Source organism: Flavobacterium sp. UW10123 (assembly GCF_040538975.1).
In the GTDB taxonomy this organism is placed as follows: domain Bacteria; phylum Bacteroidota; class Bacteroidia; order Flavobacteriales; family Flavobacteriaceae; genus Flavobacterium.
In genome coordinates this window covers 1-114,734 of the sequence record NZ_JBEWQE010000013.1, presented here as the reverse complement: position 1 = coordinate 114,734, position 114,734 = coordinate 1, and the positions used below count along the sequence as shown (strand labels likewise).

General features: G+C 31.6%; 125 protein-coding genes and 1 tRNA gene (1 of these 126 running past the window's edge). 110 read left to right on the top strand and 16 right to left on the bottom strand.

All coding sequences use genetic code 11. The annotated features are described in order from the left end of the window. The 35 genes from fusA to ctlX all read left to right on the top strand — a co-directional run. Positions 1-880, top strand: partial view of an elongation factor G gene (fusA, locus tag ABXT06_RS16290; RefSeq protein ID WP_354591679.1) — the end only. It extends 1,277 nt beyond the left edge of the window; only the last 880 of its 2,157 coding nucleotides appear in the window; the start codon falls outside the window, past its left edge; its stop codon occupies positions 878-880. Positions 881-890: 10 nt separating this feature from the next. Beyond that, a complete protein-coding gene (gene rpsJ / locus ABXT06_RS16285; RefSeq protein ID WP_007803605.1) occupies positions 891-1,196 on the top strand; it encodes a 30S ribosomal protein S10 in 306 nt (101 codons plus the stop codon). A gap of 396 nt (positions 1,197-1,592) precedes the next feature. Next, positions 1,593-2,210: a 50S ribosomal protein L3 gene (gene rplC / locus ABXT06_RS16280; protein ID WP_144217592.1), complete on the top strand. Its 618-nt coding sequence runs from the start codon at positions 1,593-1,595 to the stop codon at positions 2,208-2,210. Then, entirely contained in the window at positions 2,210-2,839 is a 630-nt protein-coding gene (gene rplD / locus ABXT06_RS16275; RefSeq protein WP_163401238.1) for a 50S ribosomal protein L4, read from the top strand. The genes rplC and rplD overlap by 1 nt, the downstream gene beginning before the upstream one ends. Positions 2,840-2,846: 7 nt before the next feature. Next, on the top strand, positions 2,847-3,137 hold the full coding sequence (gene rplW / locus ABXT06_RS16270) for a 50S ribosomal protein L23 (protein ID WP_008464286.1): 291 nt from the start codon (positions 2,847-2,849) through the stop codon (positions 3,135-3,137). A 9-nt stretch (positions 3,138-3,146) separates the two neighbouring features. Then, positions 3,147-3,971 carry a 50S ribosomal protein L2 gene (gene rplB, locus ABXT06_RS16265; RefSeq protein WP_008464287.1) on the top strand — a complete coding sequence of 275 codons (825 nt, stop codon included), beginning with the start codon at positions 3,147-3,149 and terminating at the stop codon, positions 3,969-3,971. Between the two features lie 6 nt (positions 3,972-3,977). Further along, entirely contained in the window at positions 3,978-4,256 is a 279-nt protein-coding gene (rpsS, locus tag ABXT06_RS16260; RefSeq protein ID WP_008464288.1) for a 30S ribosomal protein S19, read from the top strand. Positions 4,257-4,264: 8 nt separating this feature from the next. Then, a complete protein-coding gene (gene rplV, locus ABXT06_RS16255) occupies positions 4,265-4,678 on the top strand; it encodes a 50S ribosomal protein L22 (RefSeq protein ID WP_007803631.1) in 414 nt (137 codons plus the stop codon). A gap of 5 nt (positions 4,679-4,683) precedes the next feature. After that, a complete protein-coding gene (gene rpsC / locus ABXT06_RS16250) occupies positions 4,684-5,442 on the top strand; it encodes a 30S ribosomal protein S3 (RefSeq protein WP_008464292.1) in 759 nt (252 codons plus the stop codon). A 19-nt stretch (positions 5,443-5,461) separates the two neighbouring features. Then, complete coding sequence (gene rplP / locus ABXT06_RS16245) at positions 5,462-5,887, top strand: 50S ribosomal protein L16 (protein WP_008464295.1); 426 nt, start codon at positions 5,462-5,464, stop codon at positions 5,885-5,887. 12 nt (positions 5,888-5,899) lie between these two features. After that, positions 5,900-6,091, top strand: coding sequence for a 50S ribosomal protein L29 (gene rpmC / locus ABXT06_RS16240; protein WP_354591678.1), 192 nt, complete (start codon positions 5,900-5,902; stop codon positions 6,089-6,091). A gap of 17 nt (positions 6,092-6,108) precedes the next feature. Then, on the top strand, positions 6,109-6,369 hold the full coding sequence (rpsQ, locus tag ABXT06_RS16235) for a 30S ribosomal protein S17 (protein ID WP_012022485.1): 261 nt from the start codon (positions 6,109-6,111) through the stop codon (positions 6,367-6,369). A gap of 2 nt (positions 6,370-6,371) precedes the next feature. Further along, entirely contained in the window at positions 6,372-6,740 is a 369-nt protein-coding gene (rplN, locus tag ABXT06_RS16230) for a 50S ribosomal protein L14 (RefSeq protein WP_007803649.1), read from the top strand. A gap of 12 nt (positions 6,741-6,752) precedes the next feature. Next, positions 6,753-7,067 carry a 50S ribosomal protein L24 gene (gene rplX / locus ABXT06_RS16225; RefSeq protein ID WP_007803650.1) on the top strand — a complete coding sequence of 105 codons (315 nt, stop codon included), beginning with the start codon at positions 6,753-6,755 and terminating at the stop codon, positions 7,065-7,067. Positions 7,068-7,069: 2 nt separating this feature from the next. Beyond that, entirely contained in the window at positions 7,070-7,621 is a 552-nt protein-coding gene (gene rplE, locus ABXT06_RS16220) for a 50S ribosomal protein L5 (protein WP_012022484.1), read from the top strand. 3 nt (positions 7,622-7,624) lie between these two features. Then, positions 7,625-7,894, top strand: a complete 270-nt coding sequence (gene rpsN / locus ABXT06_RS16215) for a 30S ribosomal protein S14 (RefSeq protein ID WP_008464305.1) — start codon at positions 7,625-7,627, stop codon at positions 7,892-7,894. Positions 7,895-7,998: 104 nt separating this feature from the next. Beyond that, positions 7,999-8,397, top strand: coding sequence for a 30S ribosomal protein S8 (gene rpsH, locus ABXT06_RS16210; protein ID WP_008464306.1), 399 nt, complete (start codon positions 7,999-8,001; stop codon positions 8,395-8,397). A gap of 18 nt (positions 8,398-8,415) precedes the next feature. Then, positions 8,416-8,958, top strand: coding sequence for a 50S ribosomal protein L6 (gene rplF / locus ABXT06_RS16205; protein ID WP_354591677.1), 543 nt, complete (start codon positions 8,416-8,418; stop codon positions 8,956-8,958). A gap of 11 nt (positions 8,959-8,969) precedes the next feature. Beyond that, positions 8,970-9,320 (top strand): 50S ribosomal protein L18, encoded by a 351-nt coding sequence (gene rplR / locus ABXT06_RS16200; RefSeq protein ID WP_354591676.1) that lies wholly within the window; start codon positions 8,970-8,972, stop codon positions 9,318-9,320. Between the two features lie 3 nt (positions 9,321-9,323). After that, positions 9,324-9,848: a 30S ribosomal protein S5 gene (gene rpsE, locus ABXT06_RS16195; RefSeq protein ID WP_085949269.1), complete on the top strand. Its 525-nt coding sequence runs from the start codon at positions 9,324-9,326 to the stop codon at positions 9,846-9,848. 10 nt (positions 9,849-9,858) lie between these two features. Beyond that, positions 9,859-10,041: a 50S ribosomal protein L30 gene (rpmD, locus tag ABXT06_RS16190; RefSeq protein WP_008464315.1), complete on the top strand. Its 183-nt coding sequence runs from the start codon at positions 9,859-9,861 to the stop codon at positions 10,039-10,041. An 11-nt stretch (positions 10,042-10,052) separates the two neighbouring features. Continuing rightward, positions 10,053-10,505: a 50S ribosomal protein L15 gene (gene rplO / locus ABXT06_RS16185; RefSeq protein ID WP_109190654.1), complete on the top strand. Its 453-nt coding sequence runs from the start codon at positions 10,053-10,055 to the stop codon at positions 10,503-10,505. A gap of 13 nt (positions 10,506-10,518) precedes the next feature. Next, positions 10,519-11,865, top strand: a complete 1,347-nt coding sequence (gene secY, locus ABXT06_RS16180) for a preprotein translocase subunit SecY (RefSeq protein ID WP_007803669.1) — start codon at positions 10,519-10,521, stop codon at positions 11,863-11,865. A gap of 7 nt (positions 11,866-11,872) precedes the next feature. Further along, positions 11,873-12,088 (top strand): translation initiation factor IF-1, encoded by a 216-nt coding sequence (infA, locus tag ABXT06_RS16175; protein WP_007136545.1) that lies wholly within the window; start codon positions 11,873-11,875, stop codon positions 12,086-12,088. 12 nt (positions 12,089-12,100) lie between these two features. Beyond that, complete coding sequence (gene ykgO, locus ABXT06_RS16170; RefSeq protein ID WP_002987490.1) at positions 12,101-12,217, top strand: type B 50S ribosomal protein L36; 117 nt, start codon at positions 12,101-12,103, stop codon at positions 12,215-12,217. A 2-nt stretch (positions 12,218-12,219) separates the two neighbouring features. Continuing rightward, positions 12,220-12,594 (top strand): 30S ribosomal protein S13, encoded by a 375-nt coding sequence (gene rpsM, locus ABXT06_RS16165; protein ID WP_008464322.1) that lies wholly within the window; start codon positions 12,220-12,222, stop codon positions 12,592-12,594. Positions 12,595-12,602: 8 nt separating this feature from the next. Continuing rightward, complete coding sequence (rpsK, locus tag ABXT06_RS16160; protein ID WP_026727866.1) at positions 12,603-12,986, top strand: 30S ribosomal protein S11; 384 nt, start codon at positions 12,603-12,605, stop codon at positions 12,984-12,986. 92 nt (positions 12,987-13,078) lie between these two features. Then, the gene (gene rpsD / locus ABXT06_RS16155) at positions 13,079-13,684 is read left to right on the top strand and encodes a 30S ribosomal protein S4 (RefSeq protein WP_008464326.1); all 606 of its coding nucleotides are present in this window, start codon (positions 13,079-13,081) and stop codon (positions 13,682-13,684) included. 21 nt (positions 13,685-13,705) lie between these two features. Beyond that, positions 13,706-14,698, top strand: a complete 993-nt coding sequence (locus ABXT06_RS16150) for a DNA-directed RNA polymerase subunit alpha (protein ID WP_008464329.1) — start codon at positions 13,706-13,708, stop codon at positions 14,696-14,698. Between the two features lie 62 nt (positions 14,699-14,760). Continuing rightward, entirely contained in the window at positions 14,761-15,252 is a 492-nt protein-coding gene (gene rplQ, locus ABXT06_RS16145; protein ID WP_008464331.1) for a 50S ribosomal protein L17, read from the top strand. Positions 15,253-15,496: 244 nt separating this feature from the next. Continuing rightward, on the top strand, positions 15,497-16,606 hold the full coding sequence (gene carA / locus ABXT06_RS16140; RefSeq protein WP_354591675.1) for a glutamine-hydrolyzing carbamoyl-phosphate synthase small subunit: 1,110 nt from the start codon (positions 15,497-15,499) through the stop codon (positions 16,604-16,606). A 111-nt stretch (positions 16,607-16,717) separates the two neighbouring features. Further along, positions 16,718-18,010 (top strand): phosphopyruvate hydratase, encoded by a 1,293-nt coding sequence (eno, locus tag ABXT06_RS16135; RefSeq protein ID WP_354591674.1) that lies wholly within the window; start codon positions 16,718-16,720, stop codon positions 18,008-18,010. 153 nt (positions 18,011-18,163) lie between these two features. After that, entirely contained in the window at positions 18,164-19,441 is a 1,278-nt protein-coding gene (locus ABXT06_RS16130; RefSeq protein WP_354591673.1) for a citrate synthase, read from the top strand. 62 nt (positions 19,442-19,503) lie between these two features. Continuing rightward, positions 19,504-20,418 (top strand): dimethylarginine dimethylaminohydrolase family protein, encoded by a 915-nt coding sequence (locus tag ABXT06_RS16125; protein WP_354591672.1) that lies wholly within the window; start codon positions 19,504-19,506, stop codon positions 20,416-20,418. Positions 20,419-20,456: 38 nt separating this feature from the next. Beyond that, positions 20,457-21,392, top strand: coding sequence for a citrulline utilization hydrolase CtlX (ctlX, locus tag ABXT06_RS16120; protein ID WP_354591671.1), 936 nt, complete (start codon positions 20,457-20,459; stop codon positions 21,390-21,392). Positions 21,393-21,473: 81 nt separating this feature from the next. Here the strand turns inward: ctlX and ABXT06_RS16115 are convergent, their stop codons facing one another. Next, positions 21,474-22,100: a MarC family NAAT transporter gene (locus tag ABXT06_RS16115; RefSeq protein WP_095931487.1), complete on the bottom strand. Its 627-nt coding sequence runs from the start codon at positions 22,098-22,100 to the stop codon at positions 21,474-21,476. 152 nt (positions 22,101-22,252) lie between these two features. Between ABXT06_RS16115 and ABXT06_RS16110 the strand changes: the two genes are divergently transcribed. The 62 genes from ABXT06_RS16110 to ABXT06_RS15805 all read left to right on the top strand — a co-directional run bounded on the left by ABXT06_RS16110 (position 22,253) and on the right by ABXT06_RS15805 (position 90,501). After that, a complete protein-coding gene (locus tag ABXT06_RS16110) occupies positions 22,253-22,618 on the top strand; it encodes a CoA-binding protein (protein WP_354591670.1) in 366 nt (121 codons plus the stop codon). A gap of 95 nt (positions 22,619-22,713) precedes the next feature. After that, the gene (gene recR, locus ABXT06_RS16105) at positions 22,714-23,334 is read left to right on the top strand and encodes a recombination mediator RecR (protein WP_354591669.1); all 621 of its coding nucleotides are present in this window, start codon (positions 22,714-22,716) and stop codon (positions 23,332-23,334) included. Positions 23,335-23,403: 69 nt separating this feature from the next. Continuing rightward, entirely contained in the window at positions 23,404-24,195 is a 792-nt protein-coding gene (locus tag ABXT06_RS16100) for a polysaccharide biosynthesis/export family protein (protein WP_354591668.1), read from the top strand. A gap of 15 nt (positions 24,196-24,210) precedes the next feature. Then, complete coding sequence (locus ABXT06_RS16095) at positions 24,211-26,658, top strand: polysaccharide biosynthesis tyrosine autokinase (RefSeq protein ID WP_354591667.1); 2,448 nt, start codon at positions 24,211-24,213, stop codon at positions 26,656-26,658. A gap of 10 nt (positions 26,659-26,668) precedes the next feature. Continuing rightward, positions 26,669-27,652: an SDR family oxidoreductase gene (locus tag ABXT06_RS16090; RefSeq protein WP_354591666.1), complete on the top strand. Its 984-nt coding sequence runs from the start codon at positions 26,669-26,671 to the stop codon at positions 27,650-27,652. A 24-nt stretch (positions 27,653-27,676) separates the two neighbouring features. Continuing rightward, a complete protein-coding gene (locus ABXT06_RS16085) occupies positions 27,677-29,068 on the top strand; it encodes a UDP-glucose 6-dehydrogenase (RefSeq protein ID WP_354591665.1) in 1,392 nt (463 codons plus the stop codon). 65 nt (positions 29,069-29,133) lie between these two features. Then, the gene (locus tag ABXT06_RS16080; protein WP_354591664.1) at positions 29,134-29,598 is read left to right on the top strand and encodes a UpxY family transcription antiterminator; all 465 of its coding nucleotides are present in this window, start codon (positions 29,134-29,136) and stop codon (positions 29,596-29,598) included. A 282-nt stretch (positions 29,599-29,880) separates the two neighbouring features. Further along, the gene (locus tag ABXT06_RS16075; protein ID WP_354591663.1) at positions 29,881-31,170 is read left to right on the top strand and encodes a nucleotide sugar dehydrogenase; all 1,290 of its coding nucleotides are present in this window, start codon (positions 29,881-29,883) and stop codon (positions 31,168-31,170) included. Between the two features lie 31 nt (positions 31,171-31,201). Then, the gene (locus ABXT06_RS16070; RefSeq protein ID WP_354591662.1) at positions 31,202-32,209 is read left to right on the top strand and encodes a mannose-1-phosphate guanylyltransferase; all 1,008 of its coding nucleotides are present in this window, start codon (positions 31,202-31,204) and stop codon (positions 32,207-32,209) included. Between the two features lie 18 nt (positions 32,210-32,227). Then, positions 32,228-33,274, top strand: a complete 1,047-nt coding sequence (rfbB, locus tag ABXT06_RS16065; RefSeq protein ID WP_354591661.1) for a dTDP-glucose 4,6-dehydratase — start codon at positions 32,228-32,230, stop codon at positions 33,272-33,274. A gap of 47 nt (positions 33,275-33,321) precedes the next feature. Beyond that, positions 33,322-35,745 (top strand): SLBB domain-containing protein, encoded by a 2,424-nt coding sequence (locus ABXT06_RS16060; protein ID WP_354591660.1) that lies wholly within the window; start codon positions 33,322-33,324, stop codon positions 35,743-35,745. 8 nt (positions 35,746-35,753) lie between these two features. Further along, the gene (locus ABXT06_RS16055) at positions 35,754-36,806 is read left to right on the top strand and encodes a Wzz/FepE/Etk N-terminal domain-containing protein (RefSeq protein WP_354591659.1); all 1,053 of its coding nucleotides are present in this window, start codon (positions 35,754-35,756) and stop codon (positions 36,804-36,806) included. Then, on the top strand, positions 36,806-37,771 hold the full coding sequence (locus ABXT06_RS16050) for an SDR family oxidoreductase (RefSeq protein WP_354591658.1): 966 nt from the start codon (positions 36,806-36,808) through the stop codon (positions 37,769-37,771). The genes ABXT06_RS16055 and ABXT06_RS16050 overlap by 1 nt, the downstream gene beginning before the upstream one ends. A 43-nt stretch (positions 37,772-37,814) precedes the next feature. Further along, positions 37,815-39,089 (top strand): nucleotide sugar dehydrogenase, encoded by a 1,275-nt coding sequence (locus tag ABXT06_RS16045; protein WP_354591657.1) that lies wholly within the window; start codon positions 37,815-37,817, stop codon positions 39,087-39,089. 19 nt (positions 39,090-39,108) lie between these two features. Continuing rightward, positions 39,109-39,510: a sugar 3,4-ketoisomerase gene (locus ABXT06_RS16040; protein WP_354591656.1), complete on the top strand. Its 402-nt coding sequence runs from the start codon at positions 39,109-39,111 to the stop codon at positions 39,508-39,510. Further along, positions 39,503-39,925, top strand: coding sequence for a sugar 3,4-ketoisomerase (locus tag ABXT06_RS16035; protein ID WP_354591655.1), 423 nt, complete (start codon positions 39,503-39,505; stop codon positions 39,923-39,925). The genes ABXT06_RS16040 and ABXT06_RS16035 overlap by 8 nt, the downstream gene beginning before the upstream one ends. Next, a complete protein-coding gene (locus tag ABXT06_RS16030) occupies positions 39,906-40,448 on the top strand; it encodes an acyltransferase (protein ID WP_354591654.1) in 543 nt (180 codons plus the stop codon). The genes ABXT06_RS16035 and ABXT06_RS16030 overlap by 20 nt, the downstream gene beginning before the upstream one ends. Then, positions 40,448-41,548 (top strand): DegT/DnrJ/EryC1/StrS family aminotransferase, encoded by a 1,101-nt coding sequence (locus ABXT06_RS16025; protein ID WP_354591653.1) that lies wholly within the window; start codon positions 40,448-40,450, stop codon positions 41,546-41,548. Before ABXT06_RS16030 ends, ABXT06_RS16025 begins: the two co-directional genes overlap by 1 nt. Continuing rightward, complete coding sequence (locus tag ABXT06_RS16020; RefSeq protein ID WP_354591652.1) at positions 41,548-42,261, top strand: acyltransferase; 714 nt, start codon at positions 41,548-41,550, stop codon at positions 42,259-42,261. The genes ABXT06_RS16025 and ABXT06_RS16020 overlap by 1 nt, the downstream gene beginning before the upstream one ends. A gap of 39 nt (positions 42,262-42,300) precedes the next feature. Continuing rightward, positions 42,301-43,566: an O-antigen translocase gene (locus ABXT06_RS16015; RefSeq protein WP_354591651.1), complete on the top strand. Its 1,266-nt coding sequence runs from the start codon at positions 42,301-42,303 to the stop codon at positions 43,564-43,566. A 28-nt stretch (positions 43,567-43,594) separates the two neighbouring features. Continuing rightward, positions 43,595-44,830: a glycosyltransferase family 4 protein gene (locus ABXT06_RS16010; protein ID WP_354591650.1), complete on the top strand. Its 1,236-nt coding sequence runs from the start codon at positions 43,595-43,597 to the stop codon at positions 44,828-44,830. A gap of 75 nt (positions 44,831-44,905) precedes the next feature. Next, positions 44,906-46,027: a non-hydrolyzing UDP-N-acetylglucosamine 2-epimerase gene (gene wecB / locus ABXT06_RS16005; protein WP_354591649.1), complete on the top strand. Its 1,122-nt coding sequence runs from the start codon at positions 44,906-44,908 to the stop codon at positions 46,025-46,027. Beyond that, the gene (locus tag ABXT06_RS16000) at positions 46,028-47,149 is read left to right on the top strand and encodes a glycosyltransferase family protein (RefSeq protein ID WP_354591648.1); all 1,122 of its coding nucleotides are present in this window, start codon (positions 46,028-46,030) and stop codon (positions 47,147-47,149) included. Positions 47,150-47,159: 10 nt separating this feature from the next. Then, complete coding sequence (locus ABXT06_RS15995) at positions 47,160-48,290, top strand: EpsG family protein (RefSeq protein WP_354591647.1); 1,131 nt, start codon at positions 47,160-47,162, stop codon at positions 48,288-48,290. A gap of 29 nt (positions 48,291-48,319) precedes the next feature. Further along, on the top strand, positions 48,320-49,396 hold the full coding sequence (locus ABXT06_RS15990; RefSeq protein ID WP_354591646.1) for a glycosyltransferase: 1,077 nt from the start codon (positions 48,320-48,322) through the stop codon (positions 49,394-49,396). Further along, positions 49,393-50,511, top strand: a complete 1,119-nt coding sequence (locus tag ABXT06_RS15985; RefSeq protein ID WP_354591645.1) for a right-handed parallel beta-helix repeat-containing protein — start codon at positions 49,393-49,395, stop codon at positions 50,509-50,511. Before ABXT06_RS15990 ends, ABXT06_RS15985 begins: the two co-directional genes overlap by 4 nt. A 29-nt stretch (positions 50,512-50,540) precedes the next feature. After that, entirely contained in the window at positions 50,541-51,722 is a 1,182-nt protein-coding gene (locus ABXT06_RS15980) for a glycosyltransferase family 4 protein (RefSeq protein WP_354591644.1), read from the top strand. After that, positions 51,715-52,320, top strand: coding sequence for a sugar transferase (locus ABXT06_RS15975; protein ID WP_354591643.1), 606 nt, complete (start codon positions 51,715-51,717; stop codon positions 52,318-52,320). Before ABXT06_RS15980 ends, ABXT06_RS15975 begins: the two co-directional genes overlap by 8 nt. Further along, a complete protein-coding gene (locus tag ABXT06_RS15970) occupies positions 52,307-52,924 on the top strand; it encodes an acetyltransferase (RefSeq protein WP_354591642.1) in 618 nt (205 codons plus the stop codon). The genes ABXT06_RS15975 and ABXT06_RS15970 overlap by 14 nt, the downstream gene beginning before the upstream one ends. Next, positions 52,921-54,060: a DegT/DnrJ/EryC1/StrS family aminotransferase gene (locus ABXT06_RS15965; protein ID WP_354591641.1), complete on the top strand. Its 1,140-nt coding sequence runs from the start codon at positions 52,921-52,923 to the stop codon at positions 54,058-54,060. Before ABXT06_RS15970 ends, ABXT06_RS15965 begins: the two co-directional genes overlap by 4 nt. A 44-nt stretch (positions 54,061-54,104) precedes the next feature. Then, positions 54,105-54,653: a dTDP-4-dehydrorhamnose 3,5-epimerase gene (rfbC, locus tag ABXT06_RS15960; protein WP_354591640.1), complete on the top strand. Its 549-nt coding sequence runs from the start codon at positions 54,105-54,107 to the stop codon at positions 54,651-54,653. Then, complete coding sequence (gene rfbD / locus ABXT06_RS15955) at positions 54,653-55,498, top strand: dTDP-4-dehydrorhamnose reductase (RefSeq protein WP_354591639.1); 846 nt, start codon at positions 54,653-54,655, stop codon at positions 55,496-55,498. The genes rfbC and rfbD overlap by 1 nt, the downstream gene beginning before the upstream one ends. Before the next feature lie 62 nt (positions 55,499-55,560). Next, positions 55,561-56,445 carry a glucose-1-phosphate thymidylyltransferase RfbA gene (rfbA, locus tag ABXT06_RS15950; protein WP_354591638.1) on the top strand — a complete coding sequence of 295 codons (885 nt, stop codon included), beginning with the start codon at positions 55,561-55,563 and terminating at the stop codon, positions 56,443-56,445. Positions 56,446-56,529: 84 nt separating this feature from the next. After that, positions 56,530-58,497 carry a polysaccharide biosynthesis protein gene (locus tag ABXT06_RS15945; protein ID WP_354591637.1) on the top strand — a complete coding sequence of 656 codons (1,968 nt, stop codon included), beginning with the start codon at positions 56,530-56,532 and terminating at the stop codon, positions 58,495-58,497. A 131-nt stretch (positions 58,498-58,628) separates the two neighbouring features. Continuing rightward, on the top strand, positions 58,629-59,492 hold the full coding sequence (locus ABXT06_RS15940) for an ABC transporter permease (RefSeq protein WP_354591636.1): 864 nt from the start codon (positions 58,629-58,631) through the stop codon (positions 59,490-59,492). Further along, positions 59,493-60,791, top strand: a complete 1,299-nt coding sequence (locus ABXT06_RS15935) for an ABC transporter ATP-binding protein (protein WP_354591635.1) — start codon at positions 59,493-59,495, stop codon at positions 60,789-60,791. Beyond that, positions 60,778-62,049 (top strand): glycosyltransferase, encoded by a 1,272-nt coding sequence (locus tag ABXT06_RS15930; protein WP_354591634.1) that lies wholly within the window; start codon positions 60,778-60,780, stop codon positions 62,047-62,049. Before ABXT06_RS15935 ends, ABXT06_RS15930 begins: the two co-directional genes overlap by 14 nt. After that, positions 62,012-63,016: a glycosyltransferase family 2 protein gene (locus tag ABXT06_RS15925; protein ID WP_354591633.1), complete on the top strand. Its 1,005-nt coding sequence runs from the start codon at positions 62,012-62,014 to the stop codon at positions 63,014-63,016. Before ABXT06_RS15930 ends, ABXT06_RS15925 begins: the two co-directional genes overlap by 38 nt. Before the next feature lie 11 nt (positions 63,017-63,027). After that, the gene (locus ABXT06_RS15920; protein ID WP_354591632.1) at positions 63,028-63,867 is read left to right on the top strand and encodes a glycosyltransferase family 2 protein; all 840 of its coding nucleotides are present in this window, start codon (positions 63,028-63,030) and stop codon (positions 63,865-63,867) included. 10 nt (positions 63,868-63,877) lie between these two features. Continuing rightward, complete coding sequence (locus ABXT06_RS15915; protein WP_354591631.1) at positions 63,878-64,678, top strand: hypothetical protein; 801 nt, start codon at positions 63,878-63,880, stop codon at positions 64,676-64,678. Next, the gene (locus ABXT06_RS15910) at positions 64,675-65,553 is read left to right on the top strand and encodes a hypothetical protein (RefSeq protein WP_354591630.1); all 879 of its coding nucleotides are present in this window, start codon (positions 64,675-64,677) and stop codon (positions 65,551-65,553) included. Before ABXT06_RS15915 ends, ABXT06_RS15910 begins: the two co-directional genes overlap by 4 nt. A gap of 32 nt (positions 65,554-65,585) precedes the next feature. Continuing rightward, entirely contained in the window at positions 65,586-66,431 is an 846-nt protein-coding gene (locus tag ABXT06_RS15905) for a glycosyltransferase family 2 protein (RefSeq protein WP_354591629.1), read from the top strand. A gap of 193 nt (positions 66,432-66,624) precedes the next feature. Further along, positions 66,625-67,788, top strand: a complete 1,164-nt coding sequence (locus ABXT06_RS15900) for a glycosyltransferase family 4 protein (protein ID WP_354591628.1) — start codon at positions 66,625-66,627, stop codon at positions 67,786-67,788. Positions 67,789-67,851: 63 nt separating this feature from the next. Then, a complete protein-coding gene (locus ABXT06_RS15895) occupies positions 67,852-68,988 on the top strand; it encodes a glycosyltransferase (RefSeq protein ID WP_354591627.1) in 1,137 nt (378 codons plus the stop codon). Then, positions 68,985-70,007 carry a glycosyltransferase family protein gene (locus ABXT06_RS15890; protein WP_354591626.1) on the top strand — a complete coding sequence of 341 codons (1,023 nt, stop codon included), beginning with the start codon at positions 68,985-68,987 and terminating at the stop codon, positions 70,005-70,007. Before ABXT06_RS15895 ends, ABXT06_RS15890 begins: the two co-directional genes overlap by 4 nt. Before the next feature lie 281 nt (positions 70,008-70,288). After that, complete coding sequence (locus ABXT06_RS15885; RefSeq protein ID WP_354591625.1) at positions 70,289-71,365, top strand: glycosyltransferase family 2 protein; 1,077 nt, start codon at positions 70,289-70,291, stop codon at positions 71,363-71,365. 38 nt (positions 71,366-71,403) lie between these two features. Beyond that, positions 71,404-72,498: a glycosyltransferase family 4 protein gene (locus ABXT06_RS15880; protein ID WP_354591624.1), complete on the top strand. Its 1,095-nt coding sequence runs from the start codon at positions 71,404-71,406 to the stop codon at positions 72,496-72,498. 4 nt (positions 72,499-72,502) lie between these two features. Further along, positions 72,503-73,546, top strand: a complete 1,044-nt coding sequence (locus ABXT06_RS15875) for an N-acetylneuraminate synthase family protein (protein ID WP_354591623.1) — start codon at positions 72,503-72,505, stop codon at positions 73,544-73,546. Positions 73,547-73,622: 76 nt separating this feature from the next. After that, entirely contained in the window at positions 73,623-74,780 is a 1,158-nt protein-coding gene (gene neuC / locus ABXT06_RS15870) for a UDP-N-acetylglucosamine 2-epimerase (RefSeq protein ID WP_354591622.1), read from the top strand. A 1-nt stretch (position 74,781) separates the two neighbouring features. Then, on the top strand, positions 74,782-75,480 hold the full coding sequence (locus ABXT06_RS15865) for an acylneuraminate cytidylyltransferase family protein (RefSeq protein WP_354591621.1): 699 nt from the start codon (positions 74,782-74,784) through the stop codon (positions 75,478-75,480). Further along, positions 75,446-76,408: an NAD(P)-dependent oxidoreductase gene (locus ABXT06_RS15860; protein WP_354591620.1), complete on the top strand. Its 963-nt coding sequence runs from the start codon at positions 75,446-75,448 to the stop codon at positions 76,406-76,408. The genes ABXT06_RS15865 and ABXT06_RS15860 overlap by 35 nt, the downstream gene beginning before the upstream one ends. Positions 76,409-76,591: 183 nt before the next feature. Continuing rightward, a complete protein-coding gene (locus ABXT06_RS15855) occupies positions 76,592-77,989 on the top strand; it encodes a UDP-glycosyltransferase (protein WP_354591619.1) in 1,398 nt (465 codons plus the stop codon). Between the two features lie 27 nt (positions 77,990-78,016). After that, a complete protein-coding gene (locus tag ABXT06_RS15850) occupies positions 78,017-79,450 on the top strand; it encodes an MBOAT family O-acyltransferase (protein ID WP_354591618.1) in 1,434 nt (477 codons plus the stop codon). Continuing rightward, positions 79,450-80,334 carry a hypothetical protein gene (locus tag ABXT06_RS15845; protein ID WP_354591617.1) on the top strand — a complete coding sequence of 295 codons (885 nt, stop codon included), beginning with the start codon at positions 79,450-79,452 and terminating at the stop codon, positions 80,332-80,334. The genes ABXT06_RS15850 and ABXT06_RS15845 overlap by 1 nt, the downstream gene beginning before the upstream one ends. Next, positions 80,276-81,673, top strand: a complete 1,398-nt coding sequence (locus ABXT06_RS15840; protein ID WP_354591616.1) for an alpha-1,2-fucosyltransferase — start codon at positions 80,276-80,278, stop codon at positions 81,671-81,673. The genes ABXT06_RS15845 and ABXT06_RS15840 overlap by 59 nt, the downstream gene beginning before the upstream one ends. After that, complete coding sequence (locus ABXT06_RS15835; RefSeq protein ID WP_354591615.1) at positions 81,670-82,839, top strand: glycosyltransferase family 4 protein; 1,170 nt, start codon at positions 81,670-81,672, stop codon at positions 82,837-82,839. Before ABXT06_RS15840 ends, ABXT06_RS15835 begins: the two co-directional genes overlap by 4 nt. Beyond that, positions 82,839-84,374 carry a glycosyltransferase family 2 protein gene (locus ABXT06_RS15830; protein ID WP_354591614.1) on the top strand — a complete coding sequence of 512 codons (1,536 nt, stop codon included), beginning with the start codon at positions 82,839-82,841 and terminating at the stop codon, positions 84,372-84,374. Before ABXT06_RS15835 ends, ABXT06_RS15830 begins: the two co-directional genes overlap by 1 nt. Positions 84,375-84,426: 52 nt before the next feature. Then, complete coding sequence (locus ABXT06_RS15825; protein ID WP_354591613.1) at positions 84,427-85,437, top strand: glycosyltransferase family 2 protein; 1,011 nt, start codon at positions 84,427-84,429, stop codon at positions 85,435-85,437. Between the two features lie 38 nt (positions 85,438-85,475). Next, the gene (locus ABXT06_RS15820; protein WP_354591612.1) at positions 85,476-86,603 is read left to right on the top strand and encodes a glycosyltransferase; all 1,128 of its coding nucleotides are present in this window, start codon (positions 85,476-85,478) and stop codon (positions 86,601-86,603) included. Continuing rightward, positions 86,600-87,688 carry a glycosyltransferase gene (locus tag ABXT06_RS15815; protein ID WP_354591611.1) on the top strand — a complete coding sequence of 363 codons (1,089 nt, stop codon included), beginning with the start codon at positions 86,600-86,602 and terminating at the stop codon, positions 87,686-87,688. Before ABXT06_RS15820 ends, ABXT06_RS15815 begins: the two co-directional genes overlap by 4 nt. A 10-nt stretch (positions 87,689-87,698) precedes the next feature. Then, positions 87,699-89,039: an O-antigen ligase family protein gene (locus ABXT06_RS15810; protein WP_354591610.1), complete on the top strand. Its 1,341-nt coding sequence runs from the start codon at positions 87,699-87,701 to the stop codon at positions 89,037-89,039. 67 nt (positions 89,040-89,106) lie between these two features. Beyond that, positions 89,107-90,501, top strand: a complete 1,395-nt coding sequence (locus ABXT06_RS15805) for a sugar transferase (RefSeq protein WP_354591609.1) — start codon at positions 89,107-89,109, stop codon at positions 90,499-90,501. An 8-nt stretch (positions 90,502-90,509) separates the two neighbouring features. Here ABXT06_RS15805 and ABXT06_RS15800 read toward each other — a convergent pair whose 3' ends face one another. Both ABXT06_RS15800 and ABXT06_RS15795 read right to left on the bottom strand, forming a co-directional pair. After that, positions 90,510-91,646, bottom strand: a complete 1,137-nt coding sequence (locus ABXT06_RS15800; RefSeq protein ID WP_354591608.1) for a lipoprotein N-acyltransferase Lnb domain-containing protein — start codon at positions 91,644-91,646, stop codon at positions 90,510-90,512. Between the two features lie 33 nt (positions 91,647-91,679). Continuing rightward, complete coding sequence (locus tag ABXT06_RS15795) at positions 91,680-92,747, bottom strand: putative type IX sorting system protein PorV2 (RefSeq protein ID WP_502909051.1); 1,068 nt, start codon at positions 92,745-92,747, stop codon at positions 91,680-91,682. Positions 92,748-92,939: 192 nt separating this feature from the next. Between ABXT06_RS15795 and ABXT06_RS15790 the strand changes: the two genes are divergently transcribed. Continuing rightward, positions 92,940-93,650: a CDP-alcohol phosphatidyltransferase family protein gene (locus tag ABXT06_RS15790; RefSeq protein WP_354591607.1), complete on the top strand. Its 711-nt coding sequence runs from the start codon at positions 92,940-92,942 to the stop codon at positions 93,648-93,650. A 9-nt stretch (positions 93,651-93,659) separates the two neighbouring features. Continuing rightward, the gene (locus ABXT06_RS15785; protein ID WP_354591606.1) at positions 93,660-94,514 is read left to right on the top strand and encodes a glycoside hydrolase family 25 protein; all 855 of its coding nucleotides are present in this window, start codon (positions 93,660-93,662) and stop codon (positions 94,512-94,514) included. Positions 94,515-94,533: 19 nt separating this feature from the next. Here ABXT06_RS15785 and ABXT06_RS15780 read toward each other — a convergent pair whose 3' ends face one another. From ABXT06_RS15780 to ABXT06_RS15760, 5 genes are all read right to left on the bottom strand, one after another. Beyond that, positions 94,534-94,755 carry a DUF5808 domain-containing protein gene (locus tag ABXT06_RS15780; protein WP_260671372.1) on the bottom strand — a complete coding sequence of 74 codons (222 nt, stop codon included), beginning with the start codon at positions 94,753-94,755 and terminating at the stop codon, positions 94,534-94,536. 82 nt (positions 94,756-94,837) lie between these two features. After that, positions 94,838-95,578: an LPS export ABC transporter ATP-binding protein gene (lptB, locus tag ABXT06_RS15775; protein ID WP_008464443.1), complete on the bottom strand. Its 741-nt coding sequence runs from the start codon at positions 95,576-95,578 to the stop codon at positions 94,838-94,840. Between the two features lie 232 nt (positions 95,579-95,810). Further along, positions 95,811-96,161: a carboxymuconolactone decarboxylase family protein gene (locus ABXT06_RS15770; RefSeq protein WP_354591605.1), complete on the bottom strand. Its 351-nt coding sequence runs from the start codon at positions 96,159-96,161 to the stop codon at positions 95,811-95,813. Continuing rightward, positions 96,154-96,969 (bottom strand): twin-arginine translocase subunit TatC, encoded by an 816-nt coding sequence (tatC, locus tag ABXT06_RS15765; RefSeq protein ID WP_111379892.1) that lies wholly within the window; start codon positions 96,967-96,969, stop codon positions 96,154-96,156. The genes ABXT06_RS15770 and tatC overlap by 8 nt, the downstream gene beginning before the upstream one ends. Beyond that, entirely contained in the window at positions 96,969-97,934 is a 966-nt protein-coding gene (locus ABXT06_RS15760) for a KpsF/GutQ family sugar-phosphate isomerase (protein ID WP_162614784.1), read from the bottom strand. The genes tatC and ABXT06_RS15760 overlap by 1 nt, the downstream gene beginning before the upstream one ends. 86 nt (positions 97,935-98,020) lie before the next feature. Here ABXT06_RS15760 and recQ point away from each other — a divergent pair, with 86 nt between their 5' ends. Next, complete coding sequence (recQ, locus tag ABXT06_RS15755; protein WP_354591604.1) at positions 98,021-100,216, top strand: DNA helicase RecQ; 2,196 nt, start codon at positions 98,021-98,023, stop codon at positions 100,214-100,216. Positions 100,217-100,287: 71 nt separating this feature from the next. Here the strand turns inward: recQ and ABXT06_RS15750 are convergent, their stop codons facing one another. Continuing rightward, positions 100,288-100,527 (bottom strand): hypothetical protein, encoded by a 240-nt coding sequence (locus ABXT06_RS15750; RefSeq protein ID WP_354591603.1) that lies wholly within the window; start codon positions 100,525-100,527, stop codon positions 100,288-100,290. Positions 100,528-100,800: 273 nt separating this feature from the next. Between ABXT06_RS15750 and ABXT06_RS15745 the strand changes: the two genes are divergently transcribed. From ABXT06_RS15745 to ABXT06_RS15735, 3 genes are all read left to right on the top strand, one after another. Then, positions 100,801-102,360, top strand: a complete 1,560-nt coding sequence (locus tag ABXT06_RS15745) for an NAD(P)/FAD-dependent oxidoreductase (protein ID WP_354591602.1) — start codon at positions 100,801-100,803, stop codon at positions 102,358-102,360. A gap of 75 nt (positions 102,361-102,435) precedes the next feature. Further along, positions 102,436-103,137: an SMI1/KNR4 family protein gene (locus ABXT06_RS15740; RefSeq protein WP_354591601.1), complete on the top strand. Its 702-nt coding sequence runs from the start codon at positions 102,436-102,438 to the stop codon at positions 103,135-103,137. Between the two features lie 23 nt (positions 103,138-103,160). Continuing rightward, on the top strand, positions 103,161-104,246 hold the full coding sequence (locus ABXT06_RS15735) for a DUF6630 family protein (RefSeq protein ID WP_354591600.1): 1,086 nt from the start codon (positions 103,161-103,163) through the stop codon (positions 104,244-104,246). Between the two features lie 85 nt (positions 104,247-104,331). Here ABXT06_RS15735 and ABXT06_RS15730 read toward each other — a convergent pair whose 3' ends face one another. Then, the gene (locus ABXT06_RS15730) at positions 104,332-105,291 is read right to left on the bottom strand and encodes a quinone oxidoreductase family protein (RefSeq protein WP_354591599.1); all 960 of its coding nucleotides are present in this window, start codon (positions 105,289-105,291) and stop codon (positions 104,332-104,334) included. Between the two features lie 127 nt (positions 105,292-105,418). Beyond that, positions 105,419-106,831, bottom strand: a complete 1,413-nt coding sequence (locus ABXT06_RS15725; RefSeq protein WP_354591598.1) for an aminopeptidase P N-terminal domain-containing protein — start codon at positions 106,829-106,831, stop codon at positions 105,419-105,421. Positions 106,832-107,089: 258 nt separating this feature from the next. Between ABXT06_RS15725 and ABXT06_RS15720 the strand changes: the two genes are divergently transcribed. Continuing rightward, complete coding sequence (locus ABXT06_RS15720) at positions 107,090-107,527, top strand: META domain-containing protein (RefSeq protein ID WP_354591597.1); 438 nt, start codon at positions 107,090-107,092, stop codon at positions 107,525-107,527. 68 nt (positions 107,528-107,595) lie between these two features. Here the strand turns inward: ABXT06_RS15720 and ABXT06_RS15715 are convergent, their stop codons facing one another. The 5 genes from ABXT06_RS15715 to msrB form a co-directional block, all read right to left on the bottom strand. Next, positions 107,596-108,840, bottom strand: coding sequence for an RNA polymerase sigma factor (locus ABXT06_RS15715; RefSeq protein ID WP_354591596.1), 1,245 nt, complete (start codon positions 108,838-108,840; stop codon positions 107,596-107,598). 58 nt (positions 108,841-108,898) lie between these two features. Then, entirely contained in the window at positions 108,899-109,234 is a 336-nt protein-coding gene (locus tag ABXT06_RS15710; protein WP_111364290.1) for a YciI family protein, read from the bottom strand. Positions 109,235-109,316: 82 nt separating this feature from the next. After that, complete coding sequence (locus tag ABXT06_RS15705; protein WP_354591595.1) at positions 109,317-109,769, bottom strand: carboxymuconolactone decarboxylase family protein; 453 nt, start codon at positions 109,767-109,769, stop codon at positions 109,317-109,319. A 378-nt stretch (positions 109,770-110,147) separates the two neighbouring features. Then, complete coding sequence (gene msrA / locus ABXT06_RS15700) at positions 110,148-110,753, bottom strand: peptide-methionine (S)-S-oxide reductase MsrA (RefSeq protein ID WP_354591594.1); 606 nt, start codon at positions 110,751-110,753, stop codon at positions 110,148-110,150. Between the two features lie 7 nt (positions 110,754-110,760). Beyond that, on the bottom strand, positions 110,761-111,315 hold the full coding sequence (gene msrB / locus ABXT06_RS15695; RefSeq protein WP_354591593.1) for a peptide-methionine (R)-S-oxide reductase MsrB: 555 nt from the start codon (positions 111,313-111,315) through the stop codon (positions 110,761-110,763). Between the two features lie 295 nt (positions 111,316-111,610). Between msrB and idi the strand changes: the two genes are divergently transcribed. From idi to ABXT06_RS15665, 6 genes are all read left to right on the top strand, one after another. Further along, a complete protein-coding gene (gene idi, locus ABXT06_RS15690) occupies positions 111,611-112,138 on the top strand; it encodes an isopentenyl-diphosphate Delta-isomerase (protein ID WP_129749010.1) in 528 nt (175 codons plus the stop codon). A gap of 22 nt (positions 112,139-112,160) precedes the next feature. Then, on the top strand, positions 112,161-112,571 hold the full coding sequence (locus ABXT06_RS15685) for a 6-carboxytetrahydropterin synthase (RefSeq protein WP_066033610.1): 411 nt from the start codon (positions 112,161-112,163) through the stop codon (positions 112,569-112,571). Between the two features lie 3 nt (positions 112,572-112,574). After that, a complete protein-coding gene (locus ABXT06_RS15680) occupies positions 112,575-113,033 on the top strand; it encodes a peroxiredoxin (RefSeq protein ID WP_354591592.1) in 459 nt (152 codons plus the stop codon). 57 nt (positions 113,034-113,090) lie between these two features. Continuing rightward, positions 113,091-114,059, top strand: a complete 969-nt coding sequence (locus ABXT06_RS15675; RefSeq protein WP_354591591.1) for a type I phosphomannose isomerase catalytic subunit — start codon at positions 113,091-113,093, stop codon at positions 114,057-114,059. A 56-nt stretch (positions 114,060-114,115) separates the two neighbouring features. Continuing rightward, positions 114,116-114,382 carry a hypothetical protein gene (locus tag ABXT06_RS15670; protein ID WP_111364281.1) on the top strand — a complete coding sequence of 89 codons (267 nt, stop codon included), beginning with the start codon at positions 114,116-114,118 and terminating at the stop codon, positions 114,380-114,382. Between the two features lie 76 nt (positions 114,383-114,458). Beyond that, a tRNA-Thr gene (locus tag ABXT06_RS15665) sits at positions 114,459-114,532 on the top strand. Positions 114,533-114,734: the final 202 nt, after the last annotated feature.

The following is a 114,734-nucleotide window of genomic DNA, read 5'->3' as shown; positions in this document are numbered from 1 at the left end:
AATTGGTATTGCTATTGAGCCTAAAACTAAAGCTGACGTTGATAAAATGGGTATGGCTTTAGCTAAATTAGCTGAAGAGGATCCAACATTTACTGTAAGAACTGATGAGGCTTCAGGTCAAACTATTATTTCTGGTATGGGTGAGCTTCACTTAGATATCTTAGTTGATCGTATGAAACGTGAGTTTAAGGTAGAGGTTAACCAAGGTGAGCCACAAGTAGAGTACAAAGAGGCGTTTACTAAATCTGCTCAACATAGAGAAACTTACAAAAAACAATCTGGAGGTCGTGGTAAATTCGGTGATATCGTATTTAGAATCGAGCCTGCTGATGAAGTTGATGGTAAAGTTCCTGTAGGATTACAGTTCGTAAATGAGGTAAAAGGTGGTAACGTTCCTAAAGAATATATCCCTGCTGTTGAAAAAGGTTTCCGTGAGGCTATGAAAACAGGTCCATTAGCTGGATATGCTGTTGATAGTTTGAAAGTAACTTTATTAGACGGATCTTTCCACCCTGTGGATTCTGATGCTCTTTCATTTGAATTAGCTGCTAGAATGGGTTATAAAGAATCAGGACGTGCTGCTGGAGCTGTTATTCTTGAGCCAATCATGAAAATCGAAGTTATTACTCCTGAAGAAAACATGGGTGATATCGTAGGTGACTTGAACCGTCGTAGAGGTCAAGTTAATGACATGGGTGATAGAAATGGTGCTAAAACTATTAAAGCTGATGTGCCTTTATCAGAAATGTTTGGTTATGTAACTACATTAAGAACATTATCTTCTGGTAGAGCAACTTCGACAATGGAGTTTTCTCACTATGCAGAAACACCTTCTAATATTTCAGAAGAGGTAATCAAAAAAGCAAAAGGTAACGCTTAATTTTAAGAAAATGAGTCAAAAAATCAGAATAAAACTAAAATCTTACGATCACATGTTGGTAGATAAATCTGCTGAAAAGATCGTAAAAACAGTAAAAACTACTGGAGCAGTTGTAACAGGTCCAATTCCGTTGCCAACTCACAAAAAACTTTTCACTGTATTACGTTCTCCGCACGTTAACAAAAAAGCGAGAGAGCAATTTGAGGTAATGTCATACAAGAGATTGATTGATATTTATTCATCTTCATCTAAAACAATTGATGCTTTAATGAAACTTGAATTGCCAAGTGGTGTTGAAGTAGAGATAAAAGTATAATTTTTTATATTTTTTTTATATAAAAAGCGAGACAGGAATGTCTCGCTTTTTTTTTGTTGTTAAATAGTTGTTTTTGGTGAAATATTTTTGCAGTTGTAAAATTTGGTAAAAGATGTAAAAGTCTTTGTTTTAAGGATGTGCGGCGGTTTTATGTTGTGAATTTTTTAAATAATTGTTAAGTGTGATATTGGTTTTGGCGGAAAAGTTTGATTTGTCTTTTTGGGTAAAAGAAGCTTGTTTTGGTGTTGTTTTGATGCTTGGATTTTGATAATGAGCGATTTAATTTTTGTAACCGTTTGGTTTATTCAATTTTAATATCTACTTTTGCACTCCCTGTTTGGAAATTTCTGTTATTTTCAAATTGAAGGGAATTTTAGTAATTAATAATTAATATTTATGTCTGGGTTAATTGGTAAGAAAATCGGCATGACTAGTATTTTCGACGAAAACGGGAAAAACATTCCTTGTACAGTAATCGAAGCTGGACCATGCGTTGTTACCCAAGTCAGAACCAACGAGGTTGACGGGTATGAAGCGTTGCAACTTGGTTTCGATGACAAAAACGAGAAACATTCTACTAAAGCGGCTTTAGGTCACTTTAAAAAAGCTGGAACTGTTGCTAAGAAAAAAGTCGTTGAATTCCAAGATTTTGCAACTGAACAAAAATTAGGAGATCTTATTGATGTTACTATTTTTGAAGAAGGAGAATTTGTAGATGTACAAGGTGTGTCTAAAGGTAAAGGTTTCCAAGGTGTTGTTAAACGTCACGGTTTTGGTGGGGTTGGACAAGCTACTCATGGTCAGCACAACCGTTTAAGAGCGCCAGGTTCTGTAGGAGCTTCTTCTTATCCATCTAGAGTATTCAAAGGAATGCGTATGGCTGGAAGAATGGGAGGAGAAAATGTAAAAGTTCAAAACCTTAGAGTTTTAAAAGTAGTTGCTGAAAAGAATCTACTTGTTGTTAAAGGATGTATTCCTGGTCACAAAAACTCTTATGTAATCATTCAGAAGTAATGGAAGTAAAAGTATTAGATTTCAACGGAAAAGATACTGGAAGAAAAGTTCAACTTTCTGATTCAGTATTCGCAATTGAACCAAACAATCACGCTGTATATCTTGATGTTAAGCAATATCTTGCTAATCAAAGACAAGGTACTCACAAAGCTAAAGAAAGAGCTGAAGTAACTGGAAGTACACGTAAGATTAAAAAACAAAAAGGAACTGGTACTGCTCGTGCAGGAAGTGTTAAGAATCCTTTGTTTAAAGGTGGGGGAACAGTTTTCGGTCCAAGACCAAGAAGTTATTCATTTAAATTGAATAAAGGTTTAAAAAGATTGGCTAGAAAATCTGCTTTCTCAATCAAAGCAAAAGAGTCAAATATCGTAGTTGTAGAAGACTTTAATTTTGAAGCACCAAACACTAAAAATTTCATTAACGTTTTGAAAGCTTTAGGGTTAGAAAATAAAAAATCTTTATTTGTATTGGGCGAGTCAAATAAAAACGTATATTTGTCGTCACGTAATTTAAAGGCTTCAAGTGTCGTAACTAGCTCAGAATTAAGCACTTACGCAATATTAAACGCTAATAATTTAGTGCTTTTAGAGGGTTCTTTAGAGTTAATTGAAGAAAATTTAAGTAAATAATAGGAATATGAGCATCATTATTAGACCTATAGTAACGGAAAAAGTAACCAAAGAAAGTGAAGTTCTAAATCGCTTCGGATTCGTTGTTAACAAAAAAGCAAACAAAGTTGAGATTAAGAAAGCTGTTGAGGCTGCTTATGGAGTAACTATCGTTTCTGTTAACACAATGAATGTGAGACCAGATAGATCTACTAAATACACTAAAAGTGGTTTAATCAGTGGAAAGACAAATGCATACAAAAAAGCAATTGTTCAAGTACAAGAAGGAGAAACAATTGATTTTTACAACAATATCTAAGATAGAAAAATGTCAGTAAGAAAATTAAAACCTATTACCCCGGGTCAGCGATTTAGAGTTGTGAATGGTTATGACGCTATTACAACTGATAAGCCGGAACGCTCTTTGATAGCGCCGATAAAAAACTCAGGAGGTAGAAATAGTCAAGGAAAGATGACCATGCGTTATACGGGTGGTGGTCACAAGCAGAGATATCGTATTATCGATTTCAAAAGAACTAAAGATGGAATTCCAGCTACAGTGAAATCAATCGAATACGATCCAAATCGTACTGCATTTATTGCTTTATTAGCTTATGCTGATGGAGAGAAAACTTATATTATCGCACAAAACGGATTGAAAGTTGGTCAGAAATTAGTTTCTGGACCAGAGTCTCAACCTGAAATCGGTAATACTTTACCTTTAAGCAGAATTCCTCTTGGAACTGTTATATCTTGTATTGAGTTACGTCCAGGACAAGGAGCTGTTATTGCTCGTTCAGCTGGAACTTTTGCTCAGTTAATGGCAAGAGACGGGAAATACGCAACAATTAAAATGCCATCAGGTGAAACAAGATTAATCTTATTAACTTGTTCGGCTACAATTGGAGCTGTTTCTAATTCTGACCACCAATTAGTTGTATCTGGAAAAGCAGGTAGAACAAGATGGTTAGGAAGAAGACCTAGAACTAGACCAGTAGCGATGAACCCAGTTGATCACCCTATGGGAGGTGGTGAAGGACGTTCTTCTGGAGGGCACCCACGTTCAAGAAACGGATTGCCAGCTAAAGGTTACAGAACTCGTTCTAAGAAAAACCCGAGTAACAAGTATATCGTAGAACGTAGAAAGAAATAATAAGATATGGCACGTTCATTAAAAAAAGGACCTTTCGTTCATTATAAATTAGACAAGAAAGTTCAAGAAAACGTAGAAAGTGGTAAAAATGCAGTTGTTAAGACTTGGTCTAGAGCTTCAATGATTACACCAGATTTCGTTGGACAAACTATCGCAGTTCATAACGGTCGTCAATTTGTACCAGTTTACGTAACAGAAAACATGGTAGGTCACAAATTAGGAGAGTTTTCACCAACTAGATCTTTTAGAGGTCATGCTGGAGCAAAAAATAAAGGTAAAAAATAAAAGAAGCAATGGGAGTTCGTAAAAGAGAAACAGCAGATGCGAGAAAAGAGGCTAATAAGTCTATCGCTTTCGCAAAATTGAATAACTGCCCTACTTCACCTAGAAAAATGCGCTTAGTAGCGGACTTGGTAAGAGGTCAGAAGGTAGAAAGAGCACTTAACATTTTAAGATTCAGTTCTAAAGAAGCTTCAAGAAAATTAGAAAAACTATTATTATCTGCAATCAACAACTGGGAGCAAAAAAATAGTGAAGGTAATTTAGAAGAGGCTGGATTATTTGTTAAAGAGATCAGAGTAGATGGTGGAATGATGTTGAAAAGACTTCGTCCAGCTCCTCAAGGTCGTGCACACAGAATAAGAAAACGTTCTAATCACGTAACAATCGTGCTTGGAGCTATCAATAACACACAAAGCAATTCTTAAGCAGCATGGGACAAAAGACAAATCCAATTGGAAATAGACTTGGTATCATCAGAGGATGGGACTCAAACTGGTATGGTGGAAATGATTACGGCGATAAATTAGCTGAAGATCACAAAATCAGAAAGTATATCCACGCTCGTTTATCAAAAGCTAGTGTATCTAAAGTAATCATCGAGAGAACTTTGAAACTTGTAACCGTTACTATCACTACTGCTAGACCTGGTATCATTATCGGAAAAGGTGGGCAAGAGGTAGACAAGTTAAAAGAAGAACTTAAGAAAGTTACTGACAAAGAGGTTCAAATCAACATCTTTGAAATTAAAAGACCTGAGTTAGATGCTTATCTTGTGGCGACAAGCATCGCTCGTCAAATCGAAAGCCGTATTTCTTACAGACGTGCAATCAAAATGGCTATTGCTGCTTCTATGCGTATGAATGCTGAAGGTATCAAAGTTTTGATTTCTGGTCGTTTGAATGGTGCTGAGATGGCGCGTTCGGAAGGTTTCAAAGAAGGTAGAATTCCTCTATCAACTTTCAGAGCTGACATTGATTATGCTCTTGCTGAAGCTCATACTACTTACGGTAGAATGGGGATTAAAGTATGGATCATGAAAGGTGAAGTTTACGGTAAGAGAGAACTTTCTCCACTTGCTGGAATGGACAAAAAACAATCTGGTACAGGTGGTGGAAAAGGTGGAGATGCTCCTAGAGGCAAATCTAACTTTAACAAAGGTGGAAAACCAGACGCTCGTAAAAGAAAGTAAATTTTTAAACTAAAGAAAAATGTTACAGCCTAAAAGAACAAAATACCGTAAGGTACAAAAAGGTAGAATGAAAGGTAACTCTCAAAGAGGGCACGAACTTTCAAATGGAATGTTTGGAATTAAATCTGTACATGAAGATGGAATGTTCTTAACATCTCGTCAAATCGAAGCTGCACGTATTGCTGCAACTCGTTACATGAAGAGAGAAGGACAATTATGGATTAAAATTTTCCCAGACAAACCTATCACTAAGAAACCTCTTGAAGTACGTATGGGTAAAGGTAAAGGAGCAGTTGAGTATTGGGCTGCTGTTGTTAAACCAGGAAGAATTATGTTTGAAGTTGGAGGAGTTCCATTGTCAGTTGCAAAAGAGGCTTTACGTCTTGCAGCTCAAAAACTTCCAGTAAAAACTAAGTTCGTCGTTGCTAGAGATTTCGAAGCATAATTTATATTTATTATGAAACAATCAGAAATAAAAGATCTTTCTGCAGCGGAGTTGCAAGAAAAGCTTAGTCAAACTAAGAAAGTATATGCTGACCTAAAAAAGGCTCATGCTATCTCTCCAATTGCTAACCCACTTCAAATTAGAAGCGTTAGAAGAACAGTTGCAAGATTAGCTACAGAGTTAACTAAAAGAGAGTTACAATAATTGTATTCTGCTGAAAGATGGAAGAAAAAAGAAATTTAAGAAAAGAAAGAATAGGTGTTGTTACTTCAAATAAGATGGATAAATCTATCGTTATTTCTGAGGTAAGAAAAGTAAAACACCCATTATACGGTAAGTTCGTGTTGAAAACTAAGAAATATGTTGCACACGACGAAACAAACGACTGTAACATTGGAGATACTGTAAGAATTAGCGAAACGCGTCCTTTAAGTAAAACAAAATGTTGGAGATTAGTTGAAATCTTAGAAAGAGCTAAATAATTATGGTACAACAAGAATCAAGACTAAAAGTAGCAGATAACACGGGAGCTAAAGAAGTTTTAACTATTCGTGTTTTAGGAGGTACTAAAAGAAGATATGCCTCTGTTGGTGACAAAATTGTAGTTTCTATCAAAGATGCAACTCCAAACGGAAACGTGAAAAAAGGAGCTGTTTCAACTGCAGTTGTTGTGCGTACTAAAAAAGAAGTGAGAAGAGCTGATGGTTCTTATATCCGTTTCGATGACAATGCATGTGTTCTTTTGAATGCTGCAGGAGAAATGAGAGGAACTCGTGTTTTTGGTCCGGTAGCAAGAGAACTTCGTGAAAAACAATTCATGAAAATTGTATCATTAGCACCAGAAGTGCTTTAATTCGTTTTTAAGATGATAAAGCTAAAAATAAAATCAGGAGATATCGTAAGAGTTATTGCTGGAGACCATAAAGGTGCTGAAGGTAAAGTTTTACGTGTTTACCGTGAGAAAAATAAAGCGATAGTTGAAGGTGTAAACATGGTTTCAAAACATACAAAACCAAGTGCTAAAAACCCTCAAGGTGGTATCGTTAAGAAAGAGGCTTCTATTCAAATTTCTAACATTTCTCTAATTGATCCTAAAACTAAGGAAACAACTAGAGTAGGTATTAGAGTAGAAGGAGATAAGAAAGTAAGATTTTCAAAAAAATCTAATCAAGTACTATAGTAATGGCATATACACCTAGACTAAAAGAAGAATATAAGAGTAGAGTAATCTCTGCTCTTAAAGAAGAGTTCGGATATACAAACGTAATGCAAGTTCCTAAACTTGAAAAAATCGTTTTGAGCCGTGGAGTTGGTGCAGCTGTATCTGATAAAAAACTTATTGACTATGCAGTTGATGAGTTGACAAAGATCACTGGACAAAAAGCAGTTTCTACAATCTCTAAGAAAGACGTTGCGTCTTTCAAATTGAGAAAAGGAATGCCTATTGGAGCAAAAGTTACTTTACGTGGAGAAAGAATGTATGAGTTTTTAGATAGACTTATCACTTCTGCTTTACCACGTGTTAGAGATTTTGGTGGTATTAAAGCTACTGGATTCGACGGAAGAGGTAACTATAATCTTGGAGTTTTAGAGCAAATCATTTTCCCAGAAATTGATATTGACAAAGTAAACAAAATTTCAGGAATGGATATTACTTTTGTTACTACTGCAAAAACAGACAAGGAAGCAAAGTCATTATTGGCTGAATTAGGATTACCTTTTAAAAAGAATTAAGACATGGCTAAAGAATCAATGAAAGCCCGCGAGGTTAAAAGAGAGAAAACGGTAGCTAAATATGCTGAGAAGAGAAAAGCTTTATTAGAAGCTGGAGACTACGAAGGTTTACAAAGATTACCTAAAAATGCTTCACCAGTTCGTTTACACAATCGTTGTAAGTTAACAGGTAGACCTAGAGGTTATATCCGTCAATTCGGTATTTCACGTGTAACTTTCCGTGAAATGGCTAACAATGGGTTAATTCCAGGAGTTAAAAAGGCTTCTTGGTAATCTCGCAATAAGTTATTACTTTTGCAAACCAAAAAATAATTTTAATTGATTAAAGGTTCGGGAGACGGGTGTCTCCCGAAAACCATAATCGCAATCAAATACATATGTATACAGATCCTATTGCAGATTATTTGACTAGAGTTCGTAACGCTGTGGCTGCAAACCACAAAGTTGTTGAAATTCCAGCATCTAATCTTAAAAAAGAGATAACTAAGATCTTATTTGATCAAGGTTACATCTTAAGTTACAAATTTGAGCAGAATACTGTACAAGGTTCTATCAAAATTGCTTTGAAGTATGATAAAGATACTAAAGAGCCTGTAATTAAAGATATCCAAAGAATTAGTAAACCAGGTTTACGTAAGTACGCTGGTGCTGCCAAATTGCCAAGAATCCTTAACGGATTAGGAATTGCTATTGTTTCTACATCAAAAGGTTTGATGACTGGAAAACAAGCTAAGCAATTAAATGTAGGTGGTGAGGTAATTTGTTACGTATACTAATTTTAAACACTAGATAAGATGTCAAGAATAGGTAAAAGCCCAATTGTAATCCCTGCTGGTGTAACTGTAGAAGTTAAAGACGGTATTATTACAGTAAAAGGAAAAAGAGGTCAACTAGTTCAGGAGTTTTCGGACGTAACTGTAACTGTTGAAGGTGATCAAGTTTCAGTAGAAAGATCATCTGATCATAAAGACCATAGAGCAAAACACGGATTATTCAGATCTTTGATCAGTAATATGGTTGTTGGTGTTTCTGAAGGTTTCACAAAAGAACTAGAATTAGTTGGAGTTGGTTATAGAGCTTCAAACCAAGGTCAAAAGTTAGATTTAGCTCTTGGATATTCTCACAATATTGTTTTAGAGATTGCTCCAGAAGTATCTTTAGAAACAGTATCTGAAAAAGGTAAGAACCCAATCGTAAAATTAACATCGTTTGATAAACAACTTTTAGGACAAGTTGCTGCGAAAATCAGAAGTTTCCGTAAGCCAGAGCCATACAAAGGTAAAGGTGTTAAATTTGTGGGTGAAGTATTAAGAAGAAAAGCAGGTAAATCAGCTTAAAATATAAGATTATGTCATTAACAAAATCTGAAAGAAGACAGAGAATTAAATTCAGAATTAGAAAATCGGTTAGTGGTACTGCTGCAAGACCTAGACTTTCTGTTTTTAGAAGTAATAAAGAAATTTACGCTCAAATCATTGATGATGTAAATGGAGTTACTATATTAGCTGCATCTTCAAGAGAAAAAGAAATAGGAAACGGTACTAACGTTGAAGTAGCTGCTGCTGTTGGAAAACTAGTTGCAGAGAAAGCGTTAAAAGCTGGGATTGATACCATCACTTTTGACAGAGGTGGATATTTGTATCACGGTCGTATTAAATCATTAGCAGAAGGCGCAAGAGCCGCTGGACTTAAATTCTAATATATTATGTCTAAATACAAAAATGTAGAATTGGTAAAACCTAGTGGTCTTGAATTAAAAGATCGTCTAGTTAGTGTTAATCGTGTTACTAAAGTTACAAAAGGTGGTAGAGCTTTCGGTTTTTCTGCTATTGTAGTTGTAGGTGATGAAAATGGAGTAGTTGGTCACGGATTAGGAAAATCTAAAGACGTTTCTGAAGCAATTGCGAAAGCAGTAGAAGATGCTAAGAAAAACTTAGTTAGAATTCCTTTGAACGGACAATCTGTTCCTCACGAACAAAAAGGTAAATTTGGTGGTGCACGTGTATTCTTAATTCCAGCGTCTCATGGTACTGGAGTTATTGCTGGTGGAGCTGTTCGTTCAGTTCTTGAGTCAGTAGGTATTCACGATGTATTGTCTAAATCTCAAGGATCATCAAATCCACATAACGTAGTAAAAGCAACTTTTGATGCTTTATTGCAAATGAGAAGCGCTCATACTGTTGCAAAACAGAGAGGAGTTTCTTTAGAAAAAGTTTTTAAAGGTTAATTAGGAAATTATGGCTAAATTATTAGTAAAACAAGTAAGAAGCAAAATCAACTGCCCTCTTTCTCAAAAGAGAGGTTTGGAAGCTTTAGGTCTACGTAAAATTGGACAAGTTGTGGAGCATGAGTCAAATCCTGCTATCCTTGGGATGATAAACAAAGTTAAACACTTAGTTTCTGTAGAAGAAGCTAAATAACAAATACTGTTATGAATTTAAGTAACTTACAACCTGCTGAAGGATCTACGCACAATCAAAATAAAAGATTAGGTAGAGGAGAAGGTTCTGGAAAAGGTGGTACCGCTGCACGTGGACACAAAGGAGCAAAATCTCGTTCTGGTTATTCTAAAAAGATTGGTTTTGAAGGAGGGCAAATGCCACTTCAAAGACGTGTACCTAAGTTTGGTTTCAAAAACATCAATCGTAAAGAATACGAAGGTGTTAATTTAGATACTCTTCAATTATTAGTTGATAACGGTGTAATTACTGATTCTGTTTCAATGACAGATTTCGTAGCAAATCGTTTGGCTACTAAAAATGAAATCGTTAAGATTTTAGGTAGAGGAGAATTGAAAGCGAAATTAAAAGTAACTGCCCACAAATTTACTGCTACTGCAAAAGCTGCTATTGAAGCTGCTGGTGGAGAGGCTGTAACTATATAACTTATCTATTAAGATGAAGAAATTTATTGAATCAATAAGTAATGTTTGGAAAATCGAAGAACTAAAGAATAGAATCTTAATTACTTTAGGATTGCTTTTAGTATATCGTTTTGGAGCACACGTTACGCTTCCTGGAATTGACGCAACGCAATTGACTGGTTTAGCGGGACAAACTAAAAATGGTCTAGGATCTATTCTAGACATGTTCACCGGGGGTGCTTTCTCTAAGGCTTCAGTTTTTGCCTTAGGTATCATGCCTTATATTTCTGCGTCTATTGTTGTTCAGTTGATGGGGATTGCGATTCCATATTTACAAAAACTTCAAAATGATGGGGAAAGTGGTAGAAAAAAGATTAATCAAATCACTCGTTGGTTGACAATCGCTATCACATTGGTTCAAGGTCCAACTTATATCTATAATTTATACAGAACATTGCCTAGTAATGCATTTTTGCTAGGCTTTAATTCTCCTGAATTTTTGTTCTCGTCTGTTATCATTTTGGTTACTGGTACAATTTTTGCTATGTGGCTGGGTGAGAAAATTACAGATAAAGGTATTGGAAATGGTATTTCATTGTTAATTATGGTTGGTATTTTAGCTCGTTTACCGCAAGCTTTTATCCAAGAGTTTACAACTCGTGTTACCAATAACAATGGAGGTCCAATGTTATTAGTTATTGAAATTATTGTTTGGTTATTAGTTATCATTTCTTGTGTATTGCTTACAATGGCAGTACGTAGAATCCCTGTACAGTATGCTCGTCGTACAACTACAGGAGATTACGAACAAGATTTGGCAGGAGGTAATAGACAATGGATTCCTCTAAAGCTTAATGCTTCCGGAGTTATGCCAATTATTTTTGCTCAGGCAATTATGTTTATTCCTGCGGCTGTAGCTGGATTGTCTAAATCAGATACATCACAATCTATTGTTGGTGCATTTAGTAATATGTTTGGTTTCTGGTATAATTTTGTTTTTGCAACTTTAATTATTGTATTTACATTCTTTTATACTGCAATCACTGTACCTACTAACAAAATGGCTGATGATTTAAAAAGAAGCGGTGGTTTTATTCCTGGAGTTCGTCCTGGAGCAGAAACTTCTGATTTCCTTGATAAAGTGATGTCTTTAATAACTTTCCCAGGATCTTTATTCCTTGCTTTGATTGCTGTGTTCCCAGCTATTGTTGTAAGTATTATGGATGTACAACAATCTTGGGCAATGTTTTTTGGAGGTACCTCATTAATAATTATGGTTGGTGTTGCAATAGATACTATTCAGCAGATCAATTCATATTTGTTAAACAAACATTATGATGGTTTAATGAAGACTGGTAAAAATAGAAAAGCGGTAGCTTAATATATTTATGGCAAAACAATCAGCAATAGAACAAGACGGATCAATTATAGAAGCATTGTCAAATGCTATGTTCCGTGTAGAGTTAGAAAATGGACATATTGTAATTGCTCATATTTCTGGTAAAATGCGAATGCATTACATCAAATTATTACCTGGTGATAAAGTGAAACTAGAAATGAGTCCTTACGATTTGTCAAAAGCAAGAATTACTTATCGATATTAAAGGATATTCACTATGAAAGTTAGAGCATCAGTAAAAAAGAGAAGTGCCGAGTGCATTATCGTGCGTAGAAAAGGGAGACTGTACGTAATAAACAAAAAGAATCCTAGATTTAAACAAAGACAAGGATAATTATGGCAAGAATAGCAGGGGTAGATATCCCAAAAAACAAAAGAGGCGTTATCGCACTTACCTATATTTTCGGATTAGGAAAAAGTAGAGCTATTGAGATTTTAGAGAAAGCTCAAGTTAGCCAAGATAAAAAAGTTCAAGATTGGAATGATGATGAGATCGGAGCAATTCGTGAAGCTGTTTCATTTTACAAAATTGAAGGAGAATTACGTTCTGAAATTTCTTTAAACATTAAACGTTTAATGGATATTGGATGTTACAGAGGTATTCGTCATAGATCTGGTCTTCCATTAAGAGGGCAAAGAACTAAAAACAACTCAAGAACAAGAAAAGGTAAAAGAAAAACTGTTGCTAACAAGAAAAAAGCAACTAAATAATAAGTAATATGGCTAAAGCAACTGCAAAAAAACGTAAAGTTATCGTTGAATCAACGGGTGAGGCTCATATTTCTGCCACTTTTAATAACATTATTATTTCTTTGACTAATAAGAAAGGTGAAGTTATCTCTTGGTCTTCAGCTGGTAAAATGGGTTTCAGAGGTTCTAAAAAGAACACTCCTTATGCAGCTCAAATGGCAGCAGAAGATTGCGCTAAAGTAGCACTTGAGGCAGGACTTAAAAAAGTGAAAGTTTATGTAAAAGGACCAGGTAACGGACGTGAGTCTGCTATCCGTTCTATTCATAACGGTGGAATTGAAGTTACTGAAATTATTGATGTTACTCCAATGCCGCACAACGGATGTCGTCCTCCAAAAAGACGTAGAGTTTAATTTTTTATTTTTATAGTATAAACAAGGTAGAACATAGATTATCGAAGGATTAGACCTGAATTCATAATTTCTACCTTAAAATTTTTTTTAAAATGGCAAGATATACTGGTCCTAAAACCAAAATCGCTCGTAAATTTGGCGAGGCAATCTTCGGAGATGATAAATCTTTCGAAAAAAGAAATTACCCACCTGGACAACACGGGATGGCTAAAAAAAGAGGAAAAAAATCTGAGTACGCTGTTCAATTAATGGAAAAGCAAAAAGCTAAATATTCTTACGGAATTTTAGAAAAACAATTCAGAAATTTATTCGAAAAAGCATCAGCTACAAAAGGAGTAACTGGTGAAGTTTTATTACAATTATGCGAAGCAAGATTGGATAATGTTGTTTTTAGAATGGGAATTGCTCCATCTAGAAGAGGTGCGCGTCAAATCGTTTCTCACAGACACATTACTGTAAATGGAGAGGTTGTTAATATTCCTTCTTACCACCTTAAGCCTGGTGATAAAGTTGCAGTTCGTGAAAAATCTAAATCTTTAGAAGCTATCGAACGTTCTTTATCAAATTCAAGTCATGTTTATGAATGGATTACTTGGAACAATGATCTTAAAGAAGGAACTTTCGTTTCTGTACCTGCGAGACTTCAAATTCCAGAAAACATTAAAGAACAATTAATCGTAGAGTTGTACAACAAATAATAATTGACTTAGTCGAAATTTATGGCAATATTTAATTTTCAAAAGCCCGATAAAGTTATCATGATCGATTCAACCGATTTTGAAGGTAAATTTGAGTTTAGACCTTTAGAACCTGGTTACGGATTGACAGTTGGTAATGCACTTAGAAGAGTTTTGCTTTCAGCGTTAGAAGGTTATGCAATTACATCTGTTCGTATCGAAGGTGTAGATCATGAGTTTTCTACTATTTCAGGTGTTGTTGAGGATGTTACCGAAATTATCCTTAATCTAAAACAAGTACGTTTCAAACGTCAAATTGAAGATATCGATAATGAATCAGTTACTATTTCTGTTTCTGGTAAAGATCAATTAACAGCAGGTGATTTTCAAAAATTTATTTCAGGTTTTCAAGTTTTGAATCCAGACCTTGTTATCTGTAATTTAGATTCTAAAATCAAATTGAACTTCGATTTAACAATCGAAAAAGGTAGAGGATACGTTCCTGCTGAAGAGAACAAAAAACAGAATGCTGCAATTGGAACAATTTTTACAGATTCTATTTTTACTCCGGTAAAAAATGTAAAATATGCAATCGAAAATTTCCGTGTAGAGCAAAAAACAGATTACGAAAAGTTAGTTTTTGAAATCAAAACTGATGGATCTATTAATCCAAAAGATGCTCTTACTGAAGCTGCTAAAGTTTTAATTCACCATTTCATGTTATTCTCTGACGAAAGAATTACACTTGAGGCTGACGAAATTGCACAAACAGAATCGTATGATGAAGAGTCATTGCATATGAGACAATTGCTTAAAACTAAGCTTGTTGATATGGATTTATCTGTGAGAGCATTAAATTGCTTGAAAGCGGCTGAAGTTGATACACTTGGTGATTTAGTATCGTTCAATAAAAATGACCTAATGAAATTCCGTAATTTTGGTAAAAAATCTTTAACTGAACTTGATGAACTTGTTGCAGTGAAGAATTTAACTTTCGGAATGGATTTAGCTAAATACAAATTAGATAAAGAATAATTTACTTCATATTTTGCTCTCCATGGTGGATTGTAGCAAGATGAAGATAAAAAAAACACGTCATGAGACACGGAAAAAAATTCAACCACTTAAGCAGACAGACTGGACATAGAAAAGCTATGTTGGCTAATATGGCTTGTTCTCTTATCGAGCACAAACGTATTAATACTACTGTTGCTAAAGCTAAAGCGCTTAAACAATTTGTTGAGCCTTTAATTACAAAATCAAAAGAGGATACGACTCACAATCGTCGTATTGTTTTTGCTTACTTACGTAACAAATACGCTGTAACTGATTTGTTCAGAGATGTTGCTGCTAAAGTAGGTGACCGTCCAGGTGGATACACACGTATCATTAAAGTTGGAAATCGTTTGGGAGATAACGCTGATATGGCGATGATCGAACTTGTTGACTTCAATGAACTTTACAACGGAGGTAAAAAAGAAGTTAAAAAAGCGAAAAGCCGTCGTGGTGGTAAAGCTAAAAAAGCTGAAACTGCTGCTCCTGAAGCCCCTGCTGCTGAATCAGAAACGACTACTGAAGCTTCTGAATAATTATGAAAGTAATCATTCTATAAAAATCAAGGATAAACTAATTTTTAGTTTATCCTTTTTTTTTGATTTTTTTGAAACTGCAGAAATGTAACTTATTTAAAATTATAGGTTTTATTTTTACGAGTGAAAGTTTTAAAAAATCTTGGAAGGGCTATTTTAAAGAAGTAAATTTGCAAAATTCTAATTACACATAAAACCGTTATTTGGTTTTATAACTTGATTAAAAAACAATACAAATTAAATAATGAAATACACAACACGACAAAGCGCCATTTTATTACTTAGTGACGGAACAATCTTTCACGGAAAATCTATCGGAATTAGCGGTAAAACTTTCGGTGAGGTTTGTTTTAATACTGGAATGACAGGGTATCAGGAAATTTTTACTGATCCTTCTTATTTTGGTCAAATTATGGTTGCTACAAATACACATATCGGAAATTATGGTGTGAATGAGCAAGAAGTTGAATCTGATAGTATTAAAATTGCCGGTTTGGTTTGTAAAAACTTCAGTTTTAATTATTCCAGAGAAAATGCTTCTGAAAGCTTAGAAGATTATTTTACTAAACAAAATTTAATCTGTATTTCTGATGTAGATACTCGCGCACTAGTAAGTTATATTCGTGACAATGGTGCGATGAATGCGGTAATTTCCACAGATGGAACTTCAATCGAAGACTTAAAGAAAGAGTTGGCGAATGTTCCAAACATGGAAGGCTTAGAATTAGCTTCTAAGGTTTCTACTAAAGAACCATATTTCTTCGGAGATGAAAATGCTACTTACAAAATCTCGGCTTTAGACCTCGGTATCAAAAAGAATATCTTGAGAAATCTTGCGAAAAGAGATTGTTATATTAAGGTGTATCCTTTTGATTCAACTTACAAAGATATGTCTGAGTTTAATCCAGATGGATATTTCTTGTCAAATGGACCTGGAGATCCAGATCCTTTATTCGGAGCAATTCAGGTGGCAAAAGAAATTTTAGCAGATAATAAACCTTTATTTGGAATCTGTTTAGGACACCAAGTAATTGGTCTTGCAAATGGGGTTGAAACGTACAAAATGTTTAACGGACACAGAGGGATTAACCATCCAGTTAAAAACATCACTACAGGTAAGGGTGAAATAACTTCTCAAAATCACGGGTTCGCTGTTAGAAAAGAACAATTGGAAAATCATCCAGAGTTAGAAATTACTCACGTGCACTTAAATGATGGTACTGTTGCTGGAATGCGAATGAAAAATAAAAACTGCTTTTCAGTTCAATATCACCCAGAGGCTAGCCCGGGGCCACATGATTCGTCATATTTGTTTGACCAATTTGTAGAGAATATTAAAAGTAGCAAAGTCTAAAACGATGTAGTTAATAAATAAAAGGGTTTAATGACTAAAACTCGTTTATAGTATTAAATATTTTTATAATTTCGAAAAAAAAATATAATTTATTAATAAAAAACAAAAATAATGAGTATTATAATTAAAGTTCACGCAAGACAAATTCTTGATTCTAGAGGTAATCCTACTATTGAAGTTGATGTAGTAACTGAAAATGGAGTTTTAGGTAGAGCTGCTGTTCCATCTGGAGCATCAACTGGAGAGCACGAAGCTGTTGAATTACGTGATGGAGGTAAAGCTTATCTAGGTAAAGGTGTTTTGAATGCAGTGAATAATGTAAATACTATTATTGCTGAAGAATTAGTTGGAACTTCTGTTTTCGAACAAAACACAATTGACCAATTAATGATTGATTTAGATGGTACTCCAAACAAATCTAAATTAGGAGCTAATGCTATTTTAGGTGTTTCTTTAGCTGCTGCAAAAGCTGCTGCTAATGAACTTGGTTTGCCATTATACAGATACGTAGGTGGTGTTTCTGCTAATACGTTGCCAGTTCCAATGATGAACATCATTAACGGTGGTTCTCACTCTGATGCGCCTATCGCGTTCCAAGAGTTTATGATCTTCCCTGTAAAAGCAACTTCTTTTACACATGCAATGCAAATGGGAACTGAAATTTTCCACAACTTGAAAAAAGTATTACACGATAGAGGTTTAAGTACTGCAGTAGGTGACGAAGGAGGTTTTGCTCCAAACTTAGCTGGTGGAACTGAAGATGCTTTAGATACTATTAAACTTGCGGTTGAAAAAGCAGGATATTCTTTCGGTGACGAAATTATGATTGCCCTTGATTGTGCTGCTTCTGAGTTTTATGTAAACGGTAAATATGATTACACTAAATTTGAAGGAGAAACAGGAAAAATCAGAACTTCTGGAGAACAAGCTGAATACTTAGCTGAACTTGCTGCTAAATATCCAATTATCTCTATCGAAGATGGTATGTACGAAGATGACTGGGATGGATGGAAAGCTTTAACTGAAAAAATTGGAGATAAAGTTCAATTAGTTGGAGATGATTTGTTTGTTACTAACGTTGCTCGTTTGTCAACTGGTATCGAAAAAGGAATTGCTAACTCAATCTTAGTAAAAGTAAACCAAATTGGTACTTTAACTGAAACTATTGCAGCTGTAAACATGGCGAAAAATGCTGGATATACTTCTGTAATGTCTCACCGTTCTGGAGAAACTGAAGATAATACAATTGCAGACTTAGCTGTTGCTTTGAACTGTGGTCAAATTAAAACAGGTTCTGCTTCTCGTTCTGATCGTATGGCTAAATACAACCAATTATTAAGAATTGAAGAAGAACTAGGAAGTACAGCTTATTTCCCTGGTTTGAATGCTTTTAAAATCAAATAATTTTTGAAATTATATATTGGAAAAAACCATTCGCTAAAGCGGATGGTTTTTTTTTGGAGTTTTAACAAATTCATAGCAGTATTCTTTTTTTAATTAGTCTTAAATTCATTAGATTTGATAAATTATTATTTAAAGAATTATTTCCAGTATATTATGTCAAAAATAGCTACATTAGAAATAGATGGTAAAAAGATTGAGCTTCCGGTAATCACAGGGAGTGAAAACGAATCAGCTATCGATATCAACAAATTACGTGATTTAACAGGTTATATTACACTTGATCCAGGTTATAAAAATTCAGGATCTTGTACAAGTGAAATCACTTTCCTAGATGGAGAAGAAGGAATTTTACGTTACAGAGGATATTCAATCGAAGATCTTGCTGAAAAAGCTAGTTTCTTAGAGGTTTCATATCTTTTGATTTTTGGTGAATTGCCTACAGCTAAACAGTTAGAAGATTTTGAAAATGGTATTAAAAAACATTCTTTGGTAAACGAAGAAATGAAAAATATCATTGATGGTTTCCCTAAAACAGCTCACCCAATGGGAGTGTTATCTGCTTTAACAAGTGCTTTAACAGCTTTCAATCCAAAAGCAGTTAATGTAGATAATGAAAAAGAAATGTACGAGGCTATTTGTAAAACAATGGCAAAATTTTTAGTGATTGCTACATGGACTTACAGAAAATCTATGGGTTATCCTTTAAATTACTATGATAACACAAAGGGTTATGTAGAAAGCTTCATGCAATTAATGTTTAAATTGCCTACAGGACCTTACGCAGCAAATCCAGTAATTGTAAATGCGTTAGATAAATTATTCATTCTTCACGCAGATCACGAGCAAAATTGCTCTACTTCTACAGTTAGAATGGTAGGTTCTTCTCATGCTGGTTTATTTGCTTCAGTTTCTGCAGGGGTTTCTGCACTTTGGGGGCCACTTCACGGTGGAGCAAACCAAGCTGTACTTGAAATGCTAGAAGAAATAAACAAAGACGGTGGAGATACAGATAAGTTTTTAGCGAAAGCGAAAGATAAAAATGACCCATTCCGTTTAATGGGATTCGGACACAGAGTCTACAAAAACTTTGATCCAAGAGCTAAAATCATCAAAAAAGCAGCAACAGAAGTATTAGAAACTTTAGGTGTTGAAGATCCGATTTTGGATATCGCTAGAAAATTAGAGAAAGCTGCTCTTGAAGATGAATACTTCAAATCAAGAAACTTATATCCAAATGTTGATTTCTATTCTGGAATTATCTACAGAGCTTTAGGAATTCCAACAGATATGTTTACTGTAATGTTTGCAATTGGAAGACTACCAGGCTGGATTGCGCAATGGAAAGAAATGCGTGAAAATAAAGAGCCAATCGGAAGACCAAGACAAATTTATACAGGACATCCTTTAAGAGAATTTAAGTCTAATAAATAAAAAACGAAAGCTTCACTTTACTGTGAAGCTTTTTTTATATTTGCTCAAAATATAATAAAGTTATGTTGCAATTAAATGTAAAGAACGAAACGTCTCGGCTTCGTGCTGTAGTTCTGGGTTCTGCTGTTCATAATGGTCCAACTCCAACTATAGAAGAGGCTTATGACCCTAAATCATTGGAACATATTAAGGCAGGAACTTATCCTGTAGAAAAAGATATGGTTGCTGAAATGGAGGCTTTTAATGCTGTTTTTCAGAAATATGATGTAACTGTTTATCGTCCGGAAATGATCGAAAATTACAATCAGATTTTTGCTCGTGATATTGGATTTGTAATTGATGATATTTTTGTAAAATCAAATATTCTGCCAGATAGAGAACGTGAATTAGATGCTATTCAATATGTAATTGATCAGATTGATCCTTTAAAAGTGGTTCGACCTCCGGAAGAAGTTCATATCGAAGGAGGAGATGTGATGCTTTGGAATGACCATATTTTTATTGGAACTTATAAAGGAAGCGACTATAAGGATTATATTACAGCAAGAACCAATATGCATGGTGTAAATTATATTAAATCTTTGTTCCCTAATAAGATTGTGAAGGAATTTGATCTTGTAAAATCTTCATTGGAAGCGAGGGATAATGCTTTGCATTTAGATTGTTGTTTTCAACCTGTTGGAAAAAACAAAGGAATTATCTACAAAAGAGGTTTTCGTGAAGAAGCAGATTATCGTTATTTAGTGAAGCTTTTTGGAAAAGAAAACCTATTTCATATTGAAAGAAACGAGATGTATAATATGTTTTCGAATGTGTTTTCAATAGATGAAAATGTAGTAGTTTCTGAAAAGAATTTTACGAGATTGAATAACTGGCTTCGTGAAAATGGTTTTACTGTGGAAGAAATTCCATATGCTGAAATTTCAAAACAGGAAGGTTTGTTGAGATGTTCAACTTTACCATTAATTAGAGACTAAAAATTCGTTTCAAGTTTGAAACAAAAAAAAGATAAAAAATGAGACAAACTAGTAATGCTATCGTGATGATTCGTCCAGTTGCTTTCAGAATGAATGAGCAGACGGCTGTAAATAATTATTATCAAAAAGTATTAGACGGACTTTTACCAAGTACTGTTAATGCTAAAGCGCAACAAGAGTTTGATGCTTTTGTAGAAAAACTAAGGGCAGTTGGTGTTGATGTAACTGTGGTAGATGATAGTTTAGAAACAGATACTCCAGATAGTATTTTTCCGAACAATTGGGTTTCATTTCATGAAAATGGAGATGTAGCGCTTTATCCAATGTTTGCAGAAAATCGTCGTCAAGAGCGTCGTGAAGATATTTTGGATACTTTGGAAGAAAAAGGATTTGAAATTTCTAATATTATGGATTATACTTCTGCAGAAGAAGATGGCATTTTCTTAGAAGGAACAGGAAGTTTGTTGTTGGATCGTGCAAATGGTAAAGCATATTGCGCATTATCGCCAAGAGCAGACGAAGAATTGTTTATAGAATTCTGTGAAGATTTTGATTATGCTCCAGTAATCTTTGAAGCTTTTCAAACTGTTGATGGTGAACGTAAACTAATCTACCATACTAATGTTATGATGTGTCTAGGGGAAACTTTTGCAGTTATCTGTGCAGATTCTATTGATGATAAGAAAGAGCGTAAAATGGTTTTGGATAATCTTAAACAAGACGGAAAAGAAGTTATTCTGATAACAGAAGCTCAAGTAAATAATTTTGCTGGCAATATGTTGGAAGTTCGTGGAAAAGACGATAAAAGATATATTGTAATGAGTACATCGGCGCATCAGAGTTTGACTCCAAAACAAATTGAACAGTTAGAAAAGCATGCAGAAATTTTAAGTTCAAGTTTAGATACAATCGAAGCTTGTGGTGGAGGAAGTGCCAGATGTATGATGGCAGAAGTTTTCTTGCCAAGAAACTAAAATAAATATTTAAAAAACAGAAAAGGGATGAGATTTATTGAAAATCTCATCCCTTTTTTTCTTTTTGATAACTGGTTTTGATTAAAAATTTCCTTTAATAATATTAACAATTGCACTTACAATATATTGTATACCGATAGAAATAACTATAAAACCAACAATTCTAGAGATTGCAACAATTCCGGAAGCGCCTAATATTCTAGCCAAATAATGGGCGCTTTTTAAAATTGCAAAAATGGCTACTGCGATTGCTAAAATTGCTAAGGAAGATATTATGATTTCATTTATCTCGTGATGTTCTTGGTAAAAGGCAATTAAAAGTGACATTGATCCAGGGCCTGCAAGCATTGGTATTGCTAACGGTGTTAGTGCAATATCATTTCTGTGCTGTGCTTCATTTTCAATTTTTTTATTGATTCCTCGTTTTTTGTTGAATTTACCTGAAAGTAAAGAAAAACCAGAGTTTACAATTACGATTCCTCCTGCAATTCGTAAAGCATCTATGCTAATGCCAAAAAAAGTTAAAACGTATTGGCCAATAAAATAAGAGACCAATAATATGATAAAAACATTAATGGCTGTCCATAAAGAAATTCGAGATCTTTCTTTTTGCGAATCGTGTTGCGTTAGTCCGACAAAAATTGGTACAGTTCCGATTGGGTTTAATACCGAGAATAAGGCGGCAAATAAGTAAATAAATAATTCCATATTATATTGGTTAGTGAAGTAAATGTAGTTATTTTTTGATGCTTTTGTGCGAAATTATGTTATGAATATGTTTTTATTGTTATCGATTCTAAATCAAAGATGTAAGACTTAATCATTCTTTTTTGATTACTTTTGCAGTCTAAATAAAAACTATGAAAAGTAAAAAAACATTAGTTATAGGAGCTTCGACAAATCCAGATCGTTATTCATTCAGAGCTGTTAATATGCTTGTGGGAAAAGGGCATTCTGTTTTAGCAATTGGACAAAAAGCAGGAGAAGTTGCTGGAATAAAAATTCAAACTAAGTCGATACCAGTTAAAAATATTGACACTATTACTTTGTATTTAAACCCTGGTCGTCAAAGAGATTATTACAATTATATTATTGAAGCACATCCTAAGCGTGTGATTTTTAATCCTGGAACTGAAAATCCAGAATTGTATCAATTATTGGAATTAAATGATATTCAAATTGAAGTGGCTTGTACATTAGTTTTGTTAGCTACGAATCAGTATTAAATAAAATATTTGATAGTGATTTCTTATTATTATTAAGGTTTGAATTTAATAGCTCTAATGTAGGCTAAACCATTAAAAGTATTACTTTTGTCGTCATGGAATTTTCATCAAAATTAATCGAAAAAGCAGTAAACGAAATGTCGCAATTGCCTGGGATTGGTAAGCGTACAGCGCTTAGATTAGTTCTTCATTTGTTAAAACAGCCTAAGGAACAAACTGTCTTTTTATCACAAGCATTGTTAAATATGCGTGAGGATATTAAGTTTTGCGAAAGTTGCCATAATATTTCAGATACTAAAATTTGTGAGATCTGCGCTAATCCAGCTAGAAATCACGAAACAATATGTATCGTAGAGGATATTAGAGACGTGATGGCTATAGAAAATACTGGGCAGTTTAAAGGGATATATCATGTGCTTGGCGGAAAAATTTCTCCTATTGAAGGAGTTGGGCCCAATCAGTTGAATATTTTTAGTTTAGTGACAAAAGTGAAATCTGGAAATGTATCGGAGATTATTTTTGCATTAAGTTCAACAATGGAAGGCGATACAACAAATTTTTATATCTATAAACAAATTGCGGATTCTGAAATTATAATTTCAACAATAGCGAGAGGAATATCGGTTGGTGATGAATTGGAATATGCGGACGAAATAACATTAGGAAGGAGTATTTTGCACAGAGTCCCTTTCGAAAAAACATTTAAAAATAATTAACCATACCCCAAATAGCAATTGAGTTTTCTAAAAGTTAAAGAAGACCATATTTGCGATAATATCGAACAAATGACAAAAAAATCTTTTTTCCTATTTTTATTAATCTCAGCATTATTTACTTCGTGTATTCCAATCAAAGATTTGGTGTATCTTCAGGATAAAAATGATTCGGGAGAACAGGTAACGATTTCACAAGTAGGATCAAAACCATATAGATTGCAAGTAAATGATGTTCTAAGAATTAATATAAAGGCAATTGATCCAAAATTAGTCTCAATTTTTAATACAACAGAAGGAGAAAGTAGTCAGACAGGAAAAAATGAATCCAGCTTATACTTTGATGGATTTACAGTTGACGATCACGGAAATATAAGAATGCCAATTCTTGGAGAAATTAATGTAATTGGGTATACTCTTGAGGAGGTCAGAATGAAAATTGAAAAGACATTATTGGAAGAATATTTTAAAAGTGAGGCTAATATTTTTGTTACAGTAAAGCTGGCTGGTTTCAGATATACCATTAATGGTGAAGTTGGAAGTACTGGAACAAAAACGTTATTTAAAGAGAATGTGAATATTTTGGAAGCTATTGCAAATGCAGGTGATATTTCTACAGTTGGTAATAGAAAAGAAGTAACAATAATTCGCCAGACTCCTACAGGTGTACAAATGCACGATATTGACCTTACAGATGTAAATGTAATGAAATCTCCTTATTATTGTTTACAGCCGAATGATTATATCTATGTAAAACCATTGAGACAAAAAACTTGGGGAACAGGTCAGACGGGAATACAATCTATAGGTACAATAATTACGTTGTTATCTTTAGCTACAACAGTTTACCTAATTATAAAATAAAAACAGATCCAAAAAATGTTAGATATTAAAGACTTTTCCATTTTTGAAAATCATTCTCACTTTGATTTTAAAGGGTTTCTGTTAAAAATTGCAAGTTACTGGAAATGGTTTCTCGTAAGTTTGATTATTACGTTCACAATTGCTTATCAAGTAAATATACGTAAAGAAAAAATTTATGGGATGCAAACCATGATCTCTATTAAAGAAGAAAGCAACCCTTTTTTTACATCTAATACAAGTTTAGTATTCAATTGGGGAGGTGTTTCTGATCAGGTAAGTGGTATTTCTACAATTCTGCAATCAAGATCTCATAATGAGATGGTAGTGGATAAACTTCAATTTTATATTGATTATTTAGAACAAGGAAAGTACAACTTAATTGATTCTTATGGCGCTGTGCCATTTTATCTTAAAATAGATAAAGAAAAGGGACAACTTGTAAATAAATTAATTAGTATAAAGTTTTTGAGTGAAAGTGAATATCAAATACAGATTTCATTTGAAAATAATTCAGTTTCACTAATTACTTATAGCAACAATTCTTATAGTAATACTTCAGTAGAACCTGTAACTTTTGTCAAAAAATACAGAGTTGGAGAACGTGTTAATCTTCCTTTTTTAAATTGGGAACTCCAAATAACAGATAATCCAGGATTTTATAAAGGAAAAGAATATTTTGTAAAATTTAATGATTTTGATGGAACTGTATCTAGATATAGAGGTATAAATGTGGATGCTGGTAAAAATAGTGGATCGCTTCTTACTTTGTCAATGCAAGGAACTAATAAAGCTAGAATGGTTGCTTATTTGAATTCTACTGTAAAAATGCTGATGAAGCTACAGTTAGATGGCAAAAATCAATTTGCTACCAATACGATTAGATTTATTGATAGCACCCTGGTTGCAATGGAATCGCAACTAAAACAAACCGGTAATGAACTAAAAACTTTTCAAAAAGATAAAAATATTTATCAAATAGAAGATGGAGGTGTCAAGGTTTCAGATAAAATAATGAATTTTGATCTTCAAAAAGATCAGTTAACTAGAAAAATAGCTTATTATAATTCCTTAAAAACATATTTAAATAGTAGTGTAGATTATTCTAGATTACCAGCTCCCTCTGTTGCGGGAATTGAAGATCCAAATATTGTAGCCAATGTTTCAAAACTTATAGCTTTATCTGCCCAAAGGTCTGAAATGGCCTATGCTGTAAAAAGTGAAAAAATATTTAAAGATTTTGATAATCAAATGGTAGCAATAAAAAATGTTCTTCAAGAGAATATTGCTACTGCAAAAGCTTCTTTATTATATGATTTGTCTTTGATAAATGCAAAAATTGGTGAGGCGGAAAGCACTGTAAAAAGACTTCCTGCTGAACAACAAGAATTATTGAAAATCAAAAGGAAATATGATTTAAATGATAATATTTATACAGAGTTTCTTCAAAAAAGAAATGAAGCAGAAATTGTAAGAGCATCTAACCTGTCTGATATCCACTTTATTGATCCAGCAAAAGATATTGGCGGAGGTTTAATCGGTCCTAAGACATCGGTAAATTATGTAATGGCTTTGTTTTTAGGAGTTTTAGTTCCTTTGTTGTTTGTTCTGGTGATCTTTTTTGTTAATAATTCAATTCAGAATAGTGAAGATATTAGTAAATTAACTCAAATCCCATTACTTGGCGTTGTTGGACTTAACAGGGATTCAGGTAGTTTAGCAGTTTTTGAAAAACCTAAATCTGCTCTTTCAGAAGCTTTTAGAGGTATACGCTCTTCACTTCAGTTTTTATATAAAAAACAGCAGGTAAGCGGGTCAAAAACATTAATGATTACTTCTTCAATTAGTGGAGAAGGAAAAACATTCTGCTCTATTAATATTGCTACTGTTTTTGCTTTAAGTGAGAAAAAAACAGTAATTGTTGGGCTGGATTTAAGAAAACCAAGATTGGCAGATGAATTTCAAATAAAATCATCTTTAGGAGTTGTTAATTATTTAATAAGACAAAATAGCTTAGAAGAAATTACTAATTCGACACCAATTCCTAATTTAGATGTAATACTTTCTGGGCCAATTCCTCCAAATCCTTCTGAGTTGATTTTAAGTGATGCAATGAAAGAATTGATTGATGAATTGAGGCAAAAATATGATTATATAGTTTTGGATACTCCACCAGTTGGTTTAGTAGCAGATTCATTAGAATTAGTTCAGTTTGCAGATGTAATATTATACATTGTAAGACAGAATTATACCAAGAAAGATATGATAACGTTGTTAAATACTAGACTTAAACGAGGAGAGTTAAGCAATGTGAGTATTGTGTTAAATGGTTATGAAAATAAAGCAAAGTACGGTACAGGCTATGGTTATGGATACGGTTATGGGGCTTATTCAAATGGTTATCATGAAGAAGAAGTTAAAGAAGGGTTTTGGAAAGCATTTTTAAATCAAATTAGAAAAAAATAAACTTTGACAAATGGAAAGCGGGGTAAAGAATACTATTTTGATTACAGGAGGAGCTGGATTTATAGGGTCAAATTTGACTGAGTATTTTTTGCGCTTAGGATATAAAATTGTTTGTTTGGATAATTTTTCTACAGGACATCGTCATAATTTGAAAGATTTTTTAGACAATCCTTGTTTTAAATTAATTGAAGGAGATATTTGCAATTTGGCTGATTGTAATTTAGCTGTCGAAGGAGTAGATTATGTCTTGCATCAAGCAGCGCTGGGTTCAGTTCCTAGGTCAATAAAAGATCCAATTACAACTAATGATGTAAATGTTTCTGGATTTTTAAATGTGCTTGTGGCGGCTCGTGATGCTAAAGTAAAACGATTTGTATATGCAGCAAGTTCTTCGACTTATGGAGATTCAGAAGACTTGCCTAAAATAGAGGGTGTTATAGGGAAGCCATTGTCTCCTTATGCAATTACTAAGTATGTAAATGAATTGTATGCTGAAATTTTTAGTAGGACATATGGTTTAGAAACAATTGGTCTCCGTTATTTTAATGTTTTTGGAAGAAAGCAAGATCCAAATGGAGCTTATGCGGCAGTGATACCAAAATTTGTAAAACAATTTATGAATCATGAAAGCCCTGTTATCAATGGAGACGGAAATTACTCTCGCGATTTTACCTATATTGATAATGTTATTCAGATGAATGAGCTGGCAATGATGACTCAAAACCCAGAAGCAATTAATTCTATTTATAATACAGCATTTGGCGATAGAAATACATTAAATGACTTGGTTAAATATTTAAAAGAATATTTATCAGAGTTTGATCCAAAAATAAAAGATGTTTCAGTTATTTATGGAGAAAATAGAGATGGAGATATTCCACATTCTTTGGCAAGTATTGAAAAAGCAAAAAATATGTTAGGATATAATCCAAAATATTCTTTGCAAGACGGATTGAAAGAAGCTGTTGGGTGGTATTGGAATAATTTAAAATAAACAGATCAAGATAAAATAGATCAAATGAAAATTACAAAAATTTGCTGCATTGGTGCAGGATATGTTGGTGGCCCAACAATGGCAGTTATTGCTCAAAAATGCCCACACATTCAAGTTACAGTCGTTGATTTAAATAAGCAAAGAATAGCAGATTGGAACGATCCAAATCCAGAAAATATTCCAATATATGAACCTGGTCTTTCTGAAATTGTAAAGGAGGCAAGAGGAAGAAATCTATTTTTTTCAACAGATGTAGATAAAGCAATAGATGAAGCACAAATGATATTTATTTCAGTAAATACGCCAACAAAGACTTATGGAAAAGGAAAAGGAATGGCGGCTGATTTAAAATATATTGAGTTATGTGCAAGACAGATTGCAAGAGTGGCAAAACAGAATAAAATTGTAGTTGAGAAATCAACGCTGCCAGTTAGAACAGCTGAAGCAATTAAAAGTATTTTAGATAATACTGGAAATGGTGTTCAATTTCAAATTTTATCTAATCCAGAATTTTTGGCAGAAGGAACTGCGGTTTCAGATTTGTTAAATCCGGATCGAATTTTAATTGGAGGAGACACAACTGAAGGAGGTGAAGAAGCAATTAATGCTTTGGTTGATGTCTATTTAAACTGGGTAAATAGAGACCAAATTTTAACAACAAATGTATGGTCATCAGAATTATCAAAACTTACAGCAAATGCTTTTTTAGCACAACGTATATCTTCTATTAATGCAATGTCGGAGTTATGTGAAAAAACTGGTGCAGATGTAAATGAAGTTGCGAGAGCTATCGGTATGGACAGCAGAATTGGACCGAAATTTTTAAAAGCTTCTGTAGGATTTGGAGGTTCTTGTTTTCAAAAAGATATTTTAAATTTAGTTTATATTGCAAAATCATACGGATTAAATGAAGTTGCAGATTATTGGGAGCAAGTAATTATTATGAATGATCATCAAAAAAGAAGGTTTTCAAATAAAATTGTTCAGACATTATATAATACAGTAGCTGATAAGAAAATTACTTTTTTGGGTTGGGCTTTCAAAAAAGATACAAACGATACTAGAGAATCTGCTGCAATTTATGTTGCCGATGACTTAATAAATGAACAAGCTAAAATCTCAGTCTTTGATCCTAAGGTTTCTAAAAATAAAATGCTAAACGACTTAGATTATTTGGAAACAAGAACAAGCCAAGAAAATATTGATGCTTTGAATGTGTTTGAAAATGCTTATGAAGCTTGTAAAGGAGCACATGCTATTGCAATCTTAACAGAGTGGGATGAATTTACAACTTATGATTGGAAAAAGATATACGATTCAATGCATAAACCAGCTTTTGTTTTCGATGGAAGAAATATTTTGAATGCTAAACAATTAGAATCAATAGGATTCGTTTATAATGGTATTGGCTCATAAATTGGTTTTGTAGTATATAAGAATATGAAGTGATAAGAATTTTGCTTCATTCATAAAGGAGAAAAATGAATTGGTACGTAGTTTATACAAAACCGAAATGGGAAAAGAAAGTTGCGGATAAGCTTAATCAGCTGGGAATAGAATGCTATTGTCCCTTAATCACTCAGGTTAAACAATGGTCAGATCGAAAAAAGAAGGTTGAAACGCCACTTTTTAATTCTTATGTTTTTGTGCAATTAACCGATTCAGATCGGAATTTTGTATTTCAAGTTGCTGGTGTTGTTAGATATTTGTTTTGGCTTGGAAAACCTGCAATTGTAAAGGATCAAGAAATTGAAATTATAAAAAAAAGTCTAAAAACAGCAAATATTAGCGACATATCAGTTTCAGCTATCCAGGTTGGCGATAAAATCAAATTAGAGTCAGGAGCATTCAGTAATCAAAATGCAATTGTACAAGAAGTTTCTAATAATTATTATACACTTGTCTTGGAAACATTAGGATGCATTTTAAAAATAAAGTACAAATAACAACGTTGTCAAATTAAAATTAAACAGAAGAGAACCTTTTTTAGATTTTTTCTTCTGTTTTTTTTATTATGTATTTATTTACAGTCTGATTAATAGGTTGTTGTAAATATTCGTTTTTTTGTATTGTAAGTTGTTTGCTAGTATTACGTGAAACCGTATTGAATAACTAGACTTATTATGCTATATTTGCCGAAAATGATTAATTTAGGTATCTGAGTCAGAATTTTGTGACTGAGAACGGCGAAGCCATGAGTTTAAGTGACCAGAATAAATTAAAAAAATATGAAGTTGGAAAATAATGTAAGAATTGCAGTTATAGGCTTAGGTTATGTAGGATTGCCTTTAGCGCGATTATTTGCTACCAAATATTCAGTTATTGGCTTTGATATAAACGAGTCAAGAGTTAGTTCCTTACAATCTGGAACGGACAGCACTTTAGAAGTCGAAGACGATGTTTTACAGAAAGTTTTAGTAAAAAGTAAAGATGAGGGTAAGGGCTTGTATTGTACTACATCAATAAATGATATCAAAGATTGTAATTATTATATAATTACTGTTCCTACTCCTGTTGATAGAAATAATAGGCCAGATTTGACTCCTTTGTATAAATCGAGTGAAACGGTTGGAAAAGTTTTAAAAAAAGGAGATGTTGTTATTTATGAATCAACTGTTTATCCAGGAGTAACAGAAGAACAATGCGTACCTGTTTTAGAAAAAGTTTCAGGTTTAAAATTTAATGAAGACTTTTTCGCAGGATATTCTCCTGAAAGAATCAACCCTGGAGATAAAGAACATACAGTTGAAAAAATTTTAAAAGTTACATCAGGTTCAACTCCCGAAATAGGTTTAAAAGTTGATGCACTGTATAAGTCCGTAATTACAGCAGGAACACATCTTGCGCCTACTATAAAAGTTGCAGAAGCTGCAAAAGTTATTGAAAATTCTCAGCGAGATATTAATATAGCTTTTGTTAATGAATTGGCCAAAATATTTAATTTAATGAATATTGATACCCAAGAAGTATTAACGGCAGCAGCTACTAAATGGAATTTTTTGCCTTTTAAACCAGGTCTAGTCGGAGGGCATTGTATAGGAGTTGATCCTTACTACTTAGCGCAAAGAGCACAAGAATTTGGATATCATCCTGAAATAATTTTAGCAGGAAGACGTTTAAACGATAGCATGGGAGAATATGTCGCTTCACAGATCGTGAAGCTGATGATAAAAAAAGGAATTTCTGTTAATGGTGCAAATTTGTTAATGCTTGGAATTACTTTCAAGGAAAATTGTCCAGATGTCCGTAATACTAAGATTGTCGATGTAATAAAAGCTTTAAAAGATTACGGAATAATGGTTACTGTTTTTGATCCACTTGCTAATATTGAGGAAGTAGAAAGAGAATACAAACTAGAAACTGTAAATATTTTGCCTAAAGAAAAATTTGATGCACTTGTATTAGGAGTAGCCCACTCAGAATTTCTTGAAATTGATTTTTCAAATTTGCAAAAAGACAAAAGTTTAATTTATGATGTAAAAGGAGTTTTAGGATCTTTAGCTGATAATAGGCTTTAAGTTTTAAAATTTCTTTTTTTATTTAAAATATATGAATTCAAATAAATCTATTACACATGTAATTCTGACAGGAGGAGTTGGAAGTAGACTGTGGCCTCTTTCGCGTAAAAGTCGACCGAAACAATATCTTGAAATATTTGATGGAAAATCTTTATTTGAAATGACAGTTGAAAGAAATAGTCATTTAGCAAATAAAGTAATGGTGGTTGGAAATGTTGACAACTTTCAACTAAGTGGTAAAGTAATGGATAAAACAAGTACTTCATATATAAATATTGTTGAAGCTACTCCTAGAAATACTGCTGCGGCTATAGCTTTTGCAGCATTTGCTTCAGAGCCAAATGATATTTTAATTATAACTCCTTCTGATCATATTATTGATTTAATGGAGAATTATAATAAAGCAATAAGTGAAGCGGTCACTAAAGCTGACGAGGGTTTTATTGTGACTTTTGGTGTAGTTCCAACTAAGCCAGAAACTGGTTATGGTTATATAGAAGCTAAGGGAGATAACGTAGTTTCATTTCGTGAAAAGCCAAACGAAACGACTGCAAAAGAATTTATAGCAAAGGGTAATTTTCTTTGGAATAGTGGTATGTTTTGTTTTAAAGCAAGTGTTCTTTTGGAAGAATTAAAACAATTTCAGCCAGATGTTTATAGAAAATCAAAACAGGTATGGGAAGCAAGTAAAGATGGCTTCTTAGATTTAGATTTATCTATGGAAATTCCGTCAATTAGTATAGATTATGCCGTAATGGAAAGAAGTAAAAAAATTAAAGTTGTGCCAGCTTCTTTTTCTTGGTCAGATTTAGGCTCTTTTGAATCTGTTTATGATTATTTAATATCTAAAGGACATCCAACTGATGTTAAGGGTAACATGGTTATTGGATGTGATAAACATACGACCTTTCTTGGTTTAGAAAATACAATTTTTGTCTATACAGATACTGCAAATTTGATTTTGCAGAAAGAGAGTTCACAAGACGTAAAAGATATTTATACCGAATTAGAAAAACAGAATTCAGAATTATTAAAGTAAAGTAATCAAAAAGATAAAATGAAAAAAATTCTTATAACTGGAGGTGCTGGGTTTATTGGATCGCATGTAGTGAGAAGATTTGTTAATAAATATCCAGAATATCACATTTTCAATTTGGACGCATTAACTTATGCAGGAAATCTTGAAAATATTAAAGATATTGAAGATAAGTCTAATTATACTTTTGTAAAAGGGGATATAGTTGATGAAGTTTTCATTAATGAGCTTTTTTCAATTCATAGTTTTGATGGTGTTTTACATTTAGCAGCAGAATCTCATGTTGACCGTTCGATCGAAGATCCTTTAGCGTTTGTCAAAACGAATGTAATTGGTACGATGAACTTGTTAAATGCGGCTAAAAACCAGTGGAAGAATAATTTTGATGGAAAAAGATTCTATCACATTAGTACAGATGAAGTGTATGGAAGTTTAGGGTCAGAAGGATTATTTACGGAAACAACGTCGTATGATCCTAATTCACCTTATTCTGCTTCAAAAGCTAGTTCAGATCATTTTGTTAGAGCTTATGGTGAAACTTATGGTTTGCCTTATGTTTTAACAAATTGTTCTAATAATTATGGATCTTATCATTTTCCTGAAAAATTAATTCCTTTATTTATAAACAATATAATTAATAATAAGCCATTACCAGTATATGGAGACGGAAACTATACTCGTGATTGGTTATTTGTTGAAGATCATGCCATTGCAATAGATTTAGTTTTTCATGAAGGGAAGAATCACGAAACTTACAATATTGGTGGGTTTAATGAATGGAAAAATATTGATTTGGTGAAATTATTATGCCAGATTATGGATCAAAAGTTAGGAAGATTAGAAGGAACTTCTCAACAATTGATCACATTTGTAAAAGATAGACCTGGACATGACTTAAGATATGCAATAGATGCCTCAAAAATTAATAAAGAATTGGGGTGGAGGCCTTCAGTAACATTCGAAGAAGGTTTAGAGAGAACAATTAACTGGTATCTAAATAATGAAGAATGGTTGCAGAATGTTACATCTGGAGCTTATAAAGATTACTACAAAAAGCAATACTCTTAAACAGATTATTCTTACTTAAACTTAATTTTAAGATTAAACAAATCAACATGAAAAAAATAATATACGTTCTTATTCTGTTTTTTACTTTTTTATTTTCCTATAATGTTAAGGCACAAGATATTCTAAAAGGAAAAGACTTAAGTACAATTATGGTAGATTATTTATCTGATGATGACATATCTAAAATTAGTGCACAACTTAAAAGCAATAATACAACAATTGAACAAGTTGAATCAATGGCGCTTTCAAAGGGAATGAGCCAGACAGAATACGACAAATTAAAGATTAGACTTAATGAGTATTCAGCAAAACTAAATAAGGGTACTGAGGAGAAAATTAAAAAACAAGAAGATAAGATTGAGTTTGGAAGAAAACAAGATAAAATTAAAAATGATAAAGTTAAGGATTCAACAAATGCTTTAATTTTTGGATCTGAATTATTTGATAATCCGACTTTAAATTTTGAACCTGATTTAAAGATGGCGACTCCAGTAAATTATGTATTAGGACCAGGGGATGAGTTACAAGTAAGTGTTTATGGTGTTCAAGAGTACAATGCGTCTATACCGGTCTCTCTTGAAGGTAAAGTTGCTATTCAGTACGTGGGACAGATTTCAGTATCTGGAATGTCTATTGAAGCTGCTACCCAAAAGATAAAAGCGGCGATAGCAAAAGTATATAGTACTGTACGATCTGGACAATCTCAGGTAAGCGTTAGTTTAAGTCAAATACGAACAATAAAAATAACAATTGTTGGAGGTAAACAACCTGGAAATTACTCAATTTCTTCTCTAGCAACTGTATATAACGCTCTACATTTAGCAGGTGGTCCAGGAAAAAATGGGAGTTATAGAAATATTGAATTAATTAGAAATAATAAAGTCTATAAGAATATCGATATATATAGATTCTTAGTAAAAGGAGATCAATCCGACAATGTTGCTTTAAAAGAAAATGATGTCATAAGAATTCCAGCGTATAGCCAACGAGTGACTGTAGAAGGTGAAGTAAAGCGTCCAGGTATTTTTGAAATGAAAAAAGGAGAAACTTTTTCGGACTTATTAAATTTTGCTTCTGGTTTTAATGAATTTGCTTATACAGCCTCAGTAAATGTATTACAGAAAACAGGTAAAGAATTTAAAGTTCATGACATAAATGAAAGTGAATACAATTCCTACCTTCCTCAATCAGGAGATGTTTTTAGAATTACAAAAATCTTAAATCGTTTTGAGAATAGGATTAAAATAGAAGGTGCTGTTTTTAGACCTGATTATTACTCGTTTACTGAGGGAATGCGTGTATCTGATTTAATTACTAGAGCTGAGGGGCTAAAAGAAGATGCATACAGTAAAAGAGCACGAATAATTCGTCTAAAGACTGATTTAACAACAGAAATTATGAATGTAGATTTAGATGCTGCATTGTCAGGCGATTTAAATGCAGATCTTGAATTAAAAAGAGAGGATATAGTTACTGTTTATTCTATTTTGGATTTTAGAGAAGAATATAAAGTTACTATTGATGGAGAAGTAAAAAATCCCGGAGAATATGAATATTATGAAAATTTAACTCTAAATGACTTAATTATTCAAGTTGGTGGTTTAACTGGATCAGCATCTAAAAGAGTTGAAATTGCTAGAATGGTAAAATCTGATTTTATAGATGATTCAGATCCAAAACGTATTGAATTAGTTCAATTTGAGATTACTGCGGATAATAATGAACAAGCCAAGAATTTTATTTTAAAACCTTTCGATGTAGTTAATATTCGAAGAATAGCAGTTTATGAAAAGCCACAGATGGTAGTTATAAAAGGTGCCGTTGCATATCCAGGAAAATATGTTTTGGCTAATAAAAAAGAAACTGTTTATAATGTTGTAATGAGAGCTGGTGGACTGACATCTGTAGCTAATTTAGAAGGTATGAAAATTCTTAGGCCTATTAAAGAAGAGCAAATCGAAAAATTAAAAAGCGTTGATTTGAATTTAAAAACAGATACGCTAAATAATAAATTAATAAATAAACTTGAAAATGAATTAAAGTTTTCGACAATTCCAATTAACTGGGAAAAAATAGTAAAGAACAAAAACCACTATTCTAATGTGACTTTGTTTCCTGGTGATGAAATAGAGGTTGCAGTTTACAATGAGGGGGTAAAAGTAACAGGGAATGTACTGTTAACATCTGAAATTCCATATCGAAGAGGAAAAGGATTTAAATATTATATTAATTCGGTTGGAGGAGTTGATAGTAAGGGCTGGAAGAAAAAAGCGTACATTATTTATCCTAATGGAAAAGCAGATGTAACTAAATCATTTTTATTTTTTAGACTTTATCCAAATGTTGAGCCAGATTCGCAAATAGTTGTTCCGGAAAAGCCTGAAACCAAAAAGATGAGTACCGGAGAATGGGTAAGTATAGGAAGTGTATTGACTAGTCTGGCATTATTGATAGTTACTGCTTTTAAATAAAACTTTTTATGAATAATACTGAAAGTAACGAAATGTCGTTAAAAGAGTTAATTGATAATATAAAAGTATGGTATTTTTATCTACTAAAGAAGTGGAAATCTATTCTTATAGCGGGGCTTTTCGGTTCAGTTTTAGGATTAACCTATTCATTTATTAAAAAACCTATTTATACAGCTACTTTATCATTTGCTCTAGAAGATGATAAAACGGCGGGTAATGGATTAGGAAATGCGTTAGGTCTAGCGAGTTCTTTAGGATTAGATCTTGGTGCAGGAGGCGGAAGTATATTTTCAGGGGGAAATTTAACAGAGTTATTCAAGTCAAGATCAATGGTAGAAAAAACATTGTTGACTCCAGTATCAATTAATGGTAAAACTATTTCTTTGGCAGAAATGTATATAGAGGATAATAAATTACGTGAAAACTGGAAAAAAATATCAGATATTAAGTTTTTGCCTAATGAAGACCGTAAAAAATTTAGTCGTGCTCAAGATAGCATTTTGGGGAAAATTTATGATAATTTATCTAACGGAAGTTTGAAGGTAGCTCAAAAAGATAAAAAAGTAAGCATTGTAACGATAGATATGTCCTCTGATGATGAATTGTTTGCTAAATATTTTGTAGAAGCCTTAGTAAAGGAAGTGTCTAATTTTTATATAGAAACTAAAAGCAAAAAAGCAAGGATAAATATGTCTATTCTTGAAAAACAGACAGATTCCATACGTAAAGAATTAAATAGTGCTATTACAGGAGTAGCAATCGCAAACGACAACACATTTAATTTGAATCCGGCACTCAATGTACAGCGAGCACCTTCATCCAGAAGACAAGTAGATGTCCAAGCCAATGGAGCTATATTAACTGAGTTGATTAAGCAGAGTGAATTAGCAAAGGTGACCTTACGTAAAGAAACACCTTTAATTCAGGTAATTGACAGACCAATACTTCCATTGAAAAAAGACTATTTAGGGAAATTTAAAGGTTTGGTATTAGGATCTATTCTGGGAGGAATTCTTATGGTCGCATTTTTAATAATGAAAAAAATAATAAAAACAATTTGATGAAAATTTTAATTACCGGAGGAGCTGGATTTATTGGCTCTAATCTATCAGAATATTTTTTGGCAAAAGGATATAAAGTAGTTTGTTTTGATAATTTTTCAACTGGGCATAGACATAATATAAGTGACTTTTTAAACAATAAGAATTATACATTAATTGAAGGTGATATAAGAAACTTAGAAAGTTGTAGGAAAGCGGTTGATGGCGTCGATTATGTCCTGCATCAAGCAGCATTAGGCTCAGTACCAAGGTCGATCAATGATCCAATTACTACTAATGATGTAAATGTTTCTGGGTTTCTAAATATGTTGGTTGCCTCTCGCGAGGGAAATATTAAGAGGTTTGTGTATGCAGCAAGTTCTTCTACATATGGAGATTCTGAGGCATTGCCAAAAGTAGAAGAAAATATAGGCAAACCATTGTCTCCCTATGCAATAACCAAGTATGTTAATGAATTGTATGCAGAAATATTTAGTAAAACCTATGGATTAGAGACAATAGGGCTTAGATATTTTAACGTTTTTGGTCGTCGTCAAGATCCAACTGGTGCATATGCAGCTGTCATTCCTAAGTTTGTTATGCAATTAATGAAATATGAAAGTCCTATAATAAATGGCGACGGTAATTACTCGAGAGACTTTACGTATATTGATAATGTTATTCAGATGAATGAACTAGCCTTAACAACAAAGGACATTGATGGTGTAAATACCGTTTATAATACCGCATATGGTGACCGAACAACTTTAAACGAATTAGTTAATATATTGAAAGTTAATCTGTCTAAGTTTGATCCCAAGATAAAAGATGTTGAGATTATTCATGGACCATCTAGAACGGGAGATATTCCTCATTCTTTAGCAAGTATAGAAAAAGCCAAACGATTATTGGGATACAAACCTCAATTTTCTATAGAAGATGGCTTAAAGGAAGCAGTTAACTGGTATTATAATAACTTAAAGTAACTTGTTGCGCTGTAATAGTATTTATTAAGATTTGTTGAGTAATATGAAAAAAATTGCCATTATTGGTTTAGGATATGTAGGCTTACCATTAGCAAGATTGTTTGCAACTAAATTTCCTGTAGTTGGATTTGATATTAACAAAAGTCGAGTTTCTGAATTATGTGAAGGAATTGATAGTACTTTAGAAGTAGAAAATGATACTTTAAAGGCTGTCTTGATAGATGAATTAGGGGATGAAAATGGATTGTTTTGCACTACTAAAGTAAAAGATTTAGAAAAATGTAATATATTTATAATAACTGTACCAACTCCTGTTGACAAAAATAATAGGCCAGATCTAACTCCTTTATATAAAGCCAGTGAAACGGTTGGGAAAATTTTGAAAAAAGGCGATATAGTAATATATGAATCTACCGTTTATCCGGGAGTTACTGAAGAAGAATGTGTTCCAATATTGGAAAAAGTGTCTGGTCTTAAGTTTAACAAAGATTTTTTTGCAGGATATTCTCCAGAAAGAATCAACCCAGGCGATAAAGAACACACGGTTGAAAAGATATTAAAAGTTACTGCTGGTTCTACTCCAGAAATTGGACAAGTTGTAAATGAATTGTACAAAAGTGTAATTATTGCAGGAACTCACCTAGCTCCAAGCATTAAAGTTGCTGAAGCAGCAAAAGTTATTGAGAATTCTCAACGAGATATCAATATTGCTTTTGTAAATGAGTTGGCGAAGATATTTAATTTAATGAATATCGATACACATGCAGTTTTAGAGGCTGCCGCAACAAAATGGAATTTTTTACATTTTAAGCCAGGTTTAGTTGGTGGGCATTGCATTGGTGTAGATCCTTATTACTTAGCACAAAGAGCTCAGGAATTCGGGTATCATCCCGAAATTATTCTAGCCGGTCGAAGGCTGAATGACAGTATGGGAGAATATATCGCGTCGCAGGTTATCAAAAATATGATAAAAAAAGGAGTAAATGTAAAAAGTGCAACATTACTAATGTTAGGAATTACATTTAAAGAAAATTGCCCTGATGTGCGAAACACTAAAATTGTTGATGTCGTACGAGCTTTATGCGAATACGGAATTGAGGTTATTATTTATGACCCCTTAGCAAATTCAGAAGAAGTAAAGCATGAATACAATTTAACGATCTGTAATGATTTATCAAAACAAAAATTCGATGCAATAGTATTAGGAGTCGCTCATAGCGAATTTTTAAACTTAAACATTAAAAACTTACAGAAGGATTTAAGTATTGTTTATGATGTGAAAAATTTCTTGAAATCAAGTGTAGACGCTAAACTTTAATATTTCTAAAAAAAGTATAATGAAGCCAAAAATTATAAATTTTCCTAAAATTCAAGATCCGAGAGGAAACTTGACATTTATGCAAAACCCTTCTCAAATTCCATTCGAAATTGAAAGAGTTTTTTGGATTTACGATGTGCCAGGTGGTGAAATTAGAGGGGGACATGCATATAAAGAGCAAATGGAAATTATTATAGCACTTAGTGGGAGTTTTGATATTGTCATTACGGCTATGGATGGTACTACAGAAAAATATTCTTTAAATAGAAGTTATTATGGATTATATATTCCTGCTAAAACTTGGAGGCACATGGAGAATTTTTCGACTAATTCTTTGGCTTTACATATTTCAAGTGCATCTTTCTCTAAAGAAGATTATATAAGAGATTTTGAAGAATTTAAAAGACTAAAAAATGTTTAATGTTGAAGATTGTCATATTGTAGATTTATCCAAAGTTCATAATGATGCTGGAAACATAACAGTTGTAGAAAATAATATAAATATTCCTTTCACAGTAAAAAGGATTTATTATTTATATGATGTTCCTATGGGAGCTGACAGAGGTGGGCACGGTCATTATGATTTGCAGCAATACATAATAGCTGCAAGTGGCTCTTTTACATTCGTCTTAGATGACGGTATTACCAGAAAAGATTTTTTTTTAAATGACCCCTCAAAAGCCTTACATATACGACCTGGCATATGGAGAGAAATTAAAGATTTTTCCAGTGGTTCAATTTGTCTGGTTTTTGCTTCTAGTGAATATAATGAATCAGATTATATTAGAGATTATGTTGAATTTTTAAATTATAGAAATGATACATGCGCTATCTGATGTTCAATCAAAAAATATTGGTGCGGATACTCTTGTCTGGCAGTTTTCAATAATTCTTAAAGATGCAGTTGTAGGAGAAAGATGTAATATAAACTGCAATGTTTTTATTGAAAACGACGTTGTAATAGGTGATGACGTCACGATAAAACCCGGAGTACAAATTTGGGATGGTATTTCTATAGGAAATAAAGTAATGATTGGGCCAAATGTCACTTTTACAAATGATAGAATTCCAATTTCAAAGAATAAAGATTATAAAAACGAGAAAACTATTATCAATGACTCGGTTTCTATAGGTGCAAATTCAACAATTTTGTGTGGTATTGAAATAGGAGCAAAGACATTAATAGGAGCTGGCAGTGTATTAACAAAAAACACCTTGCCATATACAGTTTGGTATGGTAATCCCGCTAAGCATCAAGGTTATATTACAGAGGATTCTGTCTTATTAGATTTAAATTTAAAAGACAGAAAAACAGGAGAAGAATATTATTTAGAAGAATTTAAACCCGTAAAAAAGTAATGATTAAATTTTTAGATATACAAAAAATAAATGCACAATATAAGAATGAATTGCTAGCGACATTTACTAGGGTTTTGGATTCAGGATGGTATATAATGGGGAATGAACTAAAACAATTTGAAATAGAATTCGCTCAATATTGTGGAACAAAACATGCCATAGGTGTTGCAAATGGTTTAGATGCATTAATTTTGATTATTAGAGCATATAAGGAAATGGGGCTTTTTCATGAAGGTGATGAAATTCTGGTGCCTTCAAATACTTACATTGCTAGTATTTTGGCAATTTCCGCAAATAATTTAGTTCCAGTCTTAATAGAACCTGATTTGGATACTTTTAATATCAATCCTTCCTTAATTGAATCTAAAATTACATCAAAAACAAAGGCGATTTTGCCAGTTCATCTGTATGGACAATTATGTGATATGACTGAAATTACTTCTATTGCAAAAAAATATAATTTAAAAGTAATTGAAGATTGTGCGCAGGCGCACGGAGCAATTTTAGAGAATAAAAAGGCGGGAAATTGGGGTGATGCCGCTGGTTTTAGTTTTTATCCAGGTAAAAATTTAGGTGCTTTAGGTGATGGTGGTGCAATTACAACAAATGATGATGAATTGGCAGTATGTATTCGTGCACTTTTAAATTATGGTTCACATGTAAAATATCAAAATTTATATAAAGGAATTAATAGTCGTTTAGATGAATTACAAGCAGGTCTGTTAAAAGTAAAGTTAAATAATTTAGATGAAGAGACAATTAGGAAACGTGCTATTGCAAATAGATATCTTAATGAGATTGGTAATCCAAAAATAATTTTGCCAAAAGTTGCAAATAATTTAGCGCATGTTTGGCACTTATTTGTAGTACGAACAGCGAATCGCAATGATTTACAAACTTATCTACAAAATAAAGGTATACAAACTGTTATACATTATCCTATACCACCTCATAAGCAAGAAGCTTACAAAGAATGGAATAATTTAAGTTTTCCTGTTTCTGAACAAATACATTCGGAGGTTTTAAGCTTGCCTTTAAGTGCTGTATTAAGCATTAAAGAAGTAGATACGATCATTCAGGCTCTTAATGATTATCAATAATGTTAAGTTATGTAAAAAAGAATATTGCTAAATATCCCAATTTTAAGTTTTTTTTAAAATCACCTAAAAATTGGCTATATGCAGCCTATTTAACATTGCGTTTTGTTGATGAATATATGTTTTTTCCTGCCTTTCAAATAAATGGATCGGTAAGAATAAAAGTACAAAAGGAAAGAAACTCTAAGCTAATAATAAAAAACAGATTAATTTTAGAAAGATGGCTGAATGGTGATGGCTGTATCGCACTTTCATTGCAACATAATTCTAGCTGTACTGTAGAAAATGATTTTATCTTGGGGCAGGGGACAAAGATTTACCTGTCTAAAAACGCTAAATTGATATTGCACGGAAAACATATGGAGAGTGGATCTGGAATAACTGCGAATTCGGTTGTTATGGTAAATGAACATCTAGAGATTGGCAAGGATTGTATCATTGCATGGGATACTTTTATTACTGATTGTGATTGGCATGGTATCGAAGGCAAAAAAGCTACAAAAAAAACTTTAATTGGTGATCATACATGGATTGGAGTTGGAGCAAAAATATTAAAAGGTACAATTATAGGTAAAGATTCAATAGTCACTTCTCTTTCTGTTGTTTTAGCTGGTGAGTATCCAGAGAGAGCACTACTTAGTGGAGCTCCAGCTCAAGTACTAAAAACAAATATAGCAAATTGGCATCGAGAAATGTTTTCTACAGATGATGTATAATTTTCTAAAGGTTTCACATTATATAATTATCTATTACAATTGAATCTTCTTAAAACATCCTTCTTTTCTGCTATAATAGCATTTATACGTGTATCGACTGGCTTTATTTCTGGTAAAGTAATAGCAATGTTAACTGGGCCTGCCGGTGTTGCACTAATCGGAGCTTTCTCAAATTTTATAACTATTGTTTTAACCTTTGCAAATGGAGCAATCAATACTGGAGTTGTTAAATACACTGCTGAGTATGAAAAAGATCATGAAAGTTTAAAATCGTTATTTAGTACAGCATTTAGAATAAGCATATATTGTTCAGCATTCATTGGAGTAATACTCTTATTGTTTGGTAATTTATTTTCAAAATGGATATTTGTTACTGATTTGTATGGAAATCCCATAAGAGTTCTTGGTGGTACGATAATTTTGTATTCATTAAATTCTCTTATGATTTCAATTTTGAACGGTAAAAAGGAAATAAAAAAATATACTTTAGTAAATACTACAGGGAGTATTATAGGTCTTATTTTTACTTTGATTTTAGTTTATTTTTTTAAAGTAGAAGGGGCTTTGTATGCATTAGTACTTTCACAATCTATTGTTTTTTTTATTACATTATTTTTAATTACTAAAAGCGATTGGTTTTCTTGGAGCTACTTCAATCGTGCACTAGATAGAGCTATAGCAATAAAATTAAGCCATTATAGTTTAATGGCAATTGTTTCAGCCGCAACGATTCCAGTTTCACAAATTTTATTGCGAAATATTATTATCACAAATATAGGTGTAGATTCCGCAGGATTTTGGCAAGGGATGATGCGTATATCTGATGGATATTTAATGATAATAACAACCTCGTTAAGTACTTATTACTTGCCAAAATTATCCTCCATAAAAGAGGAAGAGGAAATTAGAGATGAAGTTTTTAAAAGTTTTAAAATTATAATGCCATTAGTGGTTTTAGGATGTGTTACTATATATTTTTTAAGATACATAATAATTTCGATTTTATTTACAAAAAGCTTTATTGCAATGCAATCATTGTTTTTTTGGCAACTGCTAGGCGATTTTTTTAAAATTGCTTCTTGGATACTAGGATATATTATGATAGCAAAATCAATGACTAAATATTTTTTAATAACTGAGATTTTCTTTAGTGCTAATTACGTTTTCCTGGGATGGTTGTTAATGAAATATTATAATATAGAAGGAGTTACAATAGCATTCGCCTTAAATTATTTACTTTGTTTATTTTTTATGATTTATGTATTTAGAAAGTTATTGTTCTTAAAGAGAGTCACAAAAAATTAAGCTGTAAACTGTAGGGATTTGATTTTAAATGAGTAAAGAAAAAGTTAAAGTTGCTTTCGTAACCCCATTAATGATTATTGGCGGCGCAGAGTCATATATCATCAATAAATGCAAATGGCTGGTTGAGAATGGTTTTGATGTATTAGTCATTTCAGAAGGCGGAGAAAATGTTTCAAACCTTCCTAAAGAAGCTGTTCATATAAAACTAGAAGGAGTTAGTCTGCCACCTTTGGTATTTACAAATGCACAATACAACAATTTTAAACAAAGTCTGAAAACGATTTTATTAAAGAACAAAGTTAATGTCATTGAGGCTCATAATTCTTATCCTATTGTACACGTCGCTTCTATTTACAAAGAGACTAAAATTCCTTTTTTTGTAAACGTACTATCCGAGTTATCTTACAGACGTAATCCTTTATTAAAAAGTATTACTAAGAAACTCAATGGTTTAGATTTGTATTATACGTTAACACCACAAATGAATGAATATATTGAAGGAGTTACAAAATCAAAATTACATCCCACAATAATACCAATTCCAGTTAAAGCCATTCCTTCCCGTTTAGAAATCTTAGATGAAAAATATGTTTTGTCTGTTAGTAGGTTATCTAACGATAAAGACTATGTAAGATATTTGATTCAGGATTTCTATGAATTATATAAGGTAAATCAAGCGTTTCAGGCTTATAAATTAGTTATTGTTGGAGATGGACTATTATTTGAAGAGCTAAATCAATTAGCAGCTAATATCAATGCTGAAATTGGTAAAGAAGTTATCCAGTTGAAAGGAACAGTAATGGGCAAGGATTTAGAGTTGTTGTTTCAGAATTGTGCAATGTTTGTCGGTATGGGAACTACCCTTTTATTAGCAGCTTCATGCGGAAAACCGTCAATAATCGCAGGATTTACTTCTGAAACTAATAAATATGCATGGGGTTATTGGGGAGAAAATCATTTAGATAAAGATATATTGGTTATAAATGCTCCAGGAGATAGATTACCAATTAGTTTTCAATCTGCAATGCAAGACATAATTGAATCTCACTCTCGTTGCTCAAGTGCAGGTAAAGCTGCTATTGAATTGTTTAATGAGAGCTATAACTATGATTCTATTATGACCTTATGGAAAAATGAATATCAGAAAATCATAGATATTTTTAAAAATAATGAATCGCGTATAGTAAACGAACTTAAAAATTACGAATTGCAATTCCATTTTTATCGTCAAATACGTCAGATAGTCAAATTGTTTAAAATATAATTTGTTGTTTTTTTATTATTTATTAGTAATAAAAATTGATATAAAGTAATTTAGAATAGCTGTAAAAATATTATAATGAAAAAAAATTTAATTGTTTTTGGAACGAGGCCTGAGGCTATAAAAATGGCTCCTCTGGTGCAAGAGTTTAAAAAACATTCTGATATTTTTGAGACAAGAGTTTGTGTAACTGCACAACATAGAGAAATGCTTGATCAAGTGTTAGATTTTTTTAATATTCAACCTGAATATGATTTGAATTTGATGAAGGCTAATCAAAATTTGTATTCCTTAACAGGAGATATTATAGTTGGATTAAAAGAAGTTTTAGAAGATTTTAATCCAGATTATGTATATGTACATGGAGATACTACAACTACTATGGCAGCAAGTTTAGCTTCTTTTTATTCAGGAGCTAAAATTTGTCATGTTGAAGCAGGTTTGCGTACAAATTTTAAACGTACTCCGTTTCCTGAAGAAATGAATAGACAAATCACAGGGAGAATTGCAGACTACCATTTTGCTCCTACTGAAGCTTCTAAAGAAAATCTTTTAAAAGAAAATATAGATTCTCAATCAATTTTAGTAACTGGAAATACAGTAATCGATGCTCTGATTGATAGTTCTAAAAGAGTTGAAGATATTTACAATTCAGAGATAGAAATATTAAAGAAGTTTGTAAAAAAGGATTCAAAAATTATTCTCGTTACTGGTCATCGTAGAGAAAATCATGGAGATGGTTTTATTCGGATTTGTGAAGCACTAAGAGAAATAGCGTTAGGTAATCCTGAAGTAGATATTATCTATCCAGTGCACTTGAATCCTAATGTAAAGGAACCAGTGTATAAAATTTTATCTGGAATCAGTAACATTAAATTAATAGAGCCATTAGCCTACCCTGCTTTTGTATGGTTAATGAGTAAATCGTATTTGATAATAACAGATAGTGGCGGAGTTCAGGAAGAAGCACCAAGTTTAGGAAAGCCTGTTCTAGTTATGCGTGAATCGACTGAGAGACCTGAAGCGGTCCTTGCTGGAACTGTTATATTAGTTGGAACAAATAAGGAGCTTATAATAAATGAGACAAATAAATTACTCCAAGATAATAATGCATACATAAAGATGAGTGTGCTCCATAATCCTTATGGCGACGGTAAAGCGTGTGAACGAATCGTAAATTTCATTTCTATTTTAAAATAAATGACTAATATTTTAGTATACAATCACGATATTCAGAAGTATCCACCAATTCTCACTACTGTAAAAGTATTATTATCTTTAGGTAAAAAAGTTGTTATTGTAGGCTACTGTAGCGATAAAAATACAATTTTAGATTTAGAATCGCAAGGTGTAGTTTATTTTGAAACAATCATAAACGATACAAAAGAAAATAAAATTTTAAAGTTATTTAAATTATTCTTGTACAAAAAAAAAGTTCAGAAAATTGTAAATAAAGAATTTAAAAATGATTCTATTTTATGGCTGTATGGAAATCAAAATATATGGCTTCTTTATAAATTGGTTTTCAAATTTAAATCAATACTTTATTTGTTTGAAACACCACAGCTTAAAGTAGGATTCAGATACAAACTTTTAAGTCCATTTCTTAACTATGTAGCTACCATGCAAAAAGCTTGGAAGGTTGTTTGTTGTGAGTACAATAGAGCGCATATTACTAAAGCATATTTTAATCTGGAAAAAATGCCTATGGTAGTTCCTAACAAGCCTGATTTTGATCTTTCTAAATTAAAAAATGTGATCGATGATAATATAGACGCTATTTTTAAAGACAAAAAGGTAATTTTATATCAAGGAATTTTTAACTATCCGGAGAGACGGCTAGATGAGTTATGTGAATCTGTTCACTATTTGCCAAATGAATATTTAGTATGTATCATGGGGGGAGATGATAGCAATAAAGCTAGGCTCGTCGCTAAATATCAATCTGATCGAGTAGTTTTTTTACCATTTAAATCGGCGCCCTATCATTTAGAAATTACAAGAAAAGCTTACATAGGTTTTCTTTCATATTTTTCGCAACAGGGTTCAATTGAAACGGCAATAAATACACTTTACTGTGCCCCTAATAAGATTTTTGAATATTCTTGTTTTGGGATACCAATGCTTGCAAATGATGTGCCTGGACTCTCTAATTTATTTGACAAATATAATGCAGGGAAAGTCGCCCCGGAATTCAAGCCACAAGAAATCGCTAATGTAATTTTACAGATTGAAAAAAATTATGGTGAGTTTAGTAAAGGGGCATTCTCGCTCTATGACTCGGTTAATATTAAGTCTTTGATTTCTAGTTTGATAGATTAATGAAGTGTTGATGGATTTTTTTAGTTTACCATATTTATTTTTAATTCTATGCTATGTTTTTTTATATTTTTACGAAAAAAGCGCAAAAGAGTCAAACAATAAAGTTAAAGCGGGATTTTTAGGAGCTTTACTTTTTGTCTTTTTCTTTGGTTTTAGAGGATTTATAGGGAGCGACTGGTTTAATTATGAAAATTACTACTCAGAGGCAACTCTAGATGTTTGGACAGCTTTTGATTATGAGGTAGGTTTTTCATTTTTGGTAAAATTATTCCATGATTTAGGATTTCAGTATTCATTCTTTGTATTCTTTATAACACTTATACAAACAATACTTTGGCATCGATTTTTAAAACGACAATCATATAATATTTCGCTAGCATATATTGTCCTGATAAGTTGTTTCCCTTTATTAATTATTGATTTATTAAGAAATTTTACTGCTATTTTGATAGCAGTTCAATCGATAGAGTATATTAATAAGAATCAAAGAATTAAAGCTTTTCTCATTATTCTGTTGTCTATGAGTTTTCATTTGACAGGGTTTGCTTTCTTATTTCTCTTTTTATTGAAACGAAATTATTTTAATAAAAAGATATTGATTGTCTTATTGTTTCTGGGAATCATAGTTTATTTTCTTCAAATTCGTTTTGTAGATGGAATTGTAGCTTACTTGGGGGGAGTACTTGGGGGAAGATTTGAATATTTAGCAGGTACTGTAACGGAATCCGACGTTTCTTATGGAATAAGATTTGGAATACTTGAAAAGATTTTCTTATTCATTTTGGTACTAATTAACTATAAACATGTAGTGAATAATAAATTATTATCACCAATATATTTTAATAGTTTTTTTTGTTATTGTTTTATCCAACTCTTTTTCAGTACATCAGAAGCTATGATCAATAGGTTTGCGCTCTTATTTTTTTGGGCTTATTTGATAGTACTTTGTAATTTAAAAAATTTAATTAAAAACAAAGAAATAAGAAACAATGTTGTGTTGCCAATTGTAATGTTTTGTGTTTTAAAAACCTATGTAACATTTAATAATCCTTTGTACAGATATAGTAATGTCATTTTTAGTAATGAATCATACTATGACCGAGCATTAATTAGGGATGAGTTTTATGAGTCAAAAGACTAAAATTAATTTTAGATGGAAAATATTATATAATGAAAGTATTACAAATTATAACTTCCTTATCTGTTGGAGGAGCAGAAAAATTAATTGCGGATAGTGTTCCTCTATATCAAAATAAGGCGTTAGAGATGGATGTACTTTGTTTAAATAACAGAAAGACTCCATTTTGGATAAATCTCGAGAATAATAGTAGTGGAAAAGTAATTGGCCTTACTTCTAAATCTATTTATAATCCATTTTTGGTTTTTAAAATTATTCCTTACTTAAAAAAGTATGACATAGTTCATTTGCATTTATTTCCAACTTTATATTGGGTAGTAATTGCAAAGTATATTTCTTTTTCTAAAATTAAATTGGTTTATACAGAACATAGTACAAATAACAGAAGAAGAGAAAAGCAGATTTTTAAGTTAATTGATCGTATTATTTATAAGAAACTTGATAAGATTATTTGTATAACAGATGGGGTTAAAAAAAACTTGGAGACTCATTTAAAATTTGAAAAAGGAATTAGCGTTATTAATAATGGAATAAATACTAATCAATTTGAAGCAGTTATAAAGAATGAAACTTTCAATTTTTTTAAAAAAGAAGATTTTAAATTAATACAGGTTTCAAGTTTTAGGAAACAAAAAGATCAGGTAACATTAATTAGAAGTCTAAGACATTTACCTAATAATGTTAAGCTAATTTTAGTTGGAGAAGGAGATTTGATAGACAAAAATAAAAAATTGACAGAAGAATTAGGTCTTCATGACCGTGTTGTTTTTTTGGGAAATAGATTTGATATTCCCGAGTTGTTACAGTACAGTGATGTGGTGGTATTGTCTTCAGAATATGAAGGATTTGGTTTAGCAATCGTTGAAGGGATGGCATCAGGTAAACCTGTTATTGCAAGCAATATTGATGGTGTCAAGGAAATTGTGGAAGGTTATGGTTTGTTATTTGAAAAAGGGAATGATGAGGAACTTGCACAATTAATATATAAATTATTTGATGACATTGAGTTTTATCATAAAAATGCTCAGCAATGTCTTGAAAGGTCAAAAGATTTTAGTATTAATAAAATGATAAAAAGTTATATCAATATATATAAATCACTATTATGAATAAACTGACACTGTGGTTTTTGTTGATTTTTGTTTCATGTAATTCTCAACAAAAAAAAGAAGTAACCTTTAATTATAAACAGGTTAAAAAAAATAGCAGCTATTTATATGTCCCATCAAGTAAAATAAAATTTTCATCTTTAGAAAATTATTTGCCAAAGAATTATGTCAAAGATGGATCGGTAGATTATAGTATCTATCTCCAAAAAGGAATTGATGAAAATAAATGGATCTCATTTCCAGACTTTCCAGTTTTGATAGGAGAAAAAGGGTTGTCGTTAAAAAGCAATTCCGTTTTGTTGTTTAAGAAAAATTCTAAGTTAATATTGCAAAAAAATGCTCTTACAAATTACCAAATACTAGATCTTCGAAATATTGAAAACGTTAAAATATACAATGCCAAACTAATTGGAGACCGATTTGAACATTTGGGAACAAAAGGAGAGTGGGGAATGGGAATTAGTATTTTGTCTTCTAGGAACATTACTATATATAATCCCGAAATCAAAAATTGTTGGGGTGATGGTGTTTATATAAGTAAGATTTCGGTAAAAGAATCTGAAAACATTACTATAAAAGGAGGTATTATTGATAACAATAGACGTAATGGAATATCGGTTATTAGCGGAAAGAAAATTAATATTTCAAATATTGTTTTGTCAAATAGTAATGGAACTCTTCCAATGGCAGGAATTGATATAGAACCTAATACTAATGAAGATGTATTAGAGGATATAAATTTAAAAAATGTTAAAACATTTAATAATGCAGATGCCGGAGTAGCTGTTATCTTATTAAATATGATCGGAAAAAAAGATAAAAATGTGACAATTAATATTGATAACCACATTGACCAGTTTTCTAAAAATAGTTTTTTAATGGGAGGAAATAGACTTTCATATCCAGAAAATATTAAAGCTTTGCGAGGAGAAATAAATGTAAAAAATTCTCAATGGAATGATAGCGAAAATAAACTATTAATGGCAAGTGATTTTAAATATATACCCAAATATAAATTTTCTAATCTTAAAATAAATACTAAAGGGAAATTGGATATTGAACAAACGGAAATGAAAAAGAAACAGCTACGGGATCGTATTATACCAGTTAATTAATTCCGTATATAGTTAAAAAAAAATAGACAATGAACCAAATTACATCTGATAAAAGTAAACAAAAGCTTATACGTATTACAACCGTTCCTATTTCCCTCAAAACACTGTTAAAAGGACAGCTTAAATTTATGTCTTCTCATTATCAAGTTTTAGGAATTTCATCAAAAGGTAGTGAACTTATAGACGTTTCTTTAAATGAAGAAATTGAAGTTTTGGATGTTGACATGACAAGGAGAATTTCTCCCTTACAAGATTTGAAATCATTATATAAATTGTATAAAATTTTTAAAAAAGAGGCCCCCTTTATTGTTCATTCGCACACGCCTAAGGCAGGAGTAGTTGCTATGTTGGCAGCAAAACTCGCAGGAGTACCTCATAGATTGCATACTGTTGCAGGTCTTCCGTTGATGGAAGCTACTGGAAATAAAAGAAGGTTGTTAAATGCAGTAGAAAAATTAACTTACAATTGTTCGACTCAAGTATATCCAAATTCAAAAGGTTTGCGCGATTTTATACTGGAGAACAAATTTGTTAATGAAAAGAAATTAAAAGTTTTAGGTAGCGGTAGTTCGAATGGGATTAACACAAGTTATTTTGATCCCGAAATTTTTTCTTTAGAAGAAAAACAACAATTGAAGATTGAATTTAATATTGATTCTAATGATTTCATTTTTATTTTTGTTGGACGACTTGTTGCTGATAAAGGTATTAATGAATTGATAGAAGCATTTGTAAATTTGAGCGACAGTTTTTCAAATGCTAAATTGCTGTTAGTTGGTGCATTTGAAAATGAATTGGATCCGTTAAAAACTATCACTTTTGATAAAATAAAAAATAATCCAAATATTATTTCTGTAGGGTTTCAACAAGATGTCCGACCTTATTTATCAATTAGTGATTGCCTTGTTTTTCCAAGTTATAGAGAAGGATTTCCTAATGTTGTAATGCAAGCAGGTGCAATGGGGCTTTCATCCATTGTTTCAAATATTAATGGCTGTAATGAAATTATTGTCGAAGGTCAAAACGGAACAATTATTCCAGTCAAAAATAGTGAAGCATTATATCATAGTATGAAAAAAATGATTGCAGATCGAAATTGGAATAATAATTTGAGGGTAAATTCAAGAAACATGATTGTGTCACGTTATGATCAATTGATGATGTGGAATGTAATTTTGGAGGAGTATAAAAGATTGGAAAAGTATGTATAAAACATTTTTTAAAACGATTGTTGATGTTATTGTGTCAGCAGTCGGATTTTTGGTTTTGAGCCCTATTTTTATTATTGTTACAATATGCCTGTATTTCTCAAATGATGGTAAACCTTTCTTTTTTCAATTACGTCCTGGAAAAGATGGTAAAATTTTTAAAATAATGAAATTTAAAACCATGAATGATAAAAAAGATACTAATGGAGAATTACTTCCTGATGCAGAGCGATTAACTAAAACAGGTAAATTTGTGCGAAAAACATCTTTAGATGAGTTGCCCCAGTTGTTAAATGTTTTAAAAGGAGATATGAGTTTAGTTGGACCTAGACCATTGCTGCCAGAGTATTTATTACTTTATAATGATTTTCAGAAACAGAGACATAACGTGAAGCCAGGCATTACAGGGTGGGCGCAAATTAATGGTAGGAATGCAATTTCATGGGAAGATAAGTTTAATTTGGATGTTTGGTATGTACAGCATTTATCTGCTTTGCTTGATCTGAAAATAATTTTAAGAACTATCAGGAAAGTTGTGAAAAGTGAAGATATTACTGCTGCTAATTCCGTAACAATAGATAGATTTAATGGAGGAAACTAAATTTTTATATGGTGCAAGTGGTCACTGTAAAGTTATAATTGATATTCTAAATGGTAACAATGTAAAGATAAAAGCTATTTTTGATGACAATCCAAGGGACAAGCAACTAAACAGTATACCTGTTTTTGAGACTGATCAATTAAAGAATTTAACAGATGGAGAAATTATTGTATCTATAGGAGATAATAAAACTAGAAAGAAAATAGCTTCCTTATTAAAGTTGTCATTTTTTACCGCAATACATAAAAGTGCAATTATATCTGAAACATCTAGTATAGGAGAGGGTACTGTCATAATGCCAAATGCAGTTGTAAATGCAGATTCTGTAATAGGAAAGCATTGCATTATTAACACCAGCGCTGTTATAGAACATGACTGTAAAATTAATGATTATGTACATATTTCGCCTCAAGTTGCTTTAGCAGGAAATGTCACAGTAGGCGAAGGAACACATATTGGAATAGGTGCTTCTGTAATTCAAGGAATCATTATTGGAATTGGTGTAACAATTGGTGCTGGAGCAGTAATCATAAATGATGTTCCCGATTACGCTGTCGTAGTAGGAAATCCAGGTAATATTATAAAATATAATTTAGACATATGAGTCAGTCAAAAATATGGTTATCATCTCCACACATGGGAGGAACAGAACAAAAATATGTTCAAGAAGCTTTTGAAACTAACTGGATAGCTCCCTTAGGACCAAATGTAAATGGCTTTGAAAAAGATATTGAAAATTATCTTGAAGAGCAAGTTTTTGTAGGAGCATTAAGTTCTGGTACATCGGCTCTTCATTTAGGTCTAATTCTTTTGGATGTTAAATCTGAAGATGAGGTAATTTGTCAGAGCATGACATTTTCAGCATCTGCTAATCCAATATTGTATCAAGGAGCAATACCTGTTTTTGTAGATAGCGAGTTAGATACTTGGAATATTTGTCCTATAGCTCTAGAAGAAGCAATCGAAGACAGAATTTTAAAAGGAAAAAAACCAAAGGCTATTATTGCAGTTCATTTGTACGGTATGCCTTATAATGTGGATGAAATACATCGAATCGCTAATAAATATAATATTCCAATTTTGGAGGATAGTGCAGAAGCATTTGGAAGTTTGTATAAAGGAAAAAAATGTGGGACATTTGGAAAAATTGCCGCTCTATCTTTTAATGGGAATAAAATTATAACAACTTCCGGCGGAGGTGCGTTAGTTAGCAAAAGTAAAGAAATAAAAGACAAAGCAGTTTTTTTTTCAACTCAATCTAGAGATAATGCCCCTCATTATCAGCATAGTGAAGTAGGGTATAATTATCGAATGAGTAATATATGTGCAGGGATAGGTCGCGGACAAATGGAAGTGCTAAATGCGCATGTAGAATTGCGTAGAAAAATGCATGATTTTTATGTAGAGTATTTTAAAGATATAGAATCAGTTTCTATTCTGAAAGAACCAAGTGGTGATTATTACTCTAATCATTGGCTTTCTGCAATACTTATAGATGCTGAAAAAAATGCTCAAAAGACTGCAGAAGATTTAAGATTAGCTCTTGAACTCCAAAATATAGAAAGTCGACCTTTATGGAAGCCAATGCATAAGCAACCAATTTTTGAGAAGTATCCTTATTATGGAAAAGATGTTTCAGAAAAATTATTTGAAAAAGGATTGTGTCTTCCTTCCGGTTCTAACCTGAAAGAGGAAGATAAAAAAAGAATAAAGGACGTTTTTGATGCTTTCTTTAAATAAAGAAACTTAATACTATTAAAATAATAACAGCAAAGTCAGTTGAAGTGAAGTTAGAAAAAACATGTATAAAAGATTTGATTATTATTGAACCGCTTGTTTTTCAGGATGAACGAGGAGTTTTTTTTGAATCATATAATAAAATGAAATTTCATGATCTTGGTGTTGATGTAGAATTTGTTCAAGACAACCAATCATTTTCCAAATATGGAACGTTAAGAGGATTACATTATCAAAACCCTCCTTTTGCACAAACTAAGTTAGTGCGCGTCTTAGAAGGTGAAATCATTGATATTGCTGTAGATTTAAGAAAAGATTCACCTACTTACGGAAAATCTTTTAGAATATTACTTTCATCTGAAAACAAAAAGCAATTGTTAGTTCCTCAAGGATTTGCTCATGGATTTTCAGTTATTAGCGAAACGGCATCAGTAATGTACAAATGTGATCAGTTTTATAATAAAGCTTCCGAAGGAGGCATCAAATATGATGATCCTTTTCTAAACATTGATTGGGGAATGGATTTGGATGATGCAATCGTTTCTGAAAAAGATCAAATTCTTCCTTTTATAGAAAATTGTAATAGTTTATTTTAATGAAAAAAATTCTTGTGACAGGAGCAAATGGACAGTTAGGATCAGAATTTTCATTTTTATCATTAAAATATCCAGAGTATGAATGGATTTTTGCAGATAGAACAAGAATTACGTTAGACAATCTAGATCTTTTGCCTAACCAATTAAATGAAATTAAGGCAGATGTGATTTTAAATTGTGGAGCTTATACTGCGGTTGATAAAGCTGAAATAGAAAAAGATTTGGCTTTTACAGTAAATTCTTCGGCAGTAGAAATAATTGCAAAATATGCTTCAGAAAATAATATAAAGTTAATTCATGTATCCACCGATTATGTTTTTGATGGCACTTCGTCAGTCGATTTAACTGAAGAAGCATTGACAAACCCTATTAATGCGTATGGAGAAAGTAAATTGGCAGGAGAGATTGCATGCATTAGACAGAATCCAGACTCTATTATTATTAGAACTTCTTGGGTATACAGTAAGTTTGGAAATAACTTTGTAAAAACCATGCAACGCTTAATGCAAGAAAGACAAGAGATAAGTGTTGTGAATGATCAAGTTGGTTCACCAACTTATGCAGCTGATCTAGCGCAGGCAATGATCGATATTGTTAATTCACCGAATTGGATTTCAGGAATATATAACTATTCTAATGAGGGAGAGATAAGCTGGTACGAATTTGCTCTAAGTATTAAAGAGTTGGGAAGTTATAATTGTAAGGTAAACGGTATCCCATCTTCGTCTTATCCAACTCCAGCAAAAAGACCAAACTTTTCACTGTTGGATAAAAAGAAAATAAAGACAATTTATAAGTTGAAAATTCCACATTATAAAGAAAGTTTAGAAAAAATATTTATATAATAAAAGGCTGAGTTTTGTATTCTATTTAGAATCGGAACCTTTAGAAACTAAAATTAAAATTTATGAAAGGGATTATATTAGCTGGAGGTTCTGGCACAAGATTGCATCCATTAACTTTAGCGGTTAGTAAGCAGTTAATGCCAGTATATGATAAACCTATGATATACTATCCATTGTCAACTTTGATGATGGCAGGAATTAGTGAAATTTTGATAATCTCGACACCTCATGATTTACCTCATTTTAGAAAACTTCTGGGTGATGGACGAGCGATTGGTTGCAAGTTTAGTTATGCAGAACAACCAGATCCAAATGGTTTAGCTCAGGCTTTTGTTATTGGAGAAGAGTTTATAGGTAAAGACAAAGTAGCCTTAGTATTAGGAGACAATATCTTTTTTGGAACAAATATGCCACAACTTTTAAAGGATAATGCTAATCCAGATGGAGGTGTAGTTTTTGCTTATCACGTTGCAGATCCGGAAAGATATGGAGTGGTTGAATTTGATGAAAATAAAAATGCCATTTCTATAGAAGAAAAACCTCTGGAACCAAAATCAAATTATGCTGTTCCAGGACTATATTTCTATGATAATTCTGTTGTAGAAATTGCCAAAAATATAAAACCAAGTGCTCGTGGTGAATATGAGATTACGGACGTCAATAAAGTTTACTTGGAAAAAGGAAAATTAAAGGTTGGAATATTAAGTAGAGGAACTGCTTGGCTAGATACAGGTACTTTTAATAGTTTGATGCAAGCAGGACAATTTGTTCAGGTGATTGAAGAAAGACAAGGACTAAAAGTTGGTTGTATCGAAGAAATTGCGTGGAGACAAGGTTTTATTAATGATGAACAACTTGAAAAGTTAGCACAACCACTGTTAAAATCTGGATACGGATCATATTTAATAGATTTTCTAAAACAAAAGAAAAAAAGTGTTAAAATTTAATTTGTATCTTTAACTAATTATTTAAAATCTTTAATTTGTATTTTTATAGAAATGTCGAATTAAAGGCACTTAAAAAAAGCACAATTGAATACAGACAAACCAAATAATATAACATCTTTGTTATATAATACGTTTTCGCCAAGAAATCTTCGGGCAAATATCAATAATCTAAGTTATTTACCTAGATGGATTATTGTTGCTATAGATGTAATGGTTTTGGTTTTTTCATTTTGTCTTACCTATTTGCTTTTTGAAGGTACAGCAATAGGATATCTCATAACTTCTCATAATTTTTTCTTTGTTGCAGGATTAATTATCGCCAATGTATTTTTTTTCTGGCTTTTCAGAACTTATTCAGGGATTATTAGACATTCGTCTTATATAGATGCAATAAAATTGTTGTTTTCACAGATGTCTGTTCTTGTATTTTTCTTATTTATAAATTTAGTATTTGAATTATATACTGGGCACAAAGCTTTTTTGAATACTGCGCTTTTTATAAACTTAGTGTTATCCTTTTGCGGACTTTTTTTATATCTTGTAGTGGTAAAACAGACTTTTGAAATGTATTTTTCAGAAAAAGCTACTAGCAAGTTAATTAGAACTGTAATTTATGGTACAGATGCGAATGCGATTTCTGTCGCAAATGCTTTAAAATTTGAAACACCATCTAGATTTAAAATTGTTGGTTTTGTTGATAAGAATAATCAGAATGCATCTAAACGCATGCTTGATCTGCCAATCTTAATTTTAAGAAAAAAACTTCCCGCTTTAATGCGTTCTGTTGCTGCTGAAGGTGTAATTATTGCCGATAAGAGCTTAACAAAAGAGGAACAACTTATTATTGTTGATCAATGTTTAGAATTTAATTATAGAGTATATACTGTTCCACTTATATCAGATTGGGAAAATCAAAAAGAAATTTCTCAAAAAGTAAAAAATATTCAAATTGAAGATTTGCTTGAGAGAAAACCGATAGTTCTAGATAGTAAATCAATTTCTAAACAATTAAAGGACAAAACAATTTTAATTACTGGAGCCGCAGGATCTATTGGAAGTGAAATTGTAAGACAGGTTTTGAATTTCAATCCAAAAAATGTAATTATTTTGGATCATGCAGAGACGCCATTACACAATTTGTGCTTAGAAACTCAGACAATGAATTTCAGTACAAAGATTGTAGCAGTAATTGCGGATGTAAGGAGTAAGAAAGCTTTGGAAAAAGTTTTTAAAAATTACAATCCGCATGTTGTTTTTCATGCGGCAGCTTATAAGCATGTACCTTTAATGGAGGAAAACCCTTCTCAGGCAATTCAAACTAATATTAAAGGAACTAAAAACCTAGCAGATTTAGCTTGTAAGTATCATGTAAAGAAATTTGTAATGGTTTCTACAGACAAAGCTGTGAATCCAAGTAATGTAATGGGGGCAAGTAAGCGTATCGCAGAAAAATATGTACAGTCTCTATTCTTAAAAAATCAAAGACAGAATGTTGAAGGCGGGACGAAATTCATTACAACTCGTTTTGGAAATGTTTTAGGCTCAAATGGTTCTGTTGTTCCATTATTTACTAAACAAATTGCAGAGGGAGGTCCAGTAACAATTACGCATCAGGACATTATACGTTACTTCATGACAATTCCTGAAGCTTGTCAGCTTGTATTAGAAGCGGGAGCAATGGGTAACGGTGGTGAAATCTATATTTTTGACATGGGAAAACCGGTTAGAATTATTGATTTAGCTAGAAAAATGATCAAATTAGCTGGTTTCATTCCAGATAAAGAAATTAAAATTAAAATTGTTGGTTTAAGACCTGGAGAAAAACTTTATGAAGAATTATTAAATGATACTTCTAAAACTCTTCCAACATATCATAATAAAATTATGATTGCACAAGAAATCCAAGACGAGTATGAAAATCTACATAATGAGGTTAATGAATTAATAGGAATTGCTGATTTTTACGAAAATGATGATATTGTTGCGAAGATGAAAAAGATAGTTCCAGAATTCAAAAGTATGAATTCAACTTTTGAAGTTTTAGATAAATAAGATCAAACGAAAATAAATTCAAATATAATCAAGAGGTGTTTTTTTAAACGCCTTTTGACATTTTTAAACAAATTTTAAAATGTTAAAAATCTTGTTAAATTTTGTGAATTAAGATTTTTAAGCCCCCTGAAATGGATTATAAGAATACAAACGACTGGCTGTTTGAAATAACACCGAAGAATAAATTTTTCTCGCTTAATTTTAAAGAAATTTGGCAGTATCGAGATTTACTTATGCTCTTTGTAAAAAGAGATATTATCACAGTTTATAAGCAAACAGTTTTAGGGCCTTTATGGTATTTAATACAGCCTTTATTTACTTCGATAACCTTTACGATTATTTTTAATAACGTAGCTGGAATTAAAACAGGTTCCATACCGCCATTCTTATTTAATTTGGCTGGAATTATGGTTTGGAATTATTTTACTGCTTGTTTAAATGGAACTTCAGATACATTTAAATCCAACGCAGGAATATTTGGGAAAGTATATTTTCCTCGAATTATTACTCCTTTATCAATAGTAATTTCGAACTTAATTAAATTTGGAATTCAATTTGGTATATTTATTTTCTTTTACATTTTCTTTTATTTTCAAGGAGCAGATTTAATCTTAAATGTATCAATACTATTTTTCCCAATCTTAATTTCATTTATGGGAATTTTGGGGTTGGGTCTAGGTATGATGATTTCTTCAATGGTTACAAAATATAGAGATTTAAATAATTTAGTTGGTTTTGGGGTACAGCTGCTAATGTATATATCTGCCGTAATGTATCCGATGGAATTAATAAAGGAAAAACTTCCAAATTTTGGTTGGATTGTAGAATACAACCCATTGGCTTATATTATAGAAACTTCTCGTTATATGCTTTTAAATATTGGGAGCATATCAACTTTAGGTTTAATATATTCAATGATAGTTACAATTGCGGTTTTCTTTATTGGATTATTAATTTTTAATAGAACAGAAAAAAGCTTTATAGATACTGTATAAATGAAAGACATCATATTAAAAGCTGAAAATATTTCTAAACAATATCGTTTAGGTCAAGTTGGAACAGGTACTTTAAGCCATGATATAAATCGTTGGTGGTACAAAATTCGAGGAAAAGAAAATCCATATCTCAAAATAGGAGATATTAATGATCGCTCTACAAAAGGAAATTCAGATTATGTTTGGGCTTTACAGAATATTGATTTTGAAGTTGAAAGAGGAGAAGTTTTAGGGATTATTGGAAAAAATGGTGCGGGAAAGTCTACACTTTTAAAAATTCTTTCAAAAGTTACCGCACCAACAACAGGTAGTATAAAATCTCGAGGACGTATAGCTTCTTTACTAGAAGTTGGAACAGGTTTTAACGGTGAAATGACAGGAAGAGAAAATATATTTCTTAATGGAGCCATTTTAGGAATGACTAAAAAAGAGATTACTTCTAAACTGGATGAGATCATTTCGTTTTCAGGATGCGAACGTTATATAGACACTCCTGTAAAAAGATATAGCTCAGGAATGACAGTTCGTCTAGCGTTTGCTGTCGCGGCTTTTTTAGAGCCTGAAATTTTAGTTGTAGACGAGGTTTTGGCAGTGGGCGATGCAGAATTTCAGAAAAAGGCTATTGGAAAAATGCAGGATATTTCTAAAGGTGAAGGAAGAACAGTTTTGTTTGTGAGTCATAATATGGCAGCGGTTAAACAATTGTGTACTCGTGGAATCGTTTTAGAATACGGAAAAGTAGTTTTTAATGATACAAGTCATAATGCAGTTGACTTCTATTTATCTCAAAATTCAGAAAAAAACGAACAATTATTAGAAGAAAGGACTGATAGAAAGGGGTCAGGTAAAATTAAAATTAAGGATTTATACTTTGTTGATAATAAGATGAATGAAGTAAGCCAAGTTATATCAGGTGAAGAATTAAACATTTGTTTTGAAATTGATAAATTGATAAATATTGATTTTAATAAATTGCGTGTTGGTATAAATTTTATCGACCAAAATGAGAACATTTGTTTATCATTCTTAAGTGATGAAATGAATACAAATTTTTCATTTTTAGAAAAGTCAAATGTTTTCAGGTTAGAAATTCCAAATTTATATTTACGAGCTGAAATATACAATATTAGGATTCTTTTGGCTGAAATTGATTTTGAGGAGAATAACTTTTTAGATGTTGTAGAGAATGTAAAATCTTTAGAAGTTCTACAAGGTTATATTTGGGAGAATGGTAAATTTAATCGTAAAGGCAGTTATGCGATATTGCCAGGTAATTTTTTGCCATATGGAAAAAAATAGAAAAAAAATGCTAGTAATTGGTATTGGGCAGTCTAATTTCTTAAATCAACTATATGGTGAAATCCTAAAGATTAATAATAGCTTCAGTTTTCATATTGATAGATGTACGCATTTGCCAAATGATAACTATAATGAAAGCAATTCTGTTTTCAAAGAAAATCTAGATTTTGAGCAATACTATAAAAGTATCTCTAAATGGAGAAGAATACTGGTTCTTTTAAGGTCATTCAAAAAAAAATTTTATAAAGAAACTTTTCTTTTTGAATTAAATCAAAAAAAGACAATTCGAAAAGCACTAAAAGTATGTATGAGATATGCTTTGAAAGAGCATGTCTATGAAAATTATATTAAAACAAAAAAATTTGACGTGCTTCATTTTCACTTTTGCTCATCTTATAATTTAGAATATCTTCATTTTGTAGAAAATGAGACTAAAGTAATATGTAGTTTCTGGGGTTCAGATTTATATAGAATGGGCAATATTTATAATAACTATTATGTTGGCAAAGCTTTAAATAAAGCTACTTTAATCACAGTGCAATCACCTGAAATGGCTTTAGTAATTAAAGCTAAGTATGGCATGCATCTAAGTGATAAAATTAAAGATGTAAGATTTACAATTAGTACTGCAATTTATAATGCAATTAATTTAAATAGAAGTAATAGAGAATTATTAACTAAGTTCAAAGAAAAATATAAAATAAAGAATTATTTGGTGGCTTTGGGGCATAATGCTTTTAAAGAGAATAATCATTTGAAGATGATTCACGTTTTAAATAATTTACCTGAGGAATATAAAAATAAAATAAGTTTTGTTTTGCATTTGGGTTACGGAGGAGAGCCGCAATATCTTAAAGAATTGGAAATTGCAATTAAACGGTATAATAGTTTAGATATTATAATTATTGATGATTTCCTTACACCTGATGAAATTTCTAAATTACGTTTAATTACAAATGTTATGATTCAAGCTCCTGAAAGTGACGCGTTGAGTGCAGCAATGACTGAGGTATTATATGCTGGAAATAATGTAATTGCTGGTGGTTGGTTACCATATGGTATATTAAGACGAAACAATATTCATTTTGAGGAAATTGATAAATTTGAAGAGTTGCCTCTAAAACTTAAAAAATCAATAGATAATTTAGAATATAATGCGAATACAGGAATAACTAATATGCAAAATATTGAGGCTTTTCTATTTCCTGAAAGAACATCTAATGATTGGATTAATTTATTTAGTTCTATTTGTGAATAAATCCTTAATTTCCATAATTGTACCAACTTATAATCGAGCGCATCTTATAGGAGAAACACTCGACTCAATTTTAATGCAAACTTATCAAAACTGGGAATGTATTATTGTTGACGATGGCTCAACCGATAATACTGTTGAGGTAATTAATGAGTATGTTAAAAAAGATAATCGTTTTCAGTTACACCATCGCCCATTGAATGAAATAGCTGGTGGAAATGCTTGTAGAAATTATGGTTTTGAATTAAGTAAAGGAGAGTTTATTAACTGGTTTGATGATGATGATATTATGTTGGAAACCTTTCTTAGTAAGAAGCTCGAATTGTTTTCTGAAGAAATTGATTTAGTTATTTGCTCAGGTGCATATAGTGATCACAGTTTAAAAATACTACAAAATATTGATCTAGAAATAAGATCTAATTTGTTTAAAGATTATGTTCTGTGGAAACTCCAAATTCTAACCCCATCAATTCTATTTAGAAGACGTTTTCTAAATAAAAAAGATCTGTTCAATGTAACTATTGCGAGGGGCCAAGAGGCAGAACTTTTTTCAAGATTATTCTATAATTTGAGCCCAAATAAATTTGCCATTCTAAATGAATCATTGTTTTTGTATCGCCAACACATTCAAACAAAATCGTCTGCAAACTTTAATTATGTAAAACTATTTGAGGAATCTAGAATGATAATTGCAATCGAGAATTTGAAGAAAAGTATTCAATTAAATGACTTAGAGTTAATGAGGCATTATTATTTGATTATAGTACATTCATTTTTTAGAGGATTGGACCAAAAACATTTAAAAAAAAGCTGTTTTATTGTACAAAGAGCTAGTATTCAATTTTATTTAATAAACAAAAAAATAGGAATTGAGTTCTTTTTAAGCGCATGTCTCTTTATCTTAATTAATAGAGGTAGCTATAAAGTTGAAAAATATTTAAAAAAAGCTATACAAAAAGTATTATTATAAGCGCTTTTCTAATGAAAAAATATTTAAAAAAAATTCTTGAATTTTTTGGAATAAGGTTGATTTTAAAGCGAAAAATCAATAAGACGAAATTTAAGTACTTCCAATTGAAAAATAGTGTTTTTAATAAAACAGTAATTAATCAAAACAAAAATCTCAAATCAATACCAATAATAATAATAAGTTTCAATCAGCTTTTTTATTTAAAACAATTAATTGATTTTTTAAAAAAACACGACTATAATAATATTATTATAATTGATAATAATTCGACTTTTAAACCGCTTCTTGAATATTTTGATGAAATAGAGTCTATTGCAACTATTCATCGTTTAAAAGAAAATTACGGGCATTTGGTTTTTTGGAAATTCAAAGAGTTATACGATAAATATTCTAAAGGTTATTATGTTGTAACAGATGCGGATATTAACCCAATTTCTGATTGCCCAAGTGATTTTTTAAGATATTTTAAAAAAATACTTGATGGAGATTATAAAATTACAAAGGTGGGATTTAGTTTAAAAATTGACGACATTCCTAATTCCAATATTAATAAAGAAAAAATTATAAACTGGGAATCGAAATTTTGGCGACATTGTACAACTGACGGAAATTTCATTGCAGGTCTAGATACTACTTTTGCTTTATATAGGCCAAAATATAAATATAACGAAACTTTATTTTTGCGAGCTTGCAGAACTAAATATCCCTATATAGCAAAGCACGGGGGGTGGTATGTTGATACAGATAATTTAACAGATGAGCAAAAGTTTTATTTGGAAAATTGTAATGAATCAAGCTCCTGGAGAATTAACAAGAATGGAGAATTGCTAAAAAGCGAGTATAATAGCTAATGCCTAATAAATGTATTTACATAAAGAAATTAATTGTGCTGATATGAAAGTAACTTTTGAGATAAAGGTTTACGAAAATGACTGGAAGTATATTTTGTATGGGAATTATTTGGAAAAATTGATTAATAATTGTAATCACGACTTTTTTTTAAAACAATTGATAATTAATAACGTACGAAATGTTGACCAAGTTCTTAAATATGCTAAGAAAAAATTAATTGACCGGGTAATTGATAAAATCATTGTCGTAAATGAACATGAAAAAACAGTTCTCAATTATTTTAATCTGCAAAAAGAATCTTTTAATGGAGGTTTCAATTATTCGATCGCAGAATTAACTGGGATTTATTTTTGTGAAACCGAATATCTGTTTCATTTTTCAAGTGATTCGTATGTAGAAAATTTTGGTTTTGATTGGATTAAAATGGCCGTAGAAAACTTAGAAAAGAATAATAAATTTATTGTAGCAAATCCCACTTGGAATAATAATTTTGAAGAAGCTAAACAGGAATCAATTTCTGAAATTGATGATTTTTATGTTGGTTATGGATTTTCTGATCAATGCTATTTAATAAAAAATAATGTTTTTAAAGCTCAAATTTATGATGAAAAAAATATTGCTTCAGAAAGGTATCCAAAGTATGGAGGCGAATTATTTGAAAAAAGAGTTGATGCTTTTATGAGAAATACAAACAGTTTAAGAATTACCTCTAAAGAGTTAAGTTATGCTCATGTCAATTTTCCAAAGAAATCATTTTTAAATAGATTCAAGTTTTATATCCTTCATGTTGCCCAAAAAAGATTAAAATGAAAATAAAAGTTGGTTACCTTGTATCGTATGATTACGAAATGTTTCTAATATCTGTTAAGTATGTATATAAATATGTCGACAGAATATTTGTAGCAATAGACAAAAACTATAAAACTTGGAGCGGAAACAGTTTTGTTATTGAAAAAAGTTTTTTTGAAGAAGTTAGATTGTTTGATGTTGATAAAAAAATAGAATTTTATTTTGATGAATTTTATATTTCTGAATTGACTCCAATGCAATGTGACACAAGAGAACGCAACATGCTTCGTAACAAAATGGGAAAAGGTTGGATTATACAAATCGATGTTGATGAGTATATTTATAATTTTGAAAAAGTAAGCAAATTTTTAAAAAAACATTGGTATCTAAATATTTTTCCAAAATACACGCCAGTTGTTTTCCAAGGTGTTTTTGTAACATTATTTAAAAAACTTTCAGACGGATATTTGTATATAGAAAACAAGGAGCGATTCTCATTTATTACAAATCATAAAAACTACGAATCAGCAAGAACAAATTATAGTGTCAGTAATCATTTGATGAATGCTAAAGTTATTCATCAATCATGGGCAAGATATGATAAAGATGTGTTTTTTAAAATATCAAATTGGGGACATAGAAATGATTTTGATACTCATGAATACTTTGAATTTTGGAAAAATTTGGACAGCTCAAATTATCATAAATTTGAAAATATACATCCATTACAACCTCATTTATGGAATAAACTGCATTATCTGCAATCATCTTCAATTGACGATTTTGTGAAATTGTATGCTGAGAAAAATAAGCAGGAACTGATTGATGTAGGTTTTTTTAAAATAGTAAAAGCTTTTTTGAGAAAGTTAAAAAAAAGCACTAAAATAAATTTTTAAAATACATCTCTTAACCAATAAAATTTTTTAGATTGAAATTATCAGTAATAATCTTAGCATATACCACCACAGAAGGTTTATTCGAAATGACTATGAATTGTATTAATTCTTTAATAGAATCTGAGAAACAGACCGAAATGGAAATTATTGTGGTAGAGTCTAATAAAAACTATAATAATTCCGAATTTGTATACCCTGACTTTGTTAAAGTAATCGTCCCTGAGGAAGACTTTAATTTTCATAAATTTCTTAATATTGGAGTTAGAGAGTCAAAAGGGGAATTTGTTGCTTTATGCAATAATGATCTTATTTTTTATGATAATTGGTTTGCTAGAATTTTTGAAATAAGTCAAAGTAATCCTCAAATTAAATCCTTTTCTCCAAGTGGTCGAATAAACGATTTTAGTTTTGAAAAAGAGTATGAGCTTGGATATAAAGTTAGAACACATGTTCTTGGCTGGTGTTTGGTGACATATAAGCAGGTTATATCAAAAATAGGATATCTAGATGAAACATTTAATTTTAGTTATGCTGATAATGACTATGCCATGACTTTGAAAAAGTTTAATATTAAACATGCATTGGTAAACTCATCTAAAGTTGAACATTTAGAAAGAGAAAAAGTAAAAAAAAATAGAATCGGATTAAGTGAAGGTTATAAAAAACTTCAGAAGAGCGTAAAAATAAATCATAATAAGTTGCCGAAATACGTTTTTAACAAAGGTAACGAATACCTTCTTGAAGATGATCAAGGACTAAGTGACTATCTGAAATATTACAAAAAATGGGGTAGTCCAAATTGGTTGTATAGAAAAAATAAAATTGCAGATTTGTGTATACGCTATAATTTAGGTTTCCTTAATAAAGTTATTTTGTAGAAGTAATATTGTATAAAAACACTAGATTTAGAATAAATACTATAAAGCTCAAAAAACTAGTGAGAGTTATCATTTGTCAACCATTAATTGTTAGTTCTCAATAATTATTTTGAATCTTTTTTTAAATGAAAATTTTTTAATTTCTACTTCTTCTTTTCATGTGACCCGCATTTGGGAGATATAATTTTTTTAAATGAAAATATTAATTACAACACCATTTTTTCAATTTGCTGGAGGAAGCGAGTTAGAAACCATTCATACAGCAAATGCTTTTGCATCCTTTCTAGAAGTGAAAGAGGTTCATGTCTTTGTTGCTGGGGAGTTTAATTTAGATTTCACAAAAGATATTTTTATTGATAACAAGGTGAAGTTTTTTAAAAGACCTGATTTCTTTACTAGTAAATATATTAAACGAATAAACAAAGAACTGAAAAAGAGATTAAATTTAGATATGTTTCCATTTGATGCTCTTTATTGGAGATTTAAATGCTTGTCAAGATTTGATAAACTATATATTATTACAAAAACATCTTTAGCAAAAGATTATATCCCTCTGATAAAAGTATGGAAATGTAAAGACAACATAGTTGTAAAATATACAACAGTATTTTTTGATAGATTAGAAAATAAAACTCTAAAATATTTATCCCAAATAAGATACAATATTGTTACATCTGAAAAACAAAAAGATTTTTTTGTACAGAATTTAAATTTAGAAAATACTACGACACAAGAAGTTCTAATTTTTAATGAGAATTATTGCTTAAGTAAAAAAAGGACATATAAGGATAAAAAACTATATGATTTTGGAATATTGGGAAGATATTCAAAAGAAAAGCAGTTTGAACATGCCATAAACTTAATTGCTAATCTAAGGAAAGAAGGGTATAGAAGTACATTAATTATCAAAGGAGGTAGTTCTGAGGATTATTATCAAAAGATTTTAAAGTTGGTCGAAGAAAAAGAACTTCAAGATTTAATTACTCTTGATTTTGGAGAGGTTCCTTACAATAAGGCGTATGATTTTTTTGATAACTTAAATTGTTTTTTAATTACTTCAGAATACGAGGGGGGGCCAAATGTAGCACTGGAAGTTATGGCTTATGGTTTGCCTATTTTATCTTATGATGTTGGAGCCATGCGAGATAGATTGGTTGATTTTCCGGAATTAATTGCAATTGATCAAGAAAGCTTAACAGAAAAAGCAATTGAAATTATTAGTTATAAAGATTCTGTTTTCTTAGAAAAATGTACTGATTTAAAAGAAAAATATATTACAAAGTATTCTAACGAAATAAAAATATCTTTTTTAAAAGAATTTGTTTCCAGCAATTCAATCCTGAATAATTATTGTTAAAGCGAAATTAACTTAAAAGCGCAATAAGAAATCAATTTTAAAGATTTACTAACTCGTATATAAATGAAAATTTTATTTATCTCCATGCCTTCTGTTCATGCAATCCGATGGATTGAAACTTTGAAGGATAGCGATTATGAGTTATATTGGTTTGATGTTTTAGGAAGAGGAGAGCTTAAAGAGCAAAACTTTGTTAAACAATTTACAAATTGGAAAAAAAGAAAAATACCTTATATTAAAGGAGAATTTTTTTTGAGCAAAAAATATCCCAATATATACGAAAAAGTTCTTCCTTATCTAGAAATAACCGCAAATGAAGTTTTACAAAAAATAATTTTAGAAATAAAACCAGATATAGTTCATAGTTTCGAAATGCAGAGTTGTTCTTATCCAATTTTAAAAACAATGCATAAATTTCCAAAAGTAAAATGGCTATATTCTTGCTGGGGAAGCGATCTTTTTTATTACAAGAACTTTAAAAGACATAATTATAAAATTAAAAATGTTTTAAAAAGAGTAGATTTTTTGCACACAGATTGTAAAAGAGATTTTGACTTGGCAATTGAGTTAAATTTTTCTGGAAAATTTCTTGGAGTAATTCCTGGTGGTACGGGTTATAAAATAAAAGAATTAGAATCTTTTAAATTACCAGTTTCAGAACGAAAAATTATTTTAGTTAAAGGCTATGAACATCATGTTGGGAGAGGTCTAAATATTGTAAAAGCAATTCATTCGATAGAAAAAGAAATACAAAACTATGAAGTAATAATTTTTGGATCACACTCTAAAGTAATAGATTACATTTCGGAAAATAAGTTAAATTTCCATTTTTTTCACAGACATGAGCTTTCGCACAACAGATTGACTGAATTAATGGGGAAATCTTTAGTTTATATAGGAAATAGTATTTCTGATGGAATGCCTAATACTTTATTGGAAGCAATTATAATGGGAGCTTTTCCAATTCAATCAAATCCTGGTGGGGTGACAGAAGAAGTAATTATCAATAATGAAAATGGATTTTTAATTAATGATCCTGAATCAGTGGAAGAAATTAAAGAAAATATTTTAAAAGCTATTTCAGATTTAAGCCTAATTGAAAATGCTTCAATAATAAACCAAAAGATAGCTAACGATAAATTAGAATACTCTCAGAATAAATTAAAAGTGATTGAAATGTACAAAACAATAATGCTGTGAGATTAGGTTTTAATCCAAATAAAGATAAAGGAATTTTAAATTCTGATTACTATCATCAAATTATTATACCAGTTTATATTCCAAACAAGAATGATTATTTTAAAGATAGTTTAATAATTCTTAAATTATGCTTGGAGTCGTTGTTTCGTACGGTTCATAAAAAAACATTTATAACTATAGTAAATAATGGAAGTTGTGAGGAAGTGACAAATTTTCTGCAAGAATTATACTTGCAGAAAAAGATTCATGAAGTTTTGGAAACAACTAATATAGGAAAACTAAACGCAATTTTAAAAGGCATAGTTGGACATAATTTTCCATTAGTGACAATCACAGATTCAGATGTGTTATTTCTAGCTGGCTGGCAAAAAGCCTCATATTCTATTTTTGAAAATTTTCCTAAAGCTGGAGCAGTTTGCCCTACGCCATCATCTCGCTCATTAAGAACTTATACTTCCAATATTTATTGGGATAATTTTTTTTCAAAAAAACTCACTTTTTCAAAAGTCAAAAATCCTTTGGCTTTAAAAAGCTTTGCAATTAGTGTCGGAAATTTAGATTTTTATAATAAATCTCATTTGGACAATTATTTTACACTGTCTAATAAAAATGAAAAAGCGGTTATTGGAGCAGGACATTTTGTAGGAACATATAGAGGTGAAATTTTTAATAGTTTAGAAATAAAGTACTCTAATTATAAATTAGGAGGAAAGAGCGAAAACGACATTTTAGATCTTCCAGTAGTAAAAAAGGGTTTTTGGCGTTTATCTACAGAAGATAATTACGCTTACCATATGGGAAATGTTTTGGAAGATTGGATGAATGATGAGATTTCAAAAATAGGAAAAAATATTTTAAACGTTGATTTTAAGCTTAAACCGGTACAAGCTAGCTCAAAATGGCTTTACATAATTAAAACTAAATTTTTCGGAAAAGTTATTTTAAACAAAAAAATTATGAAGTACTTCTTACGATGGAAAGGGCTTTCTAAGGAGGATGCTCGTAATTATTTGACTTAAATGGATATTCAAAATAAAATTGAAATGGCTTATCTCATAACAGTTTATCATGATTATGAGCATTAAAAAAAATGATAATTGCTTTAAATGATTTTAATGTTTGTTGTATTATCCACATTGATAAAAAGTCTCTGATGCCAACAAACTTGGATAAATTTGAAAATATCAAATTTATTAAAAGACATAAAGTCTGGTAGGCAGGTTGGTCACACCAAAAAGCAATTCTTAATTTAATAGCAGAAATTTTGCGATATATTGACAATAATATGAGGGTTTAACTTATGATAACTATAATTTTTCCATATAGAAATAGAGAGATAGCTAGGATAAAAAAATCACTGGATTCTTTGAACAATCAAACTAATCAAAACTTTAAAGTGTTGTTTGTAGACTATGGGTCCAAATTGCATTTTGCAAAAGAAGTTCAGAGTTTAGTTGACTCTTATAATTTTACAGAATATTATTATAATTATACAGATAAACAGCCTTGGTCACGTTCTAAGGCAATAAATGTAGGCTTAAAATTAGTTGACACCTCTTTTGTTTTTATTGCAGATATTGATATTATTTTTAGAAATGATTTCATAGATCTACTTGCAAAATTAAAGGATCCTAAAAAAGCTTACTATTTTAAAGTAGGTTTTTTAAATGAAAATGAAACTAAAATTCCTAAAGACTTTTTAGATTACCAAATTTCGTTTTCTACCGGAGCAACTGGTCAAGGGCTGTCATTATTTCCAACGAAAGAAGTACTCAATATTCAAGCTTTTGATGAGTTTTTGCACTTCTGGGGAGCTGAAGATAATGATATTCATCACAGATTAGTTAGAGCTGGAATTGAAAGTGTTTTTTACAATAAAGAAATCTTGCTTTTACATCAATGGCATGAAAGTTATCGGAAAAGTGAAAAGAATACACTAACCAAAGAACTTCAATTGAAAGGGATTACCAAATTAAATCAGCAGCATTTAATAGTCAATCAAAAAAATGAAGTTGTTAAAATTGATAATGAAAAGTGGGGTGCTCCAATTTCAGAAAAAGAATATTATGAATTAGAGGCACATGACTCTCCAATAATTTTAACTAATAAGAAGGAAGTTGTAGATCATTTTTTATTTGTAGAATTACCAAAATTTGAGAAAAGAATTTCCTCAATTCAATTTTTAGAAGATCCTTTTCAAAAAACTTTAAAATATAAAGTAAAAGCTTTATTAAGAAAAACGGTTCCTAAATACTATTCGTTAAAAGAAATTAATGATATGTTATTGCTTCATATTATTTCTTTTTATCATGTTTTTCCTTATTCATATGAAATAGATAATGATTTAAAAATCATTGCTTTAAAAATAAAAAAATAAAAGATTTAATTTGATATTTTTACTCAAATCTTGCAATAATGTCTAAAGTAATTCTAATTTCCCAAGTTCCTTTACCCTATTCAAATATCGGAAGTTGGACTACTCTATATCATAACTATTTAAGTAATGAGCATCTAGTAGACTATATAGTTTGTGCAAAACCAGAAAACACTTATCCTCAAATAGAATACAAATTTGTTAGTAATACGAATTGGTTAAAACTTCAAAAAAGGGTTTTAAAAAATAAGTATCTAGGGTATTTTAAAGCACTTGGCAGTATTCTTGAAAAAGACGAAAAATTTATTATTCAAATTGTCGATAATTTTGGTATTGTAAAGCCGCTTATGGATTTTTTGAAAAAAACAGGCAAAAGAAAAAATTGCTATCTTCAATTCTTCTATCACGGGTTTGCACCTTTTCATGAAAATTTTCATGGACGATGGTTTTTTGAAGGTATAGATGAAATGGTTTTATTAACAAAAGATTCATACCAAGCACATAAAGCATATTATACAATTCTGCCAACAAAACTTTCAGTATTGCATAACGGAATTGATACTTCGAAGTTTCATAAAATAAGTAATGCAGAAAAAGAAAAATTAAAGAGAGAATTAGAAATTACAAATAAGAAAATATTTATTTGGTGTTCTCAGGATCGACCTAAAAAAGGATTAGATTTTATTCTTGATGTATGGAAAAGAATAGATAAAAAAGAGAATGACGCAATTCTTTTGGTAATTGGCGCAAAGCGAGATATAAAAATAAATGGAGTGTCTTTTTTAGGAAGAATACCCAATAATGATTTGCCAAAGTATTATCAAATTGCAGATTGCTACTTGTTTCCAACACTTTGGCATGAAGGTTTTGGATTAAGTTTAATTGAAGCTTTACACTGCGGCTGTTATTGTATTGCTTCTGCTAATGGAGGAGTTCCCGAAGTTTTACAGTATGGAAAATTAGGGAAGTTGATTGAAAATCCAAATTTTATTGAGGATTGGGTATCAGCTATAGAATCTTTTTTGGACGGAAAAGAAGTATGTAATGACGTGATTTCTGAAAATTTATATTCGATGCAAAACTGGAATAAGGGAATGAATGAAATAATTGAAAACGCAAAGAAAAACTTAATTTAACCCTATGAACTCTTTTTTGAAAACAGCGGACAAAAAAAATGAATCAAACTCGGTATTTGTTATTGCCGAAGTTGGACAAGCCCATGAAGGAAGTCTTGGAATTTTGCATTCCTATATTGATGCTCTTGTTCAAACGGGTGTGGATGCTGTGAAATTTCAAATGCATATTGCCGAAGCAGAAAGTAGTGAATATGAGCCTTTTCGTGTGAAATTTTCATTAGAAGATGAAACAAGATTCGATTATTGGAAGCGAATGGGTTTTTCTTTAGACCAATGGAAAGGCATTAAAAAGCATTGTGATGAGGTAGGTTTAAAATTTATTTGCTCGCCTTTTAGTAATTTGGCAGTTGACTGGCTAGAGCAACTAGGAGTAGAACAATATAAAATAGGTTCGGGAGAGGTTAATAATTTTTTAATTTTAGAAAAAATCGCCCGAACGGGAAAACCCGTGATTTTGTCATCAGGTATGAGTTCATATGAGGAATTAGACAAAACTGTTGCGTTTCTAAAAGAAAGAAATGTCGAGTTTTCTATTTTACAATGTACAACTGCATATCCAACTCAGCCAGAGCAATATGGTTTAAATGTTATTCAAGAATTAAAGAATCGCTATAATATTCCAGTAGGGTTTTCTGATCATTCTGCAAAGGTTGAAACTTGTATTGCCGCAACAGCTTTAGGTGCAGATATTTTAGAATTTCATGTGGTATTTGATAGACAAATGTTTGGACCAGACTCAAAATCCTCATTGACTATTTTAGAAACGAAAGAGCTTGTAGGAGCCGTTAGAAATATAAAAACGGCATTATCGCATCCGATAGATAAAAATAGGAATGAAAATTTTTCTTCGCTAAAGCAAATTTTTGAAAAATCATTGGCAATAAATAAAGATTTACCTAAAAATCATATTTTGACTTTTGAGGATTTAGAATCTAAAAAGCCAAAAGGTTTTGGAATAGATGCTTTACGATTTCAGGAAGTAATTGGTAAAGTTTTAAATAAAGACTTAAAACAATGGGACTTTTTGACAGAAAATGATCTTTCCTAAAAAAACATGTTTTTAATTGGTTTACCCTTTTTAGTTTTCCTTACTTCAATGTATTTAAATATATAATAATCTCAAAATGCCAAAAAGAAAAATAGCTGTTGTAGTTACAGCACGTCCTTCTTACAGTCGTATAAAAACAGTATTATCTGCAATTCAAGAACATTCAGATTTAGAGTTGCAACTTGTCGTTGCAGCTTCGGCATTATTGGATCGTTATGGATCTGCAGTAAATTATATTGAAAAAGATGGTTTTATTATCACAGCCAAAGTTTTTAATGTACTGGAAGGAGAAAATCTTACCGCAGCAGCAAAAACTACAGGAATTGGCATTTTAGAACTATCTACTGTTTTTGATAACCTGAAACCAGATATTGTTATAACTGTTGCTGATCGATTTGAAACCATGGCTACAGCTATTGCAGCGTCTTATATGAATATCCCTCTTGCACATATTCAAGGTGGTGAAGTGACAGGAAACATTGACGAAAAAGTGCGTCATGCAATTACAAAACTAGCAGATTATCATTTTGTAGCCTCTGAAAGTGCTAAAGAAAGAGTAATAAAATTAGGAGAAGATTCTAAAATGGTTTTCAATACTGGATGTCCTTCTATCGACCTAGCTTTAGAAATTAAAAATAGTAAAACACTTCCATTTAATCCCTATGAAAAATATGGAGGCGTAGGAGCAAAACCTGATTTGTCAAACGGTTATTTGGTTGTGATGCAACATCCCGTAACAACAGAATATAAAGATTCTAGAAAACATGTTGAGGCTACACTTGAGGCAATATATAAATTAAATAAACCTACATTATGGTTTTGGCCTAATGTCGATGCAGGAGCAGATGGAACGTCAACAGGGATTCGCGCTTTTAGAGAACAGCATAATTTGCCTAATGTTCATTTTTTTAAGAATATGGAAGGGAAAGATTTTTTACAATTATTAAAACATAGTGATTGTCTGATAGGGAATTCTAGCGTAGGAATACGTGAATGTGCCTATTTAGGAGTTCCTGTAGTAAATATTGGTTCTCGTCAAAATAGAAGAGACCGAGGAGGAAATAGTGTAGATGTTGATTACTCGCAAAAAGAAATAGAAGAAGCAATTCTAGCAATTGTTCAGAATGATAAAATTGTTTCGTCTTCTATTTATGGAGACGGAAAAGCAGGAATCAAAATAGCAGAATTATTGGCTGAAGTTCCTTTGCAATTTCACAAAACAATAATGTATTAATATGAAAGTTCTAGCAATAATCCCAGCTCGTGGAGGCTCAAAAGGAGTTCCAGAAAAAAATATTAAAGAATTAGGGGGTAAACCATTAGTGGCTCACGCGATAGAATGTGCTCTTCAATCTACTAGTGTGTCCAAAATCGTCCTGTCTACTGATGATGAGAAAATTGCTACTATTGGTAGACAATATGATATTGATGTATTAAAAAGACCTTCTTATTTAGCTGAAGATAGTAGCAACGTTGTAGAAACGGTAGAGCACGTAATTAAAGAATTCAAGGAAGATTTTGATATTATCGTTTTATTGCAGCCAACTTCGCCATTAAGAACGCATTCCGATTTAGATAATATTGTTAATCTATTAATTGATAAAACAGAAATGGATGGTGTAATTAGTGTAGTGCCAATGAATGATACACATCCAGCAAGAATGTATAATCTGATGGAGAACAATGAATTGAGTCCATTGATTGATAATGGAGAAAGCATGAGAAGGCAAGATTTAACTCCTGTTTATTATAGAAATGGGTGTTTTTATGCAATAAGAACTAAAGCTTTTGTAACCCAAAAAACTTTTATGGTCGAGAAAAAAATAGCTTATGTGATGAATCCGGATTGGTTGGTGAATATTGATACAATGAGAGATTTTAAATTAGCAACACTTTTGTATGATGACTGGAAAAAAGAAATTACTAATAACTGAACCTGATAATTTCAGCCAAAAAGCATTAACAATTTTAAGCGAAGCTTTTGATGTAAAGTCTATAAAAGTAAAAGATCGAGAGGAATTGAAATTAGAGATTTCGAGTGTTGATGCAATTTTCATAAGACTAGGATTTGTAATTGATAAAGAAATTCTAGATTATGCAAACAACTTAAAATTCATACTGACTGCAACAACTGGATTGGATCATATTGATGTTGATTACTTTAAAAGCATAGGAGGAGAAGTGATTTCTCTTAAAAATGAAGTAGATTTTTTAAGAAGCATACCATCAACTGCAGAACATACTTGGGCATTACTGCTCACTTTATTAAAAAAGATTCCAAGCTCCTTTGATCATGTAAAAAAAGGAGGATGGAATAGAAATTTGTTTATTAATACAAATCTGAAAGAAAAAAAAATTGGCATTTTAGGTCTGGGAAGAGTTGGTATTCAAGTAGCTGATTTTGCAAAGGTCTTTGGAATGGAGATTGGTTTTTTTGATGTTAAAAATGTAGAAAGTCAATTTTTGAGATTTAATAGTCCAGAAGAGTTATTCAACTGGGCAGAAATCATTACGATACATATTCCATATTCTGTAGAAAATGAAAAATTTATTGATAAAGAATTATTATCGTTTGTAAAAAAAGGAACAGTAATAATTAATACCTCTAGAGGAGGTGTTTGGGATGAAAATGAAATTGCGAGATCAATTGTGAATGGTAATTTTAGCGGTATTGCAACAGATGTTTTGGAAAACGAATTAAATGGTGAAACAATAGAATTGAATCCTTTAGTTGATCTAGCAAGACAAAACTATAATGTAATAATAACGCCCCATATCGCTGGAGCAACCAAAGAATCAATGGAAATGACGGAAGAGTTTATAGCAAAAAAACTGCTTTTGAAAGATGATATTCTACTCTAATTCTTTAAAAAAATAAGCATTTTGAATAAGAAATGGAAATGAAATTTTCTTTTTTAAAAACTTATGAATCAAAAAGAAAACTATTGTTTTAGAAAAAAGAAATAATGCAGAATTATTTTTTAGTTGTAAGCAAAAATCGGATATTTGGCCGCTCATTTACCAAAAACACTTTAGACACAATTAATGCCTACTAAAAAGATTTTTATTCTTCTTCCAGATGGAGTTGGACTCCGAAATTTTGCATTCTCTAATTTTTATAAAATAGGATTAGAAAAGAATTTTGATATAACATACTGGAATAATACTCCATTTGATTTACATAGTTTAGGTTTTAAGGAAATTAAAATAAATAATGCTAAATCAAACCCTTTAACAGATAGTTATAAAAACGCTAGAAAGCACATAGAACTAAATCTAAATATAAAAAGAGAGAACGATAAAGTTTATGATACATATCGGTTTCCTTTTGGATATAAAAATGTAAAGATTGCTTTTAAAAGTTATTTTGCCAGATTTTTGATTTCATTGTACAACTCTGACGCTGGATTAGCAAAAATTAAATCAAAAATAAAAAGTATAGAAAAGAAAACCGATTTCTATAAACAATGTGTGCAGACACTTGAAAGAGAACGGCCAAATTTTGTTTTCTGTACAAATCAAAGACCAGTGTTGGCCATTGCACCTTTATTAGCGGCAAAAGAACTTAAAATTCCAACTGGTACATTTATCTTTTCTTGGGATAATTTGCCTAAAGCAACAATGGTCGTTGAAACTGATTATTATTTTGTATGGAGTGAACACATGAAATCGGAGCTTCTTAAATACTATTCAGATATAAATGAAAATCAGATTTTTGTTGTAGGTACTCCTCAATTTGAAAGTCATTTTGACGAAAACAATCTTACTGATAAAATTCAATTTTTTAACGATTACAAACTAGATTTAGACAAAAAATATATCTGTTATTCAGGAGATGATATAGTAACTTGTCCAGATGATCCTCAATATTTATCTGATGTAGCAGATGCGGTAAGAAAAATTAATGAGCAAGATAATAAGTCACTAGGGCTAATATTCAGACGTTGTCCTGTAGATTTTTCAAACAGGTTTGATGAGGTTCTGGCCAGAAATAAAGATTTAATAGTTCCGATTAATCCTATTTGGAAAAAAATAGGCGAACAATGGAATACTGTATTGCCAACCAAAGAAGATGTTAGATTGCATGCAAGCACAATTTTTCATACAGAGATGGTGGTTAACTTAGGTTCGTCAATGGTATTTGATTATGTGTGTTTTAAAAAACCATGCGCTTACATGAATTATGATGTATCGAATAGAATTAATGAAAAATGGTCGGTTTCAAAAATTTATAACTATATGCATTTTCGTTCAATGCCAAATAAAAAAGCAGTTATTTGGTTAAATTCTGCTGACGAAATTGCAGAGAAGATTAGATTGGGATTAGAACAAAACAATGAAACGGTTGAACATGCTCAGCAATGGTTTGAAGTTATAAATCAAAGTTCTCCTAAAAAAGCCTCAAATAGAATCTGGGAAGCAGTAGAATTAATTACTGGCTGATTCATTATAAAAAATCATTTTTAAGTTATGTTTTTTAACTCTCTGGCTTTTGCCATATTCTTGCCAATAGTTTTTTTCTTATATTGGTTTGTCTTCAATAAAACTAAAAGCACACAAAATGCTTTGTTAATTGTTGCCAGTTATTATTTTTATTCCTGTTGGGATTGGAGATTTCTATTTTTGCTAGTTTTTTCTACGTTTCTAGATTATTTCACTGGAATTCAAATCGAGAAAAGTAACTCAGAAAAAAGTCGAAAATTTTGGTTTTGGCTTAGTATTTTAGTCAATTTAGGATTTTTAGGAATTTTTAAATATTATAACTTTTTTGCAACTTCATTTGCAGAAATGTTTACTTCTTTTGGCTTTAAAGTAAGTCCATTTTTATTGAATGTAATTTTACCAGTCGGAATTTCATTTTATACTTTCCATGGACTGTCGTATGTAATTGATATTTATTATAAAAGAATTAAAGCTGAATACAATTTTATAGATTATTCCTTGTTTGTCAGCTATTTTCCTCTTTTGGTAGCTGGGCCAATAGAAAGAGCAACACATTTATTGCCTGAGTTAAAAGAAAAACGTGAATTTAATTTAGAAAAAGCCAAAGAAGGAGTTTATCAAATTGTTTGGGGCTTGGTTAAAAAAGTGGTTATTGCCGATACCTGCGCTGTTTATGCAAACGCCATTTTTGATCATTATCCTTCAATGAATTCTTTTTCATTGATTTTAGGAGCAGTTTATTTTGCTTTTCAGATATATGGAGATTTTTCTGGATATTCAGACATTGCGCTTGGGGTTTCCAAATTATTTGGTTTAGATTTATTGAGGAATTTCAATTATCCTTATTTTTCAAGAGACATAGCAGAGTTTTGGCGCCGCTGGCATATTTCACTTTCTTCTTGGTTTCGAGATTATTTATATATTCCGTTAGGAGGAAGCAAAGGTGGTCTATGGATGAAGATCAGAAATACTTTTATCATCTTTATTGTTAGCGGATTTTGGCATGGTGCCAATTGGACATACATTGTTTGGGGGTTTATAAATGCAGTTTATTTTCTTCCTTTATTGTTGTCCAATAGTAATAGGAATAATATGGATTCTGTTACTTTAAAATGGAATTTTGATTCTGTTAGAGTACTATTTAGCATTTTAACTACTTTTTTATTGACTTGCGTAGCTTGGGTATTTTTTAGAGCAAAAACAATCACCGATGCTGTTTTATATCTAAAAAAAATATTTACTAATGGAGAGTTTAGCGCTCAATATTTAGATAACGAACGATACAATTACGAATTATTATTAATGATTGGATTGTTCGTTTTGGTTGAGTGGAATAATAAAACCAAAGTAGAACCAATTTCTGGAAAAAGGAGTATGCTAAAAATGGCCTTAGCAATTATCGCTATTATTGCCTTTGGGACTTATTCAGATTATAAAGAATTTATTTATTTCCAATTTTAATGAAGAAGTTTTTATTATACATCTTAGGAATTTTTATTTTAACAATTTCAGTAGCAGTTATTTTAGACGGATTGTATACTTGTGTTTTTATGCAGTCAAGAAACCGAGGAAAAATCGAAAACGTTTTTAACTCTAAACCTCAAAAATATGATGTCGTGATTTTGGGTTCTTCAAGGGCTAATAATCATTTTGTGTCCCAAATGTTTGAAGACAAAGGGCTAAAAACATTCAACTACGGAATGAGCGGAGGGCATTTGTTTGAAGCCTCTTTGATGCTGAAATTGATGATTGAAAGAAAATATGAAATAAAAAATATTATTCTAGAAGCAGATTTGAATCTCTCAAGTGAGAAAGAATCTGAAGGCGTCACGGTTAAGTTTTTGCCATATATTCATAATTCAGAAATGATTAAAGAACATTTTAAAAATGATGCTTACTTTAATGAGTTGTACTATATACCATTTTATCGGTATCTAAAATATGATAGTAAAATTGGATTCAGAGAAACATTTTTTACTCTCATGCATAAAAAAACCAACGCTTTAGATAATTTAGGATATTATCCTTTAGAAAAACATAAAAATGGCAATATGAAAAACAATATTGTCAATTTAAATCCACTGCCACACAATAAATACTACGAAGAGATTAAAAACATTTGCAAAAAGAATAATATCAATTTTATTGCTGTTATGACGCCCATGTGTGAGAATGTTGTGGGAATGAATTATTTTGATAAAGTAAAAAAAGCATATCCAGAAATTCATAATTACGAAAATACAGTTATTGAAAACAAATACTTTTCTTCATGTGGCCATATGACAGATGAAGGAGCAAGATTGTTTACCGCAAGAATTATTAAAGATTTTTTTAATAAAGGATAAGTTTTTAATATTCAAAATGATAACATTTAGTAAAATAGGGAAGAAAGGGAATTTGGGAAATCAACTTTTTCAAATAGCCTCAACTATTGGTATAGCGACCAAGAATAATCATGAATTCTCCTTTTTACTATGGAAATATCAAAATGCTTTTAAAAATAAACTGCCACTTTTATCCTTAAATCAATCTTTGTTTAACGATATTGAAGAAAAAGAATACCATTATCATCAATGGACTTTTGGATCTGATCATTATGATATAAATGGGTGGTTGCAAACAGAAAAATATTTTGATATAGAATTGACGAAACACTATTTTGAGTTTTCAGATTCTTTAAAAGAAAAAATAAATAAAAAATATAGCGAAGTTTTTAAAAAGCGTACAATTTTAATTTCTATTCGCAGAGGAGATTTTGTAAATCATAAAGATTATTTTCAACTTCCAATAAATTATTACTTAAATAGCTTAGCAGTATTTTTTCCAGATTGGGTTTCTTGTAACCTTATTGTCTTGAGTGATGATATCAATTATTGCAAGTATCATTTTTCATTTTTAGAAAATGCCTTTTTTGGAGACGGTTTAAATGAAACAGAACAACTTTGTTTGGGAACAATGTGTGATGATTTTATAATAAGCAATTCTACTTTTTCTTGGTGGACAGCTTGGCTTGGAGAAAAAAGTGATTCAAAAATTATAAGACCATTCAAAAATTTTGATGGAAAAAAAAGTAAAGAACTTAATGATGCAGATTATTATCCGGAACGATGGATAAAATACAATCATTTGGATCAAAAAATTCAGTTGCATAATTTATCTTTTTTTATAAATGCTAGCAGGAATAGAGATGAAATTAAAACATATCTGTCTAATTATTTTGAAGCAGAATTTGTTTTAAATGAAGATCATTCTCAGTCTTCTAAAAATATTTATTTTATAAAGGAGAATTATTTTCTGCCTCCACTTTTAGTTTATTTCTCTTGGTTAAAGCTCGAAAAATCTAATATATCCTTAGTCGTTAATAATGCTGTGAAAGTATTTAAGGTGTCAAAATCATTAAATTACAAAGAGTTTGCAGTACAACAAGATTTTGGTCTTTTCTCAAAAATCTTTTCATTCGCAAACAACAACAAAAAGGGAAACTGTAAACAGGAGATTTTTTTAAAAAAAAGTGATGTTTTAGATTTAAATAAGGGTAAAGAAAATGAGTTTTTGGTATGTTTTTCTGCAGGTAATTTTCTTAATATTGGAGGATATAAATTTAGTTTTAAAAGATTTTTGAAAGCAAAAGAAAGACAATTAAAAAGAAGCGTGAAGACAAAATTGAATAAAATAAAAAAATGAAGCCAGATCTACATGTTGCTTATATTGTTTCTCATTATCCTCATAATGCTTTCGGACACGATGGAGGAATTGGGACAAGCGTTTTTACTTTGGCAGAAAAACTAAAAGAGTTTAACGTACAGGTTTCTGTTTTTGTATATGGGCAAAAGGAAGAATTTGTTATCGAGGAAAAGAATTCGACGATTTATAGTTTGAACAACAGTAAAGGGAAGTTTTTTAATTTTTACTGGAATAGAAAAAAAATACAAAAATTTATTAATAGAATTATTCTCGAGAAAAAGATCGACATCATTGAAGCTCCAGATTGGACTGGAATTACAGCTTTTATGCGTTTTAAAATTCCTTTAGTGATTCGTTTTCATGGAAGTGATGCTTATTTCTGTCATTTAGAAAATAGAAAGCAAAAAATTAAAAATTTCTGGTTTGAAAAATTAGCAATTAGTAATGCAGATGCATTTATTGCTCCAACAAAATTTGCTGGCGAAATTTCAAAAAAGCTTTTCAAGATAAAAGGAAAAGAGATTACGACAATTTACAATGGCTTATATCTCGATAATTTTGATAACAAGGAACCAGACAAGTTTGAAGAAAATGTAATTCTTTACGTGGGTACTTTAATAAGAAAAAAAGGTGTTTTAGAACTGCCAGGAATTTTTAACAAAGTACGTAACGATTTTTCGGGTGCCAAATTAATTCTAATTGGCGGAGACACTTTAGATTTAAAAACAAAATCAAAATCAACATGGGAATTAATGAAGACTTTATTTACTGAAGATGATTTAAAAAATGTAAATTATCTAGGCAAAATTCCATATGGAGAAATTCAAAATTACATAAAGAAAGCAAACGTATGCGTATTTCCTACTTATGCAGAAACTTTCGGAATGGTAACAACAGAAGCTATGGCGATGCAGAAAGCTGTTGTGAATAGCAATATTGGTTGGGCTCAAGAATTGATTATTGATGGAGAAAGTGGTTATCTGGTTTACCCTTCAAATCATGATAAATATGCTGATAGAATTCGTAATATTTTTAAGAGTAGTGATTTGAGTTTGGAAATTGGAAAAAATGCCAGACAAAGAGTCGAAAATAAGTTTGATATTAACAAACTTGTCAAAGAAAATATAGCATTTTATTTAAAAGTAATAAATTCAAAATCAATTTAATGCCAGTTATAGTTTATCATCAAAACAATAAAGTTGTTGAAGTTGACTTTAATGGAAAAAGTATTCTATTTTCCCAAAAAAGTATAGCAGATAATTTATTTCAGATTGCTGAGCAATATCCTGAATGTCTTATTATCTGGTGTCAATTAGATTTAAAATCAAATTTAAATCGTAATGTATTGGCAGAGATTTTCCATCATAAAAAAATAATGGCATCTTATAATCTGTCTTCAATTTCTTTTTTACCAGAAAGTATTGAATATGTTGACGAATCTCCTTTTTTGAATATAAAAAAAGATGTAAGCTATCCTACTTGGATGATGAGCGAAGACGTTGGAGGGATTTACGCATCGGTTTTAAATCTTCTAAAAGACAAAATTAATACAAATTCAAGCTTTGATTATTTTTTACATTCTATGGCAAAATTAGCAATGTTAGGAGGGCTTTTATGCTATTCAGAACCGTTGTTAGTTAAAGATTGCCGAGATGTCAAAGTAAAGGATAAAAAAAATGACTTTCTAACATTTCGTTTTGTTAAACAGCATTATAGAACTCGTTGGGTTTTTATTTTGTTTTTAGATCTATTATTTTATGAAAAGAGGTTTGCTATTTTTCCATTGATAACAAGTTTTATCTTCAAAAAACGATATTTAAATGAAGACTTGTTAGATAAAATTCCTGTTCAATCCAACAGAAAAGTTATAGAAAAAAAGACTATTGATGTTATTATTCCGACTATTGGAAGAAAAAAATATTTGCATGATGTTTTAAAAGATTTGTCAAAGCAGACTCATTTACCCGAAAATGTCATCATAATAGAACAAAATTCTGATTTAAGTAGTGAGTCTGAATTAGATTATCTTAATAATGAAAACTGGCCTTTTAATATCAAGCATACTTTTACACATCAAACTGGAGCGTGCAATGCAAGGAATTTGGCTCTTGCAGAAGTTACAAGTGAGTGGGTTTTCTTAAATGACGATGACAATAGATTTGAATCTGACTTAATTGAAAAAACATTCGAAAACATCACTCAATACGGTTGTTTGTCAGTTTTAACATTTTATCCTGATGCCAATCAGAAATTGGTTAAGCGAAAAATTTGTCAAGCTTCAATATTTGGATCTGGCAATAGCTTTATAAAAGCTACAGCACTCAAAAAGGTAAAATTTAATAAAAGTTTGGAATTTGGATATGGAGAAGATACTGAATTTGGAATACAGTTGAGAAATGTTGGATTTGATGTGATTTATTTTCCAAATCTTTTAATTAATCATTTAAGAGCGCCAATGGGAGGTTTTCGAACTAAACCTATTTTAGCATGGAAGGATGAAATCGTCCAGCCAAAACCTTCTCCAACGATTATGTTTTTGAAAATAAATAATAACACTTTAAAACAAGTTTTGGGATATAAAACGGTACTTTTTTTTAAATTTTATAAAGTACAGCAAATAAAAAATCCAATAAAATATCTTTCTAGTTTTAGAGCACAATGGAAATCTAGTCTCCTTTGGGCAGAAAGATTAAAAGGGTGAAATTAGTTAAAAGATGGTTGTCAAAATATAAAAAGTATAACATTTACAACTTATGAAATTTTCATTAATAGTATGTACATATATGCGTTCTGGAGCATTGTTAAGTTTACTCCAATCTTTAGAGAAACAGATTTTGTATCCAGACGAAATTTTAATCATCGATGGGTCTATTAATGATGAAACAGAATTAATGTTAAGTCAAAATAGATTTAATAATTTAAAATATTTTAAAGTTTCCGATCAGGATAGAGGATTAACAAAACAACGTAATATAGGAATTTCGAAGCTAAATACTCATTCAGAAGTGATTTGTTTTCTGGATGACGACACAATTTTAGAACCAGATTACTTCTGCGAAATTATTAAAGCATTTAAAGAGAGACCTGATGTAACAGGAATTGGTGGTGTGGCAGTTAATGAAAATAAATGGCAGCTTAAAAATCAAGATGTTCTATATAACACAAAAAAGTATTATCTCTTTGAAGGATATTTCTATCCTGAAGGTTTACGGAATATAGTCCGTAATTATCTAGGCCTTGCCTCTAATTTGGGGCCAGGAAAAATGCCTTTGTATTCTCACGGAAGAACTTGTGGCTTTCCTTTAACAAATAAAATATATGAAGTTGATCTATTGATTGGTATGTCAATGTCTTTTAGAAGAAATGTGCTTGAGAAAAATAAATTTTCAAAATTTTTTGAAGGTTATGGTTTATATGAAGATGCTGATTTTAGTTTAAGAGCTTTACAATTTGGTAAAAACGTCATTAATACAAATGCTAAGCTATATCATTATCATGATCCATCAGGAAGACCAAATCAATATAAATATGGGAAAATGGTAGTAAGAAACGGATGGTATGTTTGGAGGATTAAAAATCCAAATCCAAAAATCATTGATCGTTTTAAATGGAATGCTATAACTATTGTATTGGCTTTAATTCGGTTTGTTAATATTTTGACCGAGAAAAATAAGAAAGACCCATTAACAGAAGCAATTGGAAGGATGGTAGGCTATTTCAGTTTGATCTTTGCGAAACCTGCTTTGCCAACTTCTAATAATTAGAAAATAGAGAATTTTAAAGATTGTAAAAAAAACAAAGATTGAAATCAATTAAATTTGTTATCATAACTCACGTATCTCATGTTTTTAAAAACAATGAATATTTAGGATATTCACCTTATGTTCAAGAAATGAATATTTGGTTGAAGTATGTTGATGAGGTTATTATTGTTGCTCCATTAATAAAGCGGGAAATAACCCCAATAGATATTTCGTATCAACATGATAAAATAAATTTTAAGGCAGTTCGTGATTTTAGTTTTATTAGTTTAAATAATATTATCTCATCAATTTTTAAATTGCCTGTTGTTTTTTGGAAGATATTTTGGGTAATGAAAAAGGCAGACCATATTCATTTAAGATGCCCAGGAAACATGGGTCTGATAGGTTGCCTTGTTCAGATTTTTTTTCCAAATAAAACTAAAACAGCAAAATATGCCGGAAATTGGGATCCTAAAAGTAATCAGCCTTGGAGCTATCGCATGCAAAAATGGATTCTTAGCAATGCATTTCTAACAAGAAACATGCAGGTTTTAGTATATGGAGATTGGGAAAATCAATCAAAGAACATAAAATCATTTTTTACAGCAACTTATTCAGAATATGAAAAAAGCAGTGTCGAAAAAGAAGATTTTAAGAACGGAATAAAATTCATTTTTGTTGGGAGCTTAGTGTTAGGTAAAAATCCTTTGTATAGTGTTAAATTAGTTGAGAAATTACTATCAGCAGGGCATAATGTTACGTTAGATTTATATGGAGATGGTCTAGAAAGAGATTCTCTGAAAAATTATATTCAAATGAATAGATTGGAGGAATATATCATTATAAAAGGAAATCAGAATAAAGAAACTTTAAAAGCAGCTTATCAAGAAAGTCATTTTGTAATTTTACCTTCAAAAAGCGAAGGATGGCCGAAAGCCATTGCAGAGGGAATGTTCTGGGGTTGTATTCCAATTTCTACAAAAATATCATGTGTTCCTTATATGTTGGATTTTGGTAAACGTGGGGCTCTCCTTAAAATGGATTTGGATAAAGATGCTAAGCAGATAGGAGATTTAATAATGAATCAAAGGGCTTGGTTAAAGAAAAGTCAAATAGCGATGGAGTGGTCACGCAATTTTACTACAGATGTTTTTGAAAAAGAAATAGAAAAACTGCTGATAAAATGAGAATTGTACAGATTATAGATTCTTTAGAGGTCGGTGGTGCAGAGCGTATGGCAGTAAATTATGCAAATTCACTTGCCAACAAAATAGAATTTTCAGGATTAATCTCAACAAGAAATGAAGGTTTGCTTTTGGATCATATAGATCAAAAAGTAGCATATTTATTCTTAAAAAGAAAATCTACTATAGATTTAAGCGCAATTTTTAGATTAAGAAATTATTTGAAAAAAAATAAAGTGGATCTTATTCATGCGCATAGCTCTTCTTTTTTTATTGCAGTTTTAGTAAAAATAACAATGCCATGGATCAAAATAATCTGGCATGATCATTATGGAATTTCGCAAAATCTTGCATTACGAAAAAACTTGACATTAAAATTATCATCTTATCTTTTTTTAGGAATTATTTCTGTAAATGATTCTCTGCAAAAATGGGCTCAAGATTATTTGAATTGTAAAAACCTTATTTATTTTCCAAACTTTATAATCAAACCAGCTGTTTTTTTTGATGGTATTCAGTTAAAAGGAAAAGATGGCCAAAGAATAATTTGTGTTGCAAACTTGCGTCCTCAAAAAAACCATGAATTATTGATTAATGGCGCAAAAGAAATTTATGAAAAATTTCCAGAATGGAGCTTCCATTTAATAGGTAAAGATTTTAATGATTCCTATAGTGCTAATCTATTAGAGCTGGTTAAAGAAAAAGGACTTTCTGAAACGGTATTTTTTTATGGAGCAGTACATAATGTTCAGGAATTGTTGCAACAGAGCGATATTGCAGTTTTAACTTCTCTTTCAGAAGGACTTCCGTTGGCTGTTTTAGAATATGGACTAGCTAATTTACCTGTTGTGACAACCAATGTTGGTGAAATTTCAAAAGTTGTTCCCTCATCTAAAGAAGGTTTGAAAATTGATTCTAATAATTTAACGCAATTTGTAGAGTCAGTTCAGATATTGATTGAAAATCAAGATATTCGTAAATCATTAGGAAACCTGTTAAACCTTCACGTAAATGAAAATTTTGGTGAAGAATCAATTTTAAAAGAGTACATAACATGGTTGAAATCTTTAACCGCCATTACGAAGTAAATATTTTATAATGAAAAACACAAAACTTAGTTATTTAGCCATAATCGTTTTTCATGCATTATTAGCATTAATTATTTTTGTTATTCCTTTTTTTTCAAAAATATATGCTCTATTAATTATTGTAATAGGCGTTATTGTAATTATTAGAAACAGAAACAGAAATAATGAAGTACTTTTTGCTAGCGCATATTTAGTAGGTGCAGAAGTCTTGCTTAGGATGACAGGAGGGAGTTTTAATAATGAATACACAAAATTTTGTGTTATTGGTTTTATGATTCTTGGTATGATATATAGTAACTTTTCAAAAAGTGCACTAATTTATTTGTTTTTTTTCATACTTCTGGTTCCTTCTATTCTTATTACAGCCAATTATCAGGATTTAGGCACAGATGTTAAAAAGGCTTTATTTTTTAATTTATCAGGACCGGTATGTTTGGCGATATGTTCAATATATACATTTGGGAGAAAAATTACTTTCGATAATATTCAAAAGTTATTATTAGTGATGGCATTTCCTATTATTTCTACAACTGTATATTTGTTTCTTTATACTCCCAATATACAAGATGTTGTAACGGGAACTCAATCAAATTTCGAAACATCTGGTGGTTTTGGCCCTAATCAAGTGTCAACAATATTGGGATTAGGAATGTTTATTTTTTTTACACAAATAATTCTGTTTTCAAAATCTAAAATAGAATTATTAATAAATGGAGGGCTGTTAGTTTTCATAAGTTATAGAGGGATTGTTACTTTTTCTAGAGGAGGAATTATTACGGGTGTAGTAATGATTATTTGCCTTTTATTTTTATTGTATTATTTTTCAAATGCAAAAGGCAGAAGTAAGTTTGCTCTAGTTTTTGTTTTAACAATTGCTTTAGGAAGCGGTATTTGGGGGTATAGTTCTTTGCAAACAAGAGGTCTTATAGAGAAAAGATATAGTAATAAAGATGCATTGGGAAGAGAAAAGAAAGATAGACTGGGAGGCAGAGAGGAAATAATGGATGCTGATATTACACTTTTTTTAGAGAATCCTATTGTAGGAGTAGGTGTGGGGCTTAGTAAAGAAAAAAGAGCAGATCAACTTGGAGTGGCAGTTGCTTCACATAACGAAATAACCAGGCTTTTTTCCGAACATGGATTATTGGGCATTTTTGCATTGTTGATAATTGGAGTTACTCCTTTTGTATTTTATATAGAAAATAGACAGCATTTATATTTTTTATCATTTTACTTTTTTTGGTTGCTAACAATTAACCATGCGGCAATGCGAACGGCTGCCCCAGCATTTATATATGCATTATCGCTTCTTTTTGTACAGGTGAAAATTCCTGAAGAAACAGAAAATTAATAGATTAGTTATATTTTTTTGCGATACATTTGCTGTGCCCTATAACCAAATTTAAAACCTACAAGTGATGTTCTCAAAAAAGAAAATGCATTTTGAAATTTCAGAAAGGAAGATATTGCTCCTTTCTTTCGATGCTGTTTTTATTTTAATTGCTTTGTATCTATTAAGCGCCGTATTTGATTATCATTATTTCGCTTTTGATATAAATAATTCGTTTAGCACACTTTTATTAGTGAGCTATCTTTACGCTTTTGGAGTAATTTTCGAAATTTATAATTTACAGGTAGCCAGCAATCATCTTCAGATTCTGCAAAATGTCGTTTTTACGGCTACGGCCACTGTTTTGGCTTATTTGTTTACTCCTGTTCTTTCTCCAGTACTGCCGAAACAAAGATTGGTAATATTAATATTTTATTTTACAGTATTAATTACACTGCTTTTATGGCGTTTGTTCTATTGCTATTTTCTAGCTTCTCACCGTTTTTCGCAAAATGTTGTTTTGATTTGTGATCAAAGCGAAGTCGAGGAATTAGTTTTAGGGCTGGAAAATGTAGATCCACATTACAAAATTGTTGGTTTTGTTAGTTCGGATTCTGTTGCAGATGAGAATTTAGGTTTTGACTATGTAAGCGAAATAAAGAAGGAAGATTTAGAACGTTTTGTATCTACACACAATGTCTCAGAAATTGTAATTGCTTCTCAGAAAACAGATGGGATCACTCCCGATCTATATCAGCAGTTGCTTCATTTATTAGAAAAAGGAAATATTATACGTGAATATACACAGGTTTATGAAAGCAAAACACAACGAATTCCTGTTCATCATATAGAAAGAGATTTTTATAGATTTTTCCCTTTTAGCAGAAGTAATAGCAATAAACTTTATTTATTTTTTGTACGTCTTATAGAAATCATGTTTTCTGTTTTGGGACTTTTAATCAGTTTAGTTTTTATTCCGATAATTTTTATCTGTAATCTATTTGCTAATAAAGGAAGTTTATTTTACACGCAAGAAAGAGTAGGAAAAAATGGAGTAGTTTTCGAGATTTATAAATTTAGAACTATGACGGAGAATTCAGAGACAAATGGAGCTGTTTTTGCAACTCATAATGACAGAAGAGTTACTCCATTTGGTAAAATTATGAGAAAGTCAAGAATTGATGAACTGCCTCAATTTATTAATGTTTTGAAAGGAGAAATGGGCGTAATTGGACCAAGACCTGAACGTCCTTTTTTTGTTGAAGAAATTGCTGCTGTAATGCCTTTTTATGAAACACGTCATGTAATTAAACCTGGACTTACAGGTTGGGCGCAAGTTAATTATTCATACGGAGAATCAATCGACGAGAGTTTGGTTAAGTTGCAATACGATTTATATTACATCAAACACAGAAGTATATTTCTTGATTTGAGTATTACCTTCAAAACCATTACTACGGTTTTATTCTACAGAGGTCAATAATAATAATTTTAAATTATAATCGGAATTGGTTTTTTGTTGCGAATTGCGGTTCGCACTAAAACCACTCCGCTTGTAATAATCAACGGTAAAGTGATAAAGAAATGTGCTTTATTGATTAAAAACAAAAAGTAAATTACTAAAAGCACAAAGTTGATTAACGAAAATCTGTAAGTCCATAGTTTGTTTTTGAAAATAGAAAACAAAACTAAAAGCAATAAAAGCGGACTAAAAAGCAATACGTTATAATTCATCGCCAATTCTTGGTGAAACGAATAAAATCCCATAATAACGAAGAATATTCCAATTAGAGAGAGAATCAAGAAGTAGATTTTATCAACTGTTTTGTTTTTCGCAAAGATTACAAAAAGCAAAATAAAAAGATATGTATAAATGTTATTCCACCAAGAAGTTGGTGTTTCTTTTGTAAACTCAAGGAGTGTTTTACTTTTCGCAGCTAGAGACTTATTCTTGAAAGTAGTTTTGTCTAAACTGTTTTTCAATTCAAAAGGAAGAAAAATTCTGGTTCCCATTTGATCAACTTTAGTTCCGAAAATAATACTTGTTCCTAATTGATCGTAAAAATGGCCATCAAAATAAGGAAATAGGATAGAACGGTAGGTTTTATCTGTATCTTCTTTTTTTACTATTACATTTTCGCCTAAAGTTTTATTCACCACATCAACAACCATCGAAGTACAGTTTCTATCGATGAATTTATAAGTGTAATAGCGCTCATCAGAATCTAAAACAGCATTTAGCTGGTCGAAAAGTTTTTGCTTTAAGTCTTGAGAAATTAATAATTCTTGCTCATAAATGCTTCTTTTCTCATAAGTGTATTCATTAAAAAAATCTGCATATGAATGCACAGTGGCAAAATATTGCAAATCTCCTTTTGCAAACTTTAAAACAAAATTTGGAGTTCTAAAATCAAAAGTCCCATAATTGTAAACAACGTCAAAATTGTTTACAGGATCTAAAACTCTAATTCCGGTATGTCCAAAGTAGGAATACGTTTCATTTCCAAGACCACAAGTCAAAATGCTTATTTTAGCATCTTTAGATAAAGCTAAACTCTGGCTGAAACCAATAAAACTTGATAAGAATAATAGAATAAAAAGTGCTTTTTTGAACATGACAGTTTTCATGATTTAAAATTTTAAATGTTTTATGGTTTCTTATTATCTAAAGATACCTAAATCTACTTTCAGCGAAAAAATATTAGAATACAATGCGGTACTTTGATTGCCTAAATCAGTCAAAGCATAATCAATTTGTATGCCTTTATATCTAAAGCCTAAACCAATATTAGGCTGAAAATTTACTTTTTCGGTATTATCCAGTTGCGTTACATTCTGAAAGTTTCCTGCGCCAGCGCGCACAAAAACCAAATCGGTATAACTAAACTCAAACCCTAGAGCTGGGTCTATACTTATAGCTTTTGATGAAATGATGTCGTTTGTCTGCTCGAATCGCACATTTAAATTGGCAGAAGTTACAAGACTGCATTCATTATGAAAATCAAATCTCTTAGAAACTCCCAATTGCGCTTTTGGCAATGTTATCTCGGTACTTTCTGGCAAAGTATTGTTTTCTCCCGGAATTGCATCGGCGATCTTTTTATATTCTTCTTCATCAATATTCCAAACGTTGTAAGTTGTAGTGATATCTCGAAGCATTAAACCAAACTTCCAATCATTTCTTTCAAACTGAAGTCCGATATCAAATCCAAATCCCCACGAATTTGCAAATTTTCCAATTACCCTTCGAATTACTTTAGCATTTACTCCATATTGAAATCCGTCAACAGGTAGTTTTCGTGCATAAGAAAAAGTAAAACCATAATCGGCAGTAGAGAAAAGGCTAATTCTATTATAATCAATATTCCCTTGGTTATCGATTAATTGCGTCGTGTCCATAATGTCGTCTACGCCAAAACGAATCATCGAAATTCCCCAAGCACTTCTGTCATCAATCGGACTTGCGTAACCAATGTAATCGTATTGTGCAATATTGGCAAAGTAGCTGGCGTGCATCAGAGCAATTTGATGATCTTCGAGATGTGTCAAACCTGCCGGATTCCAGTAAACTGCATTTACATCATTTGAAGAAGCAGTTGCAGCACTTGCCATTCCAAGAGCAGCGGCATCGACCCCAATATTCATAAACTCATTCGAATATTTTCGAACGGTTTGCGCATACTGAAAAGTACAACTCCAAAATAATAAAAACACTAAATATTTCTTCAACGTATATGTTTTTGCAGATCGAGGCCTGTTTTAAAATTTTTATCAAAAATATAATATTTTAGTCATCTAATAAGTTCCTATGCTTAAATATTCCCAAAGTCGAACTTAGAAATAAAAAACTCTCGAAAAAACTCGTTTTTCATCGAGTTATTATGCTAAATTTGTTCTCTACCATTATCAAATTTTTAAGCTATGAACATTAAAAAGCATATTCCAAATCTAATTACATTAATAAATCTTTTCTGCGGTTGTGTCGCAATTGTTTATGTTTCTCAGAATAATTATTTAATGGCTTTTTACATGGTTTGCTTAGGAATCTTTTTTGATTTCTTCGATGGTTTTTTTGCCAGATTATTTAAAGTTTCAAGTCCGCTAGGGTTGCAGCTAGACTCTTTAGCAGATATGGTTACAAGTGGTGTAACGCCTGGATACGTTATGTATAGTATGTTTACCAACAGCGCACATGAATTAGGCACACATCCAGCAATTCCATTCTTGGGATTTATCATCACTTTAGGATCTTGCTACCGTTTGGCTAATTTTAATATTGATACACGTCAGACTGATTCTTTCATTGGACTGCCAACTCCAGCAAATGCATTATTTATTTTAAGTCTTCCTTTGGTTATTTCGTTTTCAGATTCTTTGATGGTTTTAGAGATTTTAACTAATCAATGGGTTTTATTAGTGATAACATTGTGTAGCGCTTATATTTTAAATGCTGAAATTCCGTTGTTTGCTTTAAAAATTAAAAAATTCAGTTTGAAAGAAAATGCGCTTCAAATTGTGTTTTTGATTATTTCTGTATTAATGATTGTTTTCCTTCAGTATATAGCAATTCCATTAATTATTGCTTTTTATGTATTGCTGTCGATCATTAATAATCTTTTTTTGAAAAAGTAATTCTGTTTAATGGCAAGAAAAACGACTTATCGTAAAACATATTCAAGAAAACCAGCTGGAAGATCTTTTCTGAGTAGACTTTTTCGAGGACTTTTATTGATTTTTTTCGGACTTTTATTCATTGCAGTAATTTATCATTATCGCAAAGGACTTGCTTATTATTTAGGTTTTAAAACAGAAAAAGTTTTAGATGAAAATGAAGTGGACAAACATCTTTCTGATGTGCGAAATATTCGAGTTCTAGAAAATCATAAAGGAAAAGTAATTGGAATTGACGTTTCTGAATTTCAAGGAAAAGTAGATTGGGAAGAAGTCGAAATCTTGGATGAAAAATATCCTGTTCAATTTGTTTTTATTCGTGCAACTGCAGGGAATGATCGTGTTGATAGACAATTCAAAAGAAATTGGGAAGGCGCAAAAGAAAATAAAATCATGCGTGGCGCTTATCATTATTATCGTCCAAACGAAAATTCTATTGAACAGGCAGATCTTTTCATTAAAACAGTAAAATTGCAAAAAGGAGATCTTCCGCCAGTTTTAGATATCGAGAAATTACCTAAAAATCAATCTTTAGACAGTTTAAAAAAAGGATTAAAGCGTTGGCTAGTTAAAGTAGAAAAACATTACCAAGTTCGTCCAATAATTTATTCGGGAGAAAGATATTATTCAGATTTTTTAAAAGAAGAATTCGGAGATTATTTGTTTTGGATTGCCAATTATAATTTCTATAGAGAGAAAATCGAAGATGATTGGCTGTTTTGGCAGTTTACAGAAAAAGCTTCTCTGCCAGGAATTAAACACCGCGTTGATGTTAATATTTACAACGGCGATTTAGAGCAATTGCATTTTATTACTGTTGAGTAGTTTAAGGTAAAATTTAGATTTATTTCAATAAAACTAAAACAACAATTATTATAAAAGGCAAAAGAAGCATTACAGAATAAGGATTGGCAAAATTTATAGTATAACCCATCCATTGAATCTTTTTAGGAGGAAGTAATCTTTTGTCTTTGGGATTATAATAACAGGTATTGAAGAAATACCAATTCTTTGGGTCTTTATGCCAGTTGTCGTAATCTTCCTGAGTTGGTTTTTCTGATTTCATTTGTAACTTTTTTACGAATCTTAGATTTAAAAAAAAATGGTAAAAAGCAATTTACTTTTTACCATTCAATATTATAACTTTTTTAAAATTCCAGTTTCTTTTTACGAAGCTCGAAGTTTTGTCCAAGATAAACACGACGCACCATTTCGTCTTCTACCAATTCTTCTGGAACTCCGGCTTTAAGAATTCCTCCTTCAAACATTAAGTATGTTTTGTCGGTAATTGCTAGAGTTTCTTGAACGTTGTGATCGGTAATTAAGATTCCGATGTTTTTATTTTTTAATTGCGCTACAATTCGCTGAATATCTTCAACAGCAACAGGGTCAACTCCTGCAAAAGGCTCATCCAATAAAATAAATTTTGGATCGGTTGCCAATGCACGAGCAATTTCTGTACGACGACGCTCACCTCCTGAAAGTAAATCGCCTCGGTTGGTGCGAATATGTTCTAAACTGAATTCTTCAATTAAGCTTTCCATTTTTGCAATTTGAGCTTCTTTAGAAAGTTTAGTTAATTGTAAAACGCTCAAGATATTATCTTCAATACTTAATTTTCTAAAAACAGAAGCTTCTTGTGCCAAGTAACCAATTCCTTGTTGTGCACGTTTGTACATCGGATAATCGGTAATGTTTAAATCATCCAGAAAAATATTTCCTTGATTTGGTTTTACCAATCCTACAATCATGTAGAAAGACGTTGTTTTTCCAGCTCCATTTGGTCCCAAAAGTCCCACGATTTCTCCTTGATTTACTTCAACAGAAATTCCTTTTACAACACTTCGTCCTTTATAGGTTTTGATTAAATTATCGGCTCTTAGCTTCATTTGTTTAATGTGAAAATTAGATAATTTGAAAATGAGATAATTTTAAAAAAAAACTAAATCATAATCAATTTTATAATTTGATTTGAAAGGCAAAATAAGTGTAAAATATTCAATAGAATGAATCAATTAACAAATTATTGCGTTTTCAAAACTTAGAATTTGTATTTCAAAATTAAATAATTAGCACATTTCCAGAGAAATTATCTAATTATCAAATTGACACATTCTCTAATTATTTGCCTTGCTCTTCCAGTGCTTCCCAGAATTCGTAAGCTCTTCTTAAATGAGGAACTACAATTGTTCCTCCAACAAGAGTAGCAATTCCCATTGCTTCCATCATTTCTTCTTTAGAAACACCTTCTTTATAGCTAGTTTCTAAATGGTATTTTACACAGTCGTCACATCTTAAAACGGTTGATGCAACTAAACCAAGTAGTTCTTTTGTTTTTACATCAAGAGCGCCTTCTGCATATGCATTGGTGTCAAGATTAAAAATTCGCTTTACAATTTTGTTGTTGTCAGCAAGCAGTTTTTCGTTCATTTTAGAACGATAGTCGTTAAATTCTTGAACTATATCAGACATTTTCTTTTAATTTATTTTTATAAACAATCTTCGAAATTAGAATACTAACCTCGTAAATAAGCAACATCGGAATTGCAACAATAGTCTGGCTCACAACATCTGGCGGCGTTACGATTGCGGCAATAATTAAAATAATTACGACGGCATATTTCCAATACTTTCTTAAAAATTCAGGAGTTACTAATCCTAATTTGGTTAAGAAATAAATAGCGATCGGAAGCTCAAAAAAGATCGCACTTCCAAGAATACTCGTTTTAACCATTCCCATATAAGATTCTAGAGTGAATTGGTTTTTTACGACATCACTAATAGAGAATGTTGCAACGAAGTTTACCGACATCGGAATTACAACAAAATATCCAAACAATACTCCCAAGAAGAAAAGCAATGAAGAAACAAAGATGAAAAGTTTCGCATTTTTTCTTTCTTTCTCATAAAGTGCAGGGCTGATAAACTTCCAGATTTCCCATAAAATATAAGGGAAACTCAAAATGAAACCTGCCAAAAGACACATCCAGACAAAAATATTGACCTGACCTTCCATTTCAGTATTTTGAATAATGAAATTCAGTTCTGTAATACAGATGCTGTCAGCAAAACCTAATGAATGAGATAAGTCGCAAAACCAAACATACGTAAAGAATGTTGGTCTAATCGGACCTAAAATAATCTGATCAAATAAATAATCACTAATAAAATAAGTGACAATTGCCATTATAATTGTTGCAAGTGTACTTCTAACCAATAACCATCTTAGTTCTTCAAGATGATCTAAAAATGACATTTCGCCAAGATTTTTCTTTGCCATTATACGATTCCTTCTTTTAAAATGTCATGTAAATGTAAAACTCCTTTATATTCTCCGTTATCCGCAACGATCAATTGTGTAATCGAAAAGTCTTCTAAAATGTTTAAAGCATCAACAGCCATAGTTTCAGACGAAACTACTTTTGGATTTTTTGACATAATATCCTTTGCAGTTAAGTCCGCAATACTATCTACGTCATTTAGCATTCTTCGGATGTCTCCATCGGTAATAATTCCAACAATTTTATTGTCTTCAATTACTGCCGTAACACCTAATCTTTTTTCAGAGATTTCAAAAATCGCTTTTTTGATAGAAGTTTCTGGAGTGACAGCTGGTTTTAATGAATGCTCAATCATGTCTTTCACACGAAGCAATAGTTTTTTTCCTAAAGCGCCTCCAGGATGATAAACCGCAAAATCTTCTGGTTTAAAATCACGCATTTCCATTAGGCAAACAGCTAAAGCATCACCCATTACAAGCTGTGCTGTTGTGCTATTTGTAGGAGCTAAATTGATAGGGCAGGCTTCTGTGTCAACAGTTGTATTTAAAACCAAATCAGAGCCTTTTGCCAAAAATGAAGTTGTGTTTCCTGTAATGGCAATTAAAGTATTTCCAAATCTTTTTAATAAAGGAACAAGTACTTTAATCTCTGGACTATTTCCGCTTTTAGAAATGCAGATAATCACATCATCATTTTGTATCATTCCTAAATCACCGTGAATAGCTTCTGCTGCGTGCAAAAACATAGAAGGAGTTCCAGTTGAGTTAAAAGTAGCTACCATTTTTTGTGCAATGATCGCGCTTTTTCCAATTCCTGTAACGATTAGACGGCCTTTAGATTCGTATATGCGTTGGACAGCTTCGTAAAAATTTTCGTCCAAAAAATCAATTAGTTTTGTAATTGCTTCACTTTCAGAGAGTATTGTTTTCTTGGCGATCGCCAATATATTTTCTTTTGTGATCAAAACAGAATATTTAAAATTTGTATGTATAAAAGAAAGTTGTATCTTTATGTGTTGCAAATTTATACAAAATACCATTAATATAGAGAATGAATTCAAATGAAATTGAAATACATAAAGAATTAAAGAAGTATTTCGGCTTTAGCCAATTTAAAGGCTTGCAAGAGCAAGTCATTACGAGTATTTTAGACGAGAAGAATACATTCGTAATAATGCCGACTGGTGGTGGAAAGTCTCTTTGTTATCAACTGCCAGCTTTAATTCAAGAAGGAACAGCAATAGTTGTTTCTCCTTTAATTGCTTTGATGAAAAATCAGGTTGATGCAATTCGAAGCCTTTCGTCTGAAAATGGAATTGCACATGTATTAAACTCCTCTCTAACCAAAACAGAAATTGCTCAGGTCAAAAAAGATATTACGTCTGGATTGACCAAACTTTTGTATGTCGCCCCAGAATCACTAACAAAAGAAGAATATGTTGCCTTTTTGCAAAGTGTGCCTATTTCTTTTGTAGCCATTGATGAGGCACACTGTATCTCAGAATGGGGGCATGATTTTAGACCAGAGTATAGAAATCTGCGAAATATAATTAAGCAGCTGGGTAAAGTGCCAATTATTGGACTTACCGCAACCGCAACACCAAAGGTTCAGGAAGATATCTTGAAAAACCTTGATATGGCCGATGCCAATACTTTTAAAGCATCGTTCAACAGACCGAACTTATATTATGAAGTTCGTACCAAAACAAAAAACATCGAGTCGGATATTATTCGATTTATCAAACAGCATAAAGGCAAATCTGGAATTATTTACTGCTTAAGCCGTAAAAAAGTAGAATCGATTGCCGAAGTTTTACAAGTAAACGGAATCAGTGCTGTTCCTTATCACGCAGGTTTAGATGCAAAAACACGGGCGAAACATCAGGATATGTTCTTGATGGAAGATGTCGATGTCGTTGTAGCAACAATTGCTTTCGGAATGGGAATTGATAAACCAGACGTTCGTTTTGTAATTCACCATGATATTCCGAAATCACTTGAAAGTTATTATCAAGAAACGGGTCGTGCAGGACGTGATGGAGGAGAAGGACATTGTCTAGCTTATTACTCTTATAAGGATGTAGAAAAGCTAGAGAAATTTATGTCTGGAAAACCGGTTGCCGAACAAGAAATTGGCTTCGCACTTTTGCAGGAAGTTGTGGCTTACGCCGAAACCTCAATGTCGCGTAGAAAATTCTTGCTGCATTATTTTGGTGAAGAATTCGACAGCGAAAATGGCGAAGGTGCTGATATGGACGACAACGTTCGTAACCCGAAACATAAAGTCGAAGCCAAAGAACAAGTGGTTAAATTACTTGAAATTGTTCGCGATACCAAACATATCTACAAATCAAAAGAAATTGTGTTTACTTTAATTGGGCGTATTAATGCTGTAATTAAAGCGCACAAAACAGATACGCAGCCTTATTTTGGTTCTGGTTCAGACCATGACGAAAAATATTGGATGGCATTACTAAGACAAGTTCTAGTTTCGGGTTATTTGTCTAAAGACATTGAAACTTATGGTGTGATCAAAATCACCAAAGCTGGTTTAGATTTTATTAAAAAGCCAGTTTCATTTATGATGTCTGAAGATCATGAATATACCGAAGCCGATGATGAAACTATTGTGACAGGGGGGAAATCTTCTGGAACAGCAGACGAAGTTTTAACTGGAATGCTTCGTGAGCTTCGTAAAAAAGTGGCTAAGAAATTGGGAGTTCCTCCATTCGTAGTTTTCCAAGATCCTTCAATCGAAGATATGGCTTTAAAATATCCGATTACGATACAAGAATTATACAATATTCATGGTGTAGGTGAAGGAAAAGCTAAAAAATACGGAAGCGAATTTGTTGCTTTAATCAGCAGATATGTTGAGGACAACGATATTATTCGCCCAGACGATTTAGTTGTAAAATCGACAGGAGTAAATTCTGCCAACAAATTATATATTATCCAAAATATTGATAGAAAGCTTTCATTAAATGATATCGCTTCCGCGAAAGGACTTTCGATGGATGCGCTAATCAAAGAAATGGAACAAATCGTTTATTCTGGAACAAAGCTGAATATCAAATATTGGTTAGACGATATTTTAGACGACGATCAGCAGGAAGAAATTCACGATTACTTCATGGAATCTGAATCTGATAAAATCGAAGATGCGCTAAAAGAATTTGATGGCGATTACGATATTGACGAATTGCGTTTAATGCGTATTAAGTTTATCAGCGAAGTAGCTAATTAGGTATAAGGTAAAAGTGAGATGTGAAATGTGTTTTTTGATACACAAACATCTCACTTTTTTTATTTTACATCTTACTCTGAATAAATTTCTCCTCGGTGCGGTTTCAAAGCATCTCTTACTTGAATCATATTCTCGTCAGTTACTACCATAAAAGCTATGGCGTACATTTCGTCTATGATTTTAAATCCTGTAATATTTAGAGGCAATTTTTCTATTGCGATATATTCTTTTAAATGAATTTCGTGGTGTTCAGCAGTTTTAGCTGATGCAGGTCCGCGGAAATCCCAAATTAGTTTTATTTTTCGTGACATTGTTTTATAGGTGCAAAGGTTGACAGATACAAAGGTACAAAGTCTTTATTAAGGTTCTAAGATTCTGAGATGCTAAGATTTTAAGTTTTTTTAAAACTGTTCTTCAAGAAATCTTTTTAATCTAAATAATCTGTGGCTAAAAAAAATATAAATCTGCTTATATCTGTGTGAATCTGCGTGAAATTTTAAAGCAAAGATAAAATCTCATTTCAAAATAGTACTTTTGCATGTTCTTTTCATAGAAAGAAAAGCGAATAGAATAAATATACAAAAATGCCTAAAGAACTTTTACTTCAAGTTACACCCGAAATTGCTGCAAACGAATTATTGCTAAAAGACTATTTGTCTAAGCAGATTAAAGTTTCTGCTCAGGAAATTCAGCATGTTTCAATTTTAAAGCGCTCTATTGATGCACGTCAGAAAGCGATTAAAATTAATTTGAAAGTTCTTATTTATTTAAAAGGTGAACCTTTTCAGGAAACGAAACTTGAACTTCCTATATATAAGGATGTGTCCAGTGCACAAGAAGTAATTGTTGTTGGAGCAGGTCCGGCTGGACTTTTCGCAGCATTACAATTAATTGAATTGGGTTTAAAACCAATTGTTTTAGAACGCGGAAAAGACGTTCGAGGCCGTCGTCGTGACTTGAAAGCGATAAACCGCGAGCATATCGTAAACGAGGATTCTAATTACTGTTTTGGAGAAGGTGGAGCAGGAACCTATTCGGATGGAAAATTATATACCCGTTCTAAAAAACGTGGCGACGTAACCAGAATTCTAGAACTTTTAGTGGCTTTTGGAGCTTCTGAAGATATTTTGGTAGAAGCGCATCCGCATATTGGCACGAATAAATTGCCGAAAATCATTGAAGATATTAGAAATAAAATCAGGGAATTTGGTGGTCAGGTTTTATTTGAAACTCGTGTAGCTGATATCTTGGTAAAGAATAATGAAGTTGAAGGTATCGTAACTCAAAACGGAGATAAAATTCATGCCAATAAATTAATCTTAGCAACGGGACATTCGGCTCGTGATATTTTTGAATTATTAGATAAAAAGAAAATTTTAATAGAAGCAAAACCTTTTGCTTTGGGAGTTCGTGCAGAGCATTCTCAGGAATTAATCGACAGCATTCAATACAGCTGTGATTTCCGTGGAGAACATTTGCCTCCAGCGCCATATTCTATCGTAAAACAAGTTAACGGCCGAGGAATGTATTCATTCTGTATGTGTCCAGGAGGTGTAATTGCGCCTTGTGCGACAAGTCCGGGAGAAGTGGTTACAAACGGATGGTCACCATCTAAACGTGATCAGTCAACAGCAAATTCTGGAATTGTAGTCGAATTAAAATTGGAAGATTTTAAGCCTTTTGCAAAATTTGGGGCTTTGGCTGGAATGGAATTTCAAAAAAGTATCGAACAAAAAGCTTGGCATTTGGCTGGAGAAACCCAAAAAGTTCCAGCTCAAAGAATGATTGATTTTACTAAGAGTAAAGTTTCAGCAGATATTCCGAAAACATCTTATGTTCCAGGAACAACTTCAGTTGAATTAGGACAAGTTTTTCCAGGATTTTTGACTCAGATTATGCGTCAAGGATTTCAGGATTTTGGAAAATCAATGCGTGGTTATTTAACTAACGAAGCTATTTTGCATGCGCCAGAAAGTAGAACTTCGTCGCCAGTTAGAATTCCGAGAGATCCTATGACATTAGAGCATTTGCAAATCAAAGGTTTATATCCTTGCGGAGAAGGTGCAGGCTATGCTGGCGGAATTATTTCTGCAGCAATTGATGGCGAAAAATGTGCCTTGATGATTGCGGAATCCTTGAAATAATTGACCTCAGGTTTTTTGGTGTAGTAAAAAGATTGTTATCTTAGTGGTTTGATTGTAATAGAATTTGCCCCAAAGATGACAATACAAGAAATAGAAGAAAAATACGGATTCAATTTTCCGCTTTTATACAAGCAATTAGACGCTGACGGAATGTTAGACGTCGGAGAATATGGTCCAAATTGGTACACGGAAGTTTATCCAACCTTAAAAGATAATCCGCCTTTGCTTTTGCATTCGTATGATTTTGAATCATTGAATTTGAAATCGGTTGCCGAAGAAATAGAAGAACTCAGAGATCCAGAGGATTATCGAAATATCAATCCAGAATTTAAATTTATTCCGTTTGCTAAAAGTGGCGGAGGTGATCATTATTGTTTCTTTTTAAACGAAGAAAACAATGGCGATGTGCCAATTGTTTTTGTGTGGCACGATTCAAACGAAGTCAATTATCTGGCAAAAAACCTTCAGGATTTTATCTTCAAAGTTTTATTGATTGATATGTCAAAACAAGATGTCTACAATGAACTTACTGACGAGGAATTTAGAAATGATATCGAATCGGTTTTTAAATCGCATAAAAAGTATTTGACGGAGCAGCAAAACAATATTCTGTCGGATATTTTAAAACGAGAAATCATTGATTATGAAATACATGTCTCGCCTAAAATAGTAGAATCGGCGAGAGGGTTATTGACAGATTTCGAATTAGAATCTATTGTCAATGAAGTAATTCCTTTTGATAAAATGAATCAGAGTTTTAAATATTCAAACGATTAATTTTTTAATGTAAAATATTTCCCATGGGCTTTTTCTCCAATTTATTTAATAGAAACAACGATCCGAAATCAATCATTTCTTTTGATGTTATTGATTCAATTTATAGTCATTTGCATCATGAATCGAATAGTATAGAATTTAAAGTAAAAGGAATTCATGACACGGTTACTGTAAATTTGTATTCTGTTCCTTCATCGCTAGATCACGAAGAAGGAAGGGCAGAAGTTAAAAAAGCCGGATTCAATAATGCGTATGAAGTTCTGAACGAACTTTATAAAAAACTGAATATTGGTGGCCTGTCAGAAGAAGCAATGCAGGACGATTTACAGTATGATTTTATTCATATTCAGTTTTATTCGCGACCAAGTCAGGAAATGAAAAAGCACTTTACAAGTGTGATTAATAATTTCATGATTTTCTTTTGCTGCACCAATAGTTTAGAAATAAACGATTTTAGAATGTTGTATTCTAGCAATCATTTTTCTGATTATGTAAAAGGTTTGCTAGATTCAGAATATCTTGATTTTAAGAATCCTCAAAATGAAACTCAGGAAATAGGGGTTAAAGATTTTAAAAAAGTTTTACAAGCTATATGCCAATATTTTAATGTTGAAATTCCTGCGGATATTGAGCTTCCGTCTTCAGAAAATCTGCTGCTAGATGACAAAGCAGCTGTGGAGGATTTTGAAGAATTTGTCAAATTAGTTTCGAGAAATAATATCGAGGAAGATGATGTAAAAAAATATTCAGAGAAGCTTTTTGAAAGTTTCAATGCCGAAACTAAAACGTATTATGAAACGACAGAAGATCATTTTAGTTTTTTTGACGAAATAAATACTTGGCATAGCGATTGGAAATTTGATCCAGAAGACGCAGAATATTTTATTTCGGAGATGCTTGGCGAAGATTTCAAATTTGATTATCCAGAAGAAACCTATAGTCATGATCTGTTTCCGTACATTCAATCGGAATTGGAAAAATCAAATCTCGAGCTATTGACTTATGAAACCTATGGAGACAGCTATTTGTTTTTTGTGGTAAACAAAGATGAAGTAGAAAGGATTTTAGAGCTGTCTGACCGAACTAAAATTGAAGTTACTCAGCTATAATTGATAGCCACGAATTCACGAATTTATTTAAAAACTTTACGCATAGATTTTAAAAATAAAATTTGTGAATTCGTGGCGAAAAAAATTAAGGAATCAAAATAATTTTCCCTGTACTTTTTCTGCTTTCTAAGAAATCGTGTGCCAGTTTTCCTTCAGATAATTTGAAAGATGTTGGTTCAGAAAGTTTGATTTTTCCTTCGATAATCCAATCGAATAACTGAGTTGCTCTTTTGGTTCTTTCTTCCTTAGAGTTTAAATAACTCCATAAATCGCCACCCGTTAAAGTTTTAGAACCATCCATAAGCATTCTCGGATCTACAGGTGCTGGATCGCCGCCCGCCATTCCAAAGAAAACAACTTGCCCGCATTCTTTAGTGACTTCAAAACTTTCCATTAAAGTACTTCCGATACTGTCATAAACAGCGTCTACTCCATTTGAAACAACTTTGAAAACTTGTGATTTCCAGTCTTCATTATAAAGAAAAACATGATCTGCACCTTGTTCAAATCCGATTTTTGCTTTTTCTGCAGATGAGGTTAAGCCAATAACAGTTGCGCCAAGAAGTTTGCTGATCTGGGTTAAAATCTGTCCAACTCCGCCAGCAACCGCATGTATTAAAACAGTTTCTTCTTTTGCCGTTTTGTGACTGTCTGTTGCAAGATAATGAGCTGTTAAGCCTTGAAGTAAGACAGAAGCTGCGGTTTCAAAAGAAATATTTTCAGACAATGGAATGATGTGATTTACATTTACGGCAACCAATTCTGCATTGGCAAACGGAGCATCGGCAAAAGCCACACGATCTCCAATTTTATATTCAGGATGATTGTTGGCATCGATTACAATTCCTGCGCCTTCATAACCGGCAATAAAGGGCGGGTTTCCTTTTAAATGATAATTCCCTTTTCGGCGGTAAACATCAGCAAAATTTAATCCGATGGCTTTCATCTCGACTAAAATTTCCTCTTTTTTTAATTGCGGATTAGGGATTTCTATATATTCTAAAACATTTGAATCTCCGAAAGTAGAGAAGGTAAGTGCTTTCATTTTTAATTGATTTAAGAATGTAAAGTTCGGGAAAAATCAAAAGAAAAAGCCTCAAAATAATTGAGGCTTTGATTTATTTTTTTCTTGGCCACTCCCGATAGCTATCGGAGTGGCTTAAGAATAAAAATTAAATTTTAGGAAGTTTCATATCATTAAAAGTGCTTTTCTGTTTAGCCAAAGCTTCTATGTCCTGCCATTTTCTTGGAGAATCTGCGGACAGATTTTCGTAAGAATCTTTTAACATCAAGATATCGTCTTCAATACGAACGCCGATGTTCCACCATTTTTTATCGCATTTACTGTTTGCGGGAATATAAATTCCAGGCTCTACAGTAAGAATCATGTTTTCTTTTATAAGAGTTTGCGGGCCATTGTAAGTTCCTTTATCATGAACATCTAAACCAAGAAAGTGTGAACAGCTGTGAGGATAATATAATTTTACATCTTTTGGATCTGTAATAATTCCCAATTTGATCAAACCTTTTGCTATAACATCTTTGGCGGTTTCATTTAGAGCAACTAGAGGAGTTCCTTCTTTACATATTTTAAAAACAGCTTCTTGAGCATCGTAAACAATTTGATAAATCGCTTTTTGTTCCTCAGTAAATTTTCCGTTTGCCGGAATTGTCCTAGTAACATCTGCAGAATAACCATGATACTCAGAACCAACATCCATTAATAATAATTGGTTATCAATTTTTGTGGCGTTGTTTTCCCAATAGTGCAAGATACATCCGTTTGCTCCAGCACCTACAATTGGTCCGTAGCCTTCACCTTCTGCGCCATAATGTTTATGAATGTACGCATGAATTCCGTCGGCTTCATTTTCGCTCATATCTGGACCGACAGCTTTCATAACTTCGTTGTGCGCAACGCAAGAAAGTTTTACTGTTTTGCGCATCAAAACAAGTTCTTCAGGAGTTTTTATTTCACGAAGAGAACTGGTAATATTATTGAATAAATTGGTTGAGGTTTCATTTGCTTGCGTAATTCCAGCTTTAGATTTAAATGATTTTAATAATGCATATAAATTGTCAGGATTATTGTTTTCTGCTACATCTGTTGGGATTTTATCATAAATAACTTTATCGAATTTTGCAAAATCAATGGTAAACCCATTAAAATCTTTTCCGTTATAAACGGTTGTAAAACCTAGTTTCGATTTTGCGCCTTCAATTCCTAGACGTCTTCCAGTCCACATTTCATACGCCGCATTTCTTTCTCTAACAAAAAGTACTTCATTGTACTTTTCCGTTCCTTGTGCTTCTTTAAAAATTAATAATACTGCATCTGGTTCTTTGTATCCCGATAAATAATACATGTCAGGATTTGCATGATAATTATAGTCAACATCTCTCGAAAAGACTCTTTCTGGATAAGAAAAAACAACGGCAACTGAATTAGCAGGCATCAAAGCTCTAAATGCTTCGCGACGCCCTTGATGAAATTCTTTTGTTAGATAATCTGTTGGAAGGTTTTCTTGCGAATGAGCAAATGGTGCTGTTAATGCAAATACAAACAAGAAGAGAAATTGTTTCATTTTTTGGTTTTTTATTGATGATTTTAGGTTTTTTGATCGATGCAAATTACAAAAAAAATAATGTCGCTTGTTTTATTTTAAACATTTGAGCCATAAAACTTTAAATAAATTGTAGTAACTTAGAGACAGAAAATTACGGTTTATGCTAAAAATAAAACTTAGATAAACCTGTAAGTGGGCACGAATATTGAGAAAAGAATTTTTATAGAATAATTTTAAACTTCAAAAACAAATTATAAATCTTTAAAATCCACTTTTATGAAAAAATACACATTTGCAGTCCTTTCAGTTTTAGTCTTATTATTTGCTTCATGTACAGCGTCAAAATCTGCTTCTACTGGAGGCGATCTATTTGGCACAACTTGGGAGTTGGAGTATATCTCAGGACCAAGAATTGCTTTTCAAGGATTATATCCGAACAAAAAACCACAGCTTACTTTTGATGAGAAAGAAACAAAAGTTTATGGAAATAATGGTTGTAACGGTTACAGCGCTTCCTATACTTTAAAAGGAAAGTCTTTGACTTTTGGAGAAGAAGGGCCAACTACAATGATGTTTTGTGAAGGTGGAGGTGAGCAAGTATTTCTAAAACAAATTAGACAAATTACAAGCTATTCTATTGATAAAGATGGAAAATTAAATTTAATTCAGGGTGATATTCCAGTGATGAGATTTAAGAAAGTAGCTAAACAATAGCCTTGTGCAATCGGTATAAAAAAGGGGAAATGATCTGTTCATTTTCCCTTTTTTGTTTTATGTCAAAGCTAATTTGTTTTCAATTTCAACTGTTCGATATTTTTGCTAATTATGTTTTTATCTGCTGTAGTTTTAGCCAAACCAAATGCGGTTTCAAAATGTTTTAATGCCTTTTTTGCATCAATTTCAGAATACAGATTTCCGATTAAAGAATAATAAAAGTGATTATCGGTTAAATTCAGTTTTTCAGCTTCTTTGATTGCCTCTTCTTTTCCGTTTACTTTAGACAAAGCATACGTTCTATTTAAAGCCGCAATTGGCGAATATTCTAAAATGATCAGATTGTTATAGAGTTCCAGAATATTTTCCCATTTTTCGATAGTTTCTGTTTTAATGGTGTGCCAATAAGCAATTCCGGCTTCTAGGTGATATTTTGAAAGTGTGTTTCCTGTTGAAGATTGGCTTAAAAAATAAGTTCCTCTGTCAATTAATTCCTGATTCCAAAGTGATTGATCTTGATCTTCATATAAAATAATTTCACCATTTAAACCCGTTCGGGCATCAAACCTTGAAGAATGAAAACACATTAAAGCCATTAAAGCATTGGTTTGAGGCAGATTTGTGCTTTGGTTTTGAATCAATAAATAAGTCAATCGCATCGCTTCGGTACAAAGGTCCTTTCTTAAAGTAGTATTTTGCGAAATAGAGTAGTAGCCTTCAGAATAAAGCAGATAAATTGTTTTGAGAACGGTTTGAATTCTGTCTTTTATTTCAGAATTGCTGGGATTCTGAATTTTGATATTTTCTTCCTTCAGTTTTTCTTTGGCGCGATTAATTCTTTTGTAAATAACTTCTCTGTTAGATAAAAAAGCATCTGAGATTTCATTTACTCCAAAACCGCACAACAAATTTAAGGCTAATGCAATTTGAGCTTCTTCAGAATTGCAAGGATTGCAAACCGTAAAAATCATCGCCAGCTGACTGTCAACAATATTTTGATCCGATAAATCAATATCTATTTCGGGATTGTTTAATGGTGTATTGTGTTTTATTTCGGTAACAATTTTGGTTTCAAAAACATTATTTCTTTTCAGGTAGTTTTTGGTTTTGTTTTTGGCAACGGTATAAAGCCAAGCTGAAGGATTTTCCGGGATTCCTTTTATAGCCCAAGTTTCTGAAGCGGTCAAAAAAGTATCGCTTACAATATCTTCTGCAATTTCAATATGCTGAATTCCGAATAAGCTGCAGAGAACTGAAACTATTTTTTGATATTCGGTTCTAAATAAATTGGGTAAAAGTTCTTTGTGCTCCATATTTTAAGGAAAAATGCCTTCGTAAAGATACAAAGGCATTTTTATTTCAGTTGGTTTATTAAACACCCATTCTAATTTCGACATTTCCGCCAAAATTTAAAACTGGACATCCTTGTGCAATTTCGGCTGCCTCGTCATAATCTTTGGCTTTAATGATTATTAAGCCGCCGATTGATTCTTTAATTTCAACAAATGGACCATCAGTTACTCCTTTGGAATTGACTAGTTTTCCTTGTCCGTCCCAACGTTGTAAAGGTCTAGCCAGTTTATCTTGAGCGGCAAGGCTTCCAAACCAGTTTTGCCATTGCTGCAGGTGCTGTTGGTATTCTTCTGGAGAAGGCTGTGCTTCTTTTGTTTTAAAATCTCTTCTGAAAATCAATAAAAACTCATTCATTTTTTTATGTTTTTATAATTGAATAATCTGCTTTAAGTTATATAAAGTTAATTGTTTTTAGAAAATAAGAACCAATTATTATTTATCCAAACTGCCCAACTCTGTAAGTTCCTGGTACGTTTGCAAAAGTAATATTAAGACGATTCCAAGCATTAATCGCGGCAACGGCAAGTGTAAGATCGATTAATTCTTGTTCTGTAAATTCAGCTTTTGCTATTTCGTAAATTTCGTCTGGAACATCGCAGGCATTTACTGCTTCTGCCAAAGCAAGAGCAACTCTTTCTCTTTTTGTATAATAAGGAGCTTCTCTCCAAACACTTAATCCGAATAAACGCTGTGTTGTTTCTCCAGCAGCTAAAGCTTCTTTTGAATGCATGTCTAAACAATAACCGCAGTTGTTGATTTGTGAGATTCTGAAATTTATTAATTCCATAAGAGATGCTTCGATTGAACCTTTTTTCAAGTAACCGCTGATTCCAAATAATGTGCTAACTGCTTTTTGACCTTGTTCGAATAAATTAAGTCTAGTTTCCATGATATATATATTTTAATTGTTTATACCCTAATAACAATCGAACTTTCAGGATTGGACAAAAAAATGAAAAAAAAGTAAAATATTTTTCTATTAAAAGAAAACTCCAGTGTTTACAAGGGTTTGTAAAATAAAAAAGTTGCCTTTTTGAAATCAGCCTTCGTTGGTTAATAGGGTATTTTTAATATTATTCTATCAATAAACCCCAGCGGGGTGAAATATTTATAGAATTTTATAAGAACAAATAAAAAAAGCTCCAGAGGAGCGACATATATTTTTATAACCTAATATATGTCGCTCCTCTGGAGCTTTGTAGGGTAGAAACATTCTTCTATAAATATTTCGCTTCTCCTGAAGCTTTAGAATACCAATTATTGTTATTTATTTCTTTTTGAGTTTGTCTTTAAAAACCTTTTCAAACTTTTCTATTTTAGGCTGAATCACCATTTTACAATACGGCTGATTTTTATTGTTGGAATAATAGTTCTGATGATAATCTTCGGCTTTATAAAAAACTTTAAAAGGCTCAACTTTTGTCACAATTGGACTGCTGTAAACCTTCGCTTTATTCAATTCAGTAATAATGCTTTGGGCGGCTTTTTTCTGTTCGTCATTTTTATAGAAAATAACAGAACGATATTGCGTTCCCACATCTGCTCCCTGGCGATTTAAAGTTGTGGGATCGTGAACGGTAAAAAATACCTTGAAGATTTCGTTAATATCAGTTACATTTTTGTCATAAGTAATCTGTACCACTTCTGCATGCCCTGTTTCTCCTGTGCAAACTTCTTCGTAAGTTGGATTTGCGACTTTTCCGCCAGAAAATCCAGAAACAACTGATTTTACTCCGTCTAGATTTTCGTAAACGGCTTCAACGCACCAGTAACATCCTCCACCAAGAGTGATAGTTTCTAGATTAGCTTTTTTATTTTGTGAAATGCCATTTAGCGAAAGCGCAAAAAGACATATTAAAAGTATATTTTTCATTTGTAGATTATTTGTTGTCGGGAATAAAATCAAGAGCAATCGAATTCATGCAGTAGCGTTTTCCGGTAGGAGCAGGACCATCGTCAAAAATATGTCCTAAATGTCCGCCGCAACGTCCGCAAAGAGTCTCGGTTCTTTCCATTCCAAGAGAATTATCTTCTTTAAAAACAATGCTTTTTTTGTTTTCCTGTTCAAAGAAACTTGGCCATCCGCAGCTGCTTGAAAATTTAGCTGTAGATCTAAAAAGCAAGTTGCCACAAGAAGCGCAGTAATAAGTTCCTTTTTCGTCAGTATTCCAATACTTTCCTGTAAAAGGTCTTTCGGTGTCAGCTTCGCGCATTACAGCATAAACATCCTCAGGTAAAACCTTTTTCCATTCGGCATTGCTTACATTTAGTTTCGTCGTGTCGGTATTTGAATAATATGGATTTCCGGGCTTGCTGATTTTATTTTCCATAGCTGTCGTTTTTGCGGGTTGTTTTTTTGTGTTTTGTCCGCAAGCTTGCAAAATAAACAGCGGAAGTAAAAAGCAAAGACTGAAAATTAAATTTTTAGATTTCATAAGTTCTTGGGTGCATTAATCTGTATATCAAAGATACGCTTAGAATTAGCTTTAAAATACAGAGAGTATTATTATTGAGATTTTTTTAAGTGTGTTTTAACTTTTTATTAGTTACGTAAAATAAGACAATGTAGTTTTTATGTCTTAATTTTAACAGCTTTTAAATTTTAGCGTTAAATTATAATATTGGAAATCAGTAAAATAGAAATTGAGTCAAAAGCTTAACTTTTGACAAACTTAATAAGCATTTTTAAGCCATTTCTTTTTTCGTATTTTTGTTTGCTTAAGAAGCCTTATGACAGAAGAAAACGTAATACTAGTTAATCAGAACGATGAACAGATTGGCTTAATGCCAAAATTAGAAGCACATGAAAAAGCGCTTTTGCACCGTGCCTTTTCGGTTTTTATTTTAAATAGTAAAAACGAAATTATGCTGCAACAGCGTGCTCATCATAAATACCATTCTCCTTTGCTTTGGACAAACACTTGTTGCAGTCATCAGAGAGAAGGCGAAAGCAATATTGAGGCAGGAAGCCGAAGATTGTTTGAAGAAATGGGTTTTAAAGCTGAATTGAAAGAGTTATTTCATTTTATCTATAAAGCGCCTTTTGACAACGGCTTAACAGAACACGAATTGGATCATGTTATGATTGGTTATTATAATGAAGAACCAAACATAAATCCAGATGAAGTAGAAGACTGGAAATGGATGAGTATTGAAGATGTTAAAGCAGATATTGAAAAACAGCCCGAAATTTATACCGTATGGTTTAAGATAATTTTTGATGAATTTGATCATTATCTCGAAGACCATAAATTATAGCCAAAACTAACCAGAAGCATAAATGAGAGTAACCATATCAAGAAAAGCACATTTTAATGCTGCACATCGACTGCATCGAAAAGATTGGTCATTTGAAAAAAACGATGCTGTTTTTGGAAAATGCAACAATCCTAACTTTCATGGTCATAATTATGGTTTAACAGTAAGTGTTACAGGAAAAATTGACCCCGAAACTGGTTTTGTTCTCGATGTGAAAGTATTAGCGGATATTATACGAGAAGAAGTAGAAATTCCGTTTGATCACAAAAATCTCAATCTGGACGTTCCAGAATTTGCAGATTTGAATCCGACCGCAGAGAATATAGCTGTTGTGATATGGAATAAAATTAGACAACGAATTCATGCCGACTTTGATCTTGAAGTTGTGCTGAACGAAACGGAACGAAATTTTGTAACTTATAAAGGAGAATAAAAAATGTCATTAAAAATAGGAGATATAGTTCCGAATTTTACTGCGAAAGACAACAATGGTGAACTTTTTGAAAGCCAAAGCGTTTTAGGAAGAAAGCCGCTGGTGATTTATTTTTACCCAAAAGATAATACGCCAGGATGTACAACCGAAGCTTGCAGTTTTCGGGATCAATACGAAGATTTTAAAGATTTGGGAGCTGAGGTAATTGGTGTTAGTAGCGATAGTGTAAAGTCACATCATAAATTTGCCGCTAAACATAAATTGCCTTTTATTTTGCTTTCTGATCAGGATAAAAGATTAAGAAAACTTTTTGGTGTCCGTAATATTTTATTTGGGCTTCTTCCAGGACGCATTACCTATATAATTGATAAAAATGGACTGGTGATTTCGATATTTGATAGCGCAAATGCAGCTAAACATATACCGAAAGCGTTAGAAGCTGTAAAGGAATTAGTATCATAGATTACCAAAATAGTATTAGAATAGAATTAATTAAACAAATATATTAGCCTAAAAAACATGAGTCAAAATTTATACCCATTGCAATTTGAACCCATTTTGAAAGAAAGAATCTGGGGAGGAGAAAAACTAAAAACTATTCTAAACAAACCAATCGTTTCTAAAATTACGGGTGAAAGTTGGGAATTATCTACTGTACAAGGAGATGTAAGTGTGGTTACAAATGGAGTTTTAAAAGGAAAATCTTTAATGGATTTAATAGATGAAACACCAGACGCTATTTTAGGAACTAAAGTTTATGAGAGATTTGGAAAACAATTTCCGCTTCTTTTTAAATATTTAGATGCAAGAGAAGATCTTTCTATTCAGGTGCATCCAAATGATAAATTGGCAAAAGAGCGTCACAATTCATTTGGTAAAACAGAAATGTGGTATGTAATGCAAGCAGATGCTGATGCTAGGATTATTGTTGGTTTTAAAGAAGATTCTAGTAAAGAAGAATATTTGAAACATTTACACGATAATACTTTGGTTTCCATTTTAGATGATGTGAAAGCAAAATCTGGAGATGTGTTCTTCTTAGAAACCGGAACAGTTCATGCAATTGGAGCTGGATTGGTAGTTGCAGAAATTCAGCAGACATCTGATATTACGTATAGATTATATGATTTTGACCGTGTAGATGCACAAGGAAACAAAAGAGAATTGCACGTAGATCTTGCATTGGATGCAATTAACTATAATAAAGTAGATACGCAGAAAAAATACGAGACTAAAGTTAATAATTCGAATACAGTTGTCGATTGTCCTTATTTCACAACCAATTTCCTTCCGTTAGAAAATAAATTGGAAGTTGCTAAAAACGGAGAAACATTTACAGTATATATGTGTATCGAGGGTGATTTTGAAATTGAATATGATGGATTCAAACAGGCTTACAAAAAAGGAGATACTGTTTTAGTTCCAGCTGCAATAAATGCATTTAACTTGAGCGGAAAAGCTTCAATTTTAGAAATTTACATTTCTTAGCATTAAATTTAAAGATAATATGTATTTTTGCAGACGCAAATTAAAATAAAAAGAAAATGGCAAACGTTAAGAATTTAAAGAAAGACATCAACTTCGTATTAGGTGATATTATTGAGGCGGTTTACTTGTTTGAGATGTCAACAACAGGAAATCCAACTCCAGAAACGAATGCTTTGGTTGATGAAGCTATTGCAGCATTTGATACTTTGATCACAAAAGTGAACGCTAAAAACGTTGAAAATAAAAAAGCACACTTCAAACAAATTAATGTTGAATTAGAACAAGCTGCTAATCAATTGATTGAAAAAATCAACGCATTATAAGCAAAAAAAAGCGTAAAAAAGTGCAAAAATATTTTGGGAAATTGAAAAACCGCTTTATATTTGCACCCGTAATGAGGCCGATGTAGCTCAGCTGGCTAGAGCAGCTGATTTGTAATCAGCAGGTCGTGGGTTCGAGTCCCTCTATCGGCTCAAAAAAAACGGAAACCATCACAGAAATGTGGTGGTTTTTTAATTATAGAGAGAGGTGTGAAATTTTTTTTGGAATATTAAAAAACATTTATATCTTTGCACTCGCAAAATAGGCCGATGTAGCTCAGCTGGCTAGATTCCTTTTGATTCAACTTACAAAGATATGTCTGAGTTTAATCCAGATGGATATTTCTTGTCAAAT

What these genes read in the sequence shown, in the direction of transcription:
- rpsJ (WP_007803605.1), top strand. Translation starts at nt 891, where the DNA reads ATGAGTCAAAAAATCAGAATAAAACTAAAATCTTACGATCACATGTTG.
- rplC (WP_144217592.1), top strand. Translation starts at nt 1,593, where the DNA reads ATGTCTGGGTTAATTGGTAAGAAAATCGGCATGACTAGTATTTTCGAC.
- rplD (WP_163401238.1), top strand. Translation starts at nt 2,210, where the DNA reads ATGGAAGTAAAAGTATTAGATTTCAACGGAAAAGATACTGGAAGAAAA.
- rplW (WP_008464286.1), top strand. Translation starts at nt 2,847, where the DNA reads ATGAGCATCATTATTAGACCTATAGTAACGGAAAAAGTAACCAAAGAA.
- rplB (WP_008464287.1), top strand. Translation starts at nt 3,147, where the DNA reads ATGTCAGTAAGAAAATTAAAACCTATTACCCCGGGTCAGCGATTTAGA.
- rpsS (WP_008464288.1), top strand. Translation starts at nt 3,978, where the DNA reads ATGGCACGTTCATTAAAAAAAGGACCTTTCGTTCATTATAAATTAGAC.
- rplV (WP_007803631.1), top strand. Translation starts at nt 4,265, where the DNA reads ATGGGAGTTCGTAAAAGAGAAACAGCAGATGCGAGAAAAGAGGCTAAT.
- rpsC (WP_008464292.1), top strand. Translation starts at nt 4,684, where the DNA reads ATGGGACAAAAGACAAATCCAATTGGAAATAGACTTGGTATCATCAGA.
- rplP (WP_008464295.1), top strand. Translation starts at nt 5,462, where the DNA reads ATGTTACAGCCTAAAAGAACAAAATACCGTAAGGTACAAAAAGGTAGA.
- rpmC (WP_354591678.1), top strand. Translation starts at nt 5,900, where the DNA reads ATGAAACAATCAGAAATAAAAGATCTTTCTGCAGCGGAGTTGCAAGAA.
- rpsQ (WP_012022485.1), top strand. Translation starts at nt 6,109, where the DNA reads ATGGAAGAAAAAAGAAATTTAAGAAAAGAAAGAATAGGTGTTGTTACT.
- rplN (WP_007803649.1), top strand. Translation starts at nt 6,372, where the DNA reads ATGGTACAACAAGAATCAAGACTAAAAGTAGCAGATAACACGGGAGCT.
- rplX (WP_007803650.1), top strand. Translation starts at nt 6,753, where the DNA reads ATGATAAAGCTAAAAATAAAATCAGGAGATATCGTAAGAGTTATTGCT.
- rplE (WP_012022484.1), top strand. Translation starts at nt 7,070, where the DNA reads ATGGCATATACACCTAGACTAAAAGAAGAATATAAGAGTAGAGTAATC.
- rpsN (WP_008464305.1), top strand. Translation starts at nt 7,625, where the DNA reads ATGGCTAAAGAATCAATGAAAGCCCGCGAGGTTAAAAGAGAGAAAACG.
- rpsH (WP_008464306.1), top strand. Translation starts at nt 7,999, where the DNA reads ATGTATACAGATCCTATTGCAGATTATTTGACTAGAGTTCGTAACGCT.
- rplF (WP_354591677.1), top strand. Translation starts at nt 8,416, where the DNA reads ATGTCAAGAATAGGTAAAAGCCCAATTGTAATCCCTGCTGGTGTAACT.
- rplR (WP_354591676.1), top strand. Translation starts at nt 8,970, where the DNA reads ATGTCATTAACAAAATCTGAAAGAAGACAGAGAATTAAATTCAGAATT.
- rpmD (WP_008464315.1), top strand. Translation starts at nt 9,859, where the DNA reads ATGGCTAAATTATTAGTAAAACAAGTAAGAAGCAAAATCAACTGCCCT.
- rplO (WP_109190654.1), top strand. Translation starts at nt 10,053, where the DNA reads ATGAATTTAAGTAACTTACAACCTGCTGAAGGATCTACGCACAATCAA.
- secY (WP_007803669.1), top strand. Translation starts at nt 10,519, where the DNA reads ATGAAGAAATTTATTGAATCAATAAGTAATGTTTGGAAAATCGAAGAA.
- infA (WP_007136545.1), top strand. Translation starts at nt 11,873, where the DNA reads ATGGCAAAACAATCAGCAATAGAACAAGACGGATCAATTATAGAAGCA.
- ykgO (WP_002987490.1), top strand. Translation starts at nt 12,101, where the DNA reads ATGAAAGTTAGAGCATCAGTAAAAAAGAGAAGTGCCGAGTGCATTATC.
- rpsM (WP_008464322.1), top strand. Translation starts at nt 12,220, where the DNA reads ATGGCAAGAATAGCAGGGGTAGATATCCCAAAAAACAAAAGAGGCGTT.
- rpsK (WP_026727866.1), top strand. Translation starts at nt 12,603, where the DNA reads ATGGCTAAAGCAACTGCAAAAAAACGTAAAGTTATCGTTGAATCAACG.
- rpsD (WP_008464326.1), top strand. Translation starts at nt 13,079, where the DNA reads ATGGCAAGATATACTGGTCCTAAAACCAAAATCGCTCGTAAATTTGGC.
- ABXT06_RS16150 (WP_008464329.1), top strand. Translation starts at nt 13,706, where the DNA reads ATGGCAATATTTAATTTTCAAAAGCCCGATAAAGTTATCATGATCGAT.
- rplQ (WP_008464331.1), top strand. Translation starts at nt 14,761, where the DNA reads ATGAGACACGGAAAAAAATTCAACCACTTAAGCAGACAGACTGGACAT.
- carA (WP_354591675.1), top strand. Translation starts at nt 15,497, where the DNA reads ATGAAATACACAACACGACAAAGCGCCATTTTATTACTTAGTGACGGA.
- eno (WP_354591674.1), top strand. Translation starts at nt 16,718, where the DNA reads ATGAGTATTATAATTAAAGTTCACGCAAGACAAATTCTTGATTCTAGA.
- ABXT06_RS16130 (WP_354591673.1), top strand. Translation starts at nt 18,164, where the DNA reads ATGTCAAAAATAGCTACATTAGAAATAGATGGTAAAAAGATTGAGCTT.
- ABXT06_RS16125 (WP_354591672.1), top strand. Translation starts at nt 19,504, where the DNA reads ATGTTGCAATTAAATGTAAAGAACGAAACGTCTCGGCTTCGTGCTGTA.
- ctlX (WP_354591671.1), top strand. Translation starts at nt 20,457, where the DNA reads ATGAGACAAACTAGTAATGCTATCGTGATGATTCGTCCAGTTGCTTTC.
- ABXT06_RS16115 (WP_095931487.1), bottom strand. Translation starts at nt 22,100, where the DNA reads ATGGAATTATTTATTTACTTATTTGCCGCCTTATTCTCGGTATTAAAC.
- ABXT06_RS16110 (WP_354591670.1), top strand. Translation starts at nt 22,253, where the DNA reads ATGAAAAGTAAAAAAACATTAGTTATAGGAGCTTCGACAAATCCAGAT.
- recR (WP_354591669.1), top strand. Translation starts at nt 22,714, where the DNA reads ATGGAATTTTCATCAAAATTAATCGAAAAAGCAGTAAACGAAATGTCG.
- ABXT06_RS16100 (WP_354591668.1), top strand. Translation starts at nt 23,404, where the DNA reads ATGACAAAAAAATCTTTTTTCCTATTTTTATTAATCTCAGCATTATTT.
- ABXT06_RS16095 (WP_354591667.1), top strand. Translation starts at nt 24,211, where the DNA reads ATGTTAGATATTAAAGACTTTTCCATTTTTGAAAATCATTCTCACTTT.
- ABXT06_RS16090 (WP_354591666.1), top strand. Translation starts at nt 26,669, where the DNA reads ATGGAAAGCGGGGTAAAGAATACTATTTTGATTACAGGAGGAGCTGGA.
- ABXT06_RS16085 (WP_354591665.1), top strand. Translation starts at nt 27,677, where the DNA reads ATGAAAATTACAAAAATTTGCTGCATTGGTGCAGGATATGTTGGTGGC.
- ABXT06_RS16080 (WP_354591664.1), top strand. Translation starts at nt 29,134, where the DNA reads ATGAATTGGTACGTAGTTTATACAAAACCGAAATGGGAAAAGAAAGTT.
- ABXT06_RS16075 (WP_354591663.1), top strand. Translation starts at nt 29,881, where the DNA reads ATGAAGTTGGAAAATAATGTAAGAATTGCAGTTATAGGCTTAGGTTAT.
- ABXT06_RS16070 (WP_354591662.1), top strand. Translation starts at nt 31,202, where the DNA reads ATGAATTCAAATAAATCTATTACACATGTAATTCTGACAGGAGGAGTT.
- rfbB (WP_354591661.1), top strand. Translation starts at nt 32,228, where the DNA reads ATGAAAAAAATTCTTATAACTGGAGGTGCTGGGTTTATTGGATCGCAT.
- ABXT06_RS16060 (WP_354591660.1), top strand. Translation starts at nt 33,322, where the DNA reads ATGAAAAAAATAATATACGTTCTTATTCTGTTTTTTACTTTTTTATTT.
- ABXT06_RS16055 (WP_354591659.1), top strand. Translation starts at nt 35,754, where the DNA reads ATGAATAATACTGAAAGTAACGAAATGTCGTTAAAAGAGTTAATTGAT.
- ABXT06_RS16050 (WP_354591658.1), top strand. Translation starts at nt 36,806, where the DNA reads ATGAAAATTTTAATTACCGGAGGAGCTGGATTTATTGGCTCTAATCTA.
- ABXT06_RS16045 (WP_354591657.1), top strand. Translation starts at nt 37,815, where the DNA reads ATGAAAAAAATTGCCATTATTGGTTTAGGATATGTAGGCTTACCATTA.
- ABXT06_RS16040 (WP_354591656.1), top strand. Translation starts at nt 39,109, where the DNA reads ATGAAGCCAAAAATTATAAATTTTCCTAAAATTCAAGATCCGAGAGGA.
- ABXT06_RS16035 (WP_354591655.1), top strand. Translation starts at nt 39,503, where the DNA reads ATGTTTAATGTTGAAGATTGTCATATTGTAGATTTATCCAAAGTTCAT.
- ABXT06_RS16030 (WP_354591654.1), top strand. Translation starts at nt 39,906, where the DNA reads ATGATACATGCGCTATCTGATGTTCAATCAAAAAATATTGGTGCGGAT.
- ABXT06_RS16025 (WP_354591653.1), top strand. Translation starts at nt 40,448, where the DNA reads ATGATTAAATTTTTAGATATACAAAAAATAAATGCACAATATAAGAAT.
- ABXT06_RS16020 (WP_354591652.1), top strand. Translation starts at nt 41,548, where the DNA reads ATGTTAAGTTATGTAAAAAAGAATATTGCTAAATATCCCAATTTTAAG.
- ABXT06_RS16010 (WP_354591650.1), top strand. Translation starts at nt 43,595, where the DNA reads ATGAGTAAAGAAAAAGTTAAAGTTGCTTTCGTAACCCCATTAATGATT.
- wecB (WP_354591649.1), top strand. Translation starts at nt 44,906, where the DNA reads ATGAAAAAAAATTTAATTGTTTTTGGAACGAGGCCTGAGGCTATAAAA.
- ABXT06_RS16000 (WP_354591648.1), top strand. Translation starts at nt 46,028, where the DNA reads ATGACTAATATTTTAGTATACAATCACGATATTCAGAAGTATCCACCA.
- ABXT06_RS15995 (WP_354591647.1), top strand. Translation starts at nt 47,160, where the DNA reads ATGGATTTTTTTAGTTTACCATATTTATTTTTAATTCTATGCTATGTT.
- ABXT06_RS15990 (WP_354591646.1), top strand. Translation starts at nt 48,320, where the DNA reads ATGAAAGTATTACAAATTATAACTTCCTTATCTGTTGGAGGAGCAGAA.
- ABXT06_RS15985 (WP_354591645.1), top strand. Translation starts at nt 49,393, where the DNA reads ATGAATAAACTGACACTGTGGTTTTTGTTGATTTTTGTTTCATGTAAT.
- ABXT06_RS15980 (WP_354591644.1), top strand. Translation starts at nt 50,541, where the DNA reads ATGAACCAAATTACATCTGATAAAAGTAAACAAAAGCTTATACGTATT.
- ABXT06_RS15975 (WP_354591643.1), top strand. Translation starts at nt 51,715, where the DNA reads ATGTATAAAACATTTTTTAAAACGATTGTTGATGTTATTGTGTCAGCA.
- ABXT06_RS15970 (WP_354591642.1), top strand. Translation starts at nt 52,307, where the DNA reads ATGGAGGAAACTAAATTTTTATATGGTGCAAGTGGTCACTGTAAAGTT.
- ABXT06_RS15965 (WP_354591641.1), top strand. Translation starts at nt 52,921, where the DNA reads ATGAGTCAGTCAAAAATATGGTTATCATCTCCACACATGGGAGGAACA.
- rfbD (WP_354591639.1), top strand. Translation starts at nt 54,653, where the DNA reads ATGAAAAAAATTCTTGTGACAGGAGCAAATGGACAGTTAGGATCAGAA.
- rfbA (WP_354591638.1), top strand. Translation starts at nt 55,561, where the DNA reads ATGAAAGGGATTATATTAGCTGGAGGTTCTGGCACAAGATTGCATCCA.
- ABXT06_RS15940 (WP_354591636.1), top strand. Translation starts at nt 58,629, where the DNA reads ATGGATTATAAGAATACAAACGACTGGCTGTTTGAAATAACACCGAAG.
- ABXT06_RS15935 (WP_354591635.1), top strand. Translation starts at nt 59,493, where the DNA reads ATGAAAGACATCATATTAAAAGCTGAAAATATTTCTAAACAATATCGT.
- ABXT06_RS15930 (WP_354591634.1), top strand. Translation starts at nt 60,778, where the DNA reads ATGGAAAAAAATAGAAAAAAAATGCTAGTAATTGGTATTGGGCAGTCT.
- ABXT06_RS15925 (WP_354591633.1), top strand. Translation starts at nt 62,012, where the DNA reads ATGATTGGATTAATTTATTTAGTTCTATTTGTGAATAAATCCTTAATT.
- ABXT06_RS15920 (WP_354591632.1), top strand. Translation starts at nt 63,028, where the DNA reads ATGAAAAAATATTTAAAAAAAATTCTTGAATTTTTTGGAATAAGGTTG.
- ABXT06_RS15915 (WP_354591631.1), top strand. Translation starts at nt 63,878, where the DNA reads ATGTATTTACATAAAGAAATTAATTGTGCTGATATGAAAGTAACTTTT.
- ABXT06_RS15910 (WP_354591630.1), top strand. Translation starts at nt 64,675, where the DNA reads ATGAAAATAAAAGTTGGTTACCTTGTATCGTATGATTACGAAATGTTT.
- ABXT06_RS15900 (WP_354591628.1), top strand. Translation starts at nt 66,625, where the DNA reads ATGAAAATATTAATTACAACACCATTTTTTCAATTTGCTGGAGGAAGC.
- ABXT06_RS15895 (WP_354591627.1), top strand. Translation starts at nt 67,852, where the DNA reads ATGAAAATTTTATTTATCTCCATGCCTTCTGTTCATGCAATCCGATGG.
- ABXT06_RS15885 (WP_354591625.1), top strand. Translation starts at nt 70,289, where the DNA reads ATGATAACTATAATTTTTCCATATAGAAATAGAGAGATAGCTAGGATA.
- ABXT06_RS15880 (WP_354591624.1), top strand. Translation starts at nt 71,404, where the DNA reads ATGTCTAAAGTAATTCTAATTTCCCAAGTTCCTTTACCCTATTCAAAT.
- ABXT06_RS15875 (WP_354591623.1), top strand. Translation starts at nt 72,503, where the DNA reads ATGAACTCTTTTTTGAAAACAGCGGACAAAAAAAATGAATCAAACTCG.
- neuC (WP_354591622.1), top strand. Translation starts at nt 73,623, where the DNA reads ATGCCAAAAAGAAAAATAGCTGTTGTAGTTACAGCACGTCCTTCTTAC.
- ABXT06_RS15865 (WP_354591621.1), top strand. Translation starts at nt 74,782, where the DNA reads ATGAAAGTTCTAGCAATAATCCCAGCTCGTGGAGGCTCAAAAGGAGTT.
- ABXT06_RS15860 (WP_354591620.1), top strand. Translation starts at nt 75,446, where the DNA reads ATGATGACTGGAAAAAAGAAATTACTAATAACTGAACCTGATAATTTC.
- ABXT06_RS15855 (WP_354591619.1), top strand. Translation starts at nt 76,592, where the DNA reads ATGCCTACTAAAAAGATTTTTATTCTTCTTCCAGATGGAGTTGGACTC.
- ABXT06_RS15850 (WP_354591618.1), top strand. Translation starts at nt 78,017, where the DNA reads ATGTTTTTTAACTCTCTGGCTTTTGCCATATTCTTGCCAATAGTTTTT.
- ABXT06_RS15845 (WP_354591617.1), top strand. Translation starts at nt 79,450, where the DNA reads ATGAAGAAGTTTTTATTATACATCTTAGGAATTTTTATTTTAACAATT.
- ABXT06_RS15840 (WP_354591616.1), top strand. Translation starts at nt 80,276, where the DNA reads ATGAAGGAGCAAGATTGTTTACCGCAAGAATTATTAAAGATTTTTTTA.
- ABXT06_RS15835 (WP_354591615.1), top strand. Translation starts at nt 81,670, where the DNA reads ATGAAGCCAGATCTACATGTTGCTTATATTGTTTCTCATTATCCTCAT.
- ABXT06_RS15830 (WP_354591614.1), top strand. Translation starts at nt 82,839, where the DNA reads ATGCCAGTTATAGTTTATCATCAAAACAATAAAGTTGTTGAAGTTGAC.
- ABXT06_RS15825 (WP_354591613.1), top strand. Translation starts at nt 84,427, where the DNA reads ATGAAATTTTCATTAATAGTATGTACATATATGCGTTCTGGAGCATTG.
- ABXT06_RS15815 (WP_354591611.1), top strand. Translation starts at nt 86,600, where the DNA reads ATGAGAATTGTACAGATTATAGATTCTTTAGAGGTCGGTGGTGCAGAG.
- ABXT06_RS15810 (WP_354591610.1), top strand. Translation starts at nt 87,699, where the DNA reads ATGAAAAACACAAAACTTAGTTATTTAGCCATAATCGTTTTTCATGCA.
- ABXT06_RS15805 (WP_354591609.1), top strand. Translation starts at nt 89,107, where the DNA reads ATGTTCTCAAAAAAGAAAATGCATTTTGAAATTTCAGAAAGGAAGATA.
- ABXT06_RS15800 (WP_354591608.1), bottom strand. Translation starts at nt 91,646, where the DNA reads ATGAAAACTGTCATGTTCAAAAAAGCACTTTTTATTCTATTATTCTTA.
- ABXT06_RS15790 (WP_354591607.1), top strand. Translation starts at nt 92,940, where the DNA reads ATGAACATTAAAAAGCATATTCCAAATCTAATTACATTAATAAATCTT.
- ABXT06_RS15785 (WP_354591606.1), top strand. Translation starts at nt 93,660, where the DNA reads ATGGCAAGAAAAACGACTTATCGTAAAACATATTCAAGAAAACCAGCT.
- ABXT06_RS15780 (WP_260671372.1), bottom strand. Translation starts at nt 94,755, where the DNA reads ATGAAATCAGAAAAACCAACTCAGGAAGATTACGACAACTGGCATAAA.
- lptB (WP_008464443.1), bottom strand. Translation starts at nt 95,578, where the DNA reads ATGAAGCTAAGAGCCGATAATTTAATCAAAACCTATAAAGGACGAAGT.
- ABXT06_RS15770 (WP_354591605.1), bottom strand. Translation starts at nt 96,161, where the DNA reads ATGTCTGATATAGTTCAAGAATTTAACGACTATCGTTCTAAAATGAAC.
- tatC (WP_111379892.1), bottom strand. Translation starts at nt 96,969, where the DNA reads ATGGCAAAGAAAAATCTTGGCGAAATGTCATTTTTAGATCATCTTGAA.
- recQ (WP_354591604.1), top strand. Translation starts at nt 98,021, where the DNA reads ATGAATTCAAATGAAATTGAAATACATAAAGAATTAAAGAAGTATTTC.
- ABXT06_RS15750 (WP_354591603.1), bottom strand. Translation starts at nt 100,527, where the DNA reads ATGTCACGAAAAATAAAACTAATTTGGGATTTCCGCGGACCTGCATCA.
- ABXT06_RS15745 (WP_354591602.1), top strand. Translation starts at nt 100,801, where the DNA reads ATGCCTAAAGAACTTTTACTTCAAGTTACACCCGAAATTGCTGCAAAC.
- ABXT06_RS15740 (WP_354591601.1), top strand. Translation starts at nt 102,436, where the DNA reads ATGACAATACAAGAAATAGAAGAAAAATACGGATTCAATTTTCCGCTT.
- ABXT06_RS15735 (WP_354591600.1), top strand. Translation starts at nt 103,161, where the DNA reads ATGGGCTTTTTCTCCAATTTATTTAATAGAAACAACGATCCGAAATCA.
- ABXT06_RS15730 (WP_354591599.1), bottom strand. Translation starts at nt 105,291, where the DNA reads ATGAAAGCACTTACCTTCTCTACTTTCGGAGATTCAAATGTTTTAGAA.
- ABXT06_RS15725 (WP_354591598.1), bottom strand. Translation starts at nt 106,831, where the DNA reads ATGAAACAATTTCTCTTCTTGTTTGTATTTGCATTAACAGCACCATTT.
- ABXT06_RS15720 (WP_354591597.1), top strand. Translation starts at nt 107,090, where the DNA reads ATGAAAAAATACACATTTGCAGTCCTTTCAGTTTTAGTCTTATTATTT.
- ABXT06_RS15715 (WP_354591596.1), bottom strand. Translation starts at nt 108,840, where the DNA reads ATGGAGCACAAAGAACTTTTACCCAATTTATTTAGAACCGAATATCAA.
- ABXT06_RS15710 (WP_111364290.1), bottom strand. Translation starts at nt 109,234, where the DNA reads ATGAATGAGTTTTTATTGATTTTCAGAAGAGATTTTAAAACAAAAGAA.
- ABXT06_RS15705 (WP_354591595.1), bottom strand. Translation starts at nt 109,769, where the DNA reads ATGGAAACTAGACTTAATTTATTCGAACAAGGTCAAAAAGCAGTTAGC.
- msrA (WP_354591594.1), bottom strand. Translation starts at nt 110,753, where the DNA reads ATGAAAAATATACTTTTAATATGTCTTTTTGCGCTTTCGCTAAATGGC.
- msrB (WP_354591593.1), bottom strand. Translation starts at nt 111,315, where the DNA reads ATGAAATCTAAAAATTTAATTTTCAGTCTTTGCTTTTTACTTCCGCTG.
- idi (WP_129749010.1), top strand. Translation starts at nt 111,611, where the DNA reads ATGACAGAAGAAAACGTAATACTAGTTAATCAGAACGATGAACAGATT.
- ABXT06_RS15685 (WP_066033610.1), top strand. Translation starts at nt 112,161, where the DNA reads ATGAGAGTAACCATATCAAGAAAAGCACATTTTAATGCTGCACATCGA.
- ABXT06_RS15680 (WP_354591592.1), top strand. Translation starts at nt 112,575, where the DNA reads ATGTCATTAAAAATAGGAGATATAGTTCCGAATTTTACTGCGAAAGAC.
- ABXT06_RS15675 (WP_354591591.1), top strand. Translation starts at nt 113,091, where the DNA reads ATGAGTCAAAATTTATACCCATTGCAATTTGAACCCATTTTGAAAGAA.
- ABXT06_RS15670 (WP_111364281.1), top strand. Translation starts at nt 114,116, where the DNA reads ATGGCAAACGTTAAGAATTTAAAGAAAGACATCAACTTCGTATTAGGT.